General features: G+C 52.4%; 105 protein-coding genes, 5 tRNA genes, 3 rRNA genes and 2 pseudogenes (1 of these 115 only partly in view). 53 read left to right on the forward strand and 62 right to left on the reverse strand.

What is annotated here, in order from left to right:
* The 3 genes from aroD to C7E10_RS06685 form a co-directional block, all read right to left on the reverse strand.
* Positions 1-542 carry the 5' portion of a type I 3-dehydroquinate dehydratase gene (aroD, locus tag C7E10_RS06675; protein ID WP_105326566.1) on the reverse strand. 214 nt of this gene lie to the left of the window's left edge, so only the first 542 of its 756 coding nucleotides appear in the window; it begins with the start codon at positions 540-542; its stop codon lies beyond the left edge, outside the window.
* A 266-nt stretch (positions 543-808) separates the two neighbouring features.
* Positions 809-2,245 (reverse strand): aldehyde dehydrogenase family protein, encoded by a 1,437-nt coding sequence (locus tag C7E10_RS06680; protein WP_105326567.1) that lies wholly within the window; start codon positions 2,243-2,245, stop codon positions 809-811.
* Between the two features lie 148 nt (positions 2,246-2,393).
* Positions 2,394-3,572, reverse strand: a complete 1,179-nt coding sequence (locus tag C7E10_RS06685) for a Gfo/Idh/MocA family protein (protein ID WP_105326568.1) — start codon at positions 3,570-3,572, stop codon at positions 2,394-2,396.
* Between the two features lie 128 nt (positions 3,573-3,700).
* Here C7E10_RS06685 and C7E10_RS06690 point away from each other — a divergent pair, with 128 nt between their 5' ends.
* A complete protein-coding gene (locus C7E10_RS06690; RefSeq protein ID WP_105326569.1) occupies positions 3,701-4,600 on the forward strand; it encodes a LysR family transcriptional regulator in 900 nt (299 codons plus the stop codon).
* Here C7E10_RS06690 and C7E10_RS06695 read toward each other — a convergent pair whose 3' ends face one another.
* The 19 genes from C7E10_RS06695 to C7E10_RS06785 all read right to left on the reverse strand — a co-directional run bounded on the left by C7E10_RS06695 (position 4,601) and on the right by C7E10_RS06785 (position 23,620).
* Positions 4,601-5,563 carry an AEC family transporter gene (locus C7E10_RS06695; RefSeq protein ID WP_105326570.1) on the reverse strand — a complete coding sequence of 321 codons (963 nt, stop codon included), beginning with the start codon at positions 5,561-5,563 and terminating at the stop codon, positions 4,601-4,603. It lies immediately after the preceding gene.
* A gap of 64 nt (positions 5,564-5,627) precedes the next feature.
* Complete coding sequence (locus C7E10_RS06700; RefSeq protein ID WP_105326571.1) at positions 5,628-6,593, reverse strand: hydroxymethylglutaryl-CoA lyase; 966 nt, start codon at positions 6,591-6,593, stop codon at positions 5,628-5,630.
* A 24-nt stretch (positions 6,594-6,617) separates the two neighbouring features.
* Positions 6,618-7,478 carry an isocitrate lyase/PEP mutase family protein gene (locus tag C7E10_RS06705; RefSeq protein WP_105326572.1) on the reverse strand — a complete coding sequence of 287 codons (861 nt, stop codon included), beginning with the start codon at positions 7,476-7,478 and terminating at the stop codon, positions 6,618-6,620.
* Positions 7,479-7,580: 102 nt separating this feature from the next.
* Entirely contained in the window at positions 7,581-9,416 is a 1,836-nt protein-coding gene (locus C7E10_RS06710; protein WP_105326573.1) for a thiamine pyrophosphate-binding protein, read from the reverse strand.
* A complete protein-coding gene (locus tag C7E10_RS06715) occupies positions 9,413-10,375 on the reverse strand; it encodes a LysR family transcriptional regulator (protein WP_105326574.1) in 963 nt (320 codons plus the stop codon). The genes C7E10_RS06710 and C7E10_RS06715 overlap by 4 nt, the downstream gene beginning before the upstream one ends.
* A gap of 114 nt (positions 10,376-10,489) precedes the next feature.
* Complete coding sequence (locus C7E10_RS06720) at positions 10,490-11,569, reverse strand: TRAP transporter substrate-binding protein (protein ID WP_105326575.1); 1,080 nt, start codon at positions 11,567-11,569, stop codon at positions 10,490-10,492.
* A gap of 70 nt (positions 11,570-11,639) precedes the next feature.
* Complete coding sequence (locus C7E10_RS06725; RefSeq protein WP_105326576.1) at positions 11,640-12,938, reverse strand: TRAP transporter large permease; 1,299 nt, start codon at positions 12,936-12,938, stop codon at positions 11,640-11,642.
* Entirely contained in the window at positions 12,938-13,495 is a 558-nt protein-coding gene (locus C7E10_RS06730) for a TRAP transporter small permease (protein WP_105326577.1), read from the reverse strand. The genes C7E10_RS06725 and C7E10_RS06730 overlap by 1 nt, the downstream gene beginning before the upstream one ends.
* A 39-nt stretch (positions 13,496-13,534) precedes the next feature.
* Positions 13,535-14,395, reverse strand: coding sequence for a shikimate dehydrogenase family protein (locus C7E10_RS06735; protein ID WP_105326578.1), 861 nt, complete (start codon positions 14,393-14,395; stop codon positions 13,535-13,537).
* Positions 14,396-14,431: 36 nt separating this feature from the next.
* Positions 14,432-15,226, reverse strand: a complete 795-nt coding sequence (locus tag C7E10_RS06740) for a sugar phosphate isomerase/epimerase family protein (RefSeq protein WP_105326579.1) — start codon at positions 15,224-15,226, stop codon at positions 14,432-14,434.
* A gap of 566 nt (positions 15,227-15,792) precedes the next feature.
* The gene (locus C7E10_RS06745; RefSeq protein ID WP_105325363.1) at positions 15,793-16,710 is read right to left on the reverse strand and encodes an IS3 family transposase; all 918 of its coding nucleotides are present in this window, start codon (positions 16,708-16,710) and stop codon (positions 15,793-15,795) included.
* Complete coding sequence (locus C7E10_RS06750; protein WP_105325742.1) at positions 16,707-17,468, reverse strand: helix-turn-helix domain-containing protein; 762 nt, start codon at positions 17,466-17,468, stop codon at positions 16,707-16,709. The genes C7E10_RS06745 and C7E10_RS06750 overlap by 4 nt, the downstream gene beginning before the upstream one ends.
* 257 nt (positions 17,469-17,725) lie before the next feature.
* Positions 17,726-18,904 (reverse strand): M20 metallopeptidase family protein, encoded by a 1,179-nt coding sequence (locus tag C7E10_RS06755; RefSeq protein ID WP_105326580.1) that lies wholly within the window; start codon positions 18,902-18,904, stop codon positions 17,726-17,728.
* Entirely contained in the window at positions 18,904-19,281 is a 378-nt protein-coding gene (locus C7E10_RS06760; protein WP_158572366.1) for a peptidase dimerization domain-containing protein, read from the reverse strand. The genes C7E10_RS06755 and C7E10_RS06760 overlap by 1 nt, the downstream gene beginning before the upstream one ends.
* Before the next feature lie 87 nt (positions 19,282-19,368).
* A complete protein-coding gene (locus C7E10_RS06765; RefSeq protein ID WP_105326582.1) occupies positions 19,369-20,916 on the reverse strand; it encodes an AbgT family transporter in 1,548 nt (515 codons plus the stop codon).
* A gap of 422 nt (positions 20,917-21,338) precedes the next feature.
* Complete coding sequence (locus C7E10_RS06770) at positions 21,339-21,857, reverse strand: NUDIX domain-containing protein (RefSeq protein WP_105326583.1); 519 nt, start codon at positions 21,855-21,857, stop codon at positions 21,339-21,341.
* A 208-nt stretch (positions 21,858-22,065) separates the two neighbouring features.
* Entirely contained in the window at positions 22,066-22,578 is a 513-nt protein-coding gene (locus C7E10_RS06775; protein WP_105326584.1) for a ferritin, read from the reverse strand.
* A 105-nt stretch (positions 22,579-22,683) separates the two neighbouring features.
* On the reverse strand, positions 22,684-23,385 hold the full coding sequence (locus C7E10_RS06780) for a radical SAM protein (RefSeq protein ID WP_105326585.1): 702 nt from the start codon (positions 23,383-23,385) through the stop codon (positions 22,684-22,686).
* Between the two features lie 34 nt (positions 23,386-23,419).
* A complete protein-coding gene (locus C7E10_RS06785) occupies positions 23,420-23,620 on the reverse strand; it encodes a DUF2905 domain-containing protein (protein WP_105326586.1) in 201 nt (66 codons plus the stop codon).
* A gap of 513 nt (positions 23,621-24,133) precedes the next feature.
* Between C7E10_RS06785 and C7E10_RS06790 the strand changes: the two genes are divergently transcribed.
* On the forward strand, positions 24,134-25,102 hold the full coding sequence (locus tag C7E10_RS06790) for a LysR family transcriptional regulator (RefSeq protein ID WP_105326587.1): 969 nt from the start codon (positions 24,134-24,136) through the stop codon (positions 25,100-25,102).
* A 79-nt stretch (positions 25,103-25,181) separates the two neighbouring features.
* Here C7E10_RS06790 and ilvD read toward each other — a convergent pair whose 3' ends face one another.
* The 20 genes from ilvD to C7E10_RS06890 form a co-directional block, all read right to left on the reverse strand.
* Positions 25,182-26,831 (reverse strand): dihydroxy-acid dehydratase, encoded by a 1,650-nt coding sequence (gene ilvD, locus C7E10_RS06795; protein WP_105326588.1) that lies wholly within the window; start codon positions 26,829-26,831, stop codon positions 25,182-25,184.
* 44 nt (positions 26,832-26,875) lie between these two features.
* Positions 26,876-27,835: a LysR family transcriptional regulator gene (locus tag C7E10_RS06800; RefSeq protein ID WP_231086860.1), complete on the reverse strand. Its 960-nt coding sequence runs from the start codon at positions 27,833-27,835 to the stop codon at positions 26,876-26,878.
* Positions 27,836-27,865: 30 nt separating this feature from the next.
* The gene (locus C7E10_RS06805; protein WP_105326590.1) at positions 27,866-29,218 is read right to left on the reverse strand and encodes a GntP family permease; all 1,353 of its coding nucleotides are present in this window, start codon (positions 29,216-29,218) and stop codon (positions 27,866-27,868) included.
* A 477-nt stretch (positions 29,219-29,695) separates the two neighbouring features.
* Positions 29,696-31,060 carry a PhoH family protein gene (locus C7E10_RS06810; RefSeq protein ID WP_105326591.1) on the reverse strand — a complete coding sequence of 455 codons (1,365 nt, stop codon included), beginning with the start codon at positions 31,058-31,060 and terminating at the stop codon, positions 29,696-29,698.
* Between the two features lie 121 nt (positions 31,061-31,181).
* On the reverse strand, positions 31,182-32,708 hold the full coding sequence (locus C7E10_RS06815; RefSeq protein ID WP_105326592.1) for an FGGY-family carbohydrate kinase: 1,527 nt from the start codon (positions 32,706-32,708) through the stop codon (positions 31,182-31,184).
* Between the two features lie 458 nt (positions 32,709-33,166).
* A 5S ribosomal RNA gene (gene rrf / locus C7E10_RS06820) occupies positions 33,167-33,283 on the reverse strand.
* A gap of 70 nt (positions 33,284-33,353) precedes the next feature.
* Positions 33,354-36,259 (reverse strand): 23S ribosomal RNA (locus C7E10_RS06825).
* Between the two features lie 336 nt (positions 36,260-36,595).
* A tRNA-Ala gene (locus C7E10_RS06830) sits at positions 36,596-36,671 on the reverse strand.
* 24 nt (positions 36,672-36,695) lie between these two features.
* A tRNA-Ile gene (locus C7E10_RS06835) sits at positions 36,696-36,772 on the reverse strand.
* A 109-nt stretch (positions 36,773-36,881) separates the two neighbouring features.
* A 16S ribosomal RNA gene (locus tag C7E10_RS06840) occupies positions 36,882-38,437 on the reverse strand.
* The 16S, 23S and 5S rRNA genes sit together here with 2 tRNA genes alongside, the layout of an rRNA operon.
* A gap of 382 nt (positions 38,438-38,819) precedes the next feature.
* Complete coding sequence (locus tag C7E10_RS06845) at positions 38,820-39,464, reverse strand: DUF805 domain-containing protein (protein WP_105326593.1); 645 nt, start codon at positions 39,462-39,464, stop codon at positions 38,820-38,822.
* Positions 39,465-39,527: 63 nt separating this feature from the next.
* Entirely contained in the window at positions 39,528-40,181 is a 654-nt protein-coding gene (locus C7E10_RS06850) for a DUF805 domain-containing protein (RefSeq protein WP_105326594.1), read from the reverse strand.
* Positions 40,182-40,256: 75 nt separating this feature from the next.
* Entirely contained in the window at positions 40,257-40,991 is a 735-nt protein-coding gene (locus C7E10_RS06855; protein WP_105326595.1) for a hypothetical protein, read from the reverse strand.
* Positions 40,992-41,116: 125 nt separating this feature from the next.
* Positions 41,117-41,323 (reverse strand): DUF951 domain-containing protein, encoded by a 207-nt coding sequence (locus C7E10_RS06860; protein WP_105326596.1) that lies wholly within the window; start codon positions 41,321-41,323, stop codon positions 41,117-41,119.
* Complete coding sequence (locus C7E10_RS06865) at positions 41,304-41,972, reverse strand: CBS and ACT domain-containing protein (RefSeq protein WP_105326597.1); 669 nt, start codon at positions 41,970-41,972, stop codon at positions 41,304-41,306. Before C7E10_RS06865 ends, C7E10_RS06860 begins: the two co-directional genes overlap by 20 nt.
* 16 nt (positions 41,973-41,988) lie before the next feature.
* Positions 41,989-42,693, reverse strand: a complete 705-nt coding sequence (locus C7E10_RS06870; RefSeq protein WP_105326598.1) for an ABC transporter ATP-binding protein — start codon at positions 42,691-42,693, stop codon at positions 41,989-41,991.
* Positions 42,693-43,463 (reverse strand): ABC transporter ATP-binding protein, encoded by a 771-nt coding sequence (locus C7E10_RS06875; protein ID WP_105326599.1) that lies wholly within the window; start codon positions 43,461-43,463, stop codon positions 42,693-42,695. The genes C7E10_RS06870 and C7E10_RS06875 overlap by 1 nt, the downstream gene beginning before the upstream one ends.
* Complete coding sequence (locus tag C7E10_RS06880; protein ID WP_105327407.1) at positions 43,438-44,406, reverse strand: branched-chain amino acid ABC transporter permease; 969 nt, start codon at positions 44,404-44,406, stop codon at positions 43,438-43,440. Before C7E10_RS06880 ends, C7E10_RS06875 begins: the two co-directional genes overlap by 26 nt.
* A gap of 9 nt (positions 44,407-44,415) precedes the next feature.
* Positions 44,416-45,312 (reverse strand): branched-chain amino acid ABC transporter permease, encoded by an 897-nt coding sequence (locus C7E10_RS06885; RefSeq protein WP_105326600.1) that lies wholly within the window; start codon positions 45,310-45,312, stop codon positions 44,416-44,418.
* Positions 45,313-45,390: 78 nt separating this feature from the next.
* Positions 45,391-46,566, reverse strand: a complete 1,176-nt coding sequence (locus tag C7E10_RS06890) for an ABC transporter substrate-binding protein (RefSeq protein ID WP_105326601.1) — start codon at positions 46,564-46,566, stop codon at positions 45,391-45,393.
* Between the two features lie 334 nt (positions 46,567-46,900).
* Between C7E10_RS06890 and C7E10_RS06895 the strand changes: the two genes are divergently transcribed.
* From C7E10_RS06895 to C7E10_RS06905, 3 genes are all read left to right on the forward strand, one after another.
* A complete protein-coding gene (locus C7E10_RS06895) occupies positions 46,901-47,320 on the forward strand; it encodes a hypothetical protein (RefSeq protein WP_105326602.1) in 420 nt (139 codons plus the stop codon).
* 74 nt (positions 47,321-47,394) lie between these two features.
* Positions 47,395-47,694, forward strand: a complete 300-nt coding sequence (locus C7E10_RS06900; RefSeq protein WP_105326603.1) for a LysO family transporter — start codon at positions 47,395-47,397, stop codon at positions 47,692-47,694.
* Positions 47,691-48,287 carry a LysO family transporter gene (locus C7E10_RS06905; RefSeq protein WP_105326604.1) on the forward strand — a complete coding sequence of 199 codons (597 nt, stop codon included), beginning with the start codon at positions 47,691-47,693 and terminating at the stop codon, positions 48,285-48,287. The genes C7E10_RS06900 and C7E10_RS06905 overlap by 4 nt, the downstream gene beginning before the upstream one ends.
* Positions 48,288-48,403: 116 nt before the next feature.
* Here C7E10_RS06905 and C7E10_RS06910 read toward each other — a convergent pair whose 3' ends face one another.
* Complete coding sequence (locus tag C7E10_RS06910; RefSeq protein WP_268802715.1) at positions 48,404-50,056, reverse strand: NAD-dependent malic enzyme; 1,653 nt, start codon at positions 50,054-50,056, stop codon at positions 48,404-48,406.
* A gap of 195 nt (positions 50,057-50,251) precedes the next feature.
* Here C7E10_RS06910 and C7E10_RS12310 point away from each other — a divergent pair, with 195 nt between their 5' ends.
* Together C7E10_RS12310 and C7E10_RS06915 are read left to right on the forward strand one after the other, a co-directional pair.
* On the forward strand, positions 50,252-50,479 hold the full coding sequence (locus C7E10_RS12310) for a LysR family transcriptional regulator (protein WP_231085703.1): 228 nt from the start codon (positions 50,252-50,254) through the stop codon (positions 50,477-50,479).
* A 12-nt stretch (positions 50,480-50,491) separates the two neighbouring features.
* Positions 50,492-51,178, forward strand: a complete 687-nt coding sequence (locus C7E10_RS06915) for a LysR family transcriptional regulator substrate-binding protein (protein WP_231085704.1) — start codon at positions 50,492-50,494, stop codon at positions 51,176-51,178.
* A 49-nt stretch (positions 51,179-51,227) separates the two neighbouring features.
* Here the strand turns inward: C7E10_RS06915 and C7E10_RS06920 are convergent, their stop codons facing one another.
* From C7E10_RS06920 to dnaA, 10 genes are all read right to left on the reverse strand, one after another.
* Positions 51,228-51,668 (reverse strand): hypothetical protein, encoded by a 441-nt coding sequence (locus tag C7E10_RS06920; protein ID WP_105326606.1) that lies wholly within the window; start codon positions 51,666-51,668, stop codon positions 51,228-51,230.
* Positions 51,669-52,090: 422 nt separating this feature from the next.
* Positions 52,091-54,589, reverse strand: a complete 2,499-nt coding sequence (gene gyrA / locus C7E10_RS06925) for a DNA gyrase subunit A (protein ID WP_105326607.1) — start codon at positions 54,587-54,589, stop codon at positions 52,091-52,093.
* A 49-nt stretch (positions 54,590-54,638) separates the two neighbouring features.
* The gene (locus tag C7E10_RS06930; protein WP_105326608.1) at positions 54,639-55,409 is read right to left on the reverse strand and encodes a sulfite exporter TauE/SafE family protein; all 771 of its coding nucleotides are present in this window, start codon (positions 55,407-55,409) and stop codon (positions 54,639-54,641) included.
* Positions 55,410-55,412: 3 nt separating this feature from the next.
* The gene (locus C7E10_RS06935; protein WP_105326609.1) at positions 55,413-56,108 is read right to left on the reverse strand and encodes a thiamine diphosphokinase; all 696 of its coding nucleotides are present in this window, start codon (positions 56,106-56,108) and stop codon (positions 55,413-55,415) included.
* A 7-nt stretch (positions 56,109-56,115) separates the two neighbouring features.
* Positions 56,116-58,056 (reverse strand): DNA topoisomerase (ATP-hydrolyzing) subunit B, encoded by a 1,941-nt coding sequence (gene gyrB, locus C7E10_RS06940; RefSeq protein WP_105326610.1) that lies wholly within the window; start codon positions 58,054-58,056, stop codon positions 56,116-56,118.
* A 20-nt stretch (positions 58,057-58,076) separates the two neighbouring features.
* Entirely contained in the window at positions 58,077-58,304 is a 228-nt protein-coding gene (gene remB, locus C7E10_RS06945) for an extracellular matrix regulator RemB (RefSeq protein ID WP_105326611.1), read from the reverse strand.
* Complete coding sequence (locus tag C7E10_RS06950) at positions 58,282-59,016, reverse strand: DciA family protein (RefSeq protein WP_105326612.1); 735 nt, start codon at positions 59,014-59,016, stop codon at positions 58,282-58,284. Before C7E10_RS06950 ends, remB begins: the two co-directional genes overlap by 23 nt.
* The gene (gene recF, locus C7E10_RS06955) at positions 59,003-60,151 is read right to left on the reverse strand and encodes a DNA replication/repair protein RecF (protein WP_105326613.1); all 1,149 of its coding nucleotides are present in this window, start codon (positions 60,149-60,151) and stop codon (positions 59,003-59,005) included. The genes C7E10_RS06950 and recF overlap by 14 nt, the downstream gene beginning before the upstream one ends.
* Positions 60,151-61,278: a DNA polymerase III subunit beta gene (dnaN, locus tag C7E10_RS06960; protein WP_105326614.1), complete on the reverse strand. Its 1,128-nt coding sequence runs from the start codon at positions 61,276-61,278 to the stop codon at positions 60,151-60,153. The genes recF and dnaN overlap by 1 nt, the downstream gene beginning before the upstream one ends.
* Before the next feature lie 244 nt (positions 61,279-61,522).
* Positions 61,523-62,917, reverse strand: coding sequence for a chromosomal replication initiator protein DnaA (gene dnaA, locus C7E10_RS06965; RefSeq protein ID WP_105326615.1), 1,395 nt, complete (start codon positions 62,915-62,917; stop codon positions 61,523-61,525).
* A gap of 434 nt (positions 62,918-63,351) precedes the next feature.
* Here dnaA and C7E10_RS06970 point away from each other — a divergent pair, with 434 nt between their 5' ends.
* The 7 genes from C7E10_RS06970 (at position 63,352) to C7E10_RS07000 (ending at position 68,988) form a co-directional block, all read left to right on the forward strand.
* Entirely contained in the window at positions 63,352-63,807 is a 456-nt protein-coding gene (locus tag C7E10_RS06970; RefSeq protein ID WP_105326616.1) for a MarR family winged helix-turn-helix transcriptional regulator, read from the forward strand.
* A gap of 103 nt (positions 63,808-63,910) precedes the next feature.
* The gene (locus C7E10_RS06975) at positions 63,911-64,639 is read left to right on the forward strand and encodes a gamma-glutamyl-gamma-aminobutyrate hydrolase family protein (RefSeq protein WP_105326617.1); all 729 of its coding nucleotides are present in this window, start codon (positions 63,911-63,913) and stop codon (positions 64,637-64,639) included.
* Between the two features lie 141 nt (positions 64,640-64,780).
* Positions 64,781-66,154 (forward strand): MATE family efflux transporter, encoded by a 1,374-nt coding sequence (locus tag C7E10_RS06980; protein ID WP_105326618.1) that lies wholly within the window; start codon positions 64,781-64,783, stop codon positions 66,152-66,154.
* Positions 66,155-66,202: 48 nt separating this feature from the next.
* Entirely contained in the window at positions 66,203-66,742 is a 540-nt protein-coding gene (locus C7E10_RS06985; RefSeq protein ID WP_105326619.1) for a chromate transporter, read from the forward strand.
* An 89-nt stretch (positions 66,743-66,831) separates the two neighbouring features.
* Positions 66,832-66,905 (forward strand) — tRNA-Gly (locus C7E10_RS06990).
* 151 nt (positions 66,906-67,056) lie between these two features.
* The gene (locus C7E10_RS06995) at positions 67,057-67,641 is read left to right on the forward strand and encodes a xanthine phosphoribosyltransferase (protein ID WP_105326620.1); all 585 of its coding nucleotides are present in this window, start codon (positions 67,057-67,059) and stop codon (positions 67,639-67,641) included.
* 15 nt (positions 67,642-67,656) lie between these two features.
* Positions 67,657-68,988, forward strand: a complete 1,332-nt coding sequence (locus tag C7E10_RS07000; RefSeq protein WP_105326621.1) for a uracil-xanthine permease family protein — start codon at positions 67,657-67,659, stop codon at positions 68,986-68,988.
* A gap of 58 nt (positions 68,989-69,046) precedes the next feature.
* Here C7E10_RS07000 and C7E10_RS07005 read toward each other — a convergent pair whose 3' ends face one another.
* Complete coding sequence (locus tag C7E10_RS07005) at positions 69,047-70,285, reverse strand: M48 family metallopeptidase (protein ID WP_105326622.1); 1,239 nt, start codon at positions 70,283-70,285, stop codon at positions 69,047-69,049.
* A gap of 282 nt (positions 70,286-70,567) precedes the next feature.
* Here C7E10_RS07005 and C7E10_RS07010 point away from each other — a divergent pair, with 282 nt between their 5' ends.
* From C7E10_RS07010 to C7E10_RS07030, 5 genes are read left to right on the forward strand one after another with little or no spacing between them, the layout of a single operon-like run.
* Positions 70,568-71,512: an asparaginase gene (locus tag C7E10_RS07010; protein WP_105326623.1), complete on the forward strand. Its 945-nt coding sequence runs from the start codon at positions 70,568-70,570 to the stop codon at positions 71,510-71,512.
* Positions 71,513-71,560: 48 nt separating this feature from the next.
* Positions 71,561-72,619 (forward strand): GTPase domain-containing protein, encoded by a 1,059-nt coding sequence (locus C7E10_RS07015; protein WP_105326624.1) that lies wholly within the window; start codon positions 71,561-71,563, stop codon positions 72,617-72,619.
* Positions 72,616-73,659: a GTPase gene (locus C7E10_RS07020; protein WP_105326625.1), complete on the forward strand. Its 1,044-nt coding sequence runs from the start codon at positions 72,616-72,618 to the stop codon at positions 73,657-73,659. The genes C7E10_RS07015 and C7E10_RS07020 overlap by 4 nt, the downstream gene beginning before the upstream one ends.
* A 55-nt stretch (positions 73,660-73,714) precedes the next feature.
* Positions 73,715-75,133: an amidohydrolase gene (locus C7E10_RS07025; RefSeq protein ID WP_105326626.1), complete on the forward strand. Its 1,419-nt coding sequence runs from the start codon at positions 73,715-73,717 to the stop codon at positions 75,131-75,133.
* A gap of 11 nt (positions 75,134-75,144) precedes the next feature.
* On the forward strand, positions 75,145-75,621 hold the full coding sequence (locus tag C7E10_RS07030; RefSeq protein ID WP_105326627.1) for a pyridoxamine 5'-phosphate oxidase family protein: 477 nt from the start codon (positions 75,145-75,147) through the stop codon (positions 75,619-75,621).
* 37 nt (positions 75,622-75,658) lie between these two features.
* On the opposite strand, the gene C7E10_RS07035 is transcribed toward C7E10_RS07030, so the two are convergent.
* Positions 75,659-76,090, reverse strand: coding sequence for a hypothetical protein (locus C7E10_RS07035; RefSeq protein WP_105326628.1), 432 nt, complete (start codon positions 76,088-76,090; stop codon positions 75,659-75,661).
* A 245-nt stretch (positions 76,091-76,335) separates the two neighbouring features.
* On the opposite strand from C7E10_RS07035, the gene rpmH reads away from it, so the two are divergent.
* Genes rpmH through rsmG form a run of 8 tightly spaced genes read left to right on the forward strand, consistent with a single transcriptional unit; the run spans position 76,336 to position 82,646 of the window.
* A complete protein-coding gene (gene rpmH, locus C7E10_RS07040) occupies positions 76,336-76,470 on the forward strand; it encodes a 50S ribosomal protein L34 (protein WP_009014998.1) in 135 nt (44 codons plus the stop codon).
* A 58-nt stretch (positions 76,471-76,528) separates the two neighbouring features.
* Entirely contained in the window at positions 76,529-76,891 is a 363-nt protein-coding gene (gene rnpA / locus C7E10_RS07045) for a ribonuclease P protein component (RefSeq protein WP_105326629.1), read from the forward strand.
* Between the two features lie 14 nt (positions 76,892-76,905).
* Positions 76,906-77,115, forward strand: a complete 210-nt coding sequence (gene yidD / locus C7E10_RS07050) for a membrane protein insertion efficiency factor YidD (RefSeq protein ID WP_105326630.1) — start codon at positions 76,906-76,908, stop codon at positions 77,113-77,115.
* A 26-nt stretch (positions 77,116-77,141) separates the two neighbouring features.
* Complete coding sequence (locus C7E10_RS07055) at positions 77,142-77,765, forward strand: YidC/Oxa1 family membrane protein insertase (RefSeq protein ID WP_105326631.1); 624 nt, start codon at positions 77,142-77,144, stop codon at positions 77,763-77,765.
* A 36-nt stretch (positions 77,766-77,801) separates the two neighbouring features.
* On the forward strand, positions 77,802-78,605 hold the full coding sequence (jag, locus tag C7E10_RS07060; RefSeq protein WP_105326632.1) for an RNA-binding cell elongation regulator Jag/EloR: 804 nt from the start codon (positions 77,802-77,804) through the stop codon (positions 78,603-78,605).
* 55 nt (positions 78,606-78,660) lie between these two features.
* Positions 78,661-80,031, forward strand: coding sequence for a tRNA uridine-5-carboxymethylaminomethyl(34) synthesis GTPase MnmE (gene mnmE / locus C7E10_RS07065; RefSeq protein ID WP_105326633.1), 1,371 nt, complete (start codon positions 78,661-78,663; stop codon positions 80,029-80,031).
* Between the two features lie 24 nt (positions 80,032-80,055).
* Positions 80,056-81,936, forward strand: a complete 1,881-nt coding sequence (gene mnmG, locus C7E10_RS07070) for a tRNA uridine-5-carboxymethylaminomethyl(34) synthesis enzyme MnmG (protein ID WP_105326634.1) — start codon at positions 80,056-80,058, stop codon at positions 81,934-81,936.
* Positions 81,933-82,646, forward strand: a complete 714-nt coding sequence (gene rsmG / locus C7E10_RS07075; RefSeq protein WP_105326635.1) for a 16S rRNA (guanine(527)-N(7))-methyltransferase RsmG — start codon at positions 81,933-81,935, stop codon at positions 82,644-82,646. Before mnmG ends, rsmG begins: the two co-directional genes overlap by 4 nt.
* A 256-nt stretch (positions 82,647-82,902) precedes the next feature.
* Here the strand turns inward: rsmG and C7E10_RS07080 are convergent.
* Positions 82,903-83,964 (reverse strand): annotated as a pseudogene (locus tag C7E10_RS07080) (IS30 family transposase); the annotation flags it as partial.
* Between the two features lie 1,032 nt (positions 83,965-84,996).
* Between C7E10_RS07080 and C7E10_RS07085 the strand changes: the two are divergent.
* The 17 genes from C7E10_RS07085 to C7E10_RS07170 all read left to right on the forward strand — a co-directional run bounded on the left by C7E10_RS07085 (position 84,997) and on the right by C7E10_RS07170 (position 100,920).
* The gene (locus C7E10_RS07085; RefSeq protein WP_105326636.1) at positions 84,997-85,761 is read left to right on the forward strand and encodes a ParA family protein; all 765 of its coding nucleotides are present in this window, start codon (positions 84,997-84,999) and stop codon (positions 85,759-85,761) included.
* The gene (locus tag C7E10_RS07090) at positions 85,751-86,752 is read left to right on the forward strand and encodes a ParB/RepB/Spo0J family partition protein (RefSeq protein WP_231085707.1); all 1,002 of its coding nucleotides are present in this window, start codon (positions 85,751-85,753) and stop codon (positions 86,750-86,752) included. Before C7E10_RS07085 ends, C7E10_RS07090 begins: the two co-directional genes overlap by 11 nt.
* A gap of 19 nt (positions 86,753-86,771) precedes the next feature.
* Complete coding sequence (locus tag C7E10_RS07095) at positions 86,772-87,479, forward strand: DUF554 domain-containing protein (protein ID WP_105326637.1); 708 nt, start codon at positions 86,772-86,774, stop codon at positions 87,477-87,479.
* A gap of 44 nt (positions 87,480-87,523) precedes the next feature.
* Positions 87,524-87,600 (forward strand) — tRNA-Val (locus C7E10_RS07100).
* Positions 87,601-87,976: 376 nt separating this feature from the next.
* Complete coding sequence (locus C7E10_RS11965; protein WP_146109050.1) at positions 87,977-88,585, forward strand: hypothetical protein; 609 nt, start codon at positions 87,977-87,979, stop codon at positions 88,583-88,585.
* A gap of 288 nt (positions 88,586-88,873) precedes the next feature.
* Positions 88,874-89,260, forward strand: a complete 387-nt coding sequence (locus tag C7E10_RS07110; RefSeq protein ID WP_105326639.1) for a winged helix-turn-helix transcriptional regulator — start codon at positions 88,874-88,876, stop codon at positions 89,258-89,260.
* A gap of 275 nt (positions 89,261-89,535) precedes the next feature.
* Positions 89,536-90,705, forward strand: coding sequence for a cysteine desulfurase family protein (locus C7E10_RS07115; RefSeq protein WP_105326640.1), 1,170 nt, complete (start codon positions 89,536-89,538; stop codon positions 90,703-90,705).
* Between the two features lie 2 nt (positions 90,706-90,707).
* On the forward strand, positions 90,708-91,799 hold the full coding sequence (mnmA, locus tag C7E10_RS07120) for a tRNA 2-thiouridine(34) synthase MnmA (protein WP_105326641.1): 1,092 nt from the start codon (positions 90,708-90,710) through the stop codon (positions 91,797-91,799).
* Between the two features lie 126 nt (positions 91,800-91,925).
* Positions 91,926-92,210: a 30S ribosomal protein S6 gene (gene rpsF, locus C7E10_RS07125; RefSeq protein ID WP_105326642.1), complete on the forward strand. Its 285-nt coding sequence runs from the start codon at positions 91,926-91,928 to the stop codon at positions 92,208-92,210.
* A 13-nt stretch (positions 92,211-92,223) separates the two neighbouring features.
* Positions 92,224-92,667 (forward strand): single-stranded DNA-binding protein, encoded by a 444-nt coding sequence (locus C7E10_RS07130; protein WP_105326643.1) that lies wholly within the window; start codon positions 92,224-92,226, stop codon positions 92,665-92,667.
* 21 nt (positions 92,668-92,688) lie between these two features.
* Positions 92,689-92,925 (forward strand): 30S ribosomal protein S18, encoded by a 237-nt coding sequence (gene rpsR, locus C7E10_RS07135; protein ID WP_105326644.1) that lies wholly within the window; start codon positions 92,689-92,691, stop codon positions 92,923-92,925.
* A gap of 147 nt (positions 92,926-93,072) precedes the next feature.
* Positions 93,073-94,029, forward strand: coding sequence for a YybS family protein (locus C7E10_RS07140; RefSeq protein WP_105326645.1), 957 nt, complete (start codon positions 93,073-93,075; stop codon positions 94,027-94,029).
* A gap of 9 nt (positions 94,030-94,038) precedes the next feature.
* Positions 94,039-96,087, forward strand: a complete 2,049-nt coding sequence (locus C7E10_RS07145) for a DHH family phosphoesterase (RefSeq protein ID WP_105326646.1) — start codon at positions 94,039-94,041, stop codon at positions 96,085-96,087.
* Positions 96,047-96,499, forward strand: coding sequence for a 50S ribosomal protein L9 (rplI, locus tag C7E10_RS07150; protein ID WP_105326647.1), 453 nt, complete (start codon positions 96,047-96,049; stop codon positions 96,497-96,499). The genes C7E10_RS07145 and rplI overlap by 41 nt, the downstream gene beginning before the upstream one ends.
* On the forward strand, positions 96,499-97,833 hold the full coding sequence (dnaB, locus tag C7E10_RS07155; protein ID WP_105326648.1) for a replicative DNA helicase: 1,335 nt from the start codon (positions 96,499-96,501) through the stop codon (positions 97,831-97,833). Before rplI ends, dnaB begins: the two co-directional genes overlap by 1 nt.
* 476 nt (positions 97,834-98,309) lie before the next feature.
* Positions 98,310-99,602, forward strand: a complete 1,293-nt coding sequence (purB, locus tag C7E10_RS07165; protein ID WP_105326650.1) for an adenylosuccinate lyase — start codon at positions 98,310-98,312, stop codon at positions 99,600-99,602.
* 25 nt (positions 99,603-99,627) lie between these two features.
* Entirely contained in the window at positions 99,628-100,920 is a 1,293-nt protein-coding gene (locus C7E10_RS07170) for an adenylosuccinate synthase (protein ID WP_105326651.1), read from the forward strand.
* A gap of 112 nt (positions 100,921-101,032) precedes the next feature.
* On the opposite strand, the gene fumC is transcribed toward C7E10_RS07170, so the two are convergent.
* From fumC to C7E10_RS07190, 4 genes are all read right to left on the reverse strand, one after another.
* Positions 101,033-102,409, reverse strand: a complete 1,377-nt coding sequence (fumC, locus tag C7E10_RS07175; protein WP_105326652.1) for a class II fumarate hydratase — start codon at positions 102,407-102,409, stop codon at positions 101,033-101,035.
* Between the two features lie 159 nt (positions 102,410-102,568).
* The gene (locus tag C7E10_RS07180; protein ID WP_105326653.1) at positions 102,569-103,270 is read right to left on the reverse strand and encodes a hypothetical protein; all 702 of its coding nucleotides are present in this window, start codon (positions 103,268-103,270) and stop codon (positions 102,569-102,571) included.
* A gap of 230 nt (positions 103,271-103,500) precedes the next feature.
* Positions 103,501-103,576: transfer RNA gene (locus tag C7E10_RS07185), tRNA-Lys, on the reverse strand.
* 151 nt (positions 103,577-103,727) lie between these two features.
* Positions 103,728-104,069, reverse strand: a complete 342-nt coding sequence (locus C7E10_RS07190; RefSeq protein WP_105326654.1) for a heat-shock protein Hsp90 — start codon at positions 104,067-104,069, stop codon at positions 103,728-103,730.
* 148 nt (positions 104,070-104,217) lie between these two features.
* On the opposite strand from C7E10_RS07190, the gene C7E10_RS07195 reads away from it, so the two are divergent.
* The 7 genes from C7E10_RS07195 to C7E10_RS07225 all read left to right on the forward strand — a co-directional run bounded on the left by C7E10_RS07195 (position 104,218) and on the right by C7E10_RS07225 (position 109,087).
* Entirely contained in the window at positions 104,218-105,021 is an 804-nt protein-coding gene (locus tag C7E10_RS07195) for a C39 family peptidase (RefSeq protein ID WP_105326655.1), read from the forward strand.
* Positions 105,022-105,032: 11 nt separating this feature from the next.
* Positions 105,033-105,299 carry a TIGR04076 family protein gene (locus C7E10_RS07200; protein WP_231085714.1) on the forward strand — a complete coding sequence of 89 codons (267 nt, stop codon included), beginning with the start codon at positions 105,033-105,035 and terminating at the stop codon, positions 105,297-105,299.
* A gap of 244 nt (positions 105,300-105,543) precedes the next feature.
* Entirely contained in the window at positions 105,544-105,987 is a 444-nt protein-coding gene (locus C7E10_RS07205) for an Hsp20/alpha crystallin family protein (protein WP_105326657.1), read from the forward strand.
* A gap of 201 nt (positions 105,988-106,188) precedes the next feature.
* A complete protein-coding gene (locus C7E10_RS07210) occupies positions 106,189-106,758 on the forward strand; it encodes a tryptophan transporter (protein ID WP_105327410.1) in 570 nt (189 codons plus the stop codon).
* Positions 106,751-107,623, forward strand: coding sequence for an energy-coupling factor ABC transporter ATP-binding protein (locus C7E10_RS07215; RefSeq protein ID WP_199614395.1), 873 nt, complete (start codon positions 106,751-106,753; stop codon positions 107,621-107,623). Before C7E10_RS07210 ends, C7E10_RS07215 begins: the two co-directional genes overlap by 8 nt.
* On the forward strand, positions 107,616-108,422 hold the full coding sequence (locus tag C7E10_RS07220; RefSeq protein ID WP_105326658.1) for an energy-coupling factor ABC transporter ATP-binding protein: 807 nt from the start codon (positions 107,616-107,618) through the stop codon (positions 108,420-108,422). Before C7E10_RS07215 ends, C7E10_RS07220 begins: the two co-directional genes overlap by 8 nt.
* On the forward strand, positions 108,419-109,087 hold the full coding sequence (locus tag C7E10_RS07225) for an energy-coupling factor transporter transmembrane component T (protein WP_105326659.1): 669 nt from the start codon (positions 108,419-108,421) through the stop codon (positions 109,085-109,087). The genes C7E10_RS07220 and C7E10_RS07225 overlap by 4 nt, the downstream gene beginning before the upstream one ends.
* Positions 109,088-109,213: 126 nt before the next feature.
* On the opposite strand, the gene pepT is transcribed toward C7E10_RS07225, so the two are convergent.
* A complete protein-coding gene (gene pepT / locus C7E10_RS07230; protein ID WP_105326660.1) occupies positions 109,214-110,479 on the reverse strand; it encodes a peptidase T in 1,266 nt (421 codons plus the stop codon).
* A gap of 260 nt (positions 110,480-110,739) precedes the next feature.
* Here pepT and C7E10_RS07235 point away from each other — a divergent pair, with 260 nt between their 5' ends.
* Both C7E10_RS07235 and C7E10_RS07240 read left to right on the forward strand, forming a co-directional pair.
* Positions 110,740-112,065 carry an ATP-binding protein gene (locus C7E10_RS07235; protein ID WP_105326661.1) on the forward strand — a complete coding sequence of 442 codons (1,326 nt, stop codon included), beginning with the start codon at positions 110,740-110,742 and terminating at the stop codon, positions 112,063-112,065.
* Positions 112,066-112,104: 39 nt separating this feature from the next.
* Positions 112,105-113,721 (forward strand): gamma-glutamyltransferase family protein, encoded by a 1,617-nt coding sequence (locus tag C7E10_RS07240; RefSeq protein WP_105326662.1) that lies wholly within the window; start codon positions 112,105-112,107, stop codon positions 113,719-113,721.
* A gap of 297 nt (positions 113,722-114,018) precedes the next feature.
* On the opposite strand, the pseudogene C7E10_RS07245 reads toward C7E10_RS07240, so the two are convergent.
* Positions 114,019-115,077, reverse strand: a pseudogene (locus tag C7E10_RS07245) (IS30 family transposase); the annotation flags it as partial.
* Between the last annotated feature and the right edge of the window lie 266 nt (positions 115,078-115,343).

Raw genomic sequence — 115,343 nt, forward strand, 5'->3', positions numbered from 1 at the left:
TCCCGTTCCGACTGGGGCATCACGGCGAATTTGGCAATGTCACAGCCCAGGTCCTGCATCTTGCACAGGTTCCGGACGATGATGTCCTTGTCCGGGGTACTCTTGAAATTGTGCCGGGAGCCAACCACCTTGACGCCGGCTTCGTGGGCCGCCTCTACAATGGTCTTCATGGCTTTTTCGCCCCGGGACAGTTCCACGTCCACCAGATCAATCAGGCCGCTGTCAATAACCGCCAGGAGCAGATCCACATAGTCCTGGGTATCGATTTCCATCATGCCGCCTTCTACGTCCGTGCGGACGGTGAAGAGCAGCGGCAGGTTCCACAACTGGTCCCGGAACAGGGTCATGGGTTTAATCCGAACTTCCGGATCCGTTACATTGTTGAAGAAATCTGCTCTCCATTCAATCAGGTCACAGGGGGAATTCATGATTAGATTCACGGATTTCCGCACCCCTGCGTAATCGCTGTCCGAAATGGGGATGGCAATCTTGGGCATTCCTTCGCCGATACGTACATTCTTTACCTTTACTACTTCGCTCATTTGGCTTACCTCTTTCCATGCTACTATCCTACTGGTTTGCTATAAGTGACTAAAAGTATACCACCCAAAGTTACTGCTGTCAAACATTCTTGCCACAAATTTTAAATTTTTGTAAACAATTGCACCATTTATTACAGGTTAACTTTTCCTGTAAAGAAAGAAGGATGCGCGGCCATTAGAGGGGAAAAGCCGCACATCCTTCTTATCTATAAGAGGATTCAATATGAGTAATTCGCAAATGGTGCCAAGAAAATGGTCAAGCTGGATTATTCTTCGTCCATGCCCGGTTTGAAGAAGTCACCGAACAGTTCTTCGTTGGAAGGCATATCGTATTCCAGAGGACGGGATACCCAAGTGGTGTTCATGTAATGTTTCAGGGAGATGTTCTCGGAAACAATGTTGCCGCCCCAGGTGCCGCAGCCCATGGAAGAGGTCGGAGGCATGCCGTTCCAAGCGGAACCAGAGTTGCCTCTGTTGTTAGGTTGACGAACCATGATACGGGAAACAGGAGCTGCTTTGCCCAGACGATCGATATGGTCATCATCGAAGGAGTAGATGCCGCAGGAGTGGCCTTTGCCGCCTACTTCGAAGATAGCTCTCATCATATCCAGAGCGTTTTCGAATTCGCCTTTGTATTTGAACAGGGTCAGCAGGGTGGTCAGTTTTTCGCTGGAGAAGAAGAATTGTTTGCCGATATGTTCGATGCCGCCGCCAGTTACAGCGATGAATTTACGGTCAGCAGGGATGGTGAAGCCAGCAGCTTCAGCCAGGGCTTGCGGGCTAACGGCAACGGTGTCAGGCAGACGGTGGCCGGTTTCATCCCACATAACCTTTTTAATCTTTTCAGCTTCTTCTTCGTTGGCCAGGTAAGCGCCTTCTTCAACCAGGGCTTTTACGAAGCCATCGTAAACTTCTTCAGAAATAACCAGGTTGCCGTCGCAGGAGCAGCCAGAACCAAAGTCGGAAGTCTTGGAAATCCGGGTGTTGGCAGCAGCTTCTTTTTGACGTTCCGGAGTGTTGCAGGTGTTATCAATGATAACGGTAGCGTTGCCGGCGCCAGAACCATAGGCAGGAACGCCCTGGCTGTAAGCAGCCTTAACCATGGGCCGTCCGCCGGTAGCGATGATCAGGTCAGCCCGTTTCATCAGTTCGGAAGACAGGGCAATGCTGGGTTTTTCAACGCCTTGGATGATGTCGGCAGGAGCGCCTTCACGAACCAGGGTGTCACGGATCAGGTTGATGGTCTTGTTGGTGATGTTCTTAGCTCTGGGATGCGGAGAGAAGACAACAGTGTCTCTGCATTTGATAGCAAACAGAATCTGGCCAGCAGGAGTCAGGCAGGGGTTGGTGGTCGGAACCAGGGAAACGATTACGCCAACGGGTTTTGCATATTTCACAATGCCTTTTTCAGGAATGGTTTCTACTACACCGATGCTGGGGTTGCGCAGGCAATCTCTCAGGATCAATTTGATTTTGTTTCTCTTGTTTCTCTTGGAGACTTTGTCGCCCAGACGGGTTTCGTCAACGGCTTCGTCGCAGATCTTGCCCCAAACCTTCAGGTCGCATACAGCGGCTGCTACAGCTTGGCACAGTCTATCAATACGTTTTTGATCATAGGTTTCCAGAATCTTTTGTGCTGCATGAGCACGGGCAATTTTCTCTTCACAGACAGCAATTTCTTCGGGAGTTACTTCTCTTGCCATTATTATCTCTCCTTTGCATTCTTCACACGGAATCTTCTAATTATTCCGTTTCGTTAAGTTCATTATACTTTGAATTGACTGATTAATCTAATACAAGATTTATTGCTTTATGATAGAGTCTTTCTATAGTTTTATTTATAGATACAATCTATAAATCGACTCTTTTCCCTGATTCTGCCGATAGGTACGCAGCATAGATTACTTTCATGGTTTCACGGGCTACGGCAAAATCTTCCGACGTATCCCAATCATAGGCCACTGCCTTCAGGAATCGGGTCAGTTCATCGGCGTAGCCCCGGATCACTTCATCGCTGACAAAGGCCTTGTTCCAGCCAATGGCCTGGGGCAGCATTTCGCTGATGTACACGTCCTGCATCCCATCCTGGTCCAGGAAATACGTATTCATCAGATCCGTAGGCGTCAGGTTGCAGACAAGGGCCGCATCGTTGGCGTAAACCTCAATATAGTTTTTGGTGCCCCCCAGCACCGTATCGCTGGCAATGGTCAGGCATTTGGTACCATCGGAGAAGATCACCGTTACAGCGGCGTAATCCTCCACGTCCAGGGGATTGGCCCGGATGTGCCGGTGCTCATAGGCATTCAGGCAGCGGGTGGTTTGACCCACATCGGCAGAAACGCTTTGGACCGTAATGGTTTCGCCCCGGGCGGCTGCCTCCTGCTGCTTGAGCCATAGCATGCCGCTTAAGGGGTGGGTACCGGTACGGATCAGGGTGCCGCCGCCCACCTTGCTCCACTGGCTGGACAAGGCGGAGCTGGAGCCGCTCAGGCTCTCCTCCCCTTTCATAAAGAGGATTTTGGACTTTTTGGCCCGGACCACCTCTGCGGCCTTCCGGACGGCCGGGGCATAGAGGAAGTTTTCCGCGTACATGAATTTCCGGTCCGACTGCCGGAGCACCTGCCCCAATTTCTCCATTTCGGCCAGCACCTGCTCATACATGACCTGTTTGGGGGTATCCCCCACCCGTTCTTCCCCAGGCTTGCCAAAATACCCGGTCAGGGGCTTTTCGCAGATGACGTGCTTGCCGGCCTGAATGGCCTGAATGGCCATGGGAATGTGCAGCAGAGGCGGCGTTACAATATCCACCACAGTGATTTCCGGATCCTCCAGCATTTTTTCGTAGGAAGTTTCCACCTGTTCGTAGCCAAATTCTGCCTGGACCTTTAGGGCCAGCTCCGGCACAGTATCACAGATGGTCTTTAGCCGGAAGGGTACGCCCCCGGACTTTTTATATCCATTGCCGTGAAGCCGGGCAGCATACCCCGCTCCTACGGTGCCAATGACCACAGGCTGCAATTCTTTTTCCATACTTCCATCTCTTTTTGGGGCCGGCAAGCGGCCCGATTGATAGAAAACACTGTTATTTTTCCATAGAAAGCTTCTATAATTTTTTCCTTTCCCATGATACAATGAAGAAGTATCACAGGAGGTATCCCATGACATTACTGCAATTGCTTTACTTTGACACCCTGGCCCGGGTACTTCACTATACCCGCGCAGCCCAAGAGCTCCATATTTCCCAGCCCAGCCTTTCCTACGCCATCAATGAACTGGAAAAGGAACTGGACGTTCAGCTTTTTGTCCGGGAAAAGCGTCATATTACCCTGACCCCCTACGGCCAGCGCTTTCTGCCCTATGTGCAGAAGGCCCTCCAGTCCCTGGACCAGGGAAAAACCACCCTAAAAGAAATGAAGGGGGAAGCGGAATACGTGGTCCGTTTGGGCTACTTCCATTCCATTTCCTCCTCCCTGATTCCTTCCATGATGGAGTCCTTTTACCAGGACCTGTCCCACCGGCAGACGCATTTTCAATTTTCAGAAGGTACATCCTACCAGATCTATTCCCAGGTCAAGGAAGGGAAACTGGATCTGGGCTTTTCCACCCACCGGGGGCCGGGGGTGGATTCCCAGCTGATTTTAAAACAGCCCCTGTACCTGGTGGTTCCCTTGGAGCATCCCCTGGCCAAACGGTCCTACGTAACTTTTGAGGATTTTGCCAAGGAGCCCATCATCAGCCTGGACAAAGGCAGCAACCTGCGGGACCAGCTGGACCGGGCCTACAGCCGACACCAGATTGTTCCCAAGATTGTCTTTGAGGTCCAGGAGTGCAACGCAGCCCTTCAGTACATCGACCTGAAATTCGGCCTGGGCATCCTGCCGGAAATTCCCGGCATCAAAACCGCCCGGGTGGTGGCCCTGCCCATTGCGGAGCAGAACACGGACTTTATCCGGAACGTGTACCTGGTGTGGAACAATACCCGTCCCCTTACCCCGGCGACCACCCTGGCCCGGGACTTTATCCTGGAAAACTACGGTTTCCGGGGCAGTGCCGAATGATTACAGCTGCCCGCCGTAACTGATGTACAGGTAGAACAGCGGAAACGCCACCAGCACGTAGACTACGGTCGTCTCCAGAAACGAAGCCACCGACAGGTCCACGTCCAGCCCAAACAACTGGGCGGTGATTACCGAGTTGATGGCGGTGGGAGTAGCCGCTGCGATAAGGATGGTCCCCAACAGCCGCTGGTCGTGAATAAAGGGCCGGGCAATCAGGTACACCACCAGGGGCACAATAAGAAAACGCAGGGGCAGGATGCTCAGCACCTTCTTGTAGTACTTGGAGGCCTTGCTGAAATCAATGGTGTAGCCCACCGGGGTAAAGGCGATCCAAGCCTGGATGTGCACCAGACAGTGGAAGAAATTGGCCACCACCGGCGGCCGTTCCACCCCTGCCAGCTGCAGGCCCAGGCCAATGAGCATCCCCAATACCCCCAGCTGCTTTTTCGTAAAGAACATATCTTTGATGCTGATCTCCCAATGGAGTCCCGCTGCGGACTCCAATTTTTTTGCGTAATAATACTGGGCCAATGGGAAGGCCAGAATCACCATCAGCACATTCTGGGGCACGGCAAACAGCTGCACATAGGCAAAGCTGATTTCCCCGTAGGCAATGAAAGCGCAGATACCCCCAAGGGTTCCAATATTGGACAGCATGGCGGAGACAGCAAAAGACCCCTTTTCCAAGGGGTCAGAAAGTGACCGCCCAAAAACAAACACGGCAAGCCCTACGGAGAGTAGGGCCATCACCACGCTTAAAATAGGCAGCAAAATGAAAGAACGGGAAATGGGCAGGATCCAGAAGCTCATCAGGTTCATCACCGTGATCAGCGCCACTACGTTAAACAGCATCAGAGCATTGCACGCTTTCTGAGACATCCACCCTTTCTTCCGCAGGATATACCCTGTGGCCAGGGGGCAGAAAATATCAAAAATAACGGTTAGGATCTGTACACTGTTCATGGCATGGCCTCCGCATCGCCCATTCCCGTTCTCTTAGGAACAGAAACAGCTTTTTATTTTCTTCTTATTTTTTATCAGTTAAGGTATGATTCTTAGCTTGTTTTTTAGGAATATCCAGAATCAGGTCGCTGGCTTTTCCGGCACGCAGCAAATAGCTGTCGGTTTCATGGCCCACCATTTTCACCACGTCCCGGCTGATGGCCATAACCTTATCCAGGTCAATGCCGGTATCCACTTTCATTTCATCCAGCATATGCACTACATCTTCAGTGGCTACGTTGCCGGCAGCACCGGGAACGAAGGGGCAGCCCCCTACACCGGCAAAGCTGGAATCAAACTGGTCAAAGCCTGCTTCCATAGCAGCCAGGATGTTGCTCATACCCAGGCCCCGGGTGTTATGGAAGTGCATCCACCAGGAAACCTCCGGATAGGATTTCTTCATTTCCGTACCCATATCGTACACCTGGGAAGGGAAGGCCATGCCGGAAGCATCGGACAGGCTGATTTCCGTAATGCCCACACCCATGTAGGCTTCTACGATTTCTTTCACGGTAGAAACGGGGATTTCCTTATCCCAGGGAGAACCAAAGGCCATGGAAATGGAACCGGAAATGCCGATGCCGGCTTCCTTGGCCCGTTCCACGCAGGCGGCAAAGCGGGCAACGCTTTCAGCCGGAGTGCAGTTCAGATTGGCCAGGTTGTGGGCCACAGAAGCGGAAACATTCAATTTCACCTTTTTGCAGCCGCAGGCAATGGCCCGTTCCACGCCTCTCAGGTTGGCAATGAGGGCCCGGTATTCCACTCCTTCTTTTTGCTTGAAGTTCTGGAACACTTCGTCGGTATTGGCTACCTGGGGTACGGCCTTGGGGCTGACAAAGCTGCCCACTTCAATCACCGGGAATCCGGCGTCCGTCAATTTTTGCAGCAAATCCAGCTTCTGCTCGGTGGTGAGCAGGGTCTTTTCATTTTGCAGGCCATCCCGCAGACCTACTTCACAGATACGTACTTTTTTGACTACGTTTAATCCCATAATGCTATTTGTCCTCCTGGTGGTCTATTCCTTCAAATATTTGGCGCCCAATTCCCGCAGTTCATCTACGTGCACCAGTTTGATGTAGGTGTTGAAGTCGATCATGTCGCCATCGTAGCCAGCATCGCTGCCATGCTGTTTGATATATTCCAGTACCCGCAGTTCAGCTGCTACCTGAGCAAACAGGACGCTGAAGGGGAAGGTAATGATCTTGTAGCCCAGTTTCTTGCCGCAGTCTTCACTGCTGAAGCCCTTGAAGAAATCCTGGTTGGGGAAGAAGCCCAGATGGATGGGACCATGGACCTTTTCCGGCAGGGCAATCAGTTCTTCCCGGGATTTCGGCAGAATCTTGACCATGTCAGCGCCGGCGTCCAGATAGGCGTTGGCCCGTTCTACAGCTTCTTCGTAGGGAGCATCGGTTCTGGCAATGATCAGCAGATCCGGATCTTTCCGGGTTTCTACCGCAGCCTCAATCTTGCCCACCATTTCGTTGGTGCTGATCAGCTGGGTATCGCTGATAAAGGGGCAGTTGGGCGGCTGCTGCTGGTCTTCAATAAAGAAGCCGGCAACCCCGGTCTTTTCATATTCCTTGACGGTACGTACTACGTTCAGGGCATTGCCGTAGCCGCCTTCTGCATCGCAGATAATGGGGATATTGACGGCATCGGCCATTTTGCTCAAGATATCCACGGATTCATTCAGGGCCAGCAGGCCGCTGTCCGGCTGAGCCAGGACGACGCCGTGCATGCCGTAGCCGGTGGTGCCGCACACATCAAAGCCGGCCACTTCAATGGCCCGGGCGCTTAAAGCATCGTAGGCGCAGGGGGCTACCAGATAATCTTTTTCCTTCAACAGACGACGCAGTTTCGTGGTCATTTTTTCCATAGGAAACCCTTCTTTCTGTACAGTTGATGGTTCTTTACTTCTCTCCATTCACAAATACCCTGTTCTGGTTGAAAACGGAACAGGGTATTTGCCTTTATCATATTATTTTGCTTTGTGGGACTTTGCGTGGTTGGGAGCTACAAACTCACCGTTTTCGTCTTTCACCAGTTTGCCGTCTTCAACCAGCTTGTTGGGGCTATAGATATCATTGATGTTCCAGCAGCCAGGAGTAGGAACTACAATGTTTTCCATAGGAGCTTCTACCAGGAAGGGTCTGCCTTCAGCGTTGGCTTTCATGGCAGCTTCCATGGCCGGTTTGAATTCTTCAGCGCTGTGTACGCAGATAGATTCCACGCCATAGGCTTTGGCTACGCCAGCCCAGCTGGGGCTGTAGGTTTCGCCGTCCGGAGTCTTGAATACCGTACCAAACTTGGTGCCGTAGTTGGCATTTTCCAGACCAGCAATGGTACCGAAAGCAGAGTTGTTCATTACTACCCAGGTTACAGGGATATCTTGTTCCACAGCGGTAGCCAGGCAGGTGGGGTTCACGCCGAAGCCGCCGTCACCGGTCAGGGTGATGCAGACCTTGTCAGGAGCACCCAGTTTGCCGCCCAGTACAGCGGAAGCACCAAAGCCCATGGTAGCCAGACCGGAGGAGTGATGGATGCTGCCGGGAACGGTAATATCATATTGCTGTGCTACACCATTCTTGTTCCAGCCCACATCGGTGAAGATATGTGCATCTTCGGGAACAACGGCCTTTACATCCTTCAGGATCCGCTGCGGGGTCATGGGGAAACGGCTATCGTTGGAAATGGCTTCGTTGCTCTTCTTGAATTCCGCCTTGGCTTCAGCAATGGCTTTCCGCAGTTCGGGATGGCTCTTGCCTTCGGGGCAGATTTTCTTTACTTCGTCAATGATCTGCTGCAGGCCCAGTTTCAGGTCGCCTACGGCGCCAATGGCTACAGGATAGTTACGGCCGATTTCGGTAGGATCGATATCGATTTGCAGGAATTCGGTCTTTTCCGGATCAAAGGTTACGCCCTTGTACCAGCTGGAGCTGTCAGCTTCGGCAAAGCGGGTGCCCAGGCCCAGGATAACGTCAGCCTGGGTGGTCAGGGAATGGGTGAATTCCATGCCCCAGAAACCAGTCTGGCCAATCATCAGAGGATGGTTGTCGCTGATGCAGCCTTGGCCCATCAGGGTACGGGAAACGGGGATATCCAGCAATTCGGCCAGTTCAGCCAGCTCATCGGAAGCTTGGGCCAAAAGGATACCGCCGCCGGCATGCATTACAGGATGTTCTGCTTTTACCAGTTTTTCAGCAATGGCTTTGGCTGCAGCCGGATCCAGGGCCGGTTTCATGGTCACGTGGCTGTCTTTGTAGGTCCGATCCCACAGGTAATCTTCTACTTTTTCGGAGAAGATGTTCATGGGAACGTCAATCAGTACAGGGCCAGGACGGCCGGATTCTGCCAGACGGAAGGCCTTGTCCATAATGTCAGCCATGGATTCAGGATCGTCCACCCGCCAAGCTCTCTTGACTACCGGTTCCAGAATCTTGTACTGGCTGCCATCTTCGTGCATATTGACTTCCTGATGGGGATGTTTGCCGAAGTAGTAGCTGGGCACATCGCCAGCGATAACAACCATAGGAATGGAGTCAAAAGCAGCGTTGGCCACGCCGGTCAGGACGTTGGTCAGCCCAGGTCCAAGGTGGCACATGCAGACGGAAGCCTTATGGGTTACCCGGGCGTAGCCGTCAGCTGCGGTGGAAGCCACCGATTCGTGCCGGTTGGAAATGTATTTTACTTTCTTGCTGCGGGACAGGGCATCCAGCATGGCGATAACCGTATGGCCGCACAGACCGAATACGTATTTCACATCCCGTCTTTCCAAATAGTCAACCATCAAATCTGCAATCAATTTCTTGGTCATAATGTAGGGTCCTCCCGATTGTTCATCTGGTCTGCATCAGCGGTAAAGCTGATGCCGTGACGAACGAAATATTGGTTTAATACGTCGCCGCTGCGCATGATATAGTTCTTGAAAAACTCCGCTGCCGGGGGAATGTACCGGTCCTTGTTCCATTGCAGGTACAGGGGCCGGTCCGTCATGGCCTCGTCGGCAATGGGAATCACCTTGGTGCCGTAGGGCGCTCCGCTTAAAGGATAGGGAACCACGGCAATGCCGTGCCCCGCTGCCACCAGGCCGTAGATGATTACGTCGTTGGGAGTTTCTGTGACAATATTCACGTGCAGGTGTTTCTGCTCAAAAATTTCCTTCATTCTGCTGCTGATCTGCCCGGAGGAGTCAAAGGAAATGAAGTTCTCTCCTTGGAAATCTTCCAGCTTCAGGCTGGACCGCTGGGCAAACCGATGTTGTTCGGATACCAACGCCACCAGGGGATGGGAGCCGATATAGTACGACCCGACCCGGGGCGAATTCACCTTGGTACATAGGATCAGATCCATGGATCCATCCAATAGATGCTTTTGTAGATTGAACCAGCCTTCCGAGGAATACTGGAATTGTACGCCCAGGCGGTTGGTTTCACTGTGGTAGCGGATCATCAGATCCGTGGTAAAAGCTTCGATAGAATAGAAACCGCCAATGATGATGGTCCCGGAGTTGGGATCGATGTATTCTTTGAGAGCGTTTTCCCCTGCTTCCAGGGTATTCAAAGATTTCTGGGCGTAGGGCAGGAACAGCTTGCCATACTTGTTGAGTTTTACATTCCGTCCCTGCCGTTCAAACAGTTCCGCGCCCAGTTCCCGTTCCATGCTTTTGATGGCATGGCTCAGGTTGGATTGGCTAATCTTTAGTTTTTCTGCAGCCCTGGTGTAGTGTTCCAGTTCTGCGATTGTTACGAAATAGTACAACCATTGCAGCTGCATAAGCGTTTCCCCCTCTTCCTTCCACATTGCTTCATAGTACGTCTGGTTCTATTGTACCCGAAATAGAAGAGGGAAGGAAACGAGTATTCATTCTTACTGACTTACAAACCCAACTTATTTGCTGGCAGCATCCAGTTCTTTCATCAGCGTAGTGCCCAGGCCGCCGATTTGGTCGTCGATTTTCTTGTACAGGGCTTTTACGCCTTCGTTGTTCAGAACCTGATCGAAGAAGGACTTATCATAGGTAATCTCGGTCATGCCTCTCTTCTTCAGGATGTCCTTGTTGTCCTTGTCAACCTTTTCCAGGGTCGGACGCAGTTCATCCATGGCTTGTTTAACAGCTTGGTTCAGGGCTTTCTGGTAGGCAGGATCCAGGCTGTCATAGGCTTTCTTGTTGATGGCCATTTGGTTGGCGTACAGGATATGGTTGGTATCAGCCAAGTACTTTTGTACTTCGTTGAAGTTGGAGTTTACGATGGTATCGCTGGCGTTTTCTTCAGCATCTACGGTACCGCTCTGCAGAGCAAAGTACAGTTCAGAGAAAGCCAAAGGAGTGGGGTTAGCACCCAGGGCGGACCAGAAGTCCATGTGGTTCTTGTTGCTCATGGTACGAATCTTCAGGCCTTTGTAGTCGTCCACAGTCTTCAGATCCCGGTTGGCCGTGGTCAGACGGAAGGTACCATTTTGCAGGATGCCCAGGTAATGCAGGCCGGCCTTATCATAGGCAGCGGACAGTTTCTTGTTGAATTCCCCATTGCCGTTCAGGACCTTGTCAATGGCATCGCCTTTATATTTAGCAAAGGACATGGGCAGGTCGAATACAGCGGTTTCCGGAATTACAGCGGTCAAAGGAGCCATCTGGCAAACCACGATCTGGATATCGTTGGATTTCAGCTGCCGGATCAGATCTTCGTCGCCGCCCAGTTCCCCATTGGGATGGTAGTCGATTTTCAGCTTGCCGCCGGTGATATCAGCTACGTTCTTGGCAACTGCTTCGCCGAATTTTTGGCCGATGGCGTCTTTAGCAGCCGTATCGGCACCAATCAGTTCCACTTCCTTCAAATTGGCAAAGTCACCCTTGCCGGCGGATTTGGTGTCTTTCTTGGCGTCGTCACCGCCGCCGCAGGCGGTCAGGGAAGCTACCATCAAACCGGCCAATACTGCACTTGCGAGCTTTCTCATGGATTTTTTCATACGAATACCTCCTTAAGATGATGAATCTATAGGTTCGGGCAGAAGCAGGTCCTGCCCGAAAACACCAGGTTTATTTCAGCAGTCCCGGCAGATAGGTGGACAGCCAGGGGATATACACAATCATGAACAGGGCAATGGTGAAGGAAACAATGAAGGGGAAAGCCTTCTTGGCTACATCCATTGGCTGTTTCTCCGCTATGTTCCCGGCTACGAACAAGTCCAACCCAAAGGGAGGCGTTGCCAGGCCGATGGACAGGCAGCATACCAGTACTACGCCCAGGTGAACCGGATCTACACCCAGTTTTACGCAGGCAGGCAACAGGATGGGAGCCAGGATGATGATGGCCGGGCCGGTATCCATAACCATACCCAGCAGGAAGAAGATGATGGTCAGTACGGTCAGTACGGAGAAGGCGGAAGTGAAGTTGCCCAGGATGAAGCTTTCCACCACTTTGGTGGCGCGGGTCAGGGACAGTACGCGGCCGAAGGCGGTAGCAAAGGCCAGTACGAAGGCCAGGCCGCCGTAGGTCTTAACGGATTCACACAGCATGGGCAGCAATTCGCTGAACTTCATGGATTTGTAGATGAACAGGGAAACCAGGATGGCGTAGAATACGGATACGGTAGCAGCCTCGGTAGGAGTGGTGAAGCCGGTGTAGATACCGCCCAGTACGATTACAGGGCACAGCAGAGCCCAGAAGCTGTCTTTGAACAGGTTAACCAGACCCCGGGAAGACAATTCGCTCATTCTTTCTTTGATCTTGTCTTTGTCTTCGCCTTTCTTCACACAGTAGTACACAGCATAAACCATCAGGGCAACACCAATCAGGATGCCGGGGAATACACCGCCCAGGAACAGGTCACCAGTGGATACGCCCGTTGCCAGGGAGTACAGTACGAAAGGAATGGAAGGCGGGATGATTACGCCCAAGCCGCCGGCAACAGCAATCAGGCCAGCGCTCCAGGTTTTGTCATAGCCCAAGTCCGTCAGGAACGGTACGCACATAGCGCCTACAGCGGCGGTGGTAGCAGGACCGGAACCGGAGATGGCACCGTAGAACAGGCAGGTCAGGATTACTGCGCAGGGCAGGCCGCCGGTAAACCGGCCGGCAAAGTAAGCGAAGAAGTTGAACAGTTTCCGGGAAATACCGCCCTTGGCCATGATAACGCCGCCCAGGATGAACAGGGGAACAGCCAGGATAGGGGTGGAGTTGGCGCCGGAGAAGGTGTTGTTCAGCAGCTGTACAATAGAGCCGCCTTTATGCATCAATTCAATAGGGGCAACGGAGCCCAGGATCATGCTGACCCCGATGGGAATGGAAAGTGCAATTCCAATCAGGAATACCGCGAATACAAGTACTGCAGCCATTACTTCACATCTCCTTCCTGTGCCAGTTCAGTTTCTTTCTTGGCGTCTGCCATGGTTTGTTCAATGGTGGTCAGTTCTCTGTCACCGAAGTGCTGAATATGACGGACGATGACTTGGATGCCGCGCACACCACCCAGGAAGAAGCCGATAATCATGAAGAAATATACAAAAGACATAGGCCATTGCATTGCCGGAGAAATTTCATGACTTCTGGCGATGTTGTCATACACTTCGATGGAATAGTAGCCCAGGTAGAACATGCAGGCCATGGTAACAACGTCTACTACAATGTTGACTACTTTCTTTACCTTGTCCGGCAGCATATCTTTCAATACGCCCACCCGCAGCATATTCTCATTGAGGATGGTATAGGGCAGGGAGATGAATACGCTCCAGATCCACATGAACCGGCAAAATTCCTCGGCCCAGGTCAGGGAACTCATCCCCGGAATCTTTCTAACGATAACCTGCAGCATGCTGACGCAGGCAATGAGAACCAGCATGACGACCATGAATGATTCTTCCAAATGTTTATTCAGCCAATCAAGCAATTTCATTCTAATAAGCCTCCTTTGGTTGGTGTAGGAGCAGAAGCATCATTTCTGATTCTGTTCTGCCAGGATGGTCAAGAGTTCGTTGCGCATTACGTCAACAGGAGCCTTTTTGCCGGTCCACAGTTCGATTTGGGCCGTACCCTGGTACAGGGACATCATCAGGCCGTTCATAATCTGGCAGCCAGCTTCTTCAGCGTTTAGCAGAAACTGGGTTTTGTCCGGGTTGTAGCAGGCATCAAAGAAGATTTGGCCTTTGTTGATGTATTCCTTGGGCATGGGGGTTTCACCAATGCTGTGACCCATACCAACGCCGCTGGCGTTCAGGATAATATCGCAGGCTGCAAGTTTGGAGAAATCACCATGGGGAACGAATTCGGCGATAGTGGAGAAGTTCTTGTTGATGTCATCTACCAGGGACCGGGCGCAGTCTTCAAACAGGTCGGTGATGTAAATCTTCCGGGCGCCGTGGTAAGCCAGGATGGAGCACATGGCCCGGCCGGCACCGCCGCCGCCGAAGCAGAAGAATACGTTTTGGTCAACCTTTACGCCGGCTTCCGTGATGGCGGTGTAGAAACCAACGCCGTCGGTGTTGTGGCCGATGAGCTTGGTGCCTTCCTTCACAACCGTGTTGCAGGAGCCCATCTTCTGGCACAGGGGATCCAGTTCATCCAGATACTCCAGCACCTTGATCTTGTTGGGTTTCGTTACGGCAAACCCAGCAAAGGGCATATAGCGCAGGGCATTGACGATTTCACCCAGGTGTTCGTTGCCGGTCACCGTGTAGAAATACACCATGTTCATGCCGGCTGCTTCATACGCTTTGTTCTGCATTCTGGCGGCAAAGGATTGTGCCAAAGGATCGCCTAACAGCGTAATGAATTTCGTGTTGATATCAACGTTCATTTCATTCCCTTCTTTCTTTAGCCTCAAAAGTAATTTTTAAAATAATTTTTTCAGGTTTTTCAGGCAGCTTTTCGCATGGCCCAGAGCACCGTATTTCTCAATGTATTCCTTGTTGGGAAGCTCAATGGAGCAGGGCAGCTCCGCCGGGAAAGCTTCCAGGTACTGGGCAATGGGAGCAGCTCCCAGGCCCGGGTACTCTCTCTTTTCCCGCATGATGACGACTTTTTCGTAGGACAGGTAATCCTTGGGGCAGTCGCACATGTGGATCAAACCAAACCGGGAAGGATCCGTATTCTTGATCAGTTCCGGGGTTTCGTTATCCCAGTACACATACAGGATATCCATCAGCAGCTTCAGGTTGGGGGCCTTGATGGCATCCTGTACGGCGATGACATCTTTCAGGCTCCGCAGGCCGGAAATTGCCGGAAATTCCAAATCCATCTGCAGGCCGAATTCCTTGGCCTGTTCACAGTAGCTGCCCAGCGTATCGATGGCGAAGTTTCTGTCTTCCGTCCAAACGCTGCACAGTACCTGGGTGGCGCCCAGCTGGGCGGCCTTTTCAAAAGCGCCCCGGTAATCCTTGGGCAAATCTTCCTTCACGCGTACCAGTTCAATGTCCAGAGGCTTCAGGTTGTAAGCCTTTAAGGTTTCCTGGATTTTCTTGAACAGGGCAGGATCCTTTTCCAATTCATTGGCCGGTTCACCAGGTTGATGCATGGGAATGGTCCGCAGGCTGACAAAGTCATAGCCTGCTTCGGCAGCAATCCGAATCTGGTCCACAGCTTCCACGCCGGGGATGGTCAAATACGCGAGAGAAACCTTCCGTTTCATTACATTACCTCCTAGAAAGTCTATTTAGAATGGTCTGAAAATTCTCTCTATTAAAATTCTCTTGTTCTCCACTTCTCCTTATGCAATTTTTGTGTTGCCGCTTTCCCCTGCGGCACTCCGAATGATGAAACAGATTATTGTCTGGAAATTATGAATTTAATGAATCCATTTAATTCTCTGTTCCTTACAAGAACATTATATCGATGAGTTCTATAAATTACCAATATTATTACTTCATCATTTAATCTATTTTATTCATGAATTGTCTGATACGTTCGGATTTTTCTTGGCCAAATCCCGGTTTTTCTGTTCCGGAATTGTGAAATCTCCTTACATTGTCACCGTTTAAGACCTTTTTATATGCAACTTTTTGAACTTCCTGCAAACAATTTCTTACATCAAATTATCTCTTTTATGCATAATTTAACATGTATGAATGAAACGTATAGCCAAATCAAAAAAGGGGCTGCGAAAAAATGAAACTTCCTCCGAGGCCCTTCGGTCCCCACCTCCTTCACGCTTGGTGTGCTCCCCGTCAAGTAGACAGTTCCTAATAATATAAACCTCTACGCCGCCATTTGGTAGCTATTATGTTTTTGCATAGGGGTCAAACGGCCCAAATTCCGCTGCAAACGGCCACTGTTGTAATACTCCATGTAGTTATTAATCATCGTTACCAAAGCTTTACGGCTGTCGAAGTCACGAGTATAGTACCGTTCTCTTTTCAGCATGCCCCAGAAGCCTTCCATCGGGCCATTATCAATGCATTTTCCTATCCGTGACATACTCTGCGTCATACCAGCATCTAGAATCATCTTGCGGAAATCCCTGCAGGTGTATTGGAATCCCCGGTCAGAGTGAAACAGGGGATGCGCGCCAGGGTTTTTCAACAATGCCTTATTGAAGGTATTGAATACCAAATTTTTATCGTTCCGGTTGCTTATCACATAGGAAACAATTCGTCTGTCATACAGGTCAATAATCGCGCTCAGATATACCTTATGCACAACTACCCCCTCATAGTAGTGAAATTCTGAGACGTCAGTACACCATTTCTGGTTAGGGGCATCGGCTTTAAATTCCCTATTCAAGATATTTTCTGCAATGTATGCAGGATCTATTGCACGCTGGGTGCAGCCCTTAGGGGCATATTTAATCGTAGACTTTATATTTATCACTCGACAAAGATGAAGAACGCGACCGTCACCAATTGCTATTGGTTTCGTGTCAGGATAGATCTTCTTATTTGGGGCTCGTAAGTCATCAGCTATTCGTCTGTACCCTTTAGCTGGGTCAGCCTTGTATATCTCTTCTATTCTTTTAGCAATTTCCTTGTCGTCAATTTCGCGTGCTGAAGGCTCTCTATGAAGCCATTTGTAGTAGCCGGCCCGGGACACTTTTCCCAATTTGCACAGGCCAAGAATAGGGTAATTCTTTTCAGCGTGCAGTTCTTTAATGGCTTCATAAATGGCTCCATATCTTATTTGTGTGAATCCCGCCTCCTTTCCACAATATCGAGTTTTTTTAGGAAATCAATCTCCATATCCTTGGCTTTGAGTTTTGCATTAGCCAGTTTGAGTTCAGCTTTCATACACTCATATTCTGTAGGGGCTTCTTCAGGGACTTCTACTGGCTTCCTGTGTCCGCGCCCATCTATGAGTCCTTCGGTATTGTACTTATTATATTTTAAGACGTAATTTCTGACTTGCTGGTAGGAAACCTTAAACTTTTCAGCGGTTTCATGGTAAGCATTCCCGTTTTCAATGCAGTATTTTACGATTTCAACGCGCTCGTCAAAGGTCGTTTGTCTAGCTTTAGTCATGATCTTGGCACCTCCAGTACCCGAACTTTTTAGTTCCTCATGACTATTATACTTCTTTAACCAGTCTCTGATTTGACGAGAACTTTTTAATCCGTATTTTTGTACCAGCTGGGACATAGTCGTTTCGCCCTTAAGATATTCCTCTACGCATTGGATCTTAAGATCAGCAGAATAACTTTTAACCTGTCTTTTGTTAAATACCTCAGGACCATTTCCTATATATTCATCTACCCAATACTGTACTGCTTTCCAGTGAACCCCTAACCTTTTTGCAGAAACCATTGGTGATTCTTCATGAGCAAGAACAGCTTTGACAGCCTTTAATTTATCCTCTGCACTGACTTTCGATATAGACATTTTACATACTCTCCTTTCAACGAATCCAGGAGGTTTAACTATATGCCAGTCTACTTTATTCATAGCATACCACCTTGAAGGAGGCCTGCTAGGCCGCTGCTAATCAATTTAAGCCTTAACTGTAGTGCCAGTATGGATAAGCACTGGATTCCTTACGGCTATGAATGGCCCCTTCAAGCGTGAAGGGGCTGTCAGCCTATAGGGCTGACTGAGGAAGTTCCGGTGTTCGAATACTACTACACGAACAACGTTAAAAACGGCTTGCGAACTTAAACAAGTTCGCAAGCCATTTTTTCACAGCCCCCAGCAAACACTTCATTTCAGCCCAGGTAATCCAGGGCAAATTGGACTTCAATAGCGGTTCCCGCAGGCAGTACGTCCTCGTCCACTTCAAAGCCAGGATGGTGATGGACGCAGCAGATGCCCTTCTTTTCATTCCGGGCGCCCAAAAACAGAAAGACCCCGGGGACCTTTTCCATCAGCACGGAAAAGTCTTCCGCCCCCATCTGCCGTTCCATGGGCACTAGGGCCGCTTTTCCCAGCACCTGGGTGACGGCCTGGCGTCCCAGGTCGTTGAGCTCCAGGTGGTCGTTGCTCAGCGGTGCCGGGCCAAAGAAATAGGTACAGTCTACCTGACAGCCCAGGCCTTCCCCCACTCCCTTGGCCACCTTCTCGATTTGGGCGGGCAGTCCCTTTCGGAAAGCTTTGTCAAAGGTCCGGGTGGTACCCACCAGTTCCACCTGCCGGGCGGTCCGGCCGGCTTCCCCGGTGCTGTTAAACATCCCCACCGTCAGCACGAAGGTATTTTCCGGGTCATTTTGCCGGCTGGCCAGCTGCTGCAGGGCCAGAATCACAGCCGCTGCCGCTGCAATAGGATCCCTGCCCTGCTCCGGGGCAGCCAGGGGCGCTTCCTTCCCGGTCAGGCGAATGGTAAACCGGTCGCTGCAGGCCATCCGGGGACCGTCTTCCAAGTTCACGGTGCCAGCCTCCAACAGGGCCCAGATATGCATGCCAAATATGGCGTCCACCCCCTCCAGGCAGCCTTTTTCCACGTAGTGCCGGGATTCGGTGCCAATTTCCTCAGCCATTTGAAAAAGGAATTTAACGGTACCGGAAAAATCTTCCCGGTGCTGGCTGAGGATTTTGGCGGCCCCCAGCAGCATGGCCATATGGCAGTCGTGGCCGCAGGCATGCATGACCCCGGGATTCTGGGACGCGTAGAATTTACCAGCAGGGTCCTCCGCAATGGGCAGGGCATCAATGTCCGCGCGGAGCATCAGGGTCTTTCCCGGGCCTTTCAGGCCAGTCAGGGTACCAATGCAGCCAGTAATATCCGGAAAGGTTTCCACGGCAATTCCCATTTGCTCCAGTTCTTGTGCCAAATAGTTCGTCGTATTCCGTTCTTCCCTCCCCAGTTCCGGGTGGGCATGAAGATAATGGCGCTGGTCCAGGATATAATCCTTTTCGGCCAGCGCCAGTTCCTTAACATTCCTTAGCATCAGCATATGCCTCCTTGGCTGGAAAACCGCACCTCTGACTTACAGGCAAAAGTTTCTGCGGTCAGTTCCGCCATCCGTTTTAGTTTTTCTGCCATCTCTGCCAAAAGTTCCTCGTCGTAGCCCAAAAGGGTGCCCTGCAGCTGAACCTGGTCACAGATGATATTGAATTGCTTGCCCGCCTTGACGTTTTCCAAGGCCAAGACCAGGGGCCGCAGGGGATTGTTCACCCGGCTGACCAGGGTTTGGAGGGCCTGGATAATGGCCGCAGCAGCCACAATGGCGTCTTTGCCCAAATGGGGCGTGGAACCATGGGCCGCCGCCCCATGGACCAGAATCGTAAAATCAAGTTTGTTTTCCTTTTCGCTCACAAGTGCCATAAGAACCCCTTTCTGCGGCATTTGCCGCATGGGCTGGCAAAACTGGGAGAAGAAAGCGGCTGCGCCAGCCGGCAGCCGCTTTCGTTTTTAGTGAAGATAAATGCCGCCGCCAGGTCCCAAGGGCAGGTTCAGTACTACCCAGATGGCCAGGAGTATCAGCCAGGCCACGGAAAAGCACAGGGAATAGGGCAGCATATTGGCAATGATGGTCCCCATGCCGGTGTTCTTCTCGTACCGCCGGGCAAAGCCCAGAATCAGCGGGAAGTAATAGAACAGCGGGGACAGGGGGTTGGTCAGAGAGTCACCAATCCGGTAGGCCACCTGGGTCAAGGCCGGATCGTAACCCATGAGCATCATCATGGGCACCATTACCGGTGCCAGGATGGCCCATTTGGCAGACGCGGAACCGATGAAGATGTTGATGATGCAGGAAACCAGCACCAGGCCGAAAATCAGGGGCAGCCCAGTAAAGTGCATGGCCTGCAAGCCGCCGGCGCCTTTAATGGCCAGCACCACACCCAGGTTGGACCAGGCGAAATAGCTGGTGAACTGGGAGCAGAAGAAGCACAGCAGAATGTAGGAGGAAATATCCTTGAAGGCCAGGGAAATATCCGCAAACATATCCTTGTCGTTCTGGTATTTGCCGGAAGCAAAGCCGTAGACGGCCCCGGGCACAAACAGCACCACGGTCACCATCAGGATAATGCCGGTCATAAAGGGAGACGTGGCGCTCATGATGGAATGGGTCTTGGGATCTCCCAAAATGGGGTCCGCCCCTACGCACAACAGGGCGATGACCACCAGGGTGGCCAGGGTAGCCCACAGGGCTTTGGTGACGGCCTTTTTGTTCCGGTCCGTCATATTAGTCAGGGATTCATCCAGTTCATACTGGCTGAGATCCGCCCCGGCAAACCGGGGAGCCATAATCTTTTCCGTTACGAAGGTTCCCACCGCCGTCAAAAGGAAGCAGGAAACCACCAGGAAGTAGTAGTTGATGGCGGGAGACTGCTGGTAGTTGGGGTCAATGAGCTTGGCCGCCGCTTCCGTAAAGCCGTAGGCCAGGGAGTCGGACATGCCCAGCATAATGTTGGCGCAGAAGCCTGCGGCCACGCTGGCAAAACCACAGAACACCCCTAGCAGTGGATGCCGGCCCATGCTGAGGAAAATCACCCCAGCCACCGGAGGCAGGACCACAAAGGCCGCATCCCCGGCTACGTTGCCGTTGATGCCGATAAAGATGATGACAGCGGTGACCAGGGCGGGAGATGCGGATTTCAACATCTTCTGCATAAAGGCCGCCAGAAAGCCGCTTTTTTCAGCTACCCCGGCGCCGATAACGCACACTAGCACCATGCCCAAAGGAGCGAAACTGGAGAAGTTGGTGACAGCCTTGCTCCACATCTGCCGGAAGCCCTCCACGGAAAGCAGGTTCACTACTTTGATGACCTTGCCCGTACCGGGGTGCACTGCGGAGACGCCCATACTGCCCAAAAGGGCGGAACAGGCCACCACAATCAGGGCCAGCAGAATAAACAGACTGGCCGGATCCGGCAGTTTGTTGCCGGCCACTTCCACCATGTTCAGAAAGCGGTCCATCAGACTTTTTTTCTGGGTGGTTGGATTTTCTGTTGTCATAGCTATCACTCCTTTTTGTCAGCGCTTCCCAATAAATACAACATTTTCTGCTCCATGAGGGAAGATAGTTCGTTTTTATTATAAAAGATATAAAAAAACATGTCTAGAAAATCCATGTAAAATCTTCTTTACACAGGCTTTTTCGCTGATTTTCAGGCTAAAAATGGAATAAATGAAACAGTGCAGGCAAATAATGGAAAAGCAGAAAAGTTTGGGATAATACCAAACGATTATTTTTTATTAGTATTATGCGTTCGTTATGTTTTTCAAGCCTCCTTCTGCAATTCCTTTGGGTTTCTAATTTCTGCGTTTTTTTAACTAAGTTTATTTTTATTTTTCCTCAAATTTCGTTAAGTTAACGTAAAAAAATAAGGCTGCAAAAAATGCACAGGCATTTTTTCACAGCCTTACGGTATATTCTCTTATACGTTCACAGGATAGCCCAGTTTCTTGAGCAGCTTCCGGTAAATGGGGAAAATGGCATTTTCCGGGCTATCCGGGAAAGCGGTTTCCGGCAATTGCAAAATAGGCACCCAATGGGCGGCGTTGATTTCCGGGGACAGCACCGGTTCCTTTTTATGGGTAAAGCCCATAAAGCAGTGCATCAGCATATCTCCCCGGCCAAACCAATGGGTCCCAGCATATTCCAATTCTTCCAGGTCCAGGCCCAGTTCTTCCTTGACTTCCCGCAGGGCAGCGGCTTCCGCGGTTTCTCCAGGAATAATAAAACCGGAAGTGATGACCTCGTACTCTTTGGACAGGTATTCCTGCCGACACAGCATTACTTCATCCTGTTCGTTGTAAATCAAGATGATTACACAGCTGGCAAAAGTATCAAACCAATATTTCTTACAGCTATTGCAGTAGGGAATCAGCCCATCATCCCCAGCCTGCCGGTCCACCAGTTTCTGCCCGCAGTGGGGGCAATATTCATAATGCATGGAGTTTTCCTGCCTTTCTGTTTGCAATCCTACAGTGACAGCATACGCCGCCGGGCCCATCCCTGTCAACTTGTTTTACCCGCAGGGAGCGGACCTTTTAGCCAAAAGAATACCGTTTCTGCCCCTGGACGCAAGTTAGGCAGGTCCTCCCCCAGAGGGGAGAAACCTGCCTAACGATAGAAACCCCTTCTAAAAGGCTTCCGTTGCCTTATACTGTAAGCGTGGGTGCCGTATACACCCGGGTCAGCAATTCGGCATTCAGCGCATAGAGACCCTTAGGATCCTTGCCAAACAGCTCGTATTTCTTGATGATATCCGTAATGTTCTTTTCTTCTTCGCCCTGTTCCTTCACAAACCAATCATAGAACTGCATGGTCCGGTAATCCTTTACCTTATCTGCAGCCTGATAAATGGTGTTGATCTTGTTGGTAATATACCGTTCATGTTCCAAAGCAGCCTTCAGGGGTGCTTCCAAATCAGCATATTCCCGGGTAGGATCCTCAATGGGTCCGAAAACAACCTTGCAGTCGTTGTTTTGCAGGTAGGTTCTCATTAAGAGGGCATGATCCCGTTCTTCCTGTTCCTGAATCTCGAACCAATGGGCAAAGCCATCCAAGCCCTTTTCCTGATAGTAGTTGGCAAAATCCAGATACAGATAGGCAGAATAAAATTCAAATACAACCTGTTTGTTGATCAGATCTCTAACTTCATCTGTTAACATAAGAAATCCTCTCCTTTGAGGAGTCAACTGGCTCCATCTCTATTATAGCAGTTTTTAATAAAATTACGACTGCTTTTTGGGAAAGAAAATCCTTTTGTACCATTGTCATTGGGCCAATACGGCCTGAAAACGCTTTTGGGCCGCCGCCAAAAATTCCGGCGCTACGCCTAGCTTTTCCTCAAAGGGCGGCTCCGGGGTAACTACCTGAAGTACATCCGGGTGCAGCTGCTGGACGGCCTGGGTAAAGAAGGCCAGGGAGGTTTCATCATCGCTATAGCCTTTCACCAGGGTAATTTCCAGCCGGAATATGCCCTTATATTTTTTCCGAAAGGCCACCATATTGGCCAGATGCTGCTCCACCGTATAGCCGTGCAGGGGCCGCTGGGCCTTGAGGAAAGCCTCGTCCCGGCCCATTTTCAGCTCCCCGATGACTTCCTCACACTGCCGGGCCAGGCCTGCGCAGCGGTCATCTCCATACAGGTAGCCATTGGACAGCAGGCGGATGGGCAGCTCCCGTTCATGGATCCGCTCAATGACTTCCGCCAGGCCTGCGTGCAGAAAGGCTTCTCCCAGGGAATTGATGAAAACCAGGTCCGGCTTCACCGTATCCAGCTTTTGGTCCAGCTCGGCCAGGGCCTCCGTCAGGCTGCCAAAGCTCCGAACCAGGTCCGTTTTCTCATGGTGCAGCTGCCGGCTGACCGGGCAGAAGATGCAGTCAAAGACACAATACTTGCCCGGCAGAATATTCATTTCCAGAATTTTGCGGCCCTCTTCCTCATAGGGCTCCTTGTAAAAAAAGCCTTGCATTTTCTTAGCTCCTTAAAAATTAGTGATATTTTCCTTAATGAAAGAGACTTAGAATGATATTCAGTACAATACTGATGACAATGCAGGTCACCACAGGGAAATAAAAACTGCCATGGCTGCCGGTAATCTTGATATCCCCGGGCAGGTGTCCAAGGGGCAGGAATCCGGACCCCAGCTCGATCAGGGCACCGATGATGATGCAGAGAACGCCCACGGTGATCAATAGTTTGCCCATACACTGCTCCTTTCCCAGTCTTCTGACTGCCCATGTTTTCCAACGTTCCCTATTGTAGCAAATTTCTGTCATTTTGGCACAAAAATTTTGTAAAAAATCCAAAAAACCGGCTCTGTCATTCCACTCTCTAGCCAGTGGAATCACAAAACCGGTTTTCTGCGTTGTGCGGAGCTCTCTCGCTTTGTGTGGAATTGAACCAAAGGGGATGGCAATCAACCTGTGATTGGGAGGGTTTTGCAAAAGGTTCAAGCCCGAAGGGAGCCAAGGGAAAGTGCTTTTCTCTAGTTCAGGCGGCCCTGTCATCCACGGAGATGCTTCCCGGCGGCAACTGGAGTTTTGCAGCCAGGGACCAGGGGGCCTGTTTTTTGGTACTTGCCCATGGGGAGAGATACTCTCTGTAACACATGAAACAACTATAGCAGGTTCTATATACAATGTAAAACAATGATTTACCAATATTTCCACAAGGTTTTCCTTGTGATATAATGGAAGCCATGTAAAAGGAGACTGCCCATGGATACTTCACAAAAAATGTTTCTTCTGGCTGTGGAAGAAATGAACTTTACCAAAGCCGCCCACCGGGCCTACGTGACCCAGCAGTGCCTCAGCGAGCATATCCGAAACCTGGAAAAAACGCTGGGGACCCAACTGTTTTTCCGCACTCCCCGGCTCCAGCTTACCCCTTCCGGAAAGGCCCTGTACGAAACCCTCCAGCAGATGTCCCAGCTGGAAGCCAACCTTCACGCCCGGATCAACGAGCTGGAACAGGGACAGGTAGGCGAAATCCGCTTTGGACTCAACACCACCCGGGCCCGGCTGTTCCTACCGGAACTGATGAAAGCCTACCACCAGCGCTTTCCCAAAGTCACCCTGTCCGTAACCCTGGGGGATACGGAAGCCTTGATGGAAGACCTGCTAAAGCAGAAACTGGACCTGGTCCTGGGGGTGGACGCTCCGCCCAGTACGCTGCTGGAGCGGATTCCTGCCGGAGAAGAAGCTCTTTTGGTAGCCGCCACCAACTCCTTCCTGAAACGGTACTATAAGGGCGGCCGAGGCTGGCAGGACTTCCACACGGGGGACGCCATTGACCTGCGCTCCTTTGAGCCCTTTCCCCTGGCAGGGAACCTGAATGTCAGCACAGTACTGAAACTGGCGGGTTCCTACTTGTGGCAGCTGGATATTGTGCCCAAGCAGATTGTTTCCATCAGCGATTACGATACCCAGCTGAACCTGTCCGGCCAGCAGCTGGCAGCTACTTTCTGTGCTTCCTTTATGCTGCCGGCCATCCAAAACCAGAACCAGCTGCATCCCCAGCACGAACCCCTGCTGGCCCTGAAGCTTTCCGGTTTTTCCCATCCCATCAGCATTGAGATTCTCCGGCCCCGGCAGCTGTTTGTACCCAGGTACCTGGAAGAATTTATTTCCCTGATCCAAGCCCACCTGGTGGTGTGGCATGAAAAGATTGCCCAGGCCCTGGCCTAACTTTACACGGTGAAAAAAGCGATGCCCGAATTGGACATCGCTTTTTATTATGGAAAATTTTATTTTCCCATTTTTATTTTTAATCAGTGTACAGCCATACAGCGCCTTTTTCGGCCCCTTCCACCACTTTCCGGTACTGTTTCATAATGCCGTAGGCAGGATGGTCCGGTTTTACGATTTCTGCCTTCCGGCGTGCCAGCTCTTCCTCCGAGACTTCCACTTCCAGCAGGTGCTTGTTCAGGTCGATGTGGATCATATCCCCGTTCTTGACGCAGGCAATGGGCCCACCGTCCCAGGCCTCAGGAGAGATATGGCCCACACAGGGACCTCGGGAAGCACCGGAAAAACGGCCATCGGTAATCATGGCCACGGATTTTTGCAGCCCCATGCCGATGAGCATGGCCGCAGGAATGGACATTTCCCGCATGCCCGGACCGCCTTTAGGGCCTTCGTAGCGGATGACCAGTACGGAGCCCGGTTTCACATCGGAGTGCAGCAGGCAGTCCATGACTTCTTCCTCGGAATCAAAGACCACTGCCGGACCCCGATGCTCGAACATGGCAGGGTCCACGCCACTCTTTTTCACCACCGCGCCTTCCGGCGCCAGATTGCCGTAGAGCACGGAGAAACAGCCCTTTTCCTGGAGAGGATGCTCCAGGTCGTGGATGATGTTCCGGTCTATGGGGCGGGTAAACCGGTCCAGGGCTTCCTTCAGGGTGCCGCCCATGGCCAAGGGGACTTCTGTATGGAGGAATTTTTCCAGGGTCTTCAGGCTTCCCAGGGCGCCGCCAGCCTTGCCGTAATCAATCAGGTTGTATTGGGAAGAAGGCTTAAATTTGGCAATCAGGGGTACCCGTTCCTGAATGGCATCAAATTCTTTCAGATTCAACTTCACCCCGGCTACTTTGGCGATGGCCTGGATGTGCAGGGCAAAGTTGCTGGAACCGCCGGCAGCAGAGGTATGCATAATGCCGTTTTCCAGGGACTCCCGGGTCATAAAGGTTTTGGCCGGAATCTGCTGCCGGGTCAGTTCCACAATCCGTTCGCCCACGTCCCGGGCCTGTTTGAATTTGGCGGATACGCAGAAGGGCATGGTGGCGGAACCAAAGGGCGCCAGGCCGATGGCTTCAGCAAACACTGCCATGGTATTGGCCGTGCCGTACATGGAGCAGGTACCGCAGGAAGCGCACATATTCTGGCGGTAGCGGTGGAAGGTTTCCTCGCTGATTTTGCCGGCTTTCCATTTGCCGATAGATTCCTTCAGGTCCGGGGTGGTGTAGACCACACCGTCTTCCTCGTAGGGCAGCATGGAACCCGGGGGCAGAAACAGGCTGGGCAGGTTCAGGGAAGCGGCGGCCATGAGCATGCCGGGAACAATCTTGTCGCAGGCACACAGGAATACCAGGCCGTCAAAATTGTGGGCCCGCACCATGGTTTCGATGGAGCCGGCAATCAGGTCCCGGCTGGGCAATACGTACTGCATGCCCCGGAGCTGGGCCATACCGTCGCAGGGAGCGGGCACGTTAAATTCGGCGGGAGCGCCGCCGGCCGCCCATACCCCTTCCTTCACGTACTGGGCCAGTTCCTTTAAGGGCTTATGGCCGGGGTTTACTTCATTCCAGGAATTGACGATGCCAATAATGGGCTTGTGCAGGTCCTTATCCCGGTACCCGCAGGCATTCATCAGGCCTACGTAATAGGCCTCTGCATTGGGATCAATATGACTCATAATTTATTACTCCTTTCAAATAGGCAGTTTGCAAAATACCAGTTTTACCGGAGCATTTCTGCCGTGTACAATTCGTTTTCGTATATTACCTGACGCATAATATCCATGAAATCCGTTAGATATTGGGGACGGCTGGAAAGCTCCGGCCAGACAATAGACAGATTGACCGTCCGTTCCCAGCCGGCAATGCGAAAGACCAAAAGCCGCTGTTCCTCTGCCCTGCCCCGGTTATAGGCTGCCACCTGGGACAGGATGGTCTGGGGACAAAAGGCCGCCGCCAGTGACCGGCCGCAGAGGGAAATTTGGGTTTCGTAATCACTGACGCTGAACTGCTGGGTAAAGACGATGCCCTGCTGCAGCAGAAAGTGATGACACAGAGCGGCAAAACTGCTGCCTTCCCGGTTGCCGGTAAGGGGCAGACTGGGAAAGGCTGCCAGGTCCAGGAAATCTCCGGATACGGGAGGGCGGCGGTCCGTGCTGCCGGGCAGGTGCTGCTGGAGAAATTTTTCCGTAGCCAGCAAGAATACCTGGTCCCGGGAAACCGTTTCAGAGTGGAGAACGGGATCCGCTTCGTAATTAACGCCTAAAAATAAATCCAGTTCATTATTAATTAGCCTTTTTTCTAAGGAAACGTTGTCATCCAGCACCACGGATACTTCCACATGGGGATAGCGGCTTTGGAAACGTTCATAGATTTCCGGCAGCAGTACCCGGCCCCGGGAACTGTTGATACCCAGGGTCAGGGAACCCAGGCTCTCCTGCTGAACCTGTTCCAGCCGGGACTTCAGGTCATGCTCCAGGATTTCCACTTTCCGCAGGGTTTCAAATACCATACGTCCTGCCGGCGTCAGGGTAAGTTTGGGGGACCGCTTGAACAGTTCCACATTCAGTTCCTTTTCAAACTGTTTGATATTCTTGCTCAGGCACTGCTGGGTTACAAAACCCCGTTTGTCGGCTTTGGTAAAATTCATTTCTTCCACCGTCAGCAGGAACAATTTTTGCATGGTTTTCAAGCAATCACCCCATTTGAGATTTTAGCGGAACAGGCTGATAACCACCGTTGCCAACAGTCCGGCAAAAGCCATTACGTGCTGTCCAACGCAAAGTGTTTTTAAGGAAGTTTTGGTATCGTAGCCAAACAAGTTGGCGAATACCCAGAAATAGCTGTTGTTTACATGGGAACCGAAGCCGCTGCCTGCACAAATGGACAGGAATGCTACAATCGGATCTATGAGCCCGTTCTGCATCAGGGGCAAGGTCAGGGTGGAAGCTACAATAACAGCCACCGAAGAAGAACCCTGAACAAACTTGGAGAACCCGCAGATCAGGAAGGGAATCAGGATAATGGGCAGGGACATGCTGCTGAGTGCATTGGCCATTACCGTGCCTACACCGGTGAGATCAATGACCTTGGCCAGGGCACCGCCGGCAGCGGTAATGAAAATTACCGGACCGGAGGGGGTCAAGGCTGTAGTCATGGAAGCAAACACTTCTTCCCGAGGAATGGAACGGTACAGCATCAAGATAGCCGAAATGATACCCAAAGCCAGAGCAATGTTCTTATCGCCTAAGACTCCAGTCACCGCCAGGACAGAACTGCCCTTGGGCAATACCATTTTACAAGTTGTATTCACCAATATCAACACGATGGGGACCAGGATAGGAATAATGGACTGAATGAAGGAAGGCATGGGCAGGTTATTGGGCTGCTCCTTTTCTTCTGCCAATTCCTGAACCTGTTCTTCCATTTTGGCAGCTGCACTCTTAGTGAACCAGCCCTCCGGCTTCGGGGCAATAAACAAGCGGCAGAAGGCCAAAATAGCTACGCAGTCTACAGCGGAAACAATCAGGCCCCACAGAATGGATTCACCCAGGTCAATACCCAGGATGGAAACAATGGACAAAGGCGCCGGCGTAGGAGCCACAAAAGTGTTGGTGGTCAGAAGGGACAGCGCCAAAGCCGTGGCCAGGGAACCCAGACCCAAACCGCTTTTCTTGGAAACAACCTTCACCAGCGGTGCCAGCATAATCAGGGCTACATCACAAAATACATGAATGCTTACCAGGAATCCGGTGGCACTTAAAGCAATATCCGCCTTTTTCTTGCCGGTAACCTTCAGCAAGGTGGATGCAATGCGCTGGGTGGCGTTGGATTTGTCCAAATAGTCCCCCAGGATAGCGCCAAAAATAATGACAATACCAATACTCTTACAAATTCCCCCAAAGCCCGTGGCGATGGTGTCGATGGCTTTCTGGGCCGGCAGGCCACAGCCTACGCCGATGATCAGTGCCCCCAGAAGCATGGACATGAAGGGTCCGATTTTTGTTTTGATCATCAAAGTCAGCATAATTGCCAGGCCAATCAGAAATGGAATCATCAGTGCCATAACTATTTACCCCTTTTCTCTTTGTTAGATTGGATTTAACTCCGTTGTGCAACCTACACTTACCGCACCACAATAGTGCTTTCCCATCCCCTGTACGCTGCCTTACAGGAACCTGGTTCCTGCATCCTTTGGAAACACCGCCGCGCAATGGCAGTGCCTCAGCGAAAAGACGCCTGAATGTTCTGATAAACTCCGGCGCATTCCCTTTCCCTGACAAAGGATTTCCGATACCCTCCCTTCCTGTTAGGACTTGGACTGTTCCATTCCGAACAACAGACCGTACACAGGATTTGTTCAGCTACAACTTAACATCATTTGAGGTAAAATAAAAACAACCTTTTAGCGTATTTCCACAACTTTCCGTTGTACCACAAGGGATGGACCGCTTTTCTTTTTTCTTCAATAAATATAGTTGCGGCGCAAAAAAAGCACCCTCCTGATAATAGGAATGGGTGCTGCACAAAATTATAGGGGTAATTATAGGCGGCCAATGGCTTCCAGAGCCAGCCGGGACCGTTCACATTCGCTTTCCAGCATGGTAACCTGGCAGCATAGGGGGCTGCCCTTCATTTTTTCTGAAGCATAGCTGAGGCCGTTGGTACGCTCATCCAAAAAGGGCTTGTCAATCTGCTGGGGATCCCCCAGGAGAATAACCTTGGTGCCCTTCCCTGCCCGGGTAATGATGCCCTTCACCTGGTTAGGGGTCATATTCTGGGCTTCATCGATGATCAGGTAAATCTTTTCCAGGGAACGGCCCCGGATAAAGTTCAGGGCTTCCATCTGAATCAGGTTCCGGTCAAAGACTTCTGCCAGAACGCTTTCCAGTTCCAGTTCATCGTCATACCGGGCCGTATCGTCCTTATCCAGCAGCTGTTCCAGATTATCCATAATGGGCCGCATCAGGGGAGAAATTTTTTCCTGTTCGTCCCCTGGAAGAAACCCAATATCCGTATCAAACTGGGCATTGGGCCGGCAGATCAGAATCCGCCGGTATTCGCCGCTGGGGTGATCCAGCAGCTTCTCCAGCCCCACGGCCAGGGAATAGAAGGTTTTGGCCGTACCTGCCTGCCCCTTGATAATTACCAGGGGAACTTCGTCCGCCGGCTTCATCAGAGCTTCCTGCATAAAATACTGGCCCGCATTCCGGGGCTTGACCCCATAGGGCGTATCCTTGGCGTAGGCAAGGGGCACCACCCGGTCCCCCCAAACCCGACCCAATTGGGTTTTCCGCAGGGAGGCGTCAGCCCGCAGCAGGATAAACTCATTCTGGTAAACCGTTACCGGCAGAACCTGCCCCGCCGCATCGCATTGGTACAACTGAGAAACGGGAATCCCCTGCTCCCCAAACCGGTCAAAGAACGGCTCCGGCACATAGCATTCCTGCCGGCCCCGGTACTGCTGCTCTCCTGTAAGAACCTGCTGGGAACTGAAATCCTGGGCCTCAATGCCCAGCAGCTGGGCTTTCGGCCGCAGTACCAGGTCCTTGGTTACCAAAATGGGTTTCTGGTCCCGAAGGTGGAAACAAACTTTAAGGATTCGGTTATCCCCCTTGTCCTCCGGCAGCCCTTCCGGCAGCTCCTCATGAATGCAGTTAGGTTCTACCCGAAGCCTGCCGCCGTGGGGCAGTGCCGCCCCGGCAATCAGGTCATCCTGCCGTCTCAGGTTTTCCAGGTAACGGATTACCTTCCTGGCATTATAGCCCTTTTCTCCCTCTGCCTTTTTAAGCCCGTCCAATTCTTCCAGGACCACCAAAGGCAGAACCAGTTCGTTGTCCTCAAAGCACTCCAAAGCACCGGGGGACTGGATCAGCACATTGGTATCGATTACATAGATTTTTCCCATAGGTACGCCGCCTTTCTTTTACAGCCAAAGCTTCTCAAGAAATGGTTCCTAGGGATACCCTATCAAAGAAAAGTAGGAGAAACAGCAAGAAAGGGTAAAGATTGGGTAATATCTGAAATTTTTACTCCGTCAGGGCCTGGTTCAATGCCTTCAGGATATGGCCGCGCTGTACATATTGCTTTCTATACATAGCCGTATGCTCCCCATTGGGCATAAATTCATCCCGTACCGCCAACTGACGCTGCAAAGCGTCCTTCAAATTGGGCACATCGCCTACAGCGTAGGCAGCTACCACACAGTTGGTGGGAACGGCGCCGCCGGCTACCTGAAGGGTTACCACCCGGGTATCCAGCATATCCGCCTTGATCTGGTTCCACAGGGCATCCCGGCTGCCCCCTTCGGTAATGGTCAGCTGGGACAGGTCAATCCCTGCTTTCCGATACCGGTCGGTAATTTCCATATAATCGTAGCCGATGCCTTCCAGTACGCAGCGCCACAGTGCCCCCTGGTCAGAATCCAGGGTAAGCCCGGTAAAGGTGCCCCGAACATGAATATATTCCCCATTGCTGCCGGTAAGATAGGGAATAAACAGGGCCCCGTTGCAGCCAGCGGGATGGGCTTTGGCCAGCCGGTCCAATTCTCCATAGTACAAATCATCGGTTTCCTTGCGGGCAATGCTGTCCTTGAACCAGCGCAGGGCCAGCCCTCCAGTCCGGACCATGCCCCAGTAGAAATACGTGCCGGGCAGGGTACCGGAATTGAAAATCAAATTGTTGCCGGGAGAAGACAGGGCGGGAATGATGCCGTCCGTGGCTGCACAGAACATGGAACAGGTGCCGGCCACGTCCACCGCCCGGCCCGGTTCCAGAATGCCGCTGCCCATCATGGACTCCATGGTATCCCCGGCCCCGGCACAAATGGGAATTCCAGCAGGAAGACCCGTTTCCGCAGCATCGGCTGCACAAAGGGTACCGATAATATCCCAGGGCTTCACAATCCGGGGCATGTACTTGGGGTCAATACCCAGGATAGAAAGCTGCTCCGGAGACCATTCCTTCTTGAGGACGTTATAGCCTAGGCCCCAGCCGGACATGGTACCCCAATCCACAAAAGCTTCCTCACCGGAAAGCCCGGCCAAATGCATCAAAATATAAGGGCAATTGTGAACGAACTTCACGCCCCGTTCCCGGACTGCTGGAATATTTTTGAGAAACCAGCGAGCGTACATGGCAGGAAACATAATATGGGGTTCCGGATTCCCAGTTTCTTCCGCCCAAATGGATAAATGCTGGGCCTTCAGTGCTTCCACATCGTCGGAAGTCCGGCTGTCCAGGTAGTTGATATAGGGAGAAATGGCGTTGCCCTCTGCGTCCACACAAACAATGCCGCAGATAACGCCGTCCCCCATAATGGAACGGATCTGGCCCACGTCCAGTCCCTTGGCTGCCATTTGCCGGCTGCAATCCCGCATACATTGTTTAATCAGCTGATAATATTCCCCCACATCCATCTGTACCCAGCCCGGCTGCGGGTAGAGCAAGGTGGTAGGAGCCGTTGCCATAGCCACTTCCTGGCCTGCCTCATCGTAAATGGCAACCTTCACACTTTGGGTTCCTGCGTCAAACCCCAGATAATATTTTTTGTCCATACTGACACCGTCCTTTACGGCAGCCCTAGAAATAATGCTGCCAAGTTCCCCTCTATCATAACAAAAAACTGCCGGATCCGGAAAACATTTTCCCGGCGTCCGCAGGACAAAAAAGATGAGAAAAATGCATGGAAAGGCACAAAGAAAAAAGTGAAAAATATTTCATACCAGCAACAGGGTCTATAAATGGCCTGATGTGAAAAGAAATACAGAAAAAACCAGAAATCACAGGGATTTTATGCATAAATAGCTAAAATTATAGGCACATGGATAAGAATAAAAGAAGTACCTGGAATACGGCAGCCTGCGGTCAACCTTTCTGCCCTAAAACAACAGCCCAGCACGTTCCCGGGTTCTCCCGGAACGCGCTGGGCTATTTGACTTTACATACACGCTTGAAGGAGACTAAAAAGGTAAAAGAAAAACGCCTGAGCGATTTCTCACTCAGGCGTTTGCCTAACCGGCAGCTTCCTATCCTCCCGGACCGTTTCCAGTCGAGTACTTTCGGCGTATGAAGGCTTAACTACTGTGTTCGGCATGGGAACAGGTGGATCCCTTCAGCCATAACCACCGGATTATCAATTAGAAGGCATGAGCCTTCAAAACTTCATGAAGAGACGTTCTTTACTTCTTGGACTTGCGGTTTAAGTCAAGCCCTCGACATATTAGTACAGGTCAGCTGAACACATTGCTGTGCTTACACATCCTGCCTATCAACCTTGTGTTCTTCAAGGTGTCTTACCGGATTACTCCGTGAGAGATCTCATCTTAAGGATGGCTTCACGCTTAGATGCTTTCAGCGTTTATCCGTTCCAGACGTAGCTACCCAACTATACCCTTGGCAGGATAATTGGTACACCAGCGGTCTGTCCACTCCGGTCCTCTCGTACTAGGAGCAGCCCCCTTCAAATCTCTTACGCCCGCGATGGATAGGGACCGAACTGTCTCACGACGTTCTGAACCCAGCTCACGTACCACTTTAATGGGCGAACAGCCCAGCCCTTGGGACCGACTTCAGCCCCAGGATGTGATGAGCCGACATCGAGGTGCCAAACCTCCCCGTCGATATGGACTCTTGGGAGAGATTAGCCTGTTATCCCCAGGGTAGCTTTTATCCGTTGAGCGATGGCCCTTCCACTTGGATGCCACCGGATCACTAAGCCCTACTTTCGTACCTGCTCGCCGTGTTTGGCTCGCAGTCAAGCTCCCTTCTGCCTTTACACTCCGCGCGCGGTTTCCGTCCGCGCTGAGGGAACCTTTGGGCGCCTCCGTTACTCTTTAGGAGGCGACCGCCCCAGTCAAACTGCCCGCCTAACAATGTCCCGGCGATCGTTACTCGCTCGGTTAGAATCCCGATAGTTGAAGGGTGGTATCCCAACGGCGGCTCCGGTAATCCCAAAGGACTACCATCTCTGCCTCCCACCTATCCTGTGCATCAAATATCAGAACCCAATATTAGGTTACAGTAAAGCTCCATGGGGTCTTTCTGTCCAGTCGCGGGTAACCTGCATCTTCACAGGTATTTCAATTTCACCGGGTCCCTCGTTGAGACAGTGCCCAAATCGTTACACCTTTCGTGCGGGTCGGAACTTACCCGACAAGGAATTTCGCTACCTTAGGACCGTTATAGTTACGGCCGCCGTTCACTGGGGCTTCAGTCGAATGCTTTGGGTCGAACCCGGACATCCTTCTTTAACCTTCCAGCACTGGGCAGGTGTCAGCACCTATACATCAGATTTCTCTTTCGCAGGCACCTGTGTTTCTGGTTAACAGTCGCTTGGGCCTCTTCTCTGCGACCATCCTAGGCTCCAGGAGCAAGTCCTTTCACCACGATGGCTACCCTTATCCCGAAGTTACGGGTACATTTTGCCGAGTTCCTTAACGAGGGTTCTCCCGCGCACCTTAGGATTCTCTCCCCGCATACCTGTGTCGGTTTACGGTACGGGCGGCAGCTTTCTCACTAGAAGCTTTTCTCGGCAGCGTAGGCTCAATCCCTTCGGGAACAAGTTCCCTCCGCGTCACACCTCAGCCTCAGTGTACGGATTTGCCTGTACACCAGCCTGCATGCTTGCACACGAACTACCAATCTCGTGCGGACCTGCCTTCCTGCGTCACTCCATTGTTCAAACGATTGCTGCCGGTACTGGAATATCAACCAGTTGTCCATCTCCTACGCTCTTTGCCTCGGATTAGGTCCCGACTTACCCTGAGACGACGATCGTTGCTCAGGAATCCTTATGCTTTCGGTGGAAAGGATTCTCACCTTTCTTTTCGCTACTCATGCCAACATTCTCACTTCCCACCAGTCCACCGTACCTTACAGTACGACTTCAACCCGATGGGAACGCTCCTCTACCACGCAAGCCTAAGCTTGCATCCATAGCTTCGGTTCCATACTTTAGCCCCGGGAATCTTCGGCGCAGGGCCTCTCGACCAGTGAGCTATTACGCACTCTTTAAATGGTGGCTGCTTCTGAGCCAACATCCTGGTTGTTTATGAGACCCCACATCCTTTTCCACTTAGTATGGCATTGGGGACCTTAGCTGATGGTCTGGGCTGTTTCCCTTTTGACAACGGGACTTATCTCTCGTAGTCTGACTCCCAAGCTCTGCAGCATAACCATTCGTAGTTTGACAGGGTTCGGTAACCATTACAGTCCCTATCCCGATCAGTGCTCTACCGCCTATGCTTACTGCTTGAGGCTAGCCCTAAAGCTATTTCGAGGAGAACCAGCTATCTCTGCGTTCGATTGGAATTTCACCGCTACCCACGATTCATCCGAAAGTTTTTCAACACTCACCGGTTCGGTCCTCCACACAATTTTACCTGTGCTTCAACCTGATCATGGGTAGATCACTACAGTTTCGGGTCTGCGAACACTAACTCATCGCCCTTTTCAGACTCGGTTTCCCTACGGCTCCGCATTTCCTGCTTAACCTCGCTAGTGCCCGCAACTCGTTGGCTCATTCTTCAATAGGCACGCCGTCGCTTGCGCTCCGACTGCTTGTAGACATACGGTTTCAGGTTCTCTTTCACTCCGCTCCCGCGGTTCTTTTCACCTTTCCCTCACGGTACTATGCGCTATCGGTCACTAAGTAGTGTTTAGCCTTGGAGGGTGGTCCCCCCGACTTCCCACAAAATTCCTCGTGCTTCGTGGTACTCTGGATACTCACCTTCTCGCTCGTCCTTTAACCTACGCAGCTTTTATGCTCTGTGGCTTACCTTTCCAGGTAATTCGGCTAGGATGAACTTGAATTATGTGAGTCCGTAACCCCGGAAAGCCGAAGCTTCCCGGTTTAGGCTCTGCCCTCTTCGCTCGCCGCTACTGTGGGCATCTCGTTTGATTTCTCTTCCTCCGGCTACTTAGATGTTTCAGTTCACCGGGTTCCCTTCCCTAAGGATACCAGCCCATTACGGCTGGTGGGTTTCCCCATTCGGACATCTACGGATCAAAACCTGCTTGCGGTTCCCCGTAGCTTTTCGCAGCTTACCGCGTCCTTCATCGGCTCTTAGTGCCTAGGCATCCGCCGTATGCCCTTAGTAGCTTGACTTATCTCCTAGCAATATTCGGCCATTTCTTTGTCGCTCGTCACAAATTTTCCTCGATATACTAAGTGTATTATCTCCGGAAATTTGCTTCCTCGCTTCGCGAACTGCCTCGAATCTTGCTGGAGCTTTCGTTTCCACTTTTCAGTGAAAACTGCTAGTTCTACTAAGGAACATTTACGTTCCTAGTTTTCTCGTTACTCGTCTTCTAAATTCGCATTTAGATTAGAGGTTTCTACTACATATTCATCACAATACGTAGTAGATTTAATTTTGATTTTCATCAAAACTGTTTTTGTCTCTTCTATGAAGTTTTCAAGGTTCATACGATAGTAAGTAATTGGTGGAGACGAGGAGAATCGAACTCCTGACCCCCTGCTTGCAAGGCAGGTGCTCTCCCAGCTGAGCTACGCCCCCAGCATACATTCCTTTAGGAAAATATGGTGGGCCCAAGTGGACTCGAACCACTGACCTCACGCTTATCAGGCGTGCGCTCTAACCAGCTGAGCTATGGGCCCATTTCCTTACCATCTTGAGGGCAGAACCCTCAAAACAGAATATTGATATTGACAGATGTGCGTCGACGAGAATAGTTGATGTACCGTAGTACCCAACGGTTCTCCATAGAAAGGAGGTGATCCAGCCGCTCGTTCTCGAACGGCTACCTTGTTACGACTTCACCCCAATCATCGGCCCCACCTTAGACAGCTGACTCCTTACGGTTATCTCACCGGCTTCGGGTGTTACCAACTTTCGTGGTGTGACGGGCGGTGTGTACAAGGCCCGGGAACGTATTCACCGCAGTATGCTGACCTGCGATTACTAGCGATTCCAACTTCACGCAGGCGGGTTGCAGCCTGCGATCCGAACTGGGGTCGGGTTTATGGGATTTGCTCTGCCTCGCGGCTTTGCTGCCCTTTGTTGCCGACCATTGTAGTACGTGTGTAGCCCAAGACATAAGGGGCATGATGACTTGACGTCATCCCCGCCTTCCTCCAGGTTATCCCTGGCAGTCTCCTATGAGTCCCCACCATTACGTGCTGGTAACATAGGATAAGGGTTGCGCTCGTTGCGGGACTTAACCCAACATCTCACGACACGAGCTGACGACAGCCATGCACCACCTGTTTTCGTGCTTCCGAAGAAGGGGACCTATCTCTAGGTCTTTCACTCAATGTCAAGCCTTGGTAAGGTTCTTCGCGTTGCGTCGAATTAAACCACATACTCCACCGCTTGTGCGGGCCCCCGTCAATTCCTTTGAGTTTCAATCTTGCGATCGTAGTCCCCAGGCGGGGTACTTATTGCGTTAACTCCGGCACAGAAGGGGTCGATACCTCCTACACCTAGTACCCATCGTTTACGGCCAGGACTACCGGGGTATCTAATCCCGTTTGCTACCCTGGCTTTCGCATCTCAGCGTCAGACACAGTCCAGAAAGGCGCCTTCGCCACTGGTGTTCCTCCCAATATCTACGCATTTCACCGCTACACTGGGAATTCCCCTTTCCTCTCCTGCACTCAAGACTTCCAGTATCCAACGCCATACGGGGTTAAGCCCCGCATTTTCACGTCGGACTTAAAAGCCCGCCTACATGCTCTTTACGCCCAATAATTCCGGACAACGCTTGCCACCTACGTATTACCGCGGCTGCTGGCACGTAGTTAGCCGTGGCTTCCTCGTCAGGTACCGTCAATACAAACGCTTATTCAACGTTCGCACATTCGTCCCTGACAACAGAGTTTTACAATCCGAAGACCTTCATCACTCACGCGGCGTTGCTCCGTCAGACTTTCGTCCATTGCGGAAGATTCCCCACTGCTGCCTCCCGTAGGAGTTTGGGCCGTGTCTCAGTCCCAATGTGGCCGTTCATCCTCTCAGACCGGCTACTGATCATCGCCTTGGTGAGCCGTTACCCCACCAACTAGCTAATCAGACGCAGGCCCATCTTCCAGCGATAGCTTATAAATAGAGGCCATCTTTCATCCCTTCTCCATGCGGAAAAGGGATCACATTCGGTATTAGCATTCCTTTCGGAATGTTGTCCCCAACTGGAGGGCAGGTTGCCTACGCGTTACTCACCCGTTCGCCACTAAGAATTTACCGAAATAAATTCTCCGTTCGACTTGCATGTGTTAAGCACGCCGCCAGCGTTCGTCCTGAGCCAGGATCAAACTCTCCAAAATAGAATTATTTTGAAAAGCCGCTTGGCTCTTGAAAATACTAGCTTTGATTTTTTTACTTCGTTGTCTCGAAGTGACTCGATCTCATCACCGTAAAGGTGACTTGACCCGCACATCTGTCAATCAATATTCAGTTTTCAAAGTTCGTCGCTGCTGTCTCACTGACAGCTTGTTTATTCTAGCAAACTTAGAAGTTTTTGTCAACCACTTTTTAAAATTTATTTTTTAAATCGTGATTGGCGCTTTTTCCTTCTAAGGACCGCCAGGCCTTTCGCTGCGTTTCCGTAACGAGAAAGCTTGTATATAATAGCACAGATATCGAAGGTCGTCAACTGTTTTTTAGAAAAAAATTCCCCCTGCCAAACGGCTAGCAAAAACGCCGTTGTCAGGGGAAGTTCTCCCTGGTTTCGGTGTAGTCATACCGATTGGGCTTCCAGGGAGTAGGCGCCAGCAGCAGGTACAGCAAAAACAGTCCTTGGAGGGCAGGAATCAGGAGCAGCAGCATCCACCAGCCGCTGGCGTTCCGGTCGTGAAGCCGGCGAACGCCCAGGCTTAGGTGCATCAATATCAGGACGACGCCCGCAGTGCCTTCCAGCAGCAGCACAAAGTCGTCCCCCAGGCCGATGACGTCTCCCAGGGTATAGGCAAAAAGTGCCACCACCAGATCCGCCGCCCCCAGCCACAGGGACCGACAGAAATAATCTCCCCGGTGCACCCGGCCTTTAAAATTCAGATACAGCTGCCGCCACGTATCCTGGTCCGGCAGATTATCTTCCAGCATACGTTTCCAGGACCGATGGGGCTCCCCCTGGGCATAGGGATTGTACAGGGGCTGCCCGTCCCTTAGGGCTTCATCGCCCGGCCGCAGCTTCTCCACGGATATATGGAGTACGGTTTCCCCCTGCTGGGATCTGGTTCCAGACGGACTTCCGCCCTGCACTCCCGGACTTTGCTTTAGCGGCGTTCCGTCTTCGGAACAGAAATTTTCACTGTCCGGATAAATCTTATAACAGCGGGGACAAATTTTCACGCTGCTTCCCCCTTTCCCCAATCCACCAAAACACGCCTCAAGAGACCTTTTCTTTCTTTAGGTTTATTCCCCGTACTGGTTAGGTGCTTCTTCCGTAGGAGAAAGCAGCAGATACAGGGTGAGCAGCGGATGCACCACCGGAATCAGCATCAGGAGCAGCCACCAGCCGGTATGGTTCCGGTCATGGAGCCGGCGAATGCCCAAACTCAGGAACATGATGATCATGCCCACAATCACCAGTCCGCCCAGGCTGCTGATGACAGGTACAATCACACTGATGGTGCTGACCAGCACCATGGCCAGGAGCAGCCACAGCCACCGGCACACAAAATCTCCCCGGTGCACCCGGCCCCGGGTATTCAAGTACAGTTCCTTCCAATTTTCCTGATTGGGGAAGTTATCTTCCATCATCTGTCCAAACCCTCTGCTGGGTTTGGGCGGGACGTACTGATTCTGCTGAAAGTCTTTTTGTCCTTCCTGTTCTTCCTTTTGGAAGGTATCTTCCGTTTCTGCTTCTGCCTGCTTTTCCTCTCCCTGGGGCTCGGCAGCCTCCACCACCTTGCCTTCCTTTTCCGGGATCACCGGGGTCTCTTCCGAAGTAGGCTGCTCTTTTCTCATACTTTGGGACACGGGGCTCAGTTCCAGCCGGCTGCCATCAAGGGCACAGAAGTTTTGGCTATCTTCATACATTTTATGGCATTTAGGGCAGATTTTCATGACATTCTTCCTTTCTTGTCCATATATTCTATAGAGTTATATCATTAATTTCTTTTTATTCAACTCTCTTGTGTTTTATGAGTGGTGATGCTGGGCGTAATAGCTGGCCAGCATGGGACCGATATATTCGCCAAACTGGTCCGTTTTCTGGCTCCAGGCATCACTGACAGCGTAGTGGTCCGTCATGACGCCCTGGCTGTTGAAGGTACACAGGTACAGGGTCCGTGCCCTTCCATTGGACAGATCATAGCGGGTATGGGATAGGAGAATTTCCGTACCGTTTGCCGGTTCCTTCAGCCAGGTCTTTTCCCACACTTCATAGGTATCGCTGCCTTTTTTCTCCAACGTCTGGGGATTGAACCATTTCTTACCCAGTTTGGGCAGAGTCTTGCTGAAGACCCAAGGGCCGTTCAGCCGGGCATAGTCCCATTCGTACCGGGCCCGGGTAAACAGGGCCGTCATGGCCTGAAAGGGCTGCCATTCCCCGATTTTTCGGCTGCCGGTGACCTTTTGGCCTTTGGTATTCAGGGCATACACGCTCAGCTGCCGCCATTTCTTCTCTTTCAGGTCGTACTCCTGATGGCGCAGCTCTCCGGCAATACCCTGGGCACTGACCATCGGCCACTCCACCTTTTCCCAGACCTTGAGATACCGTTCATCCTGGGTCAGTTTCAGGCTGTCCCGGTCCATGGAGACCAGGCCTTCTTCACTTTCCCCCAGGGGCATCCACTGCACGGCCTGGGCCGGCGCTGGCAGCAGGGTCATAAGACAAACGGCTGCTGTGACGAACCAAGCCTTCCAGTTTCCCATACTCCCCACTCCTTCCGCCTGTTTATTTTTCCATTATAGCATAAAAAAGAAACCCCTTCTGCAAGAAGAATTTCTCCTACAGCGCAAAAAAGAGGACCGGCCAATAGGCACCAGTCCCCTGCTTTTTATTCCTTATGTTCCAATACATCCCGTACCGCTTTTTCGAATTTGGCCCGGGGCAGCATCACATAATGCCCGCAGCCCCGGCATTTGATGCCGAAATCCATACCGACCCGCACCACATCCCATTCATAGGAGCCGCAGGGATGGGCTTTTTTCATCCGTACAATGTCGCCAACGTGATAATCAATTTTACCGGACACTGGGATCATCTACTTTCAAAGTAGAGATATCAGTAATGTTGTAGCCTGCGTCACGGATGGTTTGGATAACATCCATAGCGTTGGTCAGGTCTGCACGAATGGTAATTTCCCGGTCATCATTTCCTATATCACGGGTCAGGATGGAAATGATGTTGACGCCTCTATCCTTGAAAATGTTGGCCAGTTCTGCCAGAACCCCCACCTTATCCTTGGAATCGATGGTGATTTTGGTAGAGGTTTGGGCATAGCCCATCAGGTCCACAAATGCCTTGAACAAGTCCGTATCAGAAATGATGCCTACCACCTTGTTGTTGTCGTCCACCACCGGCAGGGCGCCGATTTTAAACTTGTACATCAGGTAAGCAGCCACTTCCACCCCGTCCACTTCCTTAACGGTAATGACGGCTTTGGTCATCAAATCTTTCACCTTCAGCTTGCCCAGCAGGTAGTTGGCTTCATACCGGCTCAGGGTGCTGGCATCGGAGGGCGTAGCCCGGGCTACATCCCCATCGGTGATGATACCCCGCAAATGGCCTTCCTTATCCACCACCGGTACCCGGCGCAGATTGTTGTTGAGCATCAGTTCCTGGATTTCCAAAAGGGACTGTTCGCTCTCCACTACCTTTACGACTTTGGTCATCAACTCTTTTACTAACATGGTTTCTGCCTCCTCATCAGCCGCCCAAATAGGCTTTCTGTACAGCTTCGCTGGCTGCCAGTTCGGCTGCAGTGCCGGACAATACCACCCGTCCGGTTTCCAATACATACGCCCGGTCGGCAATGGACAGGGCCATGTTGGCATTCTGTTCCACCAACAGGACGGTGGTTCCTTCTTCGTTGATCTCTTTGATGATAGCAAAGATTTCCCGTACCAGCAAGGGTGCAAGACCCATGGAAGGTTCATCCAAAATCAGCAGTTTGGGACGACTCATCAGGGCCCGGCCCATGGCCAGCATCTGCTGCTCGCCGCCGGACAGGGTACCGGCCATTTGCCCCACCCGTTCTTTCAGCCGGGGGAACTTGGCGAAAACCTTTTCCTTATCCTGGGCAATACCGTCTTTGTCACTGCGCAGGTAGGCGCCCATGTCCAGGTTTTCCATAACCGTCATGTTGGAAAATACGTGACGGCCTTCAGGGACCTGGACCAGCCCCTGGCCCACCAGTTTATGGGCCGGAACGCCCACGATTTCGTGGCCGTCATATTCGATGCTGCCGTTTTTCGGTTTGATCAGTCCGGAAATGGTATGCAGGGTGGTGGATTTTCCAGCCCCATTGGACCCAATCAGGGTAACAATCTGTCCATCGCCTACTTCCAGGCTTACATCCTTGACTGCGTGGATGGCCCCGTAGAATACATCCAAATGTTCTACCTTCAGCATCAGGACACCTCCTCGCCTAAGTACGCTTTGATTACGCGTTTGTTGTGTTTGATTTCATCAGGGGTCCCGTTGGCAATGCAGATGCCGTATTCCAGTACGTAAATCCGCTGGCAGACGCTCATTACCAGACCCATATCATGTTCAATCAGAAGAATGCTTAAATTAAATTCTTTTTTGATCCAGCGGATCAGTTCCATCAGTTCCTTGGTTTCCTGGGGGTTCATGCCTGCTGCCGGTTCATCTAACAGCAGCAGGCGGGGTCCCGTAGCCAGGGCGCGGGCAATTTCCAGCCGGCGCTGTTCGCCGTAGGGCAGGTTCTTGGCCATTTCATCCTTCAGCTTATCCAGCTTGAAGATTTTTAACAGCTCCAAAGCTTTTTCCTCCACCGCAGCTTCTTCCGAGAAGTACCGGCCAAAACGGCCGATGGCTTCCAAAAGGCCATAGCGGATATGCTGGTTAAAGGCAATCTTTACATTGTCCAGTACGGACAGTTCGGAGAACAGACGGATGTTCTGGAAGGTACGGGCCACGCCCATATTGGTCACCTGGTACGGTTTCTTTCCGTTGATCCGCTGTCCGGCAAAGGTGATTTCCCCTTCAGAAGGTTCATACACCCCGGTAAGCATATTGAAGGCAGTGGTCTTGCCGGCGCCGTTGGGACCGATGAGGCCAATCAGTTCCCCTTCATCAATCTGCATATTCAAGTTGGATACAGCACGCAGGCCGCCGAAAATCATGGAGGCGTTATTCACTTTGAGCAGTTCCGCCATGAGATCCACCTCCCAGCTTTATAGATTTAAACATATTCAGGCTCAGTTCCTTGCTGCCAAACAGGCCCTGCGGGCGGTTCAGCATCAGGACAATCATGACAATGGAGTAGATGACCATACGCCATTCCGGATAATCTGCCAGAGCAGCAGAAATAGCGGTTAAGAGAACAGCACCGGTAACAGCACCGGTCATGGAACCCAGGCCGCCCAATACCACCATGGTCAGGATATCAAAAGAACGCATGAAGGTAAAGGATGCCGGGTGGGCAATGTAATAGTAATGGGAGAACAGGGCACCGGCGGTACCGGCAAAACCAGCTCCAATGGTGAAGGCCATAACCTTGTACTTGGTGGTGTTGATACCCATGGTTTCCGCCGCAATTTCGTTTTCACGAATGGCCAGGCAGGCACGGCCGTCTGCCGAATTCTTGAAGTTTTTGATGACGTATACCACAAAAACCATAATCCAGAAGGCAATGGGGAAGGTGGTCAAACGGGGAATCCCCATGAAACCGGAAGCCCCGCCTACATAGTTGATGTTCAGGATGGCAATCCGGATGATTTCCCCCAAACCCAGGGTAGCAATGGCCAGATAGTCACCGTCCAGCCGCAGGGTGGGCATGCCAATCAGGAAGCCCAGGAAAGCAGCGGCCAAAGTTCCTACAATCAGGGCAAGGGCAAAGTCCATTCCCAGTTTTACGGTAATAATGGCGGAAACATAGGCGCCTACTGCCATAAAGCCGGCATGGCCGATGGAGAACTGTCCCGTAAAGCCGTTGATCAGGTTCAGGCTTACGGACAGGATGATGTTGATCAAAATCATGATGACGTTGGTTTCCCAATAGTCATCCAAAACTTCCTGGTCAAACAGCAGATAGAATACCACAAAAATCACTGCAAAAATGCCCAGGCCCAGTAAATCCTGTTTGCGTAAATTTTTCATGGCTCCCACCTACACTTTCTCTTTCACGTTCTTGCCCAGTAAGCCCGTAGGTTTATAGAGCAAGATGATAATCAGGATGGCAAAGGCTGCTGCATCACGGAAGGTGGAGGAGAAGAAGCCGCTGACCATGGCTTCTACCAGACCCATGATGATGCCGCCCAGCATAGCGCCGGGGAGAATGCCGATGCCGCCTACAACAGCTGCAATGAACGCCTTGATACCGGGCATCATGCCCATCAGGGGATCAATGGAGTTGTAGTAGATGCCTACCAGTACGCCGGCGGCAGCAGCCAGGGCAGAACCCAGGGCGAAGGTCATGGAAATAACCCGGTCGATGTTGATGCCCATGAGCCGGGCTGCGTCTGCATCATAGCTTACCGCTCTCATGGCCTTGCCGGCTTTGGTCCGGTTAACGATGTAAGTCAGAACCAGCATCAGGATAAAGGTGCTTACCAAAATGATGATCTGCTGGTTGTTGATGATGATGCCGCCGATGTTATAGACCGTGGGGGCAAAAATTGCCGGGAAGGTCCGGGGCTGGGGCGTAACCAAAAGTATCATGCCGTTTTCCAGAAAGAACGATACGCCGATGGCGGTAATCAGGGCCGCAATCCGGGGTGCGTTCCGCATGGGGCGATAGGCAATCCGTTCAATGATGATACCAGCAATAGCGGAGCCCAGCATGGCCAAAACGATGGAAGGCAAAAAAGGTAAACCAAACTTGCTGGTGGCTACATAGCCAATATAGGCACCCACCATGTAAATATCACCGTGGGCGAAGTTAATTAATTTGATGATGCCATAAATCATGGTGTACCCGAGGGCAATCAGCGCATAAATGCTGCCCAGTGACACCCCGTTTACAATTTGCTGTACAAATTGTAAAGCAAAAGAACCCGTGTCCATAAGCCTTCCTCCTTTGGAAAAATTTTGGCGTCAGGTCAGTTGAGCCTGACCCAACGCCATATAGACTGAATTTGAAACTTACAGGTTAATCTTTTCTTTGAAGGTCTGTACGCCGTTCTTCATTTCGATGATGATACCGCCGGATACAGGGTTGTGATCCTTATCCAGGGTGAATTTCCCAGTGGCTACTTGGAAATCTTTCATCTTGGCCATTTCGTCGGCAATCTTGGTACCATCGGTGCCGCCAGCTCTCTTGATGGCTTCGGCTACAACCAGGCCTGCATCATAGGAGTGGATGGCAAAGGTATCCGGTTCTGCGTTGTATTTGGCTTTGTAGTCTTTGATGAACTGTTGTACATGGGGATCTTGATCCTGTGCGGAATAAGCGCTGCTGAAGTAGGTGTTGTTCAGAGCATCAGCACCAGCAATTTCTGCCAGTTTCGGGGAATCCCAACCATCGCTGCCCAGGATTGGGCAATCCAGGCCAACTTCACGAGCTTGTTTTACAATCTTGGAAACTTCTTCATAATAAGCCGGTACATACAGGGCTTGAGGATCAGCAGCCTTCAGTTTGGTCAGGGCTGCCTTGAAATCTTGGTCTTTAGCCAGGAAAGCTTCCTTGGCTACAACCTTGCCGCCGTTTTCTTCCAAAGTCTTGCCGAATACTTCCATCAGGCCTTTGGAATAGTCACTGGAAGAATCATAGAAAATAGCCACATTCTTCACGTTCAGGCTCTTAACCGCGAAGGTTGCCATAACCTTGCCTTGGAACGGATCCGTGAAGCAGGCACGGAAGATGTAGGGACGAACCTTGCCTTTTTCATCCACCGTAATGCCAGGTGCCGTAGCTACAGGAGCCATCAGAGGAACCTTGGCGTTGGTGACTACAGGCGTGGCAGCGGATACGCAGCCGCTGGTAGCAGGTCCAACAATAACAGCAACCTTATCCTTGGAAATCAACTTGGTTGCCTGGTTGCCAGATTCAGAGGGCTCGGATTTGTTGTCCGCCTGGACAATAGTAATCTTTTTGCCGTTTACCCCGCCTTTGGCATTGACTTCATCAATAGCCATTTGGAATCCGTTGTAACAGGATTTACCGTAGTTGGCAACGTTGCCGGTGAGTTCAAACAGGGCGCCCACCTTGATTTCATTGCTGTTAGCTGCTTCTTTCTTACTGTCACCGCAGCCTGCAAACATGGTTGCCATTACCGTTGTCATGGCGATAGCGCCGACCGCTTTTTTCCATCCTTTCATCCATAACACCTTTGCTTTCTAGGGGATTCTTGCCAGGGAGCTGTACGAAAGACGGCCGGCCTTGCAAGTTAAGCCTATTATACGTACTTATTCGCGGTTTTGCAATACTCTTTTTACAAAATTGATGCGAATTTTTAATTTGTATACCGTTTTTATGTACATTTTGTGAAGCGTATGTATTTAATGGACATTTGTCTATTGTGAAAGATATATTTCATGCATTCAGATTTTACATGGAATCCTATTTTCAGAACAATAACCGGACAGAAAGAGAAATTGTCAGGATATGGACCTATCGTGTATAATGAAAGGCGGAAGGAGCGTTGATCAGCCTATGCATATCCATGTGGTTCCCTTATTCTGCTGGCTGCTGGAAATTATCTTTTTGTTCCGGTACCAGACCATCTATTATTATATGCAGACCTTTCCCGGGCTGCTGCGCAGCAAGCGCCCCTCTCCGGTTCGGATTATTGTCATTGACCAGGGATTCCTGTTTTTCCTGCTTTTTTATCTGGGGCGGCTGATTTTCTTTTTCTACTGCCTGTTCCTGATTTTATTTGATGATATTTTATGGGAGCCCGCCTCCATGCTGCTGATTCTGTCCGGCTATGAGCAGCTGGCCGTATTCTACCAGATTCCTGGTATGGCCATCCGGGACCCCAAAACAGGCATCCGGTTTCCCACCCATTGGTTCATGCTGGTAATCCGGGGCCTGTCCCTATACGTATTGGGACATCTGGCTTTTACCCTCTAATCCCGCTGGATGATGGCCGGCTGCTGCAGCTGCCGGCTTTTCTTGTACCTAAATTACGAAAAGGAGCTGACTTCATGACCGTTATCCTGCTTTGCATGGCGCTGGGCATTGCGGCCGGCTTGGTAAACCTGTTTTCCTACAAAATAAAGCTGGGCCTTAGCCGCATTTCCCAGGCGGCCCTATGCACCATGATTTTTTGCCTTGCAGCCAAAATTGGCAGCAATCCCCAGCTGCTTGTCCAGTTGCGCACCCTGGGCATCCAGTCCCTGGCCATCTGCCTGGGCAGCATGCTGGGCAGCTTTCTGCTGCTCCTGATAGTAGAGCGGATTTTTGCCCGGGAAATCCACACCCTGTTCCAGGAGGCCAAGAAATGATCCGGCTCATTCTGCTCTCCCTGGTGCTGGGCTTTGGCGCGGGATATGCTTTTCTGACCCCGGACCAGGGGCCCCTTTTGGACACCATTCTCATGAACGCCCTGAACATCATGATTTTTGTTTCCGGCATTGAAATCGGGGAAAACAAGGCTCTAATCCGGCAATTCGTCACGCCCAGGAATTTAAGCCTTTGTCTGGCCATTCCTGCGGCCATCACCCTGGGGAGCCTGACCCTTGGCACGTTATTTGGCCTTTTGACTGGCCTACCCTCCCGGGACAGCCTCCTGGTCAGCGCTGGTATGGGCTGGTACAGCCTGTCGTCCGTGGTTATCGGCTCCCTGTATTCCACCAAGGTGGGCGCCATTGCCTTTATTGCCAATTCCCTCCGGGAACTGCTGTGCTTTATTTCCGTGCCCCTTTTGACCCGGTGGTACAAATTTCCCTGTATCGGCCTGGGCGGCGCCAGTACTATGGACTCCACCATGCCCGTACTGTTAAAGTACATCAATACCCCTGCGGCCATTTTGGGCTTTGTCAGCGGTTTTCTTCTGACTCTGGAGATTCCCTTTCTCCTGACCTTTCTCATGCCCTAAGGGCCAATTTTCCCCTTACAGCGCACAAAAAAACAAGGAAGCAGCCAGCGTATAGCTGGTCACTTCCTTGTTTTTTTTGTGTGTGATTTATCCCAGGAGGCCTTGCGGCTGGAATCTTACAGCTCTTTATATTCAGCTGTCCATTGGCTGTCCAAAACAGCTTGGGCAGGGTCGGCAATGGCTTTTTGGTTGACGCCTTCTTCTACAATGCGCTGGGCCACCTTCTGGGCCAGCACCACCGTGAAGTCCTGGAGATGGGTAACCGGCGGCAGCACAGAGGCACCGGCGTTTTCCACCTTTACTTCATCAGCCAGGGCATGGGCAGCAGCTGCCAGCATTCCCTGGGACACGCATTTGGCGTGGCAGGCAGTTACGGCCAGTCCCATCCCCGGGAACACCAAGGAGTTGTTGGCTTGGCCAATCTGGTACTTCACCCCTTGGTATCCCACTTCCTGGGAAGCAGTGCCGGTAGCCACCAGGGCCCGGCCTTCCGTCCAGGCAATCAGGTCCGCAGCCTTGGCTTCTGCCAGTTCCGTGGGATTGCTCAGCGGGAAGACAATGGGGCGTTCCGTATGGGCAGCCATTTCCTTGACGATGCTTTCTGTAAAGGCACCGCCCACCGTGGAGCAGCCCACCAAAATGGTAGGATGAATGGCTTTTACCACTTTTTCCAAGGTGTCCAGGTCGTGACTGTCCGCAAATTCCGTTCTCTTGCGGGTAAACAGGTTTTGTTGGGGGGTCAGGGCATCGGAATCCTCAAACAGCAGGCCCTGTTGGTCCACCAGGTAGAACCGGTCCTGGGCTTCTTGGGGGGTCAGGCCCTGGAGCAGCATTTCTTCGTAGACCTGGCGCACAATGCCCATGCCGGAGGTGCCGGCGCCAAAGCACAGGAATTTCTGGTCCGTAAGCTTCTGCCCGGAAATCTTCAGGGCGCCCAGAATGGCTGCCAGGGTTACCGCCCCGGTGCCTTCAATATCGTCGTTATAGACGGCAAATTGGTTGGCGTATTGGTCCAGCAGACGGGCTGCATTTTCCCGTCCAAAATCCTCAAAATGGATGTACAGGTTGGGGAACAGCTTTTCAGCCGTTCTCACAAAGCGGTCCACAAAGGTATCGTAGGCAGCGCCCACAATCCGTTTGTGGTGCAGCCCCAGGTACAACGGGTCATCAATCAGGCTCTGGCGGCTGGTGCCAGCATCCAGTACCACCGGCAGCACCTTGGCCGGGTCAATGCCGGCAGCGGCGGTGTACACCAGGATTTTCCCGGTGGAAATGCTGACCCCGTTGGTGCCCCAGTCCCCGATGCCCAGAATGCTTTCCCCGTCGGTAACTACGATCAGTTCAATATCCCGGCCGGCAGCCCCGTTGCGCAGGGCTTCTTCGATATCCCCCATGGCGTCAATGGACAGGTAGACGGCGTTTTGGGGAGTGGTGAACAGTTCGCTGTACTGCTTGACGCTTTCGGCTACGCCAGGAGCATACAAAATGGGCAGCAGCTGTTCCAGCTGATGGGAGAACAGGTAAAAGAACAGGGTCCGGTTCCGGCTGAACAGCTTCATCAGATAGTGGCGCTGTACTGCCCGGTTAGGCCGTTCACAAACATTTTCGTAAGCCTGCTGGGCCTGGAGTTCCAGGGTTTCCACATGGGGCGGCAGAATGCCCACCAGCCCGTATTTTCTCCGTTCTTCCAAAGAAAAGGCAGTGCCTTTGTTCAGGAAGGGATCGTTTAACAAATCATAACCCATTTTCGTTGCAGCCATTGTACTTATCTCCTTTTTCTTCCAGGCCTTGGCCTGACTTCGTCGGTGGTTGGGACCGGCTACAGATTTATTTTTATTTCAGTGCATACAAAATACATTTTCGTGATTCTGTAGCAATTTTACACAGGCAGAAAAAGAAAGTAAAATACATTTCTGTTCTTCACCCAAACTTTTAGTTATAATAAAGACAGAAGGAGGTGCCCCATGAAACTGACCCAAATCGAATACTTTATTGCTGTCTGCCAATGCGGCAGCTTCACCGGAGCCGCAGAGAAATGTCATATCTCCCAGCCCGGGATTTCCAAGGCCATGCAGGAACTGGAGCAGGAATGCGGGGTAGCCCTGTTCCAGCGCAACCGGAACAACATCCAGGTCACCCCCCAGGGCCGGATTCTGCTGGAACACGCCCAGCAGTTCGAGAACCATTACTAGAATTTGTGCCAGGTGGTAAAGAATCTGGCACACAGCCGGACCCTGCTGCGGATTGGGGTGGCCACCATGCGGGGAAACACCATTTTCCCCAAGCTCCACGGTGCCTTTTTAAAGGAACATCCCCGAACCACCATCGAAACCATCGAGGAAACCACCAATGTGCTATACGAGCTGCTGGACCGGCAGGAAATTGATTTTGCCCTGTGCGTTACCAACCATATGCCGGAAGAGCCCTATCACCACCTGCTGCTGCGGAAAAGCTACCTGAAACTGTTTGTCCGGAAGGACCACCCCCTGGCCAGCAGAACATCCCTGAGTCTGAAAGAGCTGAAGGACGTGCCTTTGGTCATGTTTTCCGACCATTTTGACCAGACCACCTATATCAAGCGGATGTTTGCAGTCAGCGAGGTGCAGCCCCGGATTGTCCACCAGACCTCCCAGGTCTTCACCATCCTGGAATACATCCGCAGTGAAGCGGCTGCCGGTTTTCTTACCGAAGAAATTGCCAGCCAGGAACCGGACCTGGCGGCCATTCCCATTACCGAATTCCATCCGGCCTTTATTACCCTGGTGTGGAACAAAAATGTGCGCCTGCATCCGGCCATGGAAGAATTTATCCGTTTCGTCAAGCAGTCCAGGTTTATCCAGCCTTTGGAACCACCCCAAAAAGCGGAACCGTCCAGCTCTGCTAAAAAATAAAAAAGCCTTCTCCAGCTGCTGCAGCTGGAGAAGGCTTTTTTTAGGGAACTTATTCCCAAATGGTCTTCATGATTTCTTTGTATCTTTGGCCCATTTCCTTGGTAATCAGGTCGAACAGGGCATAGAACATATCCCCATTGATGCTTTCGTTTTCGAACACTACGCACAGGTCCAGAATCAGGGAACCTTCCGGATCCAGATAGAACTTGAAAGCCTTGTAGCCTTGGTTGAAATCGGTGATCATTTTTTCCAGGGCTTCCTTGTTGTTGTCCTTCAGGGCCTTGGGGGCCAGCAGCACCCGAATCATGCCAAAAGCCGTGTCGTCCAACAGAACCACCAGGACCACGGGCGTACCATCAATATTTACATGGGAACGGAATACGGCGGTGTGGAACCGGTCCCCTTCAATGGCTTGTACCTGAAATGCTTTCGGATCTTTCTTGTCCAAATATTCTTGGAATGCTTGGGCTCTCTTGTTTAATTCTGCCATACTAACTTCCTCCTCAATTCAATTGATTCCATCAAATCTAACAATAACAGGATAGAGCATTCTCCGGCTTTCGTCAAGCTATCCACTTATGCACAAAGTTATCCCCAAAAATCGGGAAGTTATCCACATTTTCTGTGGATAACTTCTGGGGTTAGAGCTATATTTTGTGCGAAAAGCTGTTCGTACTACAAAATCCGGAGGGGCTTATCCACTTATACACAAGTTATCCCCAAGAATTGTGGATAACTTTGGGGAAAATCCACAGGGGTTTAACCAAAATTCCCTGTCTGTGGGCATTTATCGCCACTTTTTACATTCACTTTTCTGTATGCCACAGCTTTTTATCCAGTTATCCACAGAGTTTTCCACCATTGGGGCAAAAAATAGGCTTGTGCAGTTGTGCACAAGCCTATTTTTACGCTTTATTCGTCTTCTTCATCCACGGTATTCACAATGGCCAGAGCAGCAACCTTATCGCCGCTTTCCAGATCCATCAGTTTCACCCCTTGGGCATTTCTGCCATAGGTGGAGATATCCGCCGCATTCATCCGGATGATGATGCCAGCTGCAGAAATCAGCATGATTTCCTGTTTTTCCGTAATGAACTTGGACCCTACAATCAGGCCCGTCTTATCGGTGACTTTCAGGTTGATGATACCTTTGCCGCCCCGGTTCTGAACCCGGTACTCGGAAATATCCGTCCGTTTGCCCTGTCCCTTGTCGGTTACGGTCAGCACTTCACCCGTATCGTCCAGGCAGCTGTCCATGGAAACCACCGTATCGTGAGGCCGCAGCAGAATGCCCCGTACCCCGTGGCTGGTTCTGCCCATGGGCCTTACATCCTCTTCGTTAAAGTGGATGGCGTAGCCGTCCCGGGTAGCCAGGAGGATATCGTTCTTGCCGGAGGTGAGCTTCACGTCAATGAGTTCTTCCCCTTCGTCCAGGTTGATGGCAATCAGGCCGCCTTTCCGGGCGGACTTGAATTCGCTGACGCTGGTACGCTTTACAATACCGGCGTTGGTAGCCATAAACAGGAACTTGTCTTCGTCAGAACTGATGCCGCTGTGGACGGCAATCACGGCGTTGACCTTTTCGTTTTCTTCCAGCGGCAACAGGTTCCGGATATAGGTTCCCTTGGCGGTACGGCCGGCTTCCGGAATTTCGTAGCCCTTCTGCCGGTAGACCCGTCCCCGATTGGTAAAGAACAGGATATTGTCATGGGTGCTGGCCATCAGCAGGTGTTCGGAGAAGTCCCCTTTCACCTTGTTGTCTTCCTTGACAATCTTGCCGCTGCCGGCCTTGATGCCCCGGCCGCCCCGGTTCTGGTTGCGGAAGTTGGTGAGGGCCTGACGTTTGATATAGCTTTGGTGGCTGATGGTAATGACCACGTCCTCCTCAGCAATCAGGTCTTCGGTTTCCAGTTCCCCGGCATCGGGTACAATGGAGGTTCTCCGGGGATCCCCAAAACGCTTCTTCACGTCCAGCAGATCTTCCCGGGCGATACCCATAATCTTATGTTCGTCGGACAACACGTCCTCCAAATAGGCAATATTGGCCATAACTTCCTGGTATTCGTCCTCAATCTTCTGCCGTTCCAAACCGGTCAGGCGTTGGAGACGCATATCCAAAATGGCCTGGGCCTGCTTGTCGCTCAAGGCAAACTTGTCCATCAAGGCTGCCTTGGCTACGTCGCCGTTGGCGCTGGCCCGGATGGTGGCAATGACTTCGTCCAGGTGATCCAGGGCGATTTTCAAGCCTTCCAAGATATGGGCCCGTTCCTTGGCTTTGCGCAGTTCGTACTGGCATTTCCGGGTAATGACATCCTTCTGGTGTTCCAGATAATATTCCAGAATCTGTTTCAGATTCAAAATCCGGGGATGGCCTTTGACCAGGGCCAGCATAATAATGCCGAAGGAATCCTGGAGCTGGGTATGCTTGTACAGCTGGTTCAGCATCACTTCGGGCACCACATCGCTGCGGAGCTCGATGACAATGCGCATACCCTTCCGGTCGGATTCATCCCTTAGGTCCGTAATGCCCTCCAGCACCTTGTCCTGCACCAGGTGGGCAATGCTCTCAATGAGTTTTGCCTTGTTGACCTGGTAGGGAATCTCAGTCACCACAATCCGGTTCTTGTTTTTGGGCATGGGTTCCACATGCGCCTTGGCCCGCACCTTGATAACGCCCCGGCCGGTGGTATAGGCCTGGCGAATGCCGTTGATGCCCAGAATCTTGGCTCCCGTAGGGAAGTCCGGTCCTTTGATGGCTTTCATCAGCTGTTCAATGGTGCAGTCCGGATTGTCGATAAGCATGACACAGGCATCCACCACTTCGTTCAGGTTGTGGGGCGGAATGTTGGTGGCCATACCTACGGCAATACCGGCGGAACCGTTGATCAGAAGAGCCGGTACCTTGGCCGGCAGCACGGTGGGTTCCTTCAGGGATTCATCGTAGTTGGGGATGAAATCCACCGTATCCTTTTCAATATCCCGCAGCATTTCTACGGCAATCTTGCCCATACGCACTTCGGTATACCGCATGGCAGCCGCAGGGTCACCATCCACGGAACCGAAGTTCCCGTGGCCGTCCACCATCAGATACCGGGTGGAGAAATCCTGGGCCAGCCGAACAATGGCGTCGTATACGGAGGAGTCACCATGGGGGTGATACTTACCTAAAACATCGCCCACGATACGGGCGGATTTCTTATACGCTTTGGTCGGCAGCATGCCGGCTTCGTTCATGGCATACAGGATGCGCCGGTGAACCGGTTTCAAACCGTCCCGCACATCCGGTAAGGCCCGCTGTACAATAACACTCATAGCATAGTCGATGTACGACTTCTGCATTTCGTCTTCTACGTATACGGGAATTACCTTGCCTGCCGTGATGGTCTGTTTATCATTTTGCTGATCATCCACGTTCTCACGCTTCCTTTCCTGCGCCCTCCCGGGCTTTGCTGCTAATTGTTTACTTTAAGAACAGATCATAAACCTGCTTGCCGATCAGCACGATGGTTACGATCAAGAACAGGGTACGGATATAACCCACACCCTTTTTGATGGCCATTCTGGCACCTAGCCGGGCTCCGGCAATTTCCACCAGACCCATGGGCAGCGCGTACCAGAAATATACCTTGCCCAAGACCAGGAAGGCTACCAGCCCGCCCAGGTTGCTGGCCAGGTTCAGGGTTTTGGCATTGCCTGCTGCGGTAACAAAATTATAGCCAAAATATAAAAAGGCAAAAATCAGGAACGTTCCCGTTCCCGGACCGAAAAAGCCGTCATACATGCCCAGGCACCAGGCCATAAAGGCAATGCCCACCGCCATGGTCCGGCTCATTTCCGTCATTTCGTTGACGCCGTTCCACTCTTTTTTCTTAAAGGTGTACACCGCCACCGCAATCAGGGAAATGACCACGATGTACCGCAGAATCTGGTCCGGTACCAAAGAAACCAGACAAGCGCCTACGGCGCTGCCTATAGCGGATAAGGGCATCATTTTGATAATTTTCCGGTCGATTTTGCCGGAACGCACAAAAGTAAAAAAACTGGTAATGGCGCCGATGCTGGCCGCAAACTTGTTGGAGCCCAGGGCAACGGGCATGGGAAGAGGGGTCGCCATGTAGGCGGGAATGGTAATCAGTCCCCCGCCCCCTACGGCTGCATCCACAAAAGAGCCCACAAACCCGGCCACCAGCAAAAACACCAAATCATGCCACGAAAAAACGATGGTTTCCATTCCCTACTCCTTCCAGGTCAGATATAGTCCGGCCCAGCCCGCCTGACAAGAGGCGGTGAGCACAGCTTCTGTCATTTTGTTGCTTACTGCATAGGGATTTTCCTGGGTTAAAGAGGAATGGTCAAGGGGCCAGCGGACCCCTTCAATACTCACTGTGGTTTCCGCCGTCAGGGGGAGCAGGCTTACAGCCGCGGGCCTGCGCCCAGCGGGAGTAAAGGCTGCGCCCTCACCGGGGCCCAGAAAACACAGGATTTCCTGTTCATCAGCCAAAATCACGGTGCTGCCCCGCTTCTGACAGGACAGCAGGCAATAAAGATTGCCAAACAAATGGTCCGCCCGGCCGCCCCAAACCCCGGTGGCCAGAACCAGACAAGGGACCTTGATATCTTGGAGAATCAAGGACAGGTCCGTATCGTCCTTGTTCACGGGAAAGGTTTTCACCTTGGCGCCGGCCTGGACAAATTTTTCCCAGGCGCCGGGCGCCGCACTGTCCCTATCCCCATACAAAAAGCGGGGCGTCAGGCCGGCTTTGGCGCAGTGGTCCGCGCCCCGGTCCGCCGCATAAAGGGGCAGGTCCCCTGCTGCTTTCCGCAGCCACTGGGGATCCGGCCGCCGGCCGCCGGCCACCACCACAAGGGGAGCGCCAGAGTCCTTGGTCAGTTCCCACTTGCCCTGGGGAAGCAGTATTTGGGTACCCATAGCTGCCTCAGAAGTCCAGGTTGGTAACCTTGCCGGCATTTTCCTCGATGAACTGCCGCCGAGGTTCAACCTTGTCCCCCATAAGCACGGAGAAAATGGAATCGGCATTGGCCGCATCTTCTAGCTGTACCTGGAGCACCGTCCGCTTGCTAGGATCCATAGTGGTTTCCCACAGCTGTTCCGGGTTCATTTCGCCCAAGCCTTTGTAGCGCTGCACGTAGGGGTTGTTGTTTCTGCCCACTTCATCCAGTTTCTGCTGGAGTTCGTCATCGCTGTAGGCGTAGGTGTGCTTTTTCCCGGTACGGATCAGGTACAGGGGCGGCTGGGCAATGAACACATTGCCGTGGATAATCAAGGGTTTCATATACCGGTAGAAGAAGGTCAGGAGCAGGGTTCTGATGTGGGCCCCGTCCACGTCCGCATCGGTCATGATGATGATCTTGCCGTAGCGGATCTTCTCGATATTGAATTCTTCCCCGATGCCGCAGCCAAAGGCCGTAATCATGGCCCGGATTTCCTGGCTGTTGAGCATCTTGTCCATACGGGCTTTTTCTACGTTCAAAATCTTGCCCCGCAGCGGCAGGATGGCCTGGAAATTTCTGTCCCGGCCCTGTTTGGCGCTGCCGCCTGCGGAGTCCCCTTCTACCAGGTAGATTTCGGTTTCTTCCGCATTCTTGCTGGAGCAGTCAGCCAGTTTGCCCGGCAAAGAGCTGACTTCCAAAGCAGACTTTCTGCGGGTCAGGTCCCTGGCTTTTCTAGCAGCAGCCCGTGCCCGGTTGGCCATAACGGCCTTATCGATGATTTTCTTGGCTACGGGAGCATTTTCTTCGAAGTATTCGGTCAGGGCTTCGGACACCATGTTGTCCACAATGCCCCGGACTTCACTGTTGCCCAGTTTGGTCTTGGTCTGGCCTTCGAACTGGGGTTCCCGGACCTTCAAGCTCATGACGCAGGTAAGACCTTCCCGGACATCGTCCCCGGACAGGTTTTCCTCGTTTTCCTTCAAAAGTCCGTTTTTCCGGGCGTAATCGTTGATGCACCGGGTCAGGGCCTGTTTCAGGCCGGCCAGATGGGTGCCGCCCTCTTCCGTATTGATGTTGTTGACAAAAGTATAGATATTTTCCGTGTAGGCGTCCGTATACTGCATGGCCACTTCCACGATGGTATCCTGCCGTTCCCCTTCCACGTAGATGGGGGGTTCGTGCAGGGCTTCCTTGCCCTTGTTGATGAATTCCACAAAAGAAACAATGCCGCCTTCGTAGTGGAAGGTCTCATCGGCGCCGGATCTTTCGTCGGTGAGCTGGATCTTGACGCCCTTGTTCAGGAAAGCCAGTTCCCGAATCCGGTGCTTCAAGGTATCGTAGCTGTACACGGTTTCCGTGAAAATGGTGTCATCGGGCCAGAAGGTTACGCTGGTCCCGGTTTCGTTTTCCGGACAGGTGCCTTTTTCGTACAGGGGACGGGTGGTTTTGCCCTTGGAAAATTCAATGCCGTAGATTTTTCCGTTCTTTTTGACTTCCACCACCATGCGCTTGCTCAGGGCATTTACGCAGGATACGCCAACCCCGTGCAGACCGCCGGAAACCTTATAGCCCCCATCGCCGAACTTGCCGCCGGCGTGGAGCACGGTCATAACCACTTCAATGGCGGGTTTGCCCACCTTATGCATTTCTACCGGAATACCGCGGCCGTTATCGGTAACGGTAATGCTGTTGTCATCATGGATGAACACGTGGATGTGGTCACAGTAGCCAGCCAGCGCTTCGTCGATACTGTTGTCGATGACTTCGTACACCAGGTGGTGCAGCCCTCTGCCGCTGATGCTGCCGATATACATACTGGGACGCTTGCGGACGGCTTCCAGACCCTCCAATACCTGGATCTGCTCAGCGCCGTAATCACCATGGACGGCAATTTCTTCTTCAATCGATTGTTTCTTCTTTGCCATACAAACCTCCCGAATTCTGCTTATCGTCTTTGCAATGTTTTGCTGGAAATACCGGACAGGATAATCTTATCCACGGTAACCACACAGCTGGAGGGAGGAAATTCCTCCGTCAGGTCAATGACCTGGTGGGCCTCAATCTTGGGCTTCAGGAAGAAGCGGTACAGATTGGTCCGTTTGTTCCGGATATCAAAAATCCCAATGATTTCATCATTGCGGACAACGTAGTTATTTCCCACGTGCAGGTACATAAAACCGACTCCTTTTTGCTCTCGACAAAATGCGTTCCACCAGTTCTGGATTCAATTTATCCGGTGTCAGTCCCCGGTCCAGCATTACCGCAAAGGCTTTTTCCAGGTCCGTGGCATCAGGTTTCAGGGCCTCATTCATGGCCCATTCTTCCAGAACGGCTTTAACGTCAGTAAATGTTATTCTATCACAATTTAGCGTTTCTCGGCAATCTTCCCAGCGCAGCCAGGGACTTTTCTCCAGGGCCCGGCGGATTTCCCGCCGTTTTTCAGCCAGTTGTTTCCGGGCACAGGTGGCGCAGATTTCCTCATCCCCAATCAGCGGCACGCCGCACACCGGACAGCGCCGGTTGGGGTCCACCTTGGGAATAAAGGGTCCCTGGTCATCCAGTTTGGGGGCTGCCGGCTCATCCAGAATGCCATGGTAAAACTTCAGCTCCCGGATGATCCGGTGCCGGCCAGGGCGATACCCGGGCAGGCTCTGGTTGATTTTCCCCAGCAGCTGGCCCTGCATCATCATCAGATTGTGGGACCAGGCCGGGTTATCCGTATGCAGGTACAATACCCCATTTTCCAGCCGGTAGGGCTGGGAATGGTTGGCCGCCGTATGGCCGATGATATCGGCCCAATGGGTCCGCAAATGGTACATGATATATTTCTGCTTGGCATCCTTGCTTTTCAGCACCTTCAACACCAGCAGCTCAGCATCCTTCATGACCGTCCTCCTGCAGGCTGCCGTTTTCCACTGCGTAGGCAGCCCAATCTCCGCTGGCCGGAGCCAAGGCCCGGTCGTTCACCGTCAAAAGGGTCTGGACCGTGCCGCTGATAAAGCCCAGCAGCTTTTCCCGACGGCTGCTGTCCAGTTCACTAAGTACATCATCTAACAGCAGCACTGGATATTCGCTGCGCACGGCCTTGATAAATTCCAGTTCCGACAGCTTCAGCGCCAAAGCGGCGGTCCGCTGCTGGCCCTGGGACCCATAGGTTCTCAGCGCCCGTCCTGCGTGGAGAATTTCCAGGTCGTCCCGGTGAGGCCCCACGCTGGTGTAGCCCCGGACATAGTCCAGCCGGTGCCGAGCCTTCAGCTCCTCCTGGTACAGGGCCTCCCACTGGGACCGGTCTCCCCGCTCCGTCAGCACTGCTTCTCCCTGGCCCCGTTTCTGCACATAGGAAAGGGACAGCGCACCGGTTGTCCCTGTAATTCCGTCATAAACCCGTTGGGCAGCCTGAACAATCCCCCCCAAAGCCTGCAAACGAAAATCCAAAATTCCTGCCGCCAGCTGGGAAAGGGCTACATCCCAAACAGAAAGCTGGGCTTCGTCCAACTTTTCCGCTTCCCGGCACTGCTTCAAAAATTTGTTCCGCTGCTGCAGGACTCGGTTGTACTTGCTCAAAAGGTCGTAGTATACCGGACTGATCTGGGCAATTTCCATATCTAGAAATTTTCGGCGCAAGGACGGATCTCCCTTGACCAACAGCAGGTCATCCGGGGTGAAAAGCACCAGATTCAGTTGGCCGTACTGCTCCTTCGGGGTCACAGGCGTCCCATTTAACAGGTTTTCTTTTTTCAGTTTCCCCCGTTCATGGTACCGTTTCACCAGCAGGGTATTTTCCCCGAACCGGTCACGGTACGTGACTTCTGCTGCCCATTCTTCTGCGCCAAAGCTGGGAAGCTCCTCCTCATGCCGGGTACGGAACGAAAATCCCCGGGCACCGTAATAGATGCCCTCCAGCAGATTGGTTTTTCCCTGGGCATTATTTCCGTAAAATACGGTCACGTCATGATGCAGGGGAAGGTTTACGTGATCATAATTGCGAAAATGGTGCAGGCGCAGACGCTCCACTCTCATTAGAAAATTACCCGTACCGGCGTAACAATGTAGGTATAGCTTTCATCATTTTCCGGAGTGAGCCGGGCCGGAGACAGGGAACTGTTGGTTTCCAGCACCACCCGGTCCGTATCGCATTTTTTAAAGAACTCCAGCAGGTACTTGGAGTTGAAGGCAATATTCAAGGGCAGTTCTTCCCCAATGGTCACGCAGGGAAGTTCTTCCCGGCCCTGCCCCAGATCGCTGACCGTAGAAGACAGCACCAGCCGGTCATTTTCCAAGGACAGGCGCACAATGCTGTATTCATCATGGGAGAATAAGGTCACCCGCTGCACGGCCTTTTCCACTTCCGTCCGTTCCAGGACGGTCCGGTTTTTGAAAGAAGGCGGGATGGGTTTGGTATAATCCGGGAAACGGCCTTCAATCAGGCTGGAAATAATGGTTAAATCCCCTACTTCTACCTGTAACTGACGGTTTTCCAGGGTCAGCACCACATCTCCAGGCAAATCCCCATTTAAATTGGCACTGATTTCCTTCAGTACCCGGGCAGGAATCAGCATGGAGAAATTGCTGTCGTCCCCCTCTTCCAGTTCCACCGTTTTGATGGCCAGCCGGTGGGTGTTGGTTCCTACGGCAGTCAGGGTTTTGCCTTTTTTCTCAAAGAACACACCGGTATACAGGGGTCGCTGTTCATCTGTGGAACAGGCGTATACGGTAGAAGAAATCAGACTGCCAATCATTTCGTCCTTTAAATGCATTACCTGGTCCTGTTTCAGTCCCGGCAGTGCAGGATAATCTTCATAGTCCATCAAAGGAATATGGTATTTCCCATGGGCTTTGCTGGCTTCAATGGTTAACTCTTTTTCATTTTCCTGTTGACTTAAAGTAACTACTTCATCATTGTCAAAACGGGTAAACAGATCACCGATGGCCTTTACAGGAACCAGCAGTTCTCCAGCTTCAAGACCGTTGACCTGCAGGATATCACGCATACAAAAGTTGGTATCCATGGCAATGAGCTGCAGGACATTTTCCTGGAGAATCATATGAATCCCCGAGAAAATGGGGGAATTGGGACTTGATGAAATGGCTTTCTTTACGATATTAATGGCTTTGGCCAATTGGCTGCTTTGGCATGAAAACTGCATGGCAGATCCTCCTTTTTTCTATATCGCTGAAATATATAAAATTCGTAATCATCGTAGTAGGGGGTGTGGGTATGTGGATAAGTGGGGGATATCCAGGTTTTAAGCCATTTTCCGGGTCTAAAAACCTTGTGGATAACCCTGTTCACGTTATCCACATACCCACATCCGGCGCGGCTTTGCGACTTGTCCACACTTTTTTACACAAGTTATGCACAAAGTTATGCACAGCTTGTGGATAACTATTTTATTTTTTCAGTTCCGCAATGAGATCGTTGATTTTCCGGTCCAAAATGGCATCTTCCTGCCGTTCTTTGGCAATTTTTTCACAGGCGTGGATTACCGTGGTGTGATCCCGGCCCCCAAAACTTTCTCCGATCCGGGGCAGGGATAGGTCCGTCATTTCCCGGGCCAGATACATGGCAATCTGTCGGGGATATACTACGTTCCGAGTCCGTTTCTTGGCTTTCAGGTCGTCTACGCGGATTTTATATTCAGACGCTACCATCTGTTGGATGGCTTCTACGGATATAATTTTGGCCGTACTGGTAATATTCAGGTCTTTTAAGGCTTTCCGGGTCAGTTCCAGGTCAATGGGCTGGTGTGTCAGGTCGGCAAAGGCCCGGACCTTGGTGTAGGCGCCTTCCAGTTCACGGATGTTGGTCTGGATGCTGCTGGCAATCATCAAAATTACATCATTGGGGAAATCGATATGGTCGTTTTGGGCCATGTTGCGCAAAATAGCCATCCGGGTTTCCAGGTCAGGATGCTGGATATCTACTGTAAGACCCCATTCAAACCGGCTGGTCAGCCGTTCTTCCAGGGTATCCAGTTCAGAAGGTTTCCGGTCGCTGGAGATGATGATCTGTTTTTCTGCTTTGTACAGGGTTTCGAAGGTATGGAAGAATTCTTCCTGGGTGGATTCCTTTTTCCGCAGAAATTGGATATCGTCGATAAGCAGTACATCGATATTTCTGTATTTATTCCGAAAGGCTTCTGTTTTGTTGCTTTGGATGGCGCCGATCAGTTCATTGGTAAATACTTCACTGGAAGTATAAAGAATTTTCATTTCCGGATGATTCTGGTGAATCCGGTTTCCGATGGCGTTCATCAAGTGGGTCTTGCCCAGTCCGGAATCACTGTAGAGGAAAAAGGGGTTGTAGGCTTTGGCCGGGTTGTTGGCTACGGCCAGGGCTGCTGCATGGGCAATCCGGTTGGAGTTGCCGATGACGAAGTTTTCAAAGACGTATTTGGGAGAAAGGTTGCTTTGAAATTCCTGGGTGGGCTGTTTGGCCGCCGGTTTGGGGAACTGGGCCTTTACAGGAGCAGGGGGGACAGCCTGAGCATCATCCGGGAAGAGATTTCCTTCTTCCTTTTTTTCTTCTACCACCTGGACTTCCAATTTCATGGGTCTGTTGCAGATCATGGAAAGGTCTTCCTGTAAACTTTCCACAAAGTGGTTTTCCAGCCAATCTTTGGTAAAGTTGTTGGGAACGTCGATGGTCAGGGTGGTGTCCGTCAGGGAGGCTGGCTTTACCTGCCTCATCCACCGCTGAAACGAACTTTTTCCTGTGCTATTTTGACTGTTTTCTGCTGCAGCCAGGAGATTTTTCCATACTGGAAGCAGATTTTCATTGTTCATTGCCGATCCATCCTTTTTTTATACTTTGGAAACATCATTATACCATATGAACTGCTTTTCCTGAAAGGACGCCTGTGGAAAAACTTGTGGACATGTGGATAAAGTTGGCTTTTCCACGGGGATAAGCCCCGAATTTTACAGGATTTTAGGGGTTTTTCCACAAGAAAAAAATTAAACACAGAAAGTTATCCACAGGTGTGGATAACTTTGGGGAAAAGTGCATAACTTGGGGCTTCCAGGGCTTGAAACGAACGGATGTTCTGTGGAAAAAAATTGGGGAAAAAAGGGGGTACTCTTTGGCTCTGTTTTTACGGAAAAGACAAAGCTAACAAAATAATAATCCAGTGGCGGAATATGCCAAGGAATTGTATAATAGGGAAAAACATGGGAAAAGGTACCGGAATCCAGGGGGTTCCAGGTCTTGGGAGGCAGGTATGGAATTAAGTGAAATGATATGGAAATTAAACCGGCTGATGGCTTGGAACCGGGAATTGTACCACCAGGCAGCTTTTCATTTGGGACTGACGGACAGTGAAATGATGATTTTTCGAGCCCTTTTGTCGGAGCCGGGGCCTTTGACCCAGGCGGATATTGCCCGTTATTGTTTCCAATCCCGGCAGACCATCAACTCGTCCCTGCTGAAAATGCAGGCTCAGGGGGACCTGGAATTGTTTCAGGAGGGGCAGCAGCGGAAAAAATGGATCCGGCTGACAGAGCAGGGAAGGCGGCGGGCCCAGGCTACCGTGGCCCGGATGAAAGAAGCGGAAGAAGCGGCGGCGGGGAGCTGCACGCCGGAAGAATGGGAAGCCGCCAGAACGGTGCTGAGACGGTACGAAGGATATTTGGAACAAAAGCTTAACGGACTGTGGCAGACTCCTGAGAAAAAATAAAGTTTTGGTTGCGTCTTGGACCCACTATTTTTATAATTAAGGGAGAATACGGCAGCAAACAAGAAATACACTATAAAATATATGTTTAGCAGGAGGAACAACAATGTCTAAATTACGTATTGCCATTACTGCGGATACCTATCCGTATGCTTCAGAAGTAACCAATTTGGTCAAGGCGCCTTTTGCACCCCGGGATCTGGTGGAAGTCATTGCCGAGCTGGGGGCCATTCCCATGGTGCTGGCCGATGTGCCCGGTGCCAAAGGGGAAGATTATGTAGATTTGTTCGATGGGCTGATCATTCCTGGCGGCCCGGATATGGATCCTACCTTTTTCGGGGAAGAACCTTCCTGGAAAGTAGGGCGGGCCAACTACAAACGGGATGTTTTTGAACTGGAACTGTTTAATGCCTTCTACAAGGCCGGCAAGCCTATTTTTGGCATTTGCCGGGGCTGTCAGCTGATCAATATCGCTTTGGGCGGCAATGTGTACCAGGATCTGCCTTCGGAAAATCCTGCCTGTACCATTCGTCATTCCCAAGCTGCGGAAGGCTCCTATCCCACCCATCATGTGGAAATCAAAGAGGGCAGTGCCCTGTACCATATCCTGGGAGACCGGGCTTATGTAAACTCCCGGCATCATCAGGCCGTCAAGGAAGTGGGTAAGGGCCTGGTGGTTACCGCAACGGCGCCGGACGGGGTCATTGAATGTGTGGAAACGCCGGATTGGCAGATTGTGGCCGTCCAATGGCATCCGGAAAATATGTGGCGGGCCGATGCCGGCATGAAGCAGCTGTTTGCTGACTTCCTGGACCGGGCAGCCCAAGACAAATAAAAAGATGGTTAGAAAAGCGGAGCTGCTGCGGCAGCTCCGCTTTTTTTGACATTGGGGTAAATTGTGTCTATAATTAATATCCGATATCGGACATTATGCGGCCCTGCAAACGGCCGCTGCTTTTTTTGGAGGGGAACAAGCATGGATTCAAAAATGGATTTTACCCAGGGCAGCATCTTCTGGAAACTGGTGCATTTTATGGTGCCCATTCTGGGGTCCCTGATTCTGCAAGCGATGTACGGGGCTGTGGACCTTCTGGTGGTGGGCCGGTTTGGTACTACTGCCGGTCTGTCGGGGGTTTCCACCGGCAGCAACGTAATGAACCTGATCACCTTTATTGTGGCCGGGTTTTCCATGGGGGTTACCGTTCTGATCAGCCGGTACATTGGAGAAAAGGACCTTTCCCGGATTGGCAATGTGATGGGCGGGGCTGCTGCTGTGTTTACGGTGTGGGCCGTGGTGCTGATGGTCCTTTTGGTGGGGGGCGCGGATCAGATTGCGGCCCTGATGCAGGCACCGCCGGAAGCTTTTGCGGATACGGTACTGTACATCCGGATCTGCGGCGGGGGTATTTTCTTTATTGTGGCTTATAACGTACTCAGTGCTGTTTTTCGGGGACTGGGGGACAGCCGGTCGCCGCTGATTTTTGTGACCATTGCCTGTCTGGTGAATATCGTGGGGGATCTTGCCCTGGTGGCCGGGCTGGGGCTCAATGCTGCCGGGGCGGCCCTTGCCACGGTGCTGGCCCAGTTCATCAGTGTGCTGGCAGCCCTGTACATCGCCCATCTGAAGCATTGGCCCTACAAATTTAGCTGGAAATCAATCCACTTTAATAGTGAAGTACCTAATTTTTCAAGGATTGGTACGCCCATTGCTTTCCAGGAGCTGCTGACCCAGCTTTCCTTTATGGCCATTGTGGCCTTTATCAACCGGCTGGGACTGGAAGCCTCTTCCGGGTATGGGGTTGCCAACAAGCTGGTAGGGTTCATTATGCTGATTCCCGGAGCCCTGGAGCAGTCCATGTCTTCCTTTGTGGCCCAGAACGTGGGGGCTGGCAAGGAAGACCGGGCCAAACTGGCCATGAAAACGGGGATGGCGCTGGGCGCCGGAATTGGGGTCATTGTGGGTACTTTCGTGTTTTTCCGGGGGGATTTTTTGGCCAGCCTCTTTACGGAAGACCCCCGGGTGATTGCCCGGGCCTTTGAATATCTGAAGGGCTTTATGCCGGAAACGGTGGTAACGGCATTTCTATTCAGTTTCATCGGCTATTACAATGGCCACGAGAAAACGGCTTTTGTCATGTTCCAGGGGATTGCCCAGACCTGTCTGGTCCGGGTGCCGGTTTCCTATTTCATGAGTATCCGTCCCAATCCCAGCCTGACTCAGATTGGCCTGGCTGCGCCTTTGGCTACGGTTTTTGGGATTTTCATCAACCTGTGCTACTTTTGGAAGCATTTTGCCGGGGCCAAGGCGGAAAAGAACAAAAAAACCACGGCTGCTTTGCCCGAAAACTAAAGACTTTGCTGTATAATAAGGACAGCAGGAAGAAAGGAAGTGCTGTCCATGACGTCTCTTTGGGAACTCTTTAGGGTATTTGCCAAAATTGGCGGTGTCACCTTTGGGGGAGGCATGGCCATGCTGCCTATTTTGCAGACGGAAATCGTAGAAAAGCGCCATTGGGCTACGGAAGGCCAGCTGACGGATTATTATGCCGTAGGCCAGTGTACCCCGGGAATTATTGCAGTAAACGTGGCCACCTTTATCGGGACCGAGCGCCGGGGGAATATTGGCGGGATTGTGGCTACCCTGGGGGTAGTATTTCCGTCCCTGGTGATTATTACCTTGATTGCTTCTTTTCTTACCAATTTTTCGGAACTTTTGGTAGTGAAGGATGCTTTTGCGGGAATCCGAATCTGCGTCTGTGTTTTGATTTTTAACGCGGTTTTTAAGCTGGCGGGCTCTGCCCTGGTGGACAAGCTGACCGTGGCCCTGTTTCTCCTGGTCTTTTTCGTCAATTCCCTGACGGATTTATCTCCTGCTACGTTGGTGGTGGCGGCTGGTGTTATTGGACTTGTGGCTAAGAAAATTAAAGGAAAGCTATAAAACTGACTCATAAAAAAGAAAATTGTCGTTTTCTATTTCTTTTCTCTTTACAAATGGCGGCGGGCTTGCTAAAATATTTTGTATCTTATGCGGACATAGTTCATTGGTAGAATGAAAGCTTCCCAAGCTTTAGAGGGGGGTTCGATTCCCCTTGTCCGCTCCAACTTTGGAAGGCATTGCATTGGCAATGCCTTCTTTTTTGTTAGGAAAATAGCTGTGCAGGGGCAATTTTTATGATATAATATCTCTTCAAAGTTGTAAGTTTTTATACATAAATACCTTGAGCAAGACCATGTTGTACAGGAGGAAAAACCGTGGCGGAATACAATTTACTGCAGAAAAAGATTTTGGCGGATGGCATTATCAAAAGCGGGGATGTGCTGAAGGTGGATAGCTTTTTGAACCACCAGATTGACGTACCCTTTATCAGCAAGCTGGGGGAGCAGTTCTATGAGCTGTTCAAGAACCGCCCCATCAACAAAATTCTGACCATTGAAGCTTCGGGCATTGGCATTGCCTGCCTGACGGCTGTCCATTTTCGGGTGCCGGTGGTTTTTGCGAAAAAATCCGCAGGCAGCAACATGGATAAGGATGTCTACGCAACGGAAATCAAATCCTTTACCCATAACAAGGTAAACCACGTGGTTGTTTCCAAAAAATACCTGAACGCCGGGGATCATGTGCTGATTATCGACGACTTTCTTGCCAATGGCTGTGCGGTGGAAGGGCTCATCGACCTGGTGCACCAGGCTGGGGCCGAAGTGGAAGGCGTGGGGATTGCTATTGAAAAAGGCTTCCAAGGCGGCGGCGACGCCCTGCGGAAAAAAGGCTACGATGTAAAGAGCCTGGCCATTATTGAAAAGATGGATGCTGAAAGCGGCAGCATCGTATTTCGCTAAGGAGGAGCCAGAATCATGGCAGAAGAAAAAGGGGCTGCGGCCCAGGAGCTGAAAGATCCTATTTACGATTTTGAGGGAAACATTACGCTGAAAAAAGCGGTTCCTTTTGGTATGCAGCATGTGCTGGCCATGTTCGTTTCGAATATTGCTCCCATCTTGATTGTTACTGGGGTGGTGAAAATGCCGCCGGAGCAGGTAGGGGCCCTGGTACAGGCCGCCATGATCATGGCTGGTATTGGTTCCCTGCTTCAGATGTTCCCGATTGGCCCTTTGGGCAGCCGGCTGCCGGTGATTATGGGAATCAGTTTTACCTTTGTTTCCACTTTTTGCGTCATCGGGGCCAAATATGGCTACGGGGCTATTTTGGGAGCTGCCCTTGTGGGCGGTATTTTGGAAGGGTCCCTGGGGATGATTGCCCGCTGGTGGCGGCGCTTTATTCCGCCCATTGTTTCCGCCAGTGTGGTAACGGCTATCGGTTTTTCCCTTTTGGGCATTGGGGCCAACTCCTTTGGGGGCGGCTTCGGCAATCCCAATTTTGGGGATGCCAAATACCTGATTGTGGGGACCATTACCCTGTTATCCTGCCTGATTTTCAACATTAAGGCCAAATCCTTTATGAAGCAGCTGTCCGTACTGTTTGGCCTGGTGGTGGGCTACATTGCAGCTTACTTCTACGGCATGGTGGACCTGTCCCGAATTGCTACGGCCGGTCTGTTTTCCCTGCCCCATCCCATGCCCTACGCCCTGGAGTTCCACCCGGATGCCATTTTCTCTGTTTTCCTGATTTTCCTGGTTTCCGCCACGGAAACCCTGGGGGATACTTCCGCCCTGACGGTTATGGGCTTTGGCCGGAATGCTACGGATAAGGAAATTGAAGGGTCCATCGGCGTAGATGGCTATATCAGCAGCTTGTCCGCCCTGTTTGGCTGCCTGCCCATTACGTCCTTTAGCCAGAACGTAGGGCTGATCGCCATGACCCACGTGGTGAACCGGAAAGCTGTGGCCAGCGGTGCTGCCATCATGATTTTGGCCGGCCTGTTCCCGGCTTTGGGGGTTATCCTGGCTTCCCTGCCGGAAGCGGTGCTGGGGGGCTGCACCCTGATGATGTTCGGCTCCATTGTGGTCAGCGGCGTACGGATGCTGGGAGACTGCGGCTATAACCAGCGGAATATGATTATTGCGGCCCTGTCCCTGTCCATCGGCTTGGGCTTTACCCAAAACCCGGCCATCTTCCGGGTGTTCCCGGATCTGTTCAAGAGCGTGTTTGCGGAAAACTGCGTGGCTGTGGTTTTCGTAGTGGCCGCGCTGCTGAACTTCATCCTGCCGGATGATATGGAAATTCGCTAATTGCAGCTCAACGAAAAAAATGGTGGTGAGGAGTTCCTCGCCACCATTTTTTTGCAGTTTATTTGGTCTTTTGGTATTCAGCCAGCCGTTCCTTGAAGGTTTTCTTCTGGGTTGTGGTGCTGGTAGTTTTCTTTTTTTCTTCTGCCGCTTTCTTTTCCGCTTCTTTCTTGATTTCCGCGGCTGGCTTCTGGGCAGCATTCAGGTTGGCAGCCCAGGCTGCACCGTCATCTCCGTATTCCAGGCCCATAATCCGGCGGCCGCCAAAGTACAGGGCATTGTAATCCGCATAGGCGGTCAGGGTGGAGTTGGGTTCATCGTGGTAAACCCGGGCCAGGTTGCCGGCTACCAGATAGCCCCGTTCCAGGGCGCTCATGCTGCCGCCGGGCTTTACGGTGCCGATGGCCTTTTTGTTGACGCTGATGACCCCGGTCTTGCTGTCCACGTTGACTTTATTGCCGCTGTATTCATACATCCGTTCCGTATATTTGTCCCGTCGGGAAATATTCCCCGGGTGGTCGGAAGGATTGAAGACGGACCCCAGGAAGGTTTCTTTGCTGGTGCCCATTTTTTCGATAACCCGCTGCCACAGGGCACTGCCGCCGCCAGGGTTGTAGCCGGCTTCTACGGCGTAGGTAAAGCCCACTTCGTCGGCTTTCTTTTCCATAGGCATGGTCACCAGTTTGGCACTGCCCAGGTTAGCCAGCACCTGGGTGCCTACGGCCTGGAGCATATTGCTCTGGCTGCCGGCCACGGCGGCCAGCAGGCTGATGGGGAAGGTATTCTTGACGCCGTTGGCCGGGTCGTTGCGCTGGCCGTGGGTCAGTTCGTGCCCCAAGACGAAGGCCACTTCATCTTCGTTGTAGTTCAGGGTGGTAAACAGCCCGATATTGACGGACACATTGTGGCCCAGGGTGCAGTAGGCGTTAAAATTCTTGTTGTTGTTTACAAAATAGTGGTAGGGCTTTTTGGCCAGGGTGGGATCTTCTTTGGCGATGACGGCGGTAAGCCGGGTCATCACATCGTCCAGCATGGCGTTGGCTTCCGGGTCTTCGTTGACCCCTTCTTTTTCCTTTACGGCGGACATATACTTGTCACGGCCTTCTCCGTCCAGGTAGTTTACCTGTTTGTTCAGGGCAGCATATTGGGCGGAAACCCCAATCACTGCTCCAATGGCGTTGCCGATGCTGAAGGCTTCCGCCGGGGGAGCTGGGGGCAGGGTATATAGGGCCGAAGCCAGCAGGGTGCTGGACAGGGCAAGGGATAATTTTTTCGTCAGATTCTTTTTACGGGTAACCATAGGAACCTCCTTTACCTGATGCGGGCTAAGCCCGCTGCAGAAACTACAGGAATACCTTACTGGGTCTGGAGCCTGGGTCAAGGACCTGGGGCTCTGCCTGTCAAATGCCAGGGACAGCAGCCGAAAATTTCAGTTAATTTCCCGACTGGAGCGCCCTGCCGGGAAGCCTTTCCCGGAGCATGGCCAGGTGTTATCTTCATGATAATACAAAATCCCAAAATATGCTATAATTTATAGTGCTTAGTTGTATAATTTATTAACTGATTGAGGAGTCCTTATTACATGAAAAAGATATTGTTTCTGACCACCGGCGGTACCATTTCCTGTGAGGTGACCGATGACGGGCTGGAGCCCAAATTAAAGGGTGCCGATCTATTGAAGGCCGTACCAGAACTGCGTACCCTGGGGGATATTACGGTAAAAGACCTGACCCTGTTAGACAGCAGCAATCTGGAGCCCTCCAACTGGAGTGCCTGGGCCCGGCTTATTGGGGACAACTACAGTGATTACGATGCTTTTGTCATGACCCACGGTACGGATACCATGGCCTATACGGCCAGTGCCCTGAACTGGATGCTGATCCACCTGGGCAAGCCGGTGGTGCTTACCGGTTCCCAGATTCCCCTGAGCCTGACCAACAGCGATGCCCGCAGCAACCTGGAACTGGCCTTTTCGGTGGCCGCCAGCGGCCTGCCCGGGGTATTCATTGCCTTTGGCAACAAGGTAATCAAAGGGGAATGTGCCAAGAAAATCTTTACCCGGAATTTGAACGCTTTTGAAAGTGTCAATGAAGCGCCGGTACTGTATTTTGGCAAGGAAGGGGTCAAAAAGAACCTGCCCAGCCGGGAAAACTACGGCGGCTTCCGGGTGGAAGAAAAAGTGGAGCCCAAGGTAATGGCCATTACGGTTACCCCGGGCCTGGAGCCGGAAATCATCGATTATGCGGTAATGCGGGGCTACAAGGGCCTGGTGCTGGAATGCTACGGGGCCGGGGGTGTGGATACCAAACACCATAACCTGCTGCCGGCCATCCGCCGGGCGGTAAAACAGGGCGTGAAAATTGTCTGCGTCAGCCAGTGCCTGTTTGACGGGGTGGACCTGTCCCTGTATCCCATGGGGATTTTGGCCGCCCAGGCAGGGGTCAAATCCGGCGGTCCCATGACCCTGGAAGCAGCCGTGACCAAACTCATGTGGTCCCTGGCCAACCAGCCGGAAGAAGAGGAATAAGGCGCAAGGCTCCGGAAACAATCAGACGGGAAATAGGGAGGAATGCATATGGCAATGGATTATAAACAATTGGCGGCACAGTTTCTGGCTGCCTGGCAGCGGGAACGGAACCAGAAGATCAAGATCTGCCTGTTTGGGCAGCCCGGAGCCGGCAAAAGCTCCCTGATCAACGAACTGGCTGGCCAGAGAATTGCTGCTGTCAGCCAGGCTACCGATACTACCCGGACGGCGCAGGTGGTGGAATGCCAGGACGTGATTTATGTGGATCTGCCCGGCTATGATACCAGCCTGTTTCCGGAAAATGCCTATTTCAGCACCTTCAATCCCCTGCAATATGATTTGTTTCTCTGTGTCTTTGCTGGAAAGCTGAATCAGGCGGATGTGAATTTCTTTGGGAAGGTGGCCCGAACGGGCCGCACCTGCCTGTTTGTCCGGAACAAATGCGACGGTCTCTATGATCCCAAAGCCAGCCGGGAAGAGCTGGAACGGCGGATTACGGAAGATGTCCGCTCCCTGGTAGGGCCCCGGGAAAGGGTGGTCTTTACCAGCTGCCGGCGCAACAAGGGAGCTGCAGAACGGGGGATTCCCCGGCTGGAAGAAGCCATTGCAGAAATGCTGCCACTGGCCCAAAAGGAACGGTTCTGCCGCCATGCCAAGGCCTACACCCATGTGGCCCTGGATGTGAAAAAACGCATTGCCCAGGAGTCCATCCGAAAATTTATGGTGCTGGCGGCGGGCAATGGCCTGAACCCGGTAATCGGCATGGATGCGGCTATCGACAGCCAGATTCTGAAAGCCATGTACAAGACCATTCGGGATACCTTCAGCGTCAGCGAAAAGGAAGTACTGCCGGAAGGGCCCCAATCCCAGATCGTCAAGAAACTGGCGGAAGGGGTTACCGGCGAGCGGGTAACCAAGGGGCTGACCTATCTTTTGCGGAAAAAGGCTACCGGCAAGGCGGCCAAACTGATTCCTGTGGCCGGGGGTGCAGCTGTGATGGGCTTTAACGCCGGCAGTATGTACTACCTGGGCCAAAACTATATCGAACGGTGTTACGGCTATGCCCAGCAGCGGCTGGAAGCCGAAATCCAGATGGGGGACGCATGACCAAGGACGCAGAACGGATTCAAGAAAAAATTCAAAAACTGGACCGGGAAAATGTGACCATTGTGCTGTTTGGCCAGCCGGGAGCGGGGAAATCCAGCCTGATCAACGCCATTTGCGGCTACGAGGCGGCCCCGGTGGGGGTGGAAACGGATACTACCCGGGAGCCTCTTTTTGTGGAGCACGGGGATGTGACCTTTATCGACCTGCCGGGCTACGGTACGCCGGCTTTTCCCTGGCAGCATTTTTTGGAAGAGTTTCAGCCCTTCCAGTATGACCTGTTTTTGTGCGTGTTTTCGGACAAGCTCCACCAAAAGGATACGGAATTTTTCCGGCTGCTGGAGCAGCACAAGAAGCCCTGCATTTTTGTCCGGAATAAGGAAGACCTGATTTATGAGGATGGACGGACCCTGAAGGAAAGCGAAGCAACCATCCGGCAGGATACCGCCGCCCAGCTGGGACGGCAGGATTTTGACCTGGTTTTTGTTTCTTCCCGGTGGGATGATCCCCAGGGCCTGGAAGAACTGAACCGGCAAATTATCCGGAAAATGCCGGCAGCTCGGAGAGAAAAATACATTTTAGCAGCCGAGGCTAGAACTAAGGAGGCACTGGATGCCAAAAAGCAGGCGGCGGAATCCTATGTGCGCCGGAGCTGCACCTATGCGGCCTATAATGGCCTGAATCCCATTATTGGGGTGGATACGGCGGTGGACCTGGTGATTTTGTACCAGCTCTACGGCTGCCTAAGGGAAGCCTTTGGCATTACCCCGGAAATGGTCCATGCCAGCCGGCGTCTGTCCAAGCGGCACAAGGCCCTGATTCTGGGAGGTATGAGCAAGGAAGGCATCAAGATGATCATGAAGCTTTTGGGCAAGCGGTTTGCGGCCCGGAGTTTCCTGAAAGCGGTTCCGGTGGTGGGCCAGGCCGCTTCTGCCCTTTTGGGGTACCAGCTGGTGCGCCAATCTGGACTGGAATACATCGAGGCCTGCTACGAATTGGCCCAGGAGCGGCTTTTGGAGGAGCTCCACGCCAAAAGAAAATAGCAGTGGGGAGAAACCTGTCTCCCTGCTGCCCTATTGCCTAAAAGGAGTGAAGACCATGGAACTAACGGCTTCTTACGAAAAAATGCTGGAAAAGCTGAATGCGGAAATCTGGGATTTTGCCGAATTGAAATTCAACGAGGTGAAATCAGCAGCTGCCATGACGGAACTGTTGGAAAAGGAAGGCTTCCGGGTAACCCGGGGACTGGCCCATATGCCCACAGCCTATATGGCAGAATATGGCAGCGGCAAACCGGTGATTGCCATTTTGGCAGAATACGATGCCCTGTCCGGGCTTTCCCAGCAGGCGGGGGTCACCACAGAATGTGCCAGGGAAGGCACCAACAATGGCCATGGCTGCGGGCACTGCCTTTTGGGCACGGCGGCAGTAGGGGCCGGCCTTTTGCTGCGGGACTATCTGAAGGACAAGCCGGGAAAGGGGACGGTCCGGGTTTACGGCTGCCCTGCCGAAGAAGGGGGCAGCGGCAAAACCTATATGGCCCGGGAAGGGGTCTTTGACGACGTGGATGCGGCTCTCACCTGGCATCCGGGTACCCAAAATGAAATCATGACCGGGTCCAACCAGGCCAACATCCAGGCGGCTTTTACCTTTAAAGGACGGGCTGCCCACGCGGCTGGGGCTCCTCAAAACGGGCGCAGCGCCCTGGATGCTGTGGAACTTATGGACGTGGGGGTCAACTATATGCGGGAGCATATGGCGGATTATGACCGGGTCCACTACGCCATTTTGGATACCGGAGGGGTTTCTCCCAACGTGGTACAAGCCCATGCCCAGGTGCTGTACCTGATCCGCTCCAAAACCAATGAAGAAACCAAACGGCTGTATGACCGGGTAGTCAATATTGCCAAAGGGGCGGCTCTCATGACAGAAACGGAGCTGTCCGTGCGGTTTGACAAGGCTGTTTCCAACCTGGTGCCCAACACGGTGCTGGGAAAGGTCCTCTACGACGCCCTGGTGGCCGTAGGAGCCCCCAAACGGACGGAGGAGGAGAAAGCCTACCTGCGTTCGTTCCAAGCGCCTCTGGGGCAGGAACGGGTGCTGAAGGACCCGGGGATGGCACCCTACCCCGATGCCGAACACCGGGAAGCGCTGATTGCAGAAGATCCCTACGGGGAATTCATTATTCCCTACGTACCCACCAGCGCTACCCAGATGGGTTCTTCGGATACTGGGGACGTCAGTTATGTAACGCCCCTGGCCCAATTCATTACCGCCTGCTTTGCCATTGGCACCAGTGCCCACTCCTGGCAGTGGGTGGCCCAGGATAAGGGTAGCGTGGCCTTAAAGGGCTGCTTCTATGCGGCCAAGGTGCTGGCCCAGGGGGCGGAAACCCTGTTTACCCAGCCCCAGGTTTTGGCCGATGCCCAGGCGGAACTGAAAAAGCGCATGAAAGGGAAAAAATACGTATGCCCCATTCCGGGAGATGTGTGGCCCCGGGGCTACCAGGTGAAATAGGAGGCGGATTCATGTTTCGACCCATGCGGCGTTTTAAACAGCAGTTATCCCAAGAGGAGTGCCTGGCGGTGCTTCAAGGAGAAAAACGGGGGACCCTGGCTCTCTCCGGGGATGACGGCTATCCCTACGCGGTCCCCATCAACTATTATTACGACCCGGAAAGCGGCCACCTGTTTTTCCATGGGGCCAAGGAAGGGCACAAGCTGGATGCCCTTGCCCGCAGTGACAAGGTTTCCTTTGCGGTCCACGACCAGGGCGTGATTGAGGAAGGGGATTGGGCCTATACCCTGCATTCCGTCATTGTGTTCGGGCGGATGCACGTGGTAGAAGACCCGGAGCGCTTTGCCCAATATCTGTACAAGATTGGGGTCAAGTATTATCCCAATGCCCAGATGGTTACGGACCTGATTGGCCGGGCTGGCAGCCGGGTTACCATGCTGGAACTGGTGCCGGAGCATATGACCGGCAAACTGGTCCACGAAAAATAGGAGGCACGCAGCTGCGTACCTCCTAAGGAGAAAACTCTTATAGCTTAAAGTCGATGATGGCGCTGACCCCAACGCCTTCTACCCGGTTGATGTTGTCAATGGCGGTGGCGTCAATGGGAATCAGGGCCTTGATCCGGGAAATTCCCGCCAGGGAGCCTTCTAATTGGCCAACGGCCTTGACCCGGCTTACCTGGGCTTGGGGACCTACGACCTGGACGGCGCCTACGTAGCCGCCGTTGCCCAGGCTGATGATGGGCACCACTTTGGTGGCGTAGGTGGTATCCAGACCCTTTTGGAGGGTTAACTTGTTGATAAAGGTGTTGATTTCTTCACCGAAGCGGCTTACCAGGTAACTGATGCCGCCCAGCTTTAGTACGGAGCCCAGGTCAAAGGCCTGGGCAGGAAGGGAACGGGTTCCGGCGCCCAGCATAAAGGAAAGGGCAAGGGCTGCCACCCAGCGTTTTTTCATAGGAATACCTCCTTGTGATGGCTATTTCCCCCCATGGTACCATAGAGAAGGAAAATTTTTGTGACGTGCTCGGGGAAAATGACCGGAAAAACGAAAAAATGGGCGAAAACCCGTAAAAGTTGTGACATAATTCCAACTAGAATATTGACAGCCATAGGGTAACAGCTTATAATGATATGAGCTGTCAAACGATTTACTCATTATAGATCTTGGCAATACCTTGAAGGCAAGGGAGGGTTAGCATAATGAAGAGAACTTTTCAGCCGAACAATACTCGGAGAAAGAGAACTCACGGCTTCAGAGAAAGAATGAAGACTTTGGGTGGTAAACAAGTCTTAAAAAGAAGACGCGCAAAAGGCAGAAAGAGATTATCTGCATAACGTATAAGATGGGCCGCCTTTCGCGGCCTATTTTACTAATGAGGCAGGTGGCAGAAGCTTGGAACAGAAAGTTCCTGAAAGAAAGACGTTTACCCAGGCCAACCGGGTAAAATCCCATGAACGTTTTCAGGAGGTTTATGGAAAAGGCCGTTCGTATGTGGACAGTTACGGCGTTTTCTATGTACTGCCTTCAGATAACGGACAATGTCAATTGGGTACGGCAGTGGGCAAGCGGCTGGGACATGCGGTCCTGCGCAACCGTGTCAAACGGATGATGCGGGAAGTGTTCCGTCAGGAACAGGGCAAGCTCAAGCGGAAAGCCGCCATTGTGTGGGTTGCCCGACGCAGACTGGCCCACGCACCCTATGAAGTTTACAAAGATGTTTTTTATCGTCTGGCCAAGAAAGCTGGACTGTTATAACCCCGGAGAGACCTATGAAAACAATCGCAATCGCCCTGATTCGCTTTTATCAGGTGTGCATTTCGCCCTTATTTCCTCCCCGCTGCAGGTTTTATCCAACCTGTTCCCAGTATGCCCTGGAAGCGGTGGAAAAATATGGTTTTCTAAAAGGATCCTATCTGGCCGCGAAGAGAATACTGAAATGTCATCCCTTCCATGAGGGTGGGTATGATCCTGTACCATAAACAGCAGGAAGAAGAGGAGAGATACTTTGCAGATTTTAAGTTCATTTGTACAACAAGTCGTAGGCTACATTTACGAACTGACTCGTTTCATTGGTGAGCCCAGCTACGGTCTGGCCATCATCATCATGACAATTTTGATCAAATTGCTGTTGTCCCCGCTGACGGCGAAGCAGATTGCTTCTACCAAGGCCATGAGCCGGATCCAGCCCAAAATGAAGGAGCTGCAGGCCCGCTACAAGGACGACAAGGTCACCTTGAACCAAAAGCTTTCCGAGCTTTATAAAAAAGAGGGTGTCAACCCTCTGGCAGGCTGTCTGCCGCTGATTGTGCAGATGCCCATTATGATCGGTATCTTCTACGGCATCCGGGATTTCCAGTATGCCGGCCCCAGCAGCTTTTTGTGGATGAGCAGCATTGCTGATCCGGATCCCCTGTACATCCTGCCGATTTTGTCTGCACTGACAACCTTCATCCAATCCAAACAAACCATGCCGCCTTCTGATAATCCTCAAGGCAAAATCATGCTGTACTTCATGCCGCTGTTCATTGGCTATATCAGCTTGAAGTTCCCTGCAGGGCTGGTTCTGTACTGGGTAGTGATGAACATCATGCAGATCGGCCAGCAGTTCCTGCTGGACAGAAAGAAATAAATACAGTCTGAAGCACGGCTGTAAGGAGGCAGGAAAATGAACGTGGTGGAAAAAACGGGGAAAACCGTTGAAGACGCAGTAAAAGCGGCACTGGGTGCCTTGGGCAAAGCCCGGGAACAAGTGAACGTAGAGGTTTTGGAAGAACCCAAAAGCGCAATTTTGGGCTTTATCGGCGGCCGGGATGCTAAGGTCCGGGTTACCGTAAAAGAAGTGAAAAAGGCAGCAGAAGCTGCTGCGGCTCCTGTTATGGCAGAAGCAGCCAAGAAATTGGCCGATGCTGCTGCCCAGCTCCAGGCAGACGCTGAAGCGGAAGAAAAAACCGAAGCACCGGAAACGGCGAAAAAAGCGGCCCCGGCAGAAACGGATGCGGACAAGGAAGCAGAACGGCAGGCAGTGGCTGCCACCGGCAAGGAATTCCTGGAAAACATCTTTACTGCTATGGGGATGCATCTGATGATTGAGAAGTTTGTCAACCGGAAGGAAGATGAAATTCTTTTGAAAATCCATGGAGAAGGGATTGGCGTCCTCATCGGCAAGCATGGCCAAACGCTGGATGCACTCCAGTACCTGACCAATTTGGCCGGCAACAAGGGCCATAAATCCTGGAACCGGATTATCCTGGATGCGGAAAATTACCGGGAACGCCGGCGTCAGACGTTGGAACGCCTGGCCAAGAACCTGGCAGACCGGGTAAAACGGACCCATAAAAAAGCCATGTTGGAACCCATGAATCCTTATGAACGGAAGATCGTACACGTGAGCCTGCAGGACGATCCGGCGATTACCACCTACAGTGAAGGGGAAGAGCCCTTCCGCAAAGTGGTTATCGATGTGAAATAAATAACAACGACTTAGCTCCGGACACTATGTTCGGAGCTCTTTTTTTGGAGGAACTATGGACGATACAATCAGCGCAATTGCCACGGCCCTGGGCGTGGGCTCCATTGGAGTCATTCGCCTGAGCGGGCCGGAAAGTCTAGCCATTGCCAATACCTTGTTCCAGGGCAGGAAGGCCTTGGGGCCGGCTGCTGCCCGGCAGCTTTTGTATGGACATATAAAGGACCGGGAAGGCCAGGAAGTGGATGAGGTGCTGGCGGTGTATATGCCGGGCCCCCACTCCTATACGGGAGAAGACGTTTGTGAAATCCAGTGCCACGGAGGGCGGCAGGCCTTGCAGGAAATTCTGGCCCTGACCTATCAGGCAGGGGCCAGGCCGGCGGAGCCTGGAGAATTTACCAAACGGGCGTTTTTAAACGGCCGGCTGGATTTGGCAGAAGCCGAATCCGTCATGGATATCATCAACGCCAAAAGCCGCCGGGCACTTCTGGCGGCCAACCGGGGCCACGAGGGCGGCCTTTCCAAAAAGGTCAAGGCCATCCGGGAAGAGCTTCGGGGGCTCATTGCCCAACTGGAAGCCGTGATTGATTATCCGGAGGAGGACATTGAAGATGTAACCTACGAAAAGGCCCAGGAAGTCTTGGCCAAAGGCCGGGCTGCTGTGGACCAGCTGCTGCAAAAGGGCAGCGCTGGACGGATTCTCCGGGAAGGGCTGCGTACGGCTATTGTGGGGCGGCCCAATGTGGGCAAGTCCAGCCTGCTCAACCAGCTGCTGCAGACGGACCGGGCCATCGTGTCCAGTATCCCGGGCACTACCCGGGACATCATTGAGGAGCAGATGACCATTGCCGGGATTCCCCTGGTGCTCACCGATACGGCAGGCCTTCGGGATACGGAAGACTACGTGGAGAAAATTGGCGTGGAACGGTCCCGGGCTGTTTTGGAGGACGCCCAGCTGGCGCTGGTGGTGCTGGATGGCTCCCAAAAACTGACAGAAGAGGATGAATCCCTTCTGGAGAGCCTAAATGGACGCCAGAAGCTGATTTTGGTGAACAAGGCAGATTTACCCATGGAAGTGGATTTAAACGCCTTAAAACGCAAATATGGAGACGAAAATGTGCTGGTCCTTTCCGTAAAAACCGGAGAGGGCATGGAAGCGGTGGCCCAATGGCTGCAGCATTTTGTCTACGGGGAAGGTTCCGACAGCGAACTGGGCAGTGTAACCCAAAACGCTCGGCAGGAAAATCTGCTGCGCAAAGCCCTGCAAAGTTTGGAGGATGCCCTGCAGGGGGCCCAAAACCATTATCCCTATGATTGTCTCACCATCGATTTGACCCAGGCCCTCCATGACCTGGGAGAAATCACCGGGGAAGACGTACCCGATGAAATTATCAATGAAATCTTTGCCCGATTCTGCGTTGGCAAATAAGGCAAAGCCAGGAGGAAAAGAAATATGATCGTTGTGGATCATTATGATGTTGTTGTAATAGGTGCCGGCCACGCCGGCTGCGAAGCTGCTTTGGCAGCCGCCCGGCTGGGCCAGAAGACCCTGCTGGCTACCTTGTCCATGGATAATATAGCCCTGATGCCCTGCAATCCGTCCGTAGGGGGTCCGGCCAAAGGCCATCTGGTCCGGGAACTGGATGCCCTGGGGGGCCAGATGGGCCTTACGGCAGATGAAGCCTGCATCCAGATGCGGATGCTGAATACCGGCAAGGGCTATGCGGTACAGGCCCTTCGGGCCCAGGCTGATAAGCCCCTGTACCACACCCTGATGAAGGAAGTGGTGGAGAACCAGGAAAACCTGGACGTAAAGCAGTTAATGATTGACAAGCTGCTGGTAAAGAACGGTGCTGTCCAAGGGGTGGAAGCGGAAACGGGAGAAGCATTTGAGGCAGACTGCGTCATTTTGGCTACAGGTACCTATTTAAGAGGCCGGATCCTTTACGGGGAAGTGGCTTATATGGCCGGCCCCAATGGCCAGCGTTCTGCTATGAAGCTGACGGATTCCCTGCGGGAAGCCGGTTTGCAGCTGATGCGGTTCAAAACCGGCACGCCTGCCCGGGTGGATGCCCGGAGCCTGGATTACAGTAAGATGGAACCCCAGTATGGGGATGAACGGGTGCGGAATTTCTCCTTTATGAGCCAGATTGCCACCCGGTTCCAGGTCCCCTGCTATCTGACCTACACCAATCCCCATACCCACCAGATTATTCGGGATAATTTGGACCGCAGCTGTATGTTCAACGGTACCATTGAAGGGGTGGGGCCCCGGTACTGCCCCAGCATCGAGTCCAAGATTGTCCGGTTTGCAGATAAGGATCGGCACCAGTTGTTTCTGGAGCCGGAAGGCCTGCATACCAATGAGGTTTACGTCCAGGGCATGAGTTCTTCCCTGCCGGCAGAAATCCAGGTACAGTTCATGCAGACCATTCCCGGCCTGGAACACTGCAAGATGATGCGGGCCGGCTATGCCATTGAGTACGATTGCTTGGATCCCCTGCAGCTGAAGGCCAATTTGGAACACAAGGAAATCAGCGGGCTGTTCAGTGCAGGCCAGGCCAACGGTACCAGCGGCTACGAGGAAGCGGCTGCCCAGGGCCTGATGGCCGGAATCAACGCAGCTCTCAAGCTGCAAGGCCGGAAACCGCTGATTCTCAAACGGTCCGATGCATATATTGGGGTGCTCATTGATGATCTGGTAACCAAGGGCACTACGGAACCTTACCGGATGATGACCAGCCGGGCAGAATACCGGCTGCTGCTGCGCCAGGATAACGCAGATCTGCGGCTGACCCAAATGGGCCGGGATGTGGGGCTGGTGGATGATGCCCGGTATGCGGCCTTTACCCGGAAGCGGGACCTGATTGAACGGACCTTGTTCCAGTTGGGCAAAGTGAACCTGGCCCCCAGTGAGGAAAATCAGGAGAAGATTACCGCCATGGGCTCTGTGCCTCTGCGGTCTTCCATCAACCTGCTGGACCTGCTGCGCCGGCCGGAAATTACCTATGAAAAGCTGGCCAAGGCGTTTGACCTAAAACAGCTTCCCCTTGAAGCAGCGGAACAGGTGGATGTCCAGGTGAAATACGAAGGGTATATCCAAAAGCAGAAGCAGGAAGTGGAACGGGCCCTGAAGCTGGAAAACAAACTGCTGCCGGAAGAAATTGATTATACCCAGCTCCACGAGCTGTCCTCGGAAGCCATGGAAAAACTGGCCAAACAGCGGCCGGTCTCCATTGGCCAGGCCAGCCGGATTTCCGGCGTATCCCCGGCAGACATCAGCGTGCTGATGGTCTACCTGGAAACCATGAGAAGACAAGGAGAAAAAGCATGAGTTTTCGCGAAACCTTGGAACAGGCTGCTGCCCAGGCGGGTTTTCCGTTAACGGGGGAGCAGCTGGACCGCTTCCAGCAGTATACGGACCTGCTGCTGGAAACCAATAAGAGCCTGAACCTGACAGCCATTACCGATCCTGAGGAAGTGGCTTTGAAGCATATGGTAGATTCCCTATTGGTCTATAACCCCAAGACCTTTCACAACCATACCATTGCTGATGTGGGAACGGGCGCCGGTTTTCCTGGCATACCGTTAAAAATCTATGACCCCAGCATGCGGGTAACCCTGATTGACTCCCTGCAAAAGCGGCTGAACTTTTTGAAACAGGTGGTGCAGGAGTTGGGCTTGGGACAGGTGCGCTGCCTCCACGCCAGAGCCGAGAATGCAGGCCAGGACCCTGCCCTGCGGGAAAAGTTCGATGTGGTAACGGCTCGGGCGGTGGCAGCCCTTCCGGTACTGGCTGAGTACTGTCTGCCGCTGGTACGGGTAGGAGGAACCTTTTACGCCATGAAGGGCCGTCATTTCCAGGAGGAAACGGACGAGGCACACCATGCAGTAGAGGTGCTGGGCGGTAAAATCAAGGAAGTACGGCCGGTAACCCTGCCGGGGCTGGATGACCAAAGGGCCATTATTACTATCGAGAAGGTGCGGCATACGCCGGCTCAGTATCCTCGGAAAGCTGGAACTGCCAGCAAGAAGCCCTTATAAAAGAATACCTTTCCTTAAAAGGCAATGTTTCACGTGAAACATTGCCTTTTGATTTTTAAAATAAAAAATAGGTAAATTGCAAGTTGAATTTGAACAACTATAATCAAGAAACACACTCAATAGCATAAACTTCATCGAGGAATGCATCAAATAGCTCTGACGGCGTATGGTAGCCCAAAACACGACGTGGGCGCTGGTTCAGCGTATCTGCCATGTTCAGGATATCCTCATCAGAGAACCGCTCTANAACACACTCAATAGCATAAACTTCATCGAGGAATGCATCAAATAGCTCTGACGGCGTATGGTAGCCCAAAACACGACGTGGGCGCTGGTTCAGCGTATCTGCCATGTTCAGGATATCCTCATCAGAGAACCGCTCTACGGACATGCCCTTTGGGATGAAATCCCTCAGCAAGCCATTGTGGCGTTCGTTTTGAGCCCGTTCCCACGAGCTGTACGAATGTGTAAAGTACATCTTGGTGCCGAGACTCTCGAACTGTGACAAGTTCTCAAACTCAGGACCGTTATCGGCCGTCATCGTCTTAAAAATCTGGCTGAAGCGCTCTGCGCCATATAGCTCCTGCAACTGTGCAAGAGCGGATTCAACGCCGGCACAGGTACGTCCAGGAATGCGGATGGCGATGTAGTTGCGCGTAACCTTTTCAACAGCAGTGAAGACTACTGCCTCACGGCCTGCACGCTGACCAACGACCGTGTCCACTTCCCAGTGGCCAATTTCGGTACCTTCATTGACGACGGCAGGACGTTCCTCAATGGAGCGACCCTTCATACGCTTGTTCTTACGTACCCATTTCCGACGGTGTTTATGCTTTAAGGCTCGCGGGACTTCGAAGAGCGACAGCGGAAGCTTATTAGCCCAAAGCATGTTGTAAAGCGTCTTGGTACAGGGAATCTGTTCCGGCGTAAATAGCTTGTTCCGCCTAGCATAGCCAACGCAGGCATCCAGTGACCAACGTTCCTGGCGGACTTGTTCTACCATCCATTGGATGAACGATTCGCAGTCGTCATGATCGATTTTGCAAGTCTTCCTGGAGTTCTTGCGATTCTTTGCGTATGCCTTCTGACCGCGCTTTGCCATATACTGTGGGGCACGACCGTGCTTGCTTTTTCGTTCCGGCGTTCCACGCCGAAGCTCATAGAAAACAGTCGTATGAGCACATCCTACTGCAGCAGCAATGTTGCGAAGGGAAAGCCCTTGACGATGCAGAGCTTGAATCATACCACGTTCTTCCAAAGAAAGATGGCGGCCGGGGATACGTACGTCCTCCATTGTGTTAGAATGGATGTGATCCATCGTGATTGCTCCTTTGTTGATGATTTCTCGCAAAACCATTTTAGCATGAGGCTTCACTATGGATTTTTATTTTTTGATTAACTGTTCAAGTTCATTTTACAACTGACCNTCCATTGTGTTAGAATGGATGTGATCCATCGTGATTGCTCCTTTGTTGATGATTTCTCGCAAAACCATTTTAGCATGAGGCTTCACTATGGATTTTTATTTTTTGATTAACTGTTCAAGTTCATTTTACAACTGACCAAAATAAAAAATAGGCTGCGGTGAAAATATTCATCATGGTTCTGGAAGCGGGACTGATTTTTCGGTTCTGTAATAGCAAAGGCAGAATGGGAAAACGATTAAGCCCAAAAGGTGTACTGTTAATGTCGGGCGGCAAAAGTTGGCCTATGCCGAGGAATTTTCCAGCAAAGGCGTCTAAGCCTGAGACAGGAGAGCAATGTTTCACGTGAAACATTGCTCTCCTGTATTCCCGCTTGCAGTACTGCAAGGGGATAATCCAGCAATTAGCCTGATTTATGGCTTTGGCGACTGCTGACTTGGCGGTGCAGGACCCTCAGAAAAAAATGTTGAGCTGTCCCTGAAGGAAAAGCCGCTTCTTAGGATTAGACCAGGTGTAAGAAATGACTGCTTGCGGAAATGCAGGGGTAGACGCTTCGTTTCACAGACTCCAGGGCAATGTTTCACGTGAAACATTGCCCTGGAATAGTATTAATAAGTTGACTTAGCTATGGAAAAGCTCCTAGCCTCGCTTCCCTGGAAACGAAAAAATGGTAATGGCCAGAGCTAAGAAATCCGCAATGCTCCAAAAAGAAATGAAAGACCGCTCCAAAGGGAGAAAATATAAAAGAGTATCAGTGAGAGGGTTGTTACAGGAAACACTGACAGCAAAATAGTGAATGCTTCACGTGAAACATTCACTATTTTGCTTTTTATGCAGGAAAAAAGCCTGGGTTTTCTCCATTTTGACACAAGCTGTGATACAATAATAGCCAGTGCATCAAAAATGAAAGCGAAGGAGTGACACTCATGTCCCAAATACTTGCTGTGGCCAACCAAAAGGGCGGTGTAGGAAAGACGACTACCAGCATCAATTTGGCAGCCTGCCTGGCGGAAAGCCGCAAGAAGACCCTTCTGGTGGACCTGGATTCCCAGGGAAATGCTACCAGCGGCCTGGGCATCGATAAAAGCAGCCTGACCCAATGCATGTACGATGTATTGGTGAATAATGTGGATATGGCTAGCCTAATTCAGCCTACAGCCTGGAAAAACCTTTGGGTTGCACCGGCAACCATGAACCTGGCCGGAGCGGAAATTGACTTGATTGACAAGAAAAATCCGGCCAATGCCCTGAAAAAACATTTGAATAAAATCCGGGATAACTATGATTATGTGATTATTGACTGCCCTCCGGCCTTGAGCCTGTTGACAGTCAACGCACTGACGGCTGCAGATGCGGTGTTGATTCCCATCCAATGCGAATTCTACGCCTTGGAAGGGGTTACCCAACTGATGCAGACGGTGGAACGGATTCGGCAGACCAGCAATCCGGAACTGAAAATCAATGGCATTGTGATGACCATGACGGATACCCGGACCCATTTGTCCAATGATGTAGTGGAACAGGTGAAAAGTCATTTCCCGGACCTGATCTACAAGACGATGATTCCCCGGTCCGTACGGTTGGGCGAAGCCCCCAGCTATGGACAGCCGATTACGGTCTATGATCCCCGGGGCAAGGCAGCAGAAGCCTATAAGGCACTGGCAAGAGAGGTGAAGCGGCGTGGCAAGTAAAAAAGGCGGGCTGGGTGCAACCGGCCTGGATAGAATGTTCGGCAGCCGGGCTAAGGCATCGGCACCGGCAGTGGAAGAGAAAAAAGAAGGGGATACTGTCACGGAATTGGCCGTAAAAGACCTGGTTCCTAACCCCTACCAGCCCCGGCATACCTTTGATCCGGAGAAAATGCAGGACCTGATTCATTCCGTCAAGGAAAGCGGGGTTATTCAGCCTCTGATTGTCCGGAAAAAAGGCCGGCAGTATGAAATTGTAGCAGGGGAACGGCGCTGGAGAGCCGCCAAAGAAGCCGGCCTTGCCAAAGTTCCTGTGGTAGTACGTACCTACGACGATGCGGCCATGATGGAAGTGGCCCTGGTGGAAAACCTGCAGCGCAGCGACCTGGATCCTTTGGAAGAAGCCCGGGGCATCAAACGCATGATGGAAGCCCTGCAGCTGACCCAGGAAGAGGCTGCCAAGCGGCTGGGCAAAAGCCGGGCTGCCGTGGCCAATACCCTGCGGCTGCTGAATCTGCCGGAGGCTGCTGCCCAACTGGTGGCGGAAGGCCAGCTGACTGCTGGCCAGGTACGGCCTCTTTTAGGTCTGGAAGATCCAGAAAAAATCACGGAACTTGCCCAGCAGGCTGCGGCCGAGGGCTGGAGTGCCCGGGCTGTAGAAGAAGTGGTGAACCGGGAAAAGCAGGCGGACCAAAAGGTGGATTATTTGCAGCAGCTGAATGATCTGCTGGGAGATGAAGCCCCGGAAAAAGGGAAAAATAAGAGCAAAAAAGCCCTGAAAAAGGCACAGAATGTCTATGTCCGCGGCTTTCAGGACCAGCTTACCGAGTATTTAGGAACCCGGGTGAAAATTGAACCGGCCAAAAAGGAAAATGGCGGCCGGATTATCATTGAGTACTATAATGATGATGATTTGGAACGGGTTTACGACCTGCTGAAAGAAAAAGATGAGAAACCTTCCAGCTCAGGGACTCCCGGAAAATTTACCGTGTGAGAAGGGTGTGGAATAAGCAATGATAGGAGCAGGAACCCTGGCCAACGCTGGGGCAATTGTGGCCGGCAGTGTGGTGGGTCTCGCCGCCGGCCGCGGAATCAAGGAAAAATACCAGGAAACGGTGCTGTATGGCCTGTGTCTTTGTGTAATGATGCTGGGCCTGCAAATGGCTTTTCAGGGCAAACATATTATGATTACCATCAGCAGTCTGGTGCTGGGCTCCATTATTGGAGAAGCCATGGATATCGAGGCCAAATTGGAACGATTTGGTACCTGGCTGGCCAAAAAGGTTCAAAGCCGGCGAAAAACCACTAGTGCCGGAGATGAAGGGGCCTTTGTTCAGGGCTTTATGTATGCCAGCCTGATCTACTGCGTAGGAGCCATGGCCATTGTAGGGTCCATTCAGGACGGCCTGGGGGGAGATCCCACGACCTTGTACACCAAGGCAGCCCTGGATGGTCTCAGCGGCATCATCTATGCCGCCAATATGGGCGTAGGCGTGCTTTTTTCCGCCTTGTCCGTATTGGTCTACCAGGGCGCTTTAACGGCTCTGGCAGGGCTTTTGGGGCCCTATATGAGTCCTGAAGTGGTGCAGGAGATTGCTGCCAGCGGTGGGCTGATGATCTTCGGCATTGGCATCAATATGACCAAGCTGCTGAAAATCCGAATCGGGAACATGCTTCCTGGCTTGGTGGTGGCTGGGGTCGCTGCCGTTATTTTCTTATAAAATACTTGCAGATTTAACCCAAAAAGAGTATAATACTTTCCATCGGGGTTATAGCTCAGTTGGTTAGAGCGCATCGCTCACATCGATGAGGTCTACGGTTCGAGTCCGCATAACCCCACCAATTGAAGTGTTGGCATTGCAGTTTGCTGCAATGCCTTATTTTTTTGCCTTTCTTGCAGGCAGAGAAGAGAAAACCTCGCAAAAGGCCCCAAATTGCCCTGAGAGACGCCGTGCTTTAATACGCGTAAACTAGCTAGGAAAAACTAAAAAATCCCGTTACAGGGCAAATCTGGGCCTGCTATTTGAGCCCTCTTGCCCTGGAAAGTGGGGCTCTGGCGAGAAAAGGCGCACCCCAGTTGGAAAGGAAAGCGGTGCAGCAGCGCCAGGTGAAGCAGGTACTGGGAAAAGGAAGCAGCGGCTGCCAGGACCTGCGGCGCCTGGTAATTCCGGCTGCTCGGGTCTATTAGAATGCTTTTGCGGAAAAAATCAGGGAAGAGATGTTCCAGGGTTCTGCCTACCAACAAGCGCACAAGCAGGTAAATCCGCAGGCATTTTCCCGCTGTAGCTGCTTTTTGCCAAGCTTTTTGCTGCATTGTTCACGGTCATTTCTGCGTCCTCCCTTTTTTGCCGGAAAAATTTCCGCTTATTTTATGGAGCTTGGAGCGTTTTGCTCTGGGCTCCTATTTCTTTTGCGCAAAGCTGGTTCTTGCCTGTTTTTGGCGGTCCTTTACGGCTGCCTAGCCAAACTCAGCTGGACCTATTGCTTTCTGGAATCCCCTTGTGGCTTTTGGAGTTATTTTGCTGGGCCCTTTGCTGTCCTGCAAGTTGGGTCTATTTTAGCCCCTGCTGCCCTTTTTGCAGGTCATTTCTTCTGGTTAAAGAAAAGTATTTTCTGCATAAAAATGCAGTATCCTTGGGAACCGTATTTTACAGGCTCATTGGCAATGTACACGTCGGATGGACAATCCGGCGCAGGCAGAAAAACGCAGCCAGAAAAAACCTCCTGCAGCGGCAAGCCGGGAAGAAGCACTGAAAGAATGGAACTAGTAAGCCATAAATGCTTTTTAAAGAAAGAATTTGAACATTACGAAGCAATTTATGCTTAATCTAGAAGGAAAATAACAATTTTTAGGCTAATTTGGCCTATTTTTTGTGTTTGAAGTGCTGATTGCTTCTGGAAAAGCAGGGGGGCAGCCTGTCTGCCAAAAGGGGCTAAGCTTGCGCCGATTTCAGCTAAGGGGTTACTGGTGGAATAGAAGTGCATAAATATACAGATTTAAACTGCATACTTATGCATGTCAATTCTGCTTTTCTTATAGGACACTCTTTATTTACTGAGTTACTTCATTTTTCATAGGAGGACTGCTACAATACAGGAGAAGGGAGCTGACACCATGTACAAAAAGAAAATGGAAGAAGACATACGCTGCCCGTTGGAATACGGACTGGAGCTGTTTGGCGGAAAATGGAAATCCCGGATTCTCTGTGTTTTGGCCTCCCAGGGAAATCTGCGCTACAGCCAGCTGCGCCGGGAAATGAGCAATATTACCGATGCGGTGCTGGCTACTACCCTGAAGGAACTGCTGCAGGCTGGGATGATTGCCCGGAAGGCCTATGAGGAAATTCCACCCCATGTGGAATACAGTCTGACGGCAAAGGGCCGCTCTGCGGTACCCATTCTCCAGGAAATCTGCCAATGGTCGGGCTTATTTTATAAGGAAACAACTACGGCGCACCCGTTGACCCAATGTGAGCGCTGCGATTATAAATCCCCTGAATGACTCCTGGCAAAGCGTCCCGGTACAGTGGGGGATGCTTTTTTGCTGTGCCGGAAAAGGCTGGACCGGGTTTGGTCCTGGCCGGCTGTATCATTGCCGAGTATTTTTGTAGTATAATATTTAAATACCCATTTGCAGCAGACGGGTATCGTCTGTTGGGAGAGGAGCTGGAGGACCGCTTCTGCAAGGGCGGAAACGGCGTTTTTCCTTGCTCCTGGAACTCACGGTTTTGCCGTGGGGGTATAGCCCTTGAATTGGTTTGTTTAAAGGAGTTTGTCATGTTTGTCTATGCAGATAACGCAGCCACCACAGGCGTCAGCAAAAAGGCGCTAGCGGCGATGCTGCCCTATTTTACGGAAAAATACGGGAACCCTTCCAGTGCCTATCCCTTTGGCCAGGAAGCTTCCCGGGCCCTGATTCAGGCGAGGGAAACCATTGCCCGCTGCCTGGGGGCGCTGCCCAGCGAAATCACCTTTACCTCGGGGGGCAGTGAAGCCGACAACCAGGCCCTTTGGACGGCAGCCCTGAAGGGGAAAGCCCAGGGGAAATGCCATCTCATTGCGTCCTCGGTGGAACACCATGCGGTGCTGCACACTTTAAAGGTCCTGGAGGAAAATGGCTTTACGGTAACCTTGCTGCCGGTAGATGCCAACTGTCAGGTGTCCCCGGAGGCGGTGCAGGAAGCCCTGCGGCCGGATACCTGCCTGGTCTCCGTGATGGCGGCCAACAATGAAACCGGCGCCCTGCAGCCCATTCAGGCAATTGGCCGGCTGTGCCAAAAGGCGGGGGTCCCTTTCCATACGGATGCCGTCCAGCTGGTGGGGCATTTGCCCCTTTCGGTCAAGGCCTGCGGTGCCACCCTGCTGTCCCTTTCCGCCCACAAGTTCCATGGACCCAAGGGCGTAGGTGTGCTTTTTGCCAAACGGGGTTACGAATTGGAAAGCCTGATTCAGGGGGGCGCTCAAGAACGGGGAAAACGGGCTGGTACTGAAAATGTACCCGGGATTGTAGGTATGGCAGCAGCTCTGGAAGAGGCCTGTGCCAATCAGGAAGCAGCCCGGACCCGGCTGTCCGCCGCCCGGGATCAGCTCCAGGAACGGTTCCTTGCGCTGCCGGAGGTCAAAGTCCACAGTGCAGGGGCGGACCGGCTGCCCGGCCATTTGAACGTGGCTTTTGGGGGCGTTTCCTCGGAAGCCCTGCTGCCTATTTTGGGGGAACGGGGCATCTGCGTGTCCGCCGGTTCGGCCTGCGCTTCCGGGTCCCCAGAACCCAGCCACGTGCTGCTTGCCATGGGCTGCAGCCCAGAGGAAGCCAAGAGCTCTCTGCGTTTTTCCCTGGGGGACTCTATTACCCAGGAACAGATCGATTATCTCTATACGGAAACCTGTCAGGCGGTAGAACGTCTGCGGCAGATACACCGGCAGCCTAAGCCGGAGAAAGGCTGGTAAATATGAAGGCGTTAATTGCCATGAGCGGTGGGGTGGACAGCTCGGTTGCCGCCAAGCTGATGCAGGAGCAGGGCTATGACTGCATTGGCTGCACCATGAAGCTGTACAACAACCCGGATGCCGGGTGCAATTCCAAGACCTGCTGTTCCCTCAGTGATGTGGAGGACGCCCGGAGCGTGGCTGCCCGGCTGAATATGCCCTTTTATGTCTTTAACTATACGGAAGAGTTCAAGGACCAGGTAATGGAAAAGTTCGCCGAGAGCTATACCCGGGGAGAAACTCCCAATCCCTGCATTGACTGCAACCGCTTCCTGAAGTTTGGGGCCCTGTATGAACGGGCCCAGGAACTGGGCTGCGACTGCGTGGTGACGGGCCATTATGCCAGGATCCGGAAAACCCCGGAGGGCCGCTACGAACTGCTGCGGGCCCTGGACCCGGCCAAAGACCAGAGCTACGTCCTGTACAACCTGACCCAGGAGCAGCTGGCCCATACCCAATTTCCTTTGGGCATCTACCACAAGACCAAAACCCGGGAAATTGCTGCGGAAAACGGTTTTATCAATTCCCAGAAGCCGGACAGCCAGGACATCTGCTTTGTGCCCAACGGTTCCTATACCGATGCCGTCCAGCGGATTTTGGACTATAAGCCCCAGCCCGGCCCTTTCCTGGACCTTGAAGGCCGGGTGATTGGCCAGCACAAGGGCATTATCTACTACACTTTGGGCCAGCATAAGAAATTGGGACTGAACCAGCCGGATTATCCCCTGTATGTGGTGCGCATTGATCCGCAGCGCAACGCAGTGGTGGTAGGTCCTTCTTCCGCCCTGTTTTCCCGTTCGGCCCGGGTAACGGGGGCCAACTGGATCAGCGGCCAGGTGCCCGAAGCGCCGGTACGCTGCCAGGTCAAGGTCCGTTACCGGCAGGAAGCCCAGCCGGCAGTGGTTACGGCTACGGGCCCGGATACCTTTGAGATTCTCTTTGATGAGCCTCAGCGGGCCATTACTCCCGGCCAGGCCGCCGTACTCTATGACGGGGACGTGGTGCTGGGCGGAGGCACCCTGGAAGCGGAGAAAACGGGCGAAACTAAAAAATAACGGGAGAAAAAGTTTTCTCTTGCGATTTTTTGTTTCCTATGATACAATTACAAGGCTGTATATAAAACTTATATACTTCTTCTGCCCTCATGGTAGAGGAGCAAATCCAAAGGAGGAGGTGATTTCGTGAATAACTACGAAGTCATGTACATCGTTAAGCCGGTAGAGGAAGACGCTTTCAACGCTGTTGTAAAGAAGTTCGATGATCTGCTGGTTGCTAACGGCGCCACTATTGAAAAAACCGATAAGTGGGGCAAGAAACGCTTAGCATATCCTATTCAAGACTTTAATGATGGCCTGTATGTTCTGACCACTTTTGCTGCTGAACCGGCATGCGTGAAGGAACTGGACCGTGTCATGAAGATTACTGATGAAATGCTGCGTCATATGATCATTCGCAAAGGCGAATAAGGAGGGTTGGTGTATGAATCGCATTGTACTGTTGGGCCGTCTGGTACGGGATCCGGAAGTCCGGGTTACTCCTACGGAAAAAACGGTCTGCACCTTTACTCTGGCAGTTGATCGTCCATTTTCTTCAAGAAATGGTCAGCGGGAAGCGGATTTTATCAACATTGTCACTTGGAATAAAACCGCTGAAGTATGTGGGAACTATTTGTCCAAAGGACAGAGAGCCCTGGTAGAAGGCCGGCTGCAGATCCGCAGCTACGACGGTAAAGACGGCAACAAGCACTACGTGACGGAAGTCATCGCAGATCATGTCGAATTTATCGAAACGAAAGGTTCCGCTAACCGCGGCACCGATTCCGGCGCTTCTTCCCAGAACAATTCCTCTCACGGCAGCAGCAATGCTGGCCCCATGGGTGGATTTGGCTCTGAAGTCGGTTTTGACGAAGAAATCCCCTTCTAAAAGGGAGGATAGAGAAGCGTTATGATTAAACGTGATAGAGGTAACAGAAGACCTAGAAGAAAAGTTTGCTCCTTCTGCGTCGATAAAGTGCAAGAAATCGATTACAAAGATGCAGCTAAACTGCGCAAGTTCATCACTGAACGGGGCAAGATTCTGCCGCGCCGTATTTCCGGCACCTGTGCAAAACATCAACGTCAGTTGACCATTGCCATCAAACGTGCTAGAAACGTTGCATTGCTGCCTTTTACGGCTGAATAATTGTAAAAACGAGACAGATCCCTTGGGGGTCTGTCTTTTTTTTACCAAATCATGTAAAATATAATATTACCATATCAATTACTGGTTTGGCCCTGAAATGCACCTGCGTTTCCCCTGGGTCCAGAACCATTGAGTAAGGAGGCCAATTTGCAGATAAGAAAAACGTCCGCAGTGGTGGAATCCGGAATCCTGGCTGCCATCGCGGTTATTTTTACCTTGGTAGGGAACTACATTCCCGTGCTGGATATGATCGTCAACATCCTGTGGCCCCTGCCCATTATTCTTTGCGGGCGGAGGAACGGACTGAAATGGAGCATTTCCTGCCTGGTGGTGACAGGCTGCGTGGTAGCCGTACTGTTGTCCCCGCTCCAGGCCCTGACCCAGTGTCTGATTCTGGGCCTGATTGGCCTGATGATGGGCTGGGCCATGCGCCGGCAGATGTCCCCCGGGCAGACCCTGCTTATGGGCAGTCTGGGCGCCTTTATTTCCACGGTGCTCAGCGTGCTGGCGGCCTACGTGTTCATGCACATCAACGTGGTGGAAGTGTTCTTCCAGTCCGTGGATGAATCCCTCCAGCTCAGCAACCAGATGTTCGAGACCCTGGGCATGAGCGGCATGACGGCTGTCCAGGCGGCCCAGGTGCGCCAGTTGTTTGAACTGGTGCTGCCCGCCGGGGTGCTCCTCAGCGCACCGGTTACGGCCCTGGCCAACTATTGGGCTGCCCGGAAGATTCTGGCCCGGATGGGGGATTATTATCCCTGGTTCCCGCCCTTTTCCCAGTGGGCCATTCCCAAATTGACCCTGCTGCCCTATGGGGTCGGACTGGCGCTGATTGTCCTGCACCAGAATGCCCAGGATTCCTTGCTTTACCGGGGCGGTTACACGTTGTATATGATGGCCAGTATGTTCCTGCTGCTGCAGGGGCTGTGCCTGATCCGCTGGTTTGTGGAATACCGGCATTATCCCCGTTTCCTGCTGCCGCTGGCCCTGGTACTGACCTTTACCATGCCGGTGGTCTCCCAGTTTGTGGTGGTTTTGGGCGCCTATGACATGGTATTCGATATCCGGAAAATCCGTAGGAAACAAAACGGGGACAAACAGTAGGGGGATATTATGGACGAGAAATCGCGCAGAAATATTTGGCAGTCGGTGCGCATTGGCGTGGCCCTGATCGGGACCGTGCTGGTGGTCTACGGGATCTGTGTGAACCAGGCCCTGTGGACGGCCGTGGGCTTTGCTTCTGTGCTGTTGGTGTACTATCTGACCTTCCGCAGCAACCGGCTGCGGGAAGCCTGGTTCAACCATTCCATGACCACGGTGGTCCGGAATATTGAACGGGCCAACAATTATGCGGTGCAGCGGATTCCCATCGGCATCGGGGTCTTCGACAAGGAAGGCCATCTCCAATGGCGGAACCGGCTGTTCAACGAGTACGTAACTGTGGACGCACCCTCCGGAACGGCCTTGGAAAAAATCCTGCCGCCGCCGGAAAACAACTTTGCCACCCTGCGGCTGCGGGATGCGGAAAAGCAGATCAAGATTGGGGACCGGATTTACCAGATGCTGGTACGCCGGATCCAGATTACCGATGACCCCGCCGACGATACGGGCATTGTGCTGTATCTCACGGACATTACGGACCGGCAGCGTCAAAAACGCCGGTACGAGGATGGCCGGCCGGTGGTAGCCTATGTGCAGTTCGACAACTACGACGATGCCATGAAGGGACTCAACGAAAACGAGCGGGCCAGCCTTTTGGTAGATGTGACCAAGGCCATTGGCGGCTGGGTAGACGAGGTCCATGGCTATTTCCAGAAATGCACGGAAGATTTGTACGTGGTGGGCCTGAGCTGGAAGGGTCTTAATGAAACCATCGGGAAAAAATTCCCGGTGCTGGACAAAATCCGGGAAATCAAAACCAGCAGCCGGATCAACCCCACCATCAGCATTGGGGTGGGGGCTGTAGGCAAGAACCTTTCCGAAATGAGCCAAAAGGCCCAGGCTTCCCTGGACCTGGCCCTGGGCCGGGGCGGTGACCAGGCCGTAGTCAATATCGAAGATGAAATGCATTTCTACGGAGCCAGAGGTTCCGTACAGGCCAAGAATACCCGGGTTCGGGCTCGGATTGTGGCCCAGGCCATCCACGAGCTGATGACCAACGCCGACCAGGTGATGGTCATGGGCCACGCCAACGAAGATTACGATGCCCTGGGGTCCGCCATCGGGGTGGCCAAAATGGCTCTGACCCTGGGCAAGAGCTGCTGCATCGTCAACAGCGGCCAGGGTTCTTCTTTAAAGAAACTGGAAACGGTTTCTAAGGATCAGAGCGACCGGTACCTGTCCCTGATTGTGGATGAGGAAGAAGCCCTGAAACGGCTGACTCCGGGCTGCATCCTGGTACTGGTGGACCACCACCGGGCCATGCTCAGTGCGGCACCCAAGGTGCTCCAGGCCGTGAAGAAACGGATTATCATTGACCACCACCGCCGGGCAGAGGATGCCATTAAGGACGTAATGCTGCAGTACATGGAGCCGTCCACTTCCTCCACCTGCGAAATGGTCACGGAAATCCTCCAATATTTCCAGAACCGGATGAGTTTTTCTGAAGTGGAAGCCACGGCCCTGTACGCAGGGATTCTGGTGGATACGAAAAACTTTGCCGTTCAGACCGGGGAACGGACCTTTGAAGCTGCGGCTTTCCTGCGGCGGAACGGGGCGGATCCCCATATGGTTTCCCAATTGTTCAAGGACGACGAAAATACGGTGCTGACCCGGGCGAAAATCATTACTGAAATGAAGACGCCCTTGCCGGGGCTGGCCCTGTCCGTCCACAAATGCTCCGCCCAGGACAAGGATACCTCCGTGATTGTGGCCCAGGCAGCCGATGAGCTGCTGACCATGGACGATATCCACGTCAGTGTGGTGCTCAGCGAAAATGAAAAGGGCGTCAGCATCAGCGCCCGCAGTGACGGTTCCGTCAATGTGCAGGTGATGATGGAAGAGCTTGGCGGCGGCGGTCACCAGACCGTAGCCGGGGTGCAGGTCAAGGACGTAAAGGCAGAAGATTTAGTGCCCAAGGTCATTGCCCTGGCCAAAGAACAAATGAAGGAGAGCGATACCGATGAAAGTGATTCTGCTGCAGGACATCAAGAAGTTGGGTAAAAAAGGTGAAATTATTGAGACGGCGGAAGGTTATGGCCGCAACTATCTGATTCCCCGGGGCATGGCGGAAGAAGCTACGTCCCAGAACCTGAACCAGGCCAAACGGGACCAGCAGGTAGCTGCCCACCGGAAAGCCCAGGCTCATGACGAAGCCGTAATCCTGGCTTCCCAGCTGGAAAAGGTTACGCTGCATATGAAAGTGAAAGTGGGCGCCAACGGCAAGCTGTTTGGCTCCATTGCGTCCAAGGATGTGGCAGAAGCCCTGCTGGCTCAAACCGGCATGGAAGGGGTGGACCGCCGCAAAATCGAAATTCCGGAAGTGATCAAGAGCCCGGGCGAATACAAAGCCACGGCCAAATTGATGCCGGATATTACCGCTACCTTTAAGGTATTGGTAGAGACGGAGGAATAATGGAAGAACGTATACCCCCACAAAATGTCGAAGCGGAACAAAGCGTCCTGGGAGCTATGCTCATCAGCCGCGATGCCATCGATAAAGCTGGGGAAATCCTGACGGAAGAGGATTTCTACCGCCAGGACGACCGGATCATCTTTTCAGCCATTATGGACCTGCACGGCCGCAATGAGGCTGTGGATCTGGTCACGGTTACCGAAGAACTGCGGAAAATGGGAAAGCTGGAAGCCATTGGCGGTACGGCGGCCATTACAGCCCTGAGCAACGCAGTTCCCACGGCAGCCAATGTGGTTTACCATGCCAAGATTGTGGAGGAAAAGTCCCTGCGCCGGCAGCTGATTGAGGCTGCCACCGACGTGGCGGCCAGTGGCTACGAAGAAGAAGAGGATATTGCCCAGACCATCGATAAGGCGGAGCAGAAAATCCTGGCCGTGGCCAACCGGAAGCATTCCGGCGGCATGGTAAAAATCAAGGATATTGTCAAAGCCGCCATGGGCCGGATTGAGGAATTGTACGATTCCAAGGACGCCTACACCGGGCTGCCCACCGGCTTTACGGACTTTGACAGAATGACCAGCGGCCTGCAGCCCTCCGACCTGATTATCGTGGCTGCCCGCCCGTCCATGGGTAAATCTTCCCTGGTACTGAACATTGCAGAGCACGTGGCCATCAAGGGGCATAAGTCCGTGGCCTTCTTCTCCCTGGAAATGAGCAAGGAGCAGCTGGTGCAGCGTATGCTGTGCTCCGGCGCCGATATTGACGCCTCCCGGCTGCGAATTGGCCAGCTTCAGGACAGTGAATGGCCCAAACTGGTGAAGGCCGCTGACGAACTCAGTGAGTCCAAGATCATGATGGACGATACCCCGGGGATTACCGCCCTGGAAATGCGGTCTAAATGCCGGCGCTGGAAAAACGAAAATGGTCTTGACCTTATTATCGTGGACTATCTGCAGCTGATGCAGGGGTCCTCCCGTCGGGCCAGTGACAACCGGCAGCAGGAAATGAGTGAGATTTCCCGTTCCCTGAAGGGCCTTGCCCGGGAACTGAATGTTCCCCTGATTGCCCTGTCCCAGCTGAGCCGGAGCGTGGAATCCCGTACCAGCAAGCGCCCTATGCTTAGTGACTTGCGGGAATCCGGCGCTTTGGAACAGGATGCGGATATTGTTTGCTTTATTTACCGGGATGATTACTACAACCCGGATACGGATCAAAAGAACATTGCCGAACTGATTGTGGCAAAGCATCGTAACGGACCTGTAGGAACCGTACAGCTGTTCTTCAAGAAGGATACTACCCGGTTTGCAGATTTGACCAAAGACCATATAGGGTAAGCCGCCCCAGGCGGAAGGGCTGCTCCTGCTGCTGGCAATTGCCAGTGGTGGGGGCAGTTTTTTGTGCCCAAACGGGGAAATTTCCGGAAAACCCGGAAGAAGGGCAAAAAAGGATTTGACAATGTTCGGAATTTTGCACCCATAATCCGGGCCAGCCCTCTTTTTTCTGTAACAGAAGAATTTGCAGGAACTTTTTCAGGGAAAAGTACCCGGTTTTTCTGGGGTAAAAGTGAAAAAGAAGGAACAAAATAGGAATTTTTCCGGGTTTCCTGCTAACATTCTATTATTGTCATTGCTATACGTTCGGTAAAATGATACAATAAACCCGTATGTGAAGGCTGCTTCACAGGATTTAAATTGGAGCCGAACGGAAGGCACTGCCTTTCCTGGCAGAAGCCTGGTTCCACACAGGGCACGCGGCAAAGGCGGCGTGTTTTCAGCTATGCCATTTTTTCTATTCTAAGGAGGAAGTTACTGTGATTCCACGTTATACCGGCAAAGAAATGGGTTCCATCTGGACGGAAGAAAATGAAGACCGCACAATGGTCAAGGTCGAAATTCTGGCTTGCGAAGCCATGAACAAATTGGGGATTGTTCCCGATGATGCCCTTCATGACATCCAAACCAAGGCTGATTTCGAATTGGACCGGGTTCACGAAATTGAAAAAGTCACCAACCACGATATCATCTCCCTGCTGACCAACGTGGCAGAGCATGTAGGCGATGCCTCCAAATACATTCATAAAGGCTTAACCTCCAGCGATGTTAAGGATACCGCCATGGGCGTCATGATGCGGGATTCCTGCGAAATCCTGATCCGGCTGGAAAAGGAACTCCACGATGTCCTGAAAACCCAGGCCCAAAAATACCGTCATACCATCTGCGTCGGCCGTACCCACGGCATTCATGCAGAACCCATGACCTTCGGGCTGAAGTTCCTGCTGTGGATGGATGAAACGGAACGGAATATCGAACGCCTGGAACTGGCCAAGAAATACATTTCCGTAGGCAAACTCAGCGGCGCTGTGGGCACCTACTCCAATATTGATCCGTTCGTGGAAAAATATGTCTGCGAAAAACTGGGTCTGGAACCGGTTAAACTGGCTACCCAGGTTGTCCAAAGAGATCGTCATGCTTTCTACCTGACCACCATTGCCGTTTGCGGCGCTACCCTGGAAAAGATGGCTACGGAAATCCGTGCCCTGCAGCGTACCGATATTCGGGAAGCGGAAGAGTATTTTGCTCCTGGCCAGAAGGGTTCTTCTGCCATGCCCCACAAACGCAATCCCATTACCTGCGAAAAGATCTGCGGCCTGGCCCGGGTTCTGCGGGGCAATGCCCAGGCAGCCCTGGAAAACGTGGCCCTGTGGCATGAACGGGATATTTCCCATTCTTCCGTAGAACGGATTATCCTGCCGGATTCTACCATCCTGCTGGATCATATGCTGCGGAAAACCAAGAATATCATGGAAAAACTGTTGGTTTATCCGGATGCCATGATTGCCAACCTGAACAAGACCGGCGGTCTGATCTACAGCCAAAACCTGCTGGTTGCCCTGGTAGGCAAAGGCGTGCTGCGGGAAGATGCCTACAAGTGGGTACAGCGCAACGCTATGGCCCGCTGGCTGGAAGGCGCTGACTTCAAGACCAATGTGGAAGCTGACCCGGATATCGATAAGTACCTGACCAAAGAAGAAGTGGAAGCCTGCTTCGAACCGAAACATATGCTGAAGCATGTGGATGAAATCTACGCCCGGTACGGCATGTAACTGTTAGAAGAAGGAGATTGATTCTATGTCATCTGTTGTTGTGATTGGTTCCCAATGGGGGGACGAAGGTAAAGGCAAAATCGTAGATTATCTGGCCCAGCAGGCCGATACAGTAGTCCGTTATTCCGGCGGTTCCAATGCCGGTCATACGGTTGTGGTCAACAATGTGGAATTCAAGCTGCGCTTGCTGCCCAGCGGCATTCTGTACAAGGACAAGACCTGCATCCTGGGGAACGGAGTTGTTATCAATCCCCGTGTGGTGCTGCAGGAAATTGCCGACATGAAGGCCAAAGGTGTGGACACCAGCAATTTGCTGATCAGCGACCGGGCCCATGTGGTGTTTCCGTATCACGAAAAGCAGGATGAATTGCAGGAAGCAGCTTTGGGAGATGCCAAAATCGGCACCACCAAAGGCGGCATTGGTCCCTGCTACATGGATAAATATGCCCGTACCGGCATCCGGGTCTGCGACCTGATGAATCCGGAAATTCTGGCAGAAAAACTGAAGAGAACCCTGGCCGTGAAAAACGACCTGTTCACCAAATTGTATGGGGCAGAACCCATGGAATATGAACCCATGCTGAAGGATTACCTGGCCTACGCTGAAGAACTGCGGCCCCATGTAACCGACACCAGCGTGGTGCTGGGCAACAAGTTTGACGAAGGCGCCAATGTGCTGTTTGAAGGGGCCCAGGCTACGTTCCTGGACATCGACTACGGCACCTATCCCTACGTAACCAGCTCCAACCCCACCGCCGGCAATGCGGCTACGGGCAGCGGCGTAGGTCCCCTGTACATCGACCATGTGGTGGGCGTGGTAAAAGCCTATACCACCCGGGTAGGGGAAGGCCCCTTTGTCTGCGAACTGTTTGATACCGATGGCCCCGGCACGTACCTGAGAAACACCGGCCATGAATTTGGCACGGTTACGGGACGGCCCCGCCGCTGCGGCTGGCTGGATGCCTTCATGGTGAAATATGCAGCCCGGCTCAACAGCATGGATTCCCTGGCCATTACCCGTCTGGATATTCTGGACGGTTTGGACACCATTAAAATGTGCACCGGCTGGACCATTGACGGCAAAGCCATCCAGCACATTCCTGCGGACCTGTCCATTCTGGCCCAGGCCAAACCGGTTTACGAAACCTTCAAGGGCTGGAAAAAGGATATTTCCGGCGTCCGGAAATACGAAGACCTGCCGGAGGAAGCCCAGGTATATCTGAAGCGCCTGAGCGAAGTGGTAGGTGTGCCCATCGGAATTATTTCTGTCGGCCCCAACCGGGATCAGACCTTCTCCCTGAAGAAGTTCTTCGATTAAGCAAACTACAAGTTATAAAAAATACGCTGTGCCTGTGGGCACAGCGTATTTTTGTTAGGGAAGAAAGTTAAAACCAAAAAAGAAAAGGAGCTTTTAGGTTTACTATCCCTTTTTATACCATTTCTTCCGGATGGAAAACCTTATCAAATTCTTCTTCTTTCATATAGCCCAGTTTCAGGACCGCTTCCTTCAGGGAAATATTGTCCTTGAAGGCCTGCTTGGCCACGACGGCGCAGCGGTCGTAGCCGATGTAGGGGCTTAGGGCGGTAACCAGCATCAGGGAATGGTGCAGGTTGTAGGCCATCTTTTCCCGGTTGGCCTTGATGCCGATGACGCAGTTTTTCCGGAAGGAAACCATCACGTCGGTCAGCAGCTGGACGGACTGGAGGAAGTTGTAGATGGTGACCGGCAGGAATACGTTCAGCTGGAAGTTCCCCTGGGAAGCGGCAAAGCCAATAGCGGCATCATTGCCCATGACCTGGACAGCTACCATGGTGACAGCTTCGCATTGGGTGGGGTTCACCTTGCCGGGCATAATGGAGGAGCCAGGTTCGTTGGCGGGAATGGTGATTTCTCCCAGACCATCTCGGGGACCGGAAGCCAGCCAGCGTACATCGTTGGCAATCTTCATCAGGTTGGCGGCCAGGGCCTTCAGGGCACCGTGGGCGTAAACCATATCGTCCAGGCTGGTCAGGGCGTGGAATTTGTTGGGGGCCGTTACAAAAGGATGGCCGGTGTTTTCCGCAATATAGGCAGCCGCTTTGGTGTCAAAGCCTTCCGGGGCGTTGAGCCCGGTGCCTACGGCAGTACCGCCCAGGGCCAGTTCCAATAGGCCCGGCAGGGCATTTTGGATTTCTGCCTTGTTGCGTTCCAGCATGGTGCGCCAGCCGGAAATTTCCTGGGAGAAGGCGATGGGCACCGCATCCTGCAAGTGGGTCCGGCCGGTGGTGACGATGCCCTGATTGTCCTTTTCCAGCTGGGCAAAGGCAGCCGCCAGTTGGTCCAGGGCCGGCAGCAGGTGGTCCTGGAGCTTTAGCACGGCAGCAATGTGCATGGCCGTGGGGAAGGTATCGTTGGAGCTTTGGGACATATTCACGTGGTCGTTGGGGTGGAGCAGAGCTTCCCCAGCCAGTTCATTGCCCCGGTGGGCGATGACTTCGTTCAGGTTCATGTTGCTTTGGGTGCCGCTGCCGGTCTGCCAGACGGCCAAGGGGAAGTTCCCTGCCAGTTTGCCGGCCAGGATTTCGTCGCAGGCCTGGCCGATTACCTGGCACCGTTTGGCATCCAGGTGACCCAGAGCCTGGTTAGCCTGGGCGGCTGATTTTTTCAGGTAGGCAAAAGCTGCAATCACTTCTGCCGGAATCTTTTCGGTGCCAATCCGGAAGTTTTCCAGACTCCGTTCGGTTTGGGCACCCCAATATTTATCGGCTGGAACCTTGATTTCACCCATGGAATCCCGTTCCAGACGCCACTTTTCATTACTACCCATATTGCTCCCTCATTTCTTATATGATACTGCATTATTTCATAGGATGAAGGGATTGTCAAACGAAGAAACCTGTTTTTGGCCCTGGGGATTGTCCCTGAGGAAAAGCGGCGCGTTGGGCCCTAAAAAAAGACGGCCGAAGCCGTCTTTTTCACTGCTTGTTTATTTGCCCAGCTGGCTTTTGAACGTGCTGAAGAAACGGTCCACAATGCGGGTGTACATACCGTTAAAATCGCTGTCTTCCTGTCTGTCCCGGGCGTCCTCACTGGTGTATACCAGGGCCCCTGTCTTCATGCTGTACACATCGAAGCGGACGGTCAGGTACATGGTAACGTACTGCTTTTCGGGAACCTTTACCGGAATGGGAATCCGGTGGACCACATCCCGATAGCCCTTGCTGTCATGAACGGTTTCGTGGATTTCTTTTTCCTGCCATTCCGTATGGGCCGGTACCACACTGACCTGTTTTTGGCAGCGGGTGACCTTGGGAACTACATAAAGGTCGGCCCCGGCGTCAACGGCAGCTTGGGGAATGTGGACGGCGGTGCTGTCCTTTACCGTTTCTTCCTGGGGGGCGCTGGCCTCACTGCCGGGCAGGATTGCCAGGGTTCCTGGCAGCGGTGCCGTGATGATTTTCGGGTTTTTGATGGCGGCAGCCTTTTGGTTAAAAATGACCTGGAAGGAATGGGCGTTGGAAGCCATTTGCTTAGAAAGGGCATCGGTATTGACTACGGCGGTGTAGATCGTTTGATCCTTTTTAAAGGAATGGGTGGGATCAGCCCATTTGGCAAAATCCGCGTAAGCAGGAAGGGATACCAGGGTTAACGCGGCTGCCAAAAGAGGAACCAAAAGTTTTTTCTTCATGAATTCGAGCGGACCAGCCAGGGAAACAGGCTGGCCTGCTGCCTCCTTTCTCTCTCGTGGGATGGATGAACCGAAAAGTATATTTTATTTATTATATCATGAAGTAATGAATTTTTCTGAACCTTTTTGGCGAAAAATTGGGACGCAGGAACTATCGGGAGGCTCGTTTTGTCCCGGGTCAGGCTTGGGGAAAAAAAAGGAGCAGGCTTTTGGCCTACTCCTTGGGATTTTGGTGATCCACCCGGGACTTGAACCCGGGACACCCTGATTAAAAGTCAGGTGCTCTACCAACTGAGCTAGTGAATCATAAGAAACAGCTTTATAATTATAGCGGATTTTGAGGAATATTGTCAAGGGCTATTTTCGTGAAATTAATGTTTGTGCCGCTGCTCAGTGGTCCTATCCTTGGTTTGGACAGAAAAAAGCCAGGGAAGGAATTACCTTCCCTGGTGAGCCCTTAGGCCAACAATTCCAGCAGTTTGGCTCCGGCGGTGCAGGCCGGGCAGAAGCAGTATTTGCCGCCGCTTGCCTTGACTTCCTGGGCCTTGGCCAGCATTTGGGCAGCTTGGTCAGCGCCGAACGCTTTTTTGGCTGCTTCGGAAGCAAAGAAAGGAATGACCGCATCGATGGTGTTGACATCTTCCTTCAGGGCCGCATGGAGCAGAGCGGTCAGATTGGCTTGGGCAGCAGTGCCTTCTGCATCCAGCCATTTCTGGGCCAGTTCTTTTAAGCCGCCGTAAACGCTGGGCGCAGCAACCAGATTTTTCACTTCAGCAACAATTTCCTCGTGTTTATCCATGATGATCCATCCTCTATTGTAATAACTTTTATTACATTATACACCCAATTTAGGGGGAGCGCTAGGTTTTTTTGGGAAAATCCTTTATAATAAATTCCATAGTAAGTTTCTTGGAGATGGCAGGACTTTCCTGCAGAAAGGATGTAATATGCAAAAGACCAAAAAACTGTTTTCCTTGGGGCTGCTGGCCCTGTGCTTGAGCTTGGGACTGCATTTTCCCGTCCAGGCAGCAGATTATACCAATGATATGAAAATCCCGGGAGCGGCCAAAATAACCGTCAATGAGGGGGCTGCCTCCATTGACCGGCAGTTGGACCACCAGCCGGATCCCTATTTTGCCCACCCGGATTTTTACCATATGAAGGGCAAAGGCTCCCTCCTCCTGCTGCCCCATTTCCAGACCCTCCAGCAGTCCAGTGAATGGTCCTGTGGACCGGCCGCGGCCCTGATGGTGCTCAACTGGTACGGCAAGCGGGACGGTTGGTCGGAGCAAAAGCTGGCGGACCTGCGCCATTCCTGCAAGGACCTGAAGGTAAACGGCTTCCCGGAGGGGTATCCCGGCACCACCCTGGCCCAAATGGAAGACATTTTCCAAAAGGTGGGGGGCTTTAAGACCATCAGTTCCACGGACTATGCCCGGAAAGGCAAGACCTTTGGCCCGGAAGATATCAAACGCTTCCTCCAGCAGGGGCGTCCCATTATGGTATGCTGGATCGACTGGGGCGGCCATTGGCAGGATATCATCGGCTATGATGATATGGGTACGGAAAATCCCCAGGATGATGTAGTCATCATGGCGGACCCTTACGATACCACGGACCATAACCAGGACGGCTACGGGATTTATCCGGCGGCCCGGTTCTTTGCCCTGTTTGATATGTTTGGTTCCTTCCCGGAAAGCGAAGGGGGCAATCACAACCTGTTTTTGGTAGCGTACCCGGACGGGCAGTAAGGAGGCGGCTGATGACAAGACCCAAGATTACCATTCGGGTGGTGGACAAAAAGGGCCCCAGGGGCTGCCACCACGGCCATACAGCCGGCTGTACCTTTGACTGGGATACCCAGCGGGGACAGCTTTGCCCCATGGCCCAGCACGTGCTGTTTCCCTATATCGACATTCTCCGCTACGGGGGCATCATCCCCGGCATGAAGGGCAATACCCTGCGGGTAGCCTGCCCGGATGCGGACGTAATCAATATTTTTGAAATCACTGTAGAAAAAACAAATTAACCCAGAAAAAAACGGACGGCCTTTCCCCCAGGTGGGAAGGGCCGTTTTGCGGTGAATAAGAAAAAATAGTAAAAAACTTTGACTAATTAGCACTCAACTATTGACAGTGCTAACAACAAGTGGTATATTATAACCAGAACGAAGGAGAGACCAAGGAAAGGGTTCCCAAAAAGAACCGTTGCAATAGCCTTTCGGTAGTTCCAAAAGCTGACCTTCATGGCCAAGATGAACGGAGGAATGGCTTATGTTACTGCCTAGTGTATTCGATGAAAATGGTTTTGAAGATTTGATGGATGATTTTGATGATATGTTCAGCAGCCGGAATCCTTTGTACGGGAAACATGGCAGAAACATGATGAAGATGGACATTCGGGACGTGGGTGACCACTACGAACTGGATATCGATCTGCCGGGCTTCAAGAAAGAGGAAATCAAGGCGCAGTTGGAAAATGGCTATCTGACCATCCGGGCTTCCAAGGGTTTGGACAAGGATGAGAAGGATAAGAAAGGGCAATATATCCGCCGTGAACGTTCCTATGGTGAATGTGCCCGTACGGTTTATGTAGGGGAAAATATCACCGAGGCCGATGTGAAAGCCAAATACGAAAACGGCATCCTGCAATTGAGCATTCCTAAGAAAGAACCTCAGAAAGAAGAAACCAAGAAATATATCGCTATCGAAGGATAACGAGGAAGGGAACCCTCAGGGAGGGTTCCGGAGAGAATCCCGGAGTCATACGCAAGTATGGCTCCGGGATTTCTTTATGTGTGCACCTGCAAAGGAGACAATGTTTTCTGGAGGAAACACCCTTGACAACACCTTCTATCCCACGTAAACTATAATTTACAATAGTTTTTGAAAAAATTGCGAAAAAAGGAGCAACGGTCAATGGAAAAACAAATTCCGGAGTTAATTACTGTCGAAGCAGCTCGGGACACCCATCGCTGGGTGGCAGTCACCGCTCTTTTGCTGGCAATCGGCGTTATTCTGCACACCATCAGCCCCAACGTAGGAGGCGTAACCCCCAACTGGACCATTGCCATGTATTCCATTACCATTTGCCTGACCCGTCCCAGCCTGAGCCGGGCCCTGGGAATAGGCTTTGTGGCCGGCTTGACCCTGATTCCCTCCTCTAAATCCGCGTTTCCCCTGGGCAACCTGGCCAGTGAACTGTGCGGCGCAGCTACTGCCTGCATTCTGGTAAAGGCCTTTGCCCTGACCCATTTGGAAAACCTGCGGGTAAAACCCTTTATTGTGGGCTTTTTGGCCACCTTTGTCAGCGGGTCAGTATTTACCCATATTCTGAAATTGGTTCTGGGTTTGCCTTTGGTTGTGTGGATCCGGGCCATGCTGCCTCTGGTAGCTGTGATTGCCCTGGTGAACGCCCTGGTAACCCAGGCCCTGTACGGCCCGGTCCGGAAGATTTTCTTTGCAACGGAGGGTGGACAACATGAGTGAAGCGGCAATTCGGATTTCCGATTTTTATTTTGAATACCTGAACAGCGACCTGGTGCTGAAGGATATCAACCTGACCATCAAGGAAGGCTCCTTTACGGCCATCGCCGGTCCCAGCGGCGCTGGAAAAACCACCCTGTGCAAGGCCATGACGGGAATTGTCCCCCATTATTATGGCGGAAGGTACCACGGCTCGGTAGAAGTTTTGGGAGAAAATATCCAGGGCAAGAAAATTTCTGAACTGGCCATGCGGGTGGGAATTATGCTGGACGACTATGAAAGCCAGATGGTGTCCCTGACGGCGGGAGAAGAAATTGCCTTTGGCCTTTTGAACCATGGTTTTTCTCCAGATGAAGTGGATGCCCGGGTGTCCCAGGCCCTGGCAGAGGTAGGCCTTCCTGGCCGGGAAAATTACCAGCTGGACGAATTGTCCGGGGGCCAGCGGCAGCGGCTGCTGCTGGCGTCTGTACTGGCCTGTCAGCCGGAAATCCTGATTTTGGACGAACCGGTTTCGGCCCTGGATCCGGACGGAGCCCGGTCCCTGTATGCCCTGGTGCACAAAATCTACCGGCAGCAGCAGATGACCGTAGTGGTGGTGGAACATGACCTGAACTACCTGCTCCCCTATCTGACGGATCTGGTGTTAATCAGCGGCGGGGAAGCGGTGGTCCAAGGCCGCTTTGAGGAAGCTGCCCAGGCCGTCTACGAGCGGGAAGACCTGCGGGAAAACCTGCCGGAACTGTGGCAGGTGAAGCTGGGCCTGGAAAAACGGTTCCAGATCAAACTGGGCGACTGGCGCAATGAGCTGGAAGCCGAAGAAGAATTGACGCAAAAATTCCAAAGAAGGGGGACGCTGACCCATGATTGAAGCAAGTGCTGTAAACTTTGCCTACCGCCGGGGCATCCCGGTGCTTCAGGACATTACCTGCACCATTGAAGACGGGGAAGCGGTGGCCCTTTTGGGTCACAACGGCAGTGGGAAAACCACCCTGAGCCGGCTGTTCATGGCCCTGGACCATCCCCGGAGCGGAACCATTCAGGTGGACCAGGTGGATATTGCCGGCTACGAGCCGGCGGATCTGGCCAATAAGGTGGGCTATGTGTTCCAGAACCCGGATCTCCAGCTTTTGGGGGATACGGTGTACGAGGAAGTGGCCTACGGGCTGGAAAACCGGAAAATGCCCAAAAAAGCCCTGGATGAACAGGTCCGGGAAGCGGTGGAGGCCATGGGACTTACTCCCTACCTGCAAAAGTATCCCCGGTCCCTGTCCTTTGGCCAAAAACGCCGGCTGGGGGTGGCTGCGGCCTTGGCCCTTCAGCCTCGGACGCTGATTTTGGACGAAATCACCAACGGCCAGGACGAACAGGAAAAGCACCATATGATGCAGTACCTGTCCCGGCTCCAGGAAGAAAAACATTTGACCTTGATTTTGATTACCCACGACATGGAAATTGCCCGGCAGTATACCACCCATTCCCTGGTACTCCACGACGGGCAGTTGGTCTACGATGGCAGTACCCGGGACCTGTTTGACGGGGAGCGGCCCATTGAGGAATGGGGCCTGAAGCAGCCGGTACTGGCCCGGCTGGGCGCCCTGTTTAAGGTGCGGGCCGGCTCGCCGGAAGAATTGTGCACCCTGGTAGAACGGAAGGGGGGAGAGGCATGAAAATCACCGCCTTTACCCGGCTCATTCTGGTAGTGGCCATTACGGCCTGGGTTTTCCTGCTGCCGATTCCTGCTGTTGCTACCCTTCTGGCCCTGGAACTGGTCATCCTGCTGTACATCAAGCGGGACCGGATGACCATGGCCGCTATTGGCACCCTGACGGTGTTTACCGGCATTATGGTGGTGCTCCAGCTGCTGTTTGGGTCACCGCTGGATATAGCCCTTACCGGGGGCCTGCGGATGTTTGTGATGACCACGGCCTTCCTGTGCCTGTTGGCCTCCACCCGGATCCAGGACATTGCCCAGGCACTGGTGGAAAAGTTCCATATGCCCTATGAATACGCCTTTATGCTGACCACGGCCCTGCGCTTTGTGCCGGATTTTCTGTCCGACTCGGCCATTACCCTGGATGCCCAGTCCTGCCGGGGCTATTCCAATCGGGGCAACGCCTTTAAGCGCCTTTACGCCTACCTGGCGGTGGTAAAACCGTTAGTGATGCGGGCAGTGGCCAAGTCCGATACCTTGGCATTATCCATGGAATTAAAGGGCTTTGGGCCCAATACTTATAAGAACCGGCGGCCCATGAAATTAAAAATTTGGGATTATCTGGTGCTTTTGGGGGTTATTGCCCTAAGCTCCTACCCTTGGTGGGTAAAATACCTGTAAGCTGCTGCCAAGCCTCAGAAAATGCTGAAGCTTGGCAGTTTTTGCAGGTGCCGGCGGTCCGGCAAGCGCGGCTATAAAAAAACACAGGCTTCCTTTTGCGGGGAAGCCTGTGTTTTTTGTTTTTGTTTAGGCGTGAAGGGCTTTTTCGTATACCAGCTGGATGATTTTCATGGTCACTTCATAGGACTTTTCCAGGCTGGGTACGGGCAGGAATTCGTATTTGGAATGGAAGTTCAGACCGCCGGTAAAATAGTTGGGGGTAAAGATGCCTTTGGTGGAAATATAGGCTCCGTCTGTACCGCCTCTCATGGCGATGGTCTTGGGGGTGATGCCCAGGTCTTCCATGGCTTGGTAAATAAAGTCAATGGCCTGTTTATTGTCGTCGGTCAGGGCATCTTTGATGTTGCCGTATACGTCTTCCAGGGACAGGGATACATGGGTTCGGGGTTCCATTTTCTTTAACTGTTCCACGGCGTCCCGGATCTGCTGTTTCTTGGCTTCGTATTTGGCCTTGTCGTGGTCCCGGATGTTGAGCAGCACCTCCGCCCGGGAAGCGTTGGACTGGATGGATTTTACCCAGATGTAGCCTTCTCTGCCTTCGGTGCATTCTGGGGTTTCTTTCCGGTCAAACAGGTTCACAAAGTCTACGGCCAACAGGGTGGGGTTCACCAGCCGGCCCTTGGCATTCATGGGGTGGGCGCTGATGCCCTGGATGTTTACCAGAGCGGTGCCGGCGTTAAAGGTTTCATAGACCACTTCGCCTACGGCGCTGCTGTCGATGGTGTAGGCAAAGGCCACCGGGAACCGGCTGTAATCCATGGCTTTGGACCCTTTGAGCCCCACTTCTTCGTCGGGGACAAAGGCCACGTAGATGTCCCCATGGTAAATTTCCGGATGGGTGTACAGGGTATGGAGCATGGTCATGATGTTGGCAATGGCTGCCTTGTCATCGGCGCCCAGTACGCTGGTGCCGTCGGTAAAGACAATGTCCTGGCCGATATAGTCCGCCAGTTCCGGATGTTCCGCTGCCTTCATGACAATATGTTTTTCCGGGTTCAGGTTCACATCTCCGCCAGGATAGGCTTTCACCACCTGGGGATGGACAATGGGGCTCAGGTTTACGTCCGCCGTATCCAGGTGGGCGCAGAAACCGATGGCCGGTACGGTACCCGTAAAGTCCTTGGGCAGGTTGGCCGGCAGATAGCCGGTGAGTACGCATTGTTCGCTGAGCCGCAGATCTTCCAGATCCATCAGTTCCAGTTCCACCTCCAGCTGCTTGGCAATGTGCCATTGGGTGGGAGAACTGGGAACCCCGCCGCCGGCCCGGCTTTGGGAGGGAATATTTACATAACGCAGGAAACGTTCCAGTAATTCGTCAGAAATTTGAGTCATAACAAAACCTCCTTTGGAATCATTCTTCTTAGTATTATAACACAAAAGCCCTGTTGCCCCGGTATTTTACTGGAAAAATGTTTCTTTTTGTAAGGGTTAAGCAGAATGAAAAAAGCGTTTTGAATAAGGGGAATTTTTTTCTAAAAGTCCATTGAAAAAAATACGAAAATCCTGTAAAGTGTTAGGGTACCCATTTTACGGACGGAGTGTTCCCTTTTTACCGAAGGGACGTCCCGGAAGAGAGAAAAGAGAGGCAAAAAATGCTGCAACGGAAAATCGAAAAGTTTCTGCAGACCTGGAAGCAGGTACCCAATCACAACCCCTTGGTGATCAAGGGCTGCCGCCATTGCGGCAAAACCACGGCCATGAAGGAATTCGCCAAAAAGGAATACGACCATGTGGTTTATTTGAATTTCCAGGATAAGCCGGATTATGCGGCAATTTTTGAAGACTCCCAGGATGTGAATTACCTGGTAATGCTGATTACGGCTCTGGCCGGTCCGGATACGGTGTTCGAACCCCATAAGACGGTGCTGCTGTTAGATGAAATCCAGGAATGCCCTAAGGCCCATGCGGCCCTGAAGGCCTTTAAGCTGGACGGCCGGTACGATGTGATTGCCGCAGGCTCCCTTTTGGGGGTCAAGGGTTACGGCAATGGTTCTGCCATGATTCCCGTGGGCTACGAAACGGTGGTCAACATGGTTCCCCTGGACTTTGAGGAATTTCTCTGGGTGAACGGCATTACGTCCCCGGTGCTGGACCTGCTGCGCAAAAGCCTGGCAGAAGAAACCCAGGTGCCGGAAGCCCTGCATCTGCGGCTTAACGAATTGCTGAAGCTGTACGTGCTGGTAGGCGGTATGCCCGGGGTGGTAGCCGACTATGTGGAACACAAGGATCTGAACCGGGTGTACCAGCTCCAGCGGGAAATTCTCCAGGATTATGAAGAAAACCTGTTTGTGAAGGTGAACAAACGGGCCCAGGCCAAGCTGCGGGAATGCCTGGAAGTGGTCCCCCAGCAGCTGAGCAAGGAAAACAAGAAGTACCAGTACGCCCAGCTGAAGCGGGGGTCCAAGGCTTCCCAGTTTGAGGGAACCCTCCAGTGGCTGGAAGAAGCCGGTCTGGTAACCCGCTGCTATAACCTGACGGAACCGGGCCTGCCCCTGGAACGCCATGCCATTGACTCCATTTTCAAAGTGTACCTGAAAGATGTGGGGTTGTTTGCTGCCATGCTGGAAGGGGAAGAACGAGCCGCCCTTCTGGAAGGTAATCTGAACGGCTGCCAAGGGGCCATTTACGAAAGCCTGGCGGCGGACCTTTTGGCCAAAAGCGGCCGGAAACTGTACTACTACCACAAGAACTCCGGGTTGGAAGTGGACTTTGTCATCCGCTGCCAGTCCCAGAGTACCCTGGTGAAAGCAACGCCGTCCACGGGCAATACCAAGAGCTTGAAAACCATTCTCCAGCAGCCGGAAACCTACCATGTGGAACAGGCCATCCAGCTGGGGTTGGGCAATGTAAACCGGCAAACCCGGAGCGGTATTTTGGAACTGCCCATGTATATGGGCTTTTTGCTGAGCCAGTATTAAGGACGGCGGAAGCTGCCCTCTAGAAGAAGGGGTGAAACTATGGGTTTGGAATTTAATCTATCTGCGTATCCGTATCCTTCCCGCCGGCGGGTGATTTTTGCCCGGCATGGTATGGTCTGCACCGGTCAGCCGCTGGCTGCCCAAGCAGGCCTGCGTATGCTCCAGGCGGGGGGCAATGCTGTGGATGCGGCCATTGCCACGGCTATCTGCCTGACCGTGGTGGAGCCTACCAGCAATGGCCTGGGCAGTGATGCCTTTGCCATTGTGTGGATGAAGGATAAGATGTATGGGTTGAACGGCAGCGGTCACGCACCGGCTTCCTTGAACCGGGAAAAATTGGCCAAGCTGGGCATTACGGAAAAAATGCCCATCCGGGGTTGGATTCCGGTTACGGTGCCGGGAGCACCGTCCGCCTGGTCCGTACTGCACAAGCGCTTTGGCCGTCTGCCTTTTGCCAAATTGTTTGAACCGGCTATAGAGTACGCTTCCCAGGGCTATCCCCTGTCCCCGATTATTGGGCAGCTGTGGAAGGAAGGGGAGCAGGTTTTCCTGCCCTTTAAGGACGACCCTGCTTTTCAGGGCTGGTTCCAGACCTTCTACAAGGGCGGCCGGGTGCCGGAAGTGGGTGAACTGGTTACCCTGCCGGATCACGCCAAAAGCTTAAAAATCCTGGCGGACAGCCATTGCGAAGCCTTTTACCGGGGCGAGCTGGCAGAAGCCATGGACCGCTTCAGCCGGGAAACCGGCGGCTATCTCCGGAAGGAAGACCTGGCGGGCTATGAAGCCCAGTGGGTGGAACCCATCCAGGTGAACTACCGGGGCTACAATGTGTGGGAGATTCCCCCCAATGGCCACGGTATTACGGCTCTGATGGCCCTCAATATTATGAAGGGCTTTGACCTGCCGGAACGGGAAACCGTGGACAGCTACCATAAACAAATCGAAGCCATGAAACTGGCCTACTCCGATGCCCAGGAATTCGTAGCCGACCCCCGCTATATGCGGACTAAGGTGGAAGACCTGCTGAGCGAGGACTATGCGGCAGCGCGCCGGGCCCTGATTGGGGAAAAGGCTTTGCAGCCCCAGCACGGGGATCCCTTCAGCGGCGGCACGGTATACCTGTGTACGGCGGACGGGGAAGGAAACATGGTTTCCTACATCCAAAGCAATTTCCGGGGGTTTGGCTCCGGGATTGTGATTCCGGGCTATGGCCTGGCCCTGAACGACCGGGGCCTGAACTTCTCCCTGGATCCTTCCAAGGACAATTGCCTGGCCCCCAACAAGAAGCCCTATCATACCATTATCCCAGGCTTTTTGACCAAGGACGGCAAGGCCGTGGGGCCCTTTGGGGTCATGGGCGGTTTTATGCAGCCCCAGGGCCATCTCCAGGTGATGCTCAATACCTTGGACTTCCACCTGAATCCCCAGGCTGCCCTGGATGCACCCCGGTGGCAGTGGATTCGGGACAAAAAGGTAGAAATTGAAGACGGGGCAAGCCCGGAAATCATTGCAGGCCTGCGGGAACGGGGCCATGAAATTACCGTAAAAAGTGAAAAAAGCGCCTTCGGACGGGGCCAGATTATCTGGCGCCGGGAAGACGGCGTCCTGGTGGGAGCTACGGAACCCCGGACGGACGGAACGGTGGCTGCCTGGTAAGGCGCCCCAATATAGGAAGCGTTTCTCTGCCTTAGGGCCGGGGGCGCTTCTTTTTTTGCGGCCGCAGGCTGCAGGAAGTTAGTTTATAAAAACTGGTTAAGAAAATCTGGTAAATTGCAAGTTGAATTTGAACAACTATAATCAAGAAACACACTCAATAGCATAAACTTCATCGAGGAATGCATCAAATAGCTCTGACGGCGTATGGTAGCCCAAAACACGACGTGGGCGCTGGTTCAGCGTATCTGCCATGTTCAGGATATCCTCATCAGAGAACCGCTCTACGGACATGCCNATAGCATAAACTTCATCGAGGAATGCATCAAATAGCTCTGACGGCGTATGGTAGCCCAAAACACGACGTGGGCGCTGGTTCAGCGTATCTGCCATGTTCAGGATATCCTCATCAGAGAACCGCTCTACGGACATGCCCTTTGGGATGAAATCCCTCAGCAAGCCATTGTGGCGTTCGTTTTGAGCCCGTTCCCACGAGCTGTACGAATGTGTAAAGTACATCTTGGTGCCGAGACTCTCGAACTGTGACAAGTTCTCAAACTCAGGACCGTTATCGGCCGTCATCGTCTTAAAAATCTGGCTGAAGCGCTCTGCGCCATATAGCTCCTGCAACTGTGCAAGAGCGGATTCAACGCCGGCACAGGTACGTCCAGGAATGCGGATGGCGATGTAGTTGCGCGTAACCTTTTCAACAGCAGTGAAGACTACTGCCTCACGGCCTGCACGCTGACCAACGACCGTGTCCACTTCCCAGTGGCCAATTTCGGTACCTTCATTGACGACGGCAGGACGTTCCTCAATGGAGCGACCCTTCATACGCTTGTTCTTACGTACCCATTTCCGACGGTGTTTATGCTTTAAGGCTCGCGGGACTTCGAAGAGCGACAGCGGAAGCTTATTAGCCCAAAGCATGTTGTAAAGCGTCTTGGTACAGGGAATCTGTTCCGGCGTAAATAGCTTGTTCCGCCTAGCATAGCCAACGCAGGCATCCAGTGACCAACGTTCCTGGCGGACTTGTTCTACCATCCATTGGATGAACGATTCGCAGTCGTCATGATCGATTTTGCAAGTCTTCCTGGAGTTCTTGCGATTCTTTGCGTATGCCTTCTGACCGCGCTTTGCCATATACTGTGGGGCACGACCGTGCTTGCTTTTTCGTTCCGGCGTTCCACGCCGAAGCTCATAGAAAACAGTCGTATGAGCACATCCTACTGCAGCAGCAATGTTGCGAAGGGAAAGCCCTTGACGATGCAGAGCTTGAATCATACCACGTTCTTCCAAAGAAAGATGGCGGCCGGGGATACGTACGTCCTCCATTGTGTTAGAATGGATGTGATCCATCGTGATTGCTCCTTTGTTGATGATTTCTCGCAAAACCATTTTAGCATGAGGCTTCACTATGGATTTTTATTTTTTGATTAACTGTTCAAGTTCATTTTACAACTGACCNTCCATTGTGTTAGAATGGATGTGATCCATCGTGATTGCTCCTTTGTTGATGATTTCTCGCAAAACCATTTTAGCATGAGGCTTCACTATGGATTTTTATTTTTTGATTAACTGTTCAAGTTCATTTTACAACTGACCGTTAAGAAAATCTGCTATTC

Origin of the sequence: Acidaminococcus hominis (assembly GCF_900291475.1) — a bacterium.
Classification (GTDB): domain Bacteria; phylum Bacillota; class Negativicutes; order Acidaminococcales; family Acidaminococcaceae; genus Acidaminococcus; species Acidaminococcus hominis.

Excerpts from the sequence above, each read along its gene's own strand:
- C7E10_RS06735 (WP_105326578.1), bottom strand. The coding sequence starts at position 14,395 with ATGAACGTTGATATCAACACGAAATTCATTACGCTGTTAGGCGATCCT.
- C7E10_RS06770 (WP_105326583.1), bottom strand. The coding sequence starts at position 21,857 with ATGCATTATGAATATTGCCCCCACTGCGGGCAGAAACTGGTGGACCGG.
- C7E10_RS06680 (WP_105326567.1), bottom strand. The coding sequence starts at position 2,245 with ATGGCAAGAGAAGTAACTCCCGAAGAAATTGCTGTCTGTGAAGAGAAA.
- C7E10_RS06800 (WP_231086860.1), bottom strand. The coding sequence starts at position 27,835 with ATGCAAAAATTGTTCCTGCTGACGGTGGAAGAAATGAATTTTACCAAA.
- mnmG (WP_105326634.1), top strand. The coding sequence starts at position 80,056 with ATGATCGTTGTGGATCATTATGATGTTGTTGTAATAGGTGCCGGCCAC.
- C7E10_RS06780 (WP_105326585.1), bottom strand. The coding sequence starts at position 23,385 with ATGCAAGGCTTTTTTTACAAGGAGCCCTATGAGGAAGAGGGCCGCAAA.
- C7E10_RS06870 (WP_105326598.1), bottom strand. The coding sequence starts at position 42,693 with ATGCTGAAGGTAGAACATTTGGATGTATTCTACGGGGCCATCCACGCA.
- C7E10_RS07005 (WP_105326622.1), bottom strand. The coding sequence starts at position 70,285 with ATGGTTACCCGTAAAAAGAATCTGACGAAAAAATTATCCCTTGCCCTG.
- fumC (WP_105326652.1), bottom strand. The coding sequence starts at position 102,409 with ATGGGTAGTAATGAAAAGTGGCGTCTGGAACGGGATTCCATGGGTGAA.
- C7E10_RS06950 (WP_105326612.1), bottom strand. The coding sequence starts at position 59,016 with ATGAAGGATGCTGAGCTGCTGGTGTTGAAGGTGCTGAAAAGCAAGGAT.
- C7E10_RS07025 (WP_105326626.1), top strand. The coding sequence starts at position 73,715 with ATGGAACTAACGGCTTCTTACGAAAAAATGCTGGAAAAGCTGAATGCG.
- mnmA (WP_105326641.1), top strand. The coding sequence starts at position 90,708 with ATGAAGGCGTTAATTGCCATGAGCGGTGGGGTGGACAGCTCGGTTGCC.
- C7E10_RS06885 (WP_105326600.1), bottom strand. The coding sequence starts at position 45,312 with ATGGACACGGGTTCTTTTGCTTTACAATTTGTACAGCAAATTGTAAAC.
- C7E10_RS06920 (WP_105326606.1), bottom strand. The coding sequence starts at position 51,668 with ATGGCAGAATTAAACAAGAGAGCCCAAGCATTCCAAGAATATTTGGAC.
- C7E10_RS06810 (WP_105326591.1), bottom strand. The coding sequence starts at position 31,060 with ATGGGAAAAATCTATGTAATCGATACCAATGTGCTGATCCAGTCCCCC.
- C7E10_RS07035 (WP_105326628.1), bottom strand. The coding sequence starts at position 76,090 with ATGAAAAAACGCTGGGTGGCAGCCCTTGCCCTTTCCTTTATGCTGGGC.
- C7E10_RS06755 (WP_105326580.1), bottom strand. The coding sequence starts at position 18,904 with ATGCTAAGGAATGTTAAGGAACTGGCGCTGGCCGAAAAGGATTATATC.
- C7E10_RS07220 (WP_105326658.1), top strand. The coding sequence starts at position 107,616 with ATGATTGAAGCAAGTGCTGTAAACTTTGCCTACCGCCGGGGCATCCCG.
- C7E10_RS07010 (WP_105326623.1), top strand. The coding sequence starts at position 70,568 with ATGAAAAAGATATTGTTTCTGACCACCGGCGGTACCATTTCCTGTGAG.
- dnaN (WP_105326614.1), bottom strand. The coding sequence starts at position 61,278 with ATGCAGTTTTCATGCCAAAGCAGCCAATTGGCCAAAGCCATTAATATC.
- C7E10_RS06700 (WP_105326571.1), bottom strand. The coding sequence starts at position 6,593 with ATGGGATTAAACGTAGTCAAAAAAGTACGTATCTGTGAAGTAGGTCTG.
- C7E10_RS07205 (WP_105326657.1), top strand. The coding sequence starts at position 105,544 with ATGTTACTGCCTAGTGTATTCGATGAAAATGGTTTTGAAGATTTGATG.
- C7E10_RS06905 (WP_105326604.1), top strand. The coding sequence starts at position 47,691 with ATGATCCGGCTCATTCTGCTCTCCCTGGTGCTGGGCTTTGGCGCGGGA.
- C7E10_RS06970 (WP_105326616.1), top strand. The coding sequence starts at position 63,352 with ATGGAATTAAGTGAAATGATATGGAAATTAAACCGGCTGATGGCTTGG.
- pepT (WP_105326660.1), bottom strand. The coding sequence starts at position 110,479 with ATGACTCAAATTTCTGACGAATTACTGGAACGTTTCCTGCGTTATGTA.
- C7E10_RS06685 (WP_105326568.1), bottom strand. The coding sequence starts at position 3,572 with ATGGAAAAAGAATTGCAGCCTGTGGTCATTGGCACCGTAGGAGCGGGG.
- C7E10_RS06875 (WP_105326599.1), bottom strand. The coding sequence starts at position 43,463 with ATGGCGGAACTGCTCAAAGTGAATAACGCCTCCATGATTTTCGGCGGC.
- C7E10_RS06975 (WP_105326617.1), top strand. The coding sequence starts at position 63,911 with ATGTCTAAATTACGTATTGCCATTACTGCGGATACCTATCCGTATGCT.
- gyrB (WP_105326610.1), bottom strand. The coding sequence starts at position 58,056 with ATGGCAAAGAAGAAACAATCGATTGAAGAAGAAATTGCCGTCCATGGT.
- C7E10_RS06765 (WP_105326582.1), bottom strand. The coding sequence starts at position 20,916 with ATGACAACAGAAAATCCAACCACCCAGAAAAAAAGTCTGATGGACCGC.
- C7E10_RS06790 (WP_105326587.1), top strand. The coding sequence starts at position 24,134 with ATGGATACTTCACAAAAAATGTTTCTTCTGGCTGTGGAAGAAATGAAC.
- rsmG (WP_105326635.1), top strand. The coding sequence starts at position 81,933 with ATGAGTTTTCGCGAAACCTTGGAACAGGCTGCTGCCCAGGCGGGTTTT.
- C7E10_RS06690 (WP_105326569.1), top strand. The coding sequence starts at position 3,701 with ATGACATTACTGCAATTGCTTTACTTTGACACCCTGGCCCGGGTACTT.
- C7E10_RS07210 (WP_105327410.1), top strand. The coding sequence starts at position 106,189 with ATGGAAAAACAAATTCCGGAGTTAATTACTGTCGAAGCAGCTCGGGAC.
- ilvD (WP_105326588.1), bottom strand. The coding sequence starts at position 26,831 with ATGAGTCATATTGATCCCAATGCAGAGGCCTATTACGTAGGCCTGATG.
- C7E10_RS07145 (WP_105326646.1), top strand. The coding sequence starts at position 94,039 with ATGGACGAGAAATCGCGCAGAAATATTTGGCAGTCGGTGCGCATTGGC.
- C7E10_RS06710 (WP_105326573.1), bottom strand. The coding sequence starts at position 9,416 with ATGACCAAGAAATTGATTGCAGATTTGATGGTTGACTATTTGGAAAGA.
- C7E10_RS06715 (WP_105326574.1), bottom strand. The coding sequence starts at position 10,375 with ATGCAGCTGCAATGGTTGTACTATTTCGTAACAATCGCAGAACTGGAA.
- C7E10_RS06760 (WP_158572366.1), bottom strand. The coding sequence starts at position 19,281 with ATGGCACTTGTGAGCGAAAAGGAAAACAAACTTGATTTTACGATTCTG.
- rpmH (WP_009014998.1), top strand. The coding sequence starts at position 76,336 with ATGAAGAGAACTTTTCAGCCGAACAATACTCGGAGAAAGAGAACTCAC.
- C7E10_RS06895 (WP_105326602.1), top strand. The coding sequence starts at position 46,901 with ATGCATATCCATGTGGTTCCCTTATTCTGCTGGCTGCTGGAAATTATC.
- C7E10_RS07240 (WP_105326662.1), top strand. The coding sequence starts at position 112,105 with ATGGGTTTGGAATTTAATCTATCTGCGTATCCGTATCCTTCCCGCCGG.
- remB (WP_105326611.1), bottom strand. The coding sequence starts at position 58,304 with ATGTACCTGCACGTGGGAAATAACTACGTTGTCCGCAATGATGAAATC.
- yidD (WP_105326630.1), top strand. The coding sequence starts at position 76,906 with ATGAAAACAATCGCAATCGCCCTGATTCGCTTTTATCAGGTGTGCATT.
- C7E10_RS06775 (WP_105326584.1), bottom strand. The coding sequence starts at position 22,578 with ATGTTAACAGATGAAGTTAGAGATCTGATCAACAAACAGGTTGTATTT.
- C7E10_RS12310 (WP_231085703.1), top strand. The coding sequence starts at position 50,252 with ATGAAACTGACCCAAATCGAATACTTTATTGCTGTCTGCCAATGCGGC.
- C7E10_RS07195 (WP_105326655.1), top strand. The coding sequence starts at position 104,218 with ATGCAAAAGACCAAAAAACTGTTTTCCTTGGGGCTGCTGGCCCTGTGC.
- mnmE (WP_105326633.1), top strand. The coding sequence starts at position 78,661 with ATGGACGATACAATCAGCGCAATTGCCACGGCCCTGGGCGTGGGCTCC.
- C7E10_RS07190 (WP_105326654.1), bottom strand. The coding sequence starts at position 104,069 with ATGGATAAACACGAGGAAATTGTTGCTGAAGTGAAAAATCTGGTTGCT.
- dnaA (WP_105326615.1), bottom strand. The coding sequence starts at position 62,917 with ATGAACAATGAAAATCTGCTTCCAGTATGGAAAAATCTCCTGGCTGCA.
- jag (WP_105326632.1), top strand. The coding sequence starts at position 77,802 with ATGAACGTGGTGGAAAAAACGGGGAAAACCGTTGAAGACGCAGTAAAA.
- C7E10_RS11965 (WP_146109050.1), top strand. The coding sequence starts at position 87,977 with ATGTTCCAGGGTTCTGCCTACCAACAAGCGCACAAGCAGGTAAATCCG.
- C7E10_RS07085 (WP_105326636.1), top strand. The coding sequence starts at position 84,997 with ATGTCCCAAATACTTGCTGTGGCCAACCAAAAGGGCGGTGTAGGAAAG.
- recF (WP_105326613.1), bottom strand. The coding sequence starts at position 60,151 with ATGAGAGTGGAGCGTCTGCGCCTGCACCATTTTCGCAATTATGATCAC.
- C7E10_RS06805 (WP_105326590.1), bottom strand. The coding sequence starts at position 29,218 with ATGGCACTGATGATTCCATTTCTGATTGGCCTGGCAATTATGCTGACT.
- C7E10_RS07095 (WP_105326637.1), top strand. The coding sequence starts at position 86,772 with ATGATAGGAGCAGGAACCCTGGCCAACGCTGGGGCAATTGTGGCCGGC.
- C7E10_RS06720 (WP_105326575.1), bottom strand. The coding sequence starts at position 11,569 with ATGAAAAAATCCATGAGAAAGCTCGCAAGTGCAGTATTGGCCGGTTTG.
- C7E10_RS06815 (WP_105326592.1), bottom strand. The coding sequence starts at position 32,708 with ATGGACAAAAAATATTATCTGGGGTTTGACGCAGGAACCCAAAGTGTG.
- C7E10_RS06785 (WP_105326586.1), bottom strand. The coding sequence starts at position 23,620 with ATGGGCAAACTATTGATCACCGTGGGCGTTCTCTGCATCATCATCGGT.
- C7E10_RS06850 (WP_105326594.1), bottom strand. The coding sequence starts at position 40,181 with ATGAAAATCTGCCCTAAATGCCATAAAATGTATGAAGATAGCCAAAAC.
- C7E10_RS07170 (WP_105326651.1), top strand. The coding sequence starts at position 99,628 with ATGTCATCTGTTGTTGTGATTGGTTCCCAATGGGGGGACGAAGGTAAA.
- C7E10_RS07180 (WP_105326653.1), bottom strand. The coding sequence starts at position 103,270 with ATGAAGAAAAAACTTTTGGTTCCTCTTTTGGCAGCCGCGTTAACCCTG.
- C7E10_RS07130 (WP_105326643.1), top strand. The coding sequence starts at position 92,224 with ATGAATCGCATTGTACTGTTGGGCCGTCTGGTACGGGATCCGGAAGTC.
- rpsR (WP_105326644.1), top strand. The coding sequence starts at position 92,689 with ATGATTAAACGTGATAGAGGTAACAGAAGACCTAGAAGAAAAGTTTGC.
- C7E10_RS06880 (WP_105327407.1), bottom strand. The coding sequence starts at position 44,406 with ATGAAAAATTTACGCAAACAGGATTTACTGGGCCTGGGCATTTTTGCA.
- rplI (WP_105326647.1), top strand. The coding sequence starts at position 96,047 with ATGAAAGTGATTCTGCTGCAGGACATCAAGAAGTTGGGTAAAAAAGGT.
- C7E10_RS06750 (WP_105325742.1), bottom strand. The coding sequence starts at position 17,468 with ATGAATAAAGTAGACTGGCATATAGTTAAACCTCCTGGATTCGTTGAA.
- C7E10_RS07215 (WP_199614395.1), top strand. The coding sequence starts at position 106,751 with ATGAGTGAAGCGGCAATTCGGATTTCCGATTTTTATTTTGAATACCTG.
- C7E10_RS06860 (WP_105326596.1), bottom strand. The coding sequence starts at position 41,323 with ATGATCCCAGTGTCCGGTAAAATTGATTATCACGTTGGCGACATTGTA.
- C7E10_RS06930 (WP_105326608.1), bottom strand. The coding sequence starts at position 55,409 with ATGGAAACCATCGTTTTTTCGTGGCATGATTTGGTGTTTTTGCTGGTG.
- C7E10_RS07110 (WP_105326639.1), top strand. The coding sequence starts at position 88,874 with ATGTACAAAAAGAAAATGGAAGAAGACATACGCTGCCCGTTGGAATAC.
- C7E10_RS07000 (WP_105326621.1), top strand. The coding sequence starts at position 67,657 with ATGGCAGAAGAAAAAGGGGCTGCGGCCCAGGAGCTGAAAGATCCTATT.
- C7E10_RS06865 (WP_105326597.1), bottom strand. The coding sequence starts at position 41,972 with ATGTTAGTAAAAGAGTTGATGACCAAAGTCGTAAAGGTAGTGGAGAGC.
- C7E10_RS07020 (WP_105326625.1), top strand. The coding sequence starts at position 72,616 with ATGACCAAGGACGCAGAACGGATTCAAGAAAAAATTCAAAAACTGGAC.
- C7E10_RS07200 (WP_231085714.1), top strand. The coding sequence starts at position 105,033 with ATGACAAGACCCAAGATTACCATTCGGGTGGTGGACAAAAAGGGCCCC.
- C7E10_RS06935 (WP_105326609.1), bottom strand. The coding sequence starts at position 56,108 with ATGGGTACCCAAATACTGCTTCCCCAGGGCAAGTGGGAACTGACCAAG.
- C7E10_RS06695 (WP_105326570.1), bottom strand. The coding sequence starts at position 5,563 with ATGAACAGTGTACAGATCCTAACCGTTATTTTTGATATTTTCTGCCCC.
- C7E10_RS07235 (WP_105326661.1), top strand. The coding sequence starts at position 110,740 with ATGCTGCAACGGAAAATCGAAAAGTTTCTGCAGACCTGGAAGCAGGTA.
- C7E10_RS07015 (WP_105326624.1), top strand. The coding sequence starts at position 71,561 with ATGGCAATGGATTATAAACAATTGGCGGCACAGTTTCTGGCTGCCTGG.
- C7E10_RS06985 (WP_105326619.1), top strand. The coding sequence starts at position 66,203 with ATGACGTCTCTTTGGGAACTCTTTAGGGTATTTGCCAAAATTGGCGGT.
- C7E10_RS07115 (WP_105326640.1), top strand. The coding sequence starts at position 89,536 with ATGTTTGTCTATGCAGATAACGCAGCCACCACAGGCGTCAGCAAAAAG.
- C7E10_RS06705 (WP_105326572.1), bottom strand. The coding sequence starts at position 7,478 with ATGGAAAAAATGACCACGAAACTGCGTCGTCTGTTGAAGGAAAAAGAT.
- C7E10_RS06730 (WP_105326577.1), bottom strand. The coding sequence starts at position 13,495 with ATGAAATTGCTTGATTGGCTGAATAAACATTTGGAAGAATCATTCATG.
- C7E10_RS07225 (WP_105326659.1), top strand. The coding sequence starts at position 108,419 with ATGAAAATCACCGCCTTTACCCGGCTCATTCTGGTAGTGGCCATTACG.
- C7E10_RS06855 (WP_105326595.1), bottom strand. The coding sequence starts at position 40,991 with ATGGGAAACTGGAAGGCTTGGTTCGTCACAGCAGCCGTTTGTCTTATG.
- C7E10_RS06980 (WP_105326618.1), top strand. The coding sequence starts at position 64,781 with ATGGATTCAAAAATGGATTTTACCCAGGGCAGCATCTTCTGGAAACTG.
- dnaB (WP_105326648.1), top strand. The coding sequence starts at position 96,499 with ATGGAAGAACGTATACCCCCACAAAATGTCGAAGCGGAACAAAGCGTC.
- C7E10_RS06900 (WP_105326603.1), top strand. The coding sequence starts at position 47,395 with ATGACCGTTATCCTGCTTTGCATGGCGCTGGGCATTGCGGCCGGCTTG.
- C7E10_RS06740 (WP_105326579.1), bottom strand. The coding sequence starts at position 15,226 with ATGAAACGGAAGGTTTCTCTCGCGTATTTGACCATCCCCGGCGTGGAA.
- C7E10_RS06725 (WP_105326576.1), bottom strand. The coding sequence starts at position 12,938 with ATGGCTGCAGTACTTGTATTCGCGGTATTCCTGATTGGAATTGCACTT.
- C7E10_RS06890 (WP_105326601.1), bottom strand. The coding sequence starts at position 46,566 with ATGAAAGGATGGAAAAAAGCGGTCGGCGCTATCGCCATGACAACGGTA.
- C7E10_RS07030 (WP_105326627.1), top strand. The coding sequence starts at position 75,145 with ATGTTTCGACCCATGCGGCGTTTTAAACAGCAGTTATCCCAAGAGGAG.